The sequence below is a fragment of the Mycobacterium sp. NPDC050441 genome, from assembly GCF_040655355.1.
Lineage (GTDB): Bacteria > Actinomycetota > Actinomycetes > Mycobacteriales > Mycobacteriaceae > Mycobacterium.
Map to the genome: position 1 here is coordinate 160,048 of NZ_JBFAJS010000009.1, position 87,444 is coordinate 247,491.

Consider the following 87,444-nt stretch of genomic DNA (forward strand, 5'->3'; position numbering starts at 1 on the left):
GCCGGCCGGCCTTGCCGTGGATCGCGCCGGCCTCGGTGATCACCCGGGCGTGCAGCGCCAGCGCCTCGGTGAGCGTGGACTTACCGGCGTCGGGGTGGCTGATGACGGCGAAGGTGCGGCGACGGGCCGCCTCGGCGGAGATCCGGGCAGCTTGCGGGGTGTTTGAGGCAGGAGTGGCCAGGGCGTTGTCGGTCATGTCGATTAGCGATGGTATGGGGGTTTGAGGGCAAACCAGTAATCGAGTGGGAGGACATGTGGTCTGGAAATGTGGTACCGCCGGTGATACTGCATTTCCAGATCACATACGCATCCCCCTCCCGGGGCTGGTGCGACGCATGTGGTCAACGTTCGAAACCCTGGTGCATCGGGGCATGATCGTTCGTGATGAACATCTGTGTCTTCCTCTCCGCCGCTGACCTCGACGAGCGCTACACGGAACCGGCGCGCACCTTCGCCGAACTCCTCGGAAAGGGAGGCCACACGCTCGTCTGGGGCGGGTCCGACAAGGGCCTGATGAAGGTCGTGGCAGACGGAGTGCAGGCCGGCGGCGGCCGGTTGGTCGGGATCTCGGTCGAGTTCCTGCGACAGCAGGCCAGGGCGGGTGCCGACGAGATGGTGTTCACCGCGGACCTCGCCCAACGCAAGGCGACACTGCTGGAGCGCTCCGACGCGCTGGTGGTGATGGCCGGTGGGCTTGGCACCCTCGATGAAGCCACCGAGATCCTGGAACTGCGCAAGCACCGGCGCCATGACAAGCCCGTGGTGCTGCTGAACACCGCGGGCTTCTATGACGGCCTGGTGATCCAGCTGCGACGGATGGAGCAGGACGGGTTCCTGCCCGTGGCGTTGGACGACCTGGTGTTCGTCACCGAAGAACCCGACGCGGCGATGACGTACCTACAGAGAAGTGTCGGAGGCGCTGCCTAGCATCGGGCCATGTCATCGGAACGCCCCGCAGTGCCCGCCGCAGTCAAGCGCGCGGTGCTGATCGAGGCAGGCCATCGGTGCGCCATCCCGACGTGTCGTCAGGCGCCGGTCGAGATCGCGCACATCGAACCGTGGTCGACGGTGAAGGCGCATGCCGTGGAGAACCTGATCGCGTTATGCCCGACTTGTCATACGCGGTACGACAACGGCGATATCGATCGTATTTCGATGCGCCAGTACAAAGCCAACCTGGCCATTCTGAATAACCGGTATACCGAGACCGAACGTCAGCTACTACGCGCTTTCGTCAGGAAACTCGACATGGCCAAACGATTCGTGCCGTCGGTCACCGCCGCCGGCCTGGCTGACATCACGCAGATCGGCAAGGTCCGCATCTATTCAGAGATGGACTGGATGCTGGTCAACCTCGTCGACGACGGACTGATCACGTTCCGTGACCACGAACACCGTGCTCTCCAGGAACAGGACCGCTCGTTGAACGCCAAAGCCGTCGACCTCACCCCCAAGGGGGCGGAATTCTTGGAGCATTGGATGTCGGCAGAGCCTTTGGGCTAGATGCTTGTGCCGAGCCGCCGCCCCAGCGCAACGAGACGATCACGACTCGCCTACAGCGGGTAGCCGTTGTGCCGAAGATCATGCACTCCGGCTACGATTGATCCACCGATCGGAACCTCGATCAATATGGCCCTCGCCGAACCACATTGGAGTGACGTTGACGTCTGTTCGTCGTGCCTACCTGGCGGTCGCACTTGCCGTGCTGGCCGTGTCGGGTGGTGTCGTTGTCTCGGCCCTGCCGGACTGCGCCGAGCATTGCCAGACGTTGGCCGCGCCGCCACAGGGCGTCCCGCAGCCTTCACCCACGGAGCCGGCCAAGCTGAGCATCACCCCGAAGCCTGACGCCGAGGTCGACCCGCTGGCCCGGGTCATGGTCACCGCCGACACCGGCACCGTGGCGCGCGTGACGATGGTCAACGACGCGGGCAAGGAGATCCCCGGCGTCCTCACCCCCGACGCCAGGACGTGGAAGCCCACCACCACGCTCGGTTACGGCCGCACCTACACGCTGAAGGTCGACGCGCGCGGCCCCGGCGGCATGCCGACCCGCAAGACCACGGCCTTCTCCACCGTGACCCCCGGCTACCAGGCCCGCGTCTACCTCAACGGCACGAACTACGCCTCACTGCAGGACGGTGCCACCTACGGCGTCGGCATGGTGATCGTCGCGCGGTTCGACGAACCGGTCACCGACAAGGCCACCGCCGAGAACCGGATGAAGGTCACCACCGAGCCCAAGGCCGTCGGCTCCTGGAACTGGATCGACGACCAGACCGCGCACTGGCGTCCCGAGAAGTACTACGCACCGGGTACCAAGGTCACCGTCGACGCCGGCATCTACGGCGCCAAGCTCGGCGACGACCTGTACGGCGCCCAGGACGAGAAGGTGTCGTTCACCATCGGCGCCTCGCACGTAACCGTCGCCGACGACACCGACAAGCAGGTCAAGGTCTACGACAACGGCAAGTTGGTGCGCACCATGCCGACCTCGATGGGCATGGGCGGCACCGAGACCATCGGCGGCACCACGATGAGCTTCTGGACCCCGCGCGGCGTATACACCGTGATGGACAAGGCCAACCCGGTGATCATGGACTCCTCGACCTACGGCCTGCCCGTCAATTCGCGGCTCGGCTACAAGACGACGATCCCGTGGGCCACGCGCATCAGCATCGACGGCATCTATCTGCACCAGCTCAACGCGACGGTGTGGGCGCAGGGCAAAACCAACACCAGCCACGGCTGCCTCAACCTGAACGGCGAGAACGCCGAATGGTTCTACAACTTCTCGGTGCCCGGCGACATCGTCGAGATCCGCAACACCGGTGGTGACCCGCTCAAGCCGACCAACAACGGCGACTGGTCCGTGCCCTGGGCCGAATGGGTCAAGGGCAGCGCGCTGCACTGACTTTTGCCGCCAGGAAGGTCTGCATTCGGCCCTTAGCATTAGTGCCGTGCGTCGTGCATTCGTGGTGCCGGCCTTCGGGGCAGCGATCGTCCTCGCCGGTGCGACGGCGGGGCGCGCCGACGCAGCACCGCCCGGCTTCCCGGATCTCGACGCGTTCTCCGCGGTCAATCCAGCCCCGTACGTGGTGCACGGTCTCAAGGCCTCCACGGTCCGCTTCACCACGCCGACGATGACCTGTGGTTGGGATTACCGCCCAGACCACAACGACCACGTCGTCGCGGTGTGTCGCGGCACCATCGTGGGCATACCCGCCGAGGTGCCGCAGAGCGAGATCGAATCGTCGTGCGACGGGGTCAGTTCGAGCTTCACCCGCGGCCGCGGGCCCTGTCTCCCAGAGGACTATCCGCGACTCGCCCCCGGCCACAAGCTCACCGCCGTCAACACCACCTGCGCGGTGACCGATGACGGGGTCGCCTGCATCGACCCGATCGTCAATCACGGGTTCGTCGTGCAGCCCTCGGGCAGCTGGGTGTTCTAGCGATGCGCCGGGGCGTTATTGCCGGGCTCGCTGCGGCGGCGGTGGTGGTCGTGGTGGCGGTGACCGCGGTGGTGTTGTGGGTGCGACGCTCAGAACCTGAGCCCGCACCGACGCCGCAGCTGATCGGGTTCTCGCTGCAGAATCGACCGGCGCAGGGCTGGCGGGTGACTCCCGCCGACATCGGCCTGCCCGACGGGATCCCGGTGGGCAAGCCGTTCGGCAGCGCCGGGGAGCGGGCCTACTTTCTCACCGACTGCGATCTGGAGTGTGGAGACGGCTACCGCAGCTGGGTGTACGGCATCGACCTGCACACCGGCGCAAGGCTGTTCGACCCCATCCTGCTGGAGGGCTTCCACGGCGGGTTCTATGGGAACTGCTATCTGAACGGCGAGAACATCGCGGTGTGTCTGACCGACCAGGACACCATCCACGGCGAACCGCGCCGAGTATGGGTGCTCGACCTGGCGCGGGGACAGGTCACCCACTCCGGTGAAACCGACTTGCGCATCAGGGGTTTCGGCACCGAGCTGGTAGCCGAAGCGATCGGAAACCCGCGGGGGCGGACTCGGCTGGTGGCCACCGCGCTGGGCACAGGCGTCTACGGCATCGGGGCCACGGGGGAGCGCACGTGGTTCGTCCCGGGCAGCGGGCAGCTGGACGTGCCGACGTTGACCGTATCCGACGACGCGCCGCTGACGCTCGCGACGCAGATCCCGACCCCGGAAGACCCGACCTACCGGGTGTTTTCGGTGATCGACGGCACTGAGCGCACCCCGATACCGCCGCGGGGCGCGACGCTCAAACGAGCGGCCGTCTATCCCGGCGGCTTCGCCTATCAGTACGAAGCACAGGACGTGGCCGGCGTGTTGTTCTACAACGCGGCCGGCGATCTGCTGGCACAACGAGAACTCAAGGGATACAACCTGTTGGACGCCACCACGGTCCCGATCGTGCTCGACCGTTCGGTACTCCGGGTCTACTCCCGTGACGGCCGACAGGTCAGCGAGTTTCCCGGTACCGCAATCGATTACCGCGACGCCAAGTTCCAGGTGATCGGCGGTGACCTGTACGCGTGGCAGGGCGAGGAAGGCTCTGACGTCGAGACCTGGCAGCAGTGGAGTCTGGACTCCGGCAGCCCCGGCACCCGCTGCCAGGTCGACTTCACCAACTACGTCGGATCCGATGGCCACATCGTTCTCAGTACGACCTACCGCGGGTCACGCGATGAGATCGTCGCCATCGATCTGTCCACCTGCCAACGCCTGTGGCAGATGCCGGCACCCGATAACCGAGGTGTTGTGGAACAGGTCGGGACCGCACTCATCGCGAGAAACTCGACCGAACTCGTGGGACTGCTGGGGCAGTAGCCGGGAGGGGTTATCCCGGTGCGACAGGGGAACCGCCGGGGAACACCCGCCGTGGCGGCGGTGGCTTCTTCACGATGGCAGGCAGGATGAACGTCTCGATGTAGCGCCGTGCCACCTCGGGATCCGCGATGTCGGGGACTGCCTTCACCAGGAAACCCAGAGCGGTCGCGATGATGAACTGCGCCAGGTCGTGTGGGTCCAGACCGGGACGGAACTGACCGGCGTCCTCGGCGATCATCGCCTTGATGGTGGTCGTCACCAGATCGGTCAGCTCGGAATCGGTGGCGATCAATGAGGCGATCGTGCCGTCGGAGGTCTGGTCGGCGATCGTGTTGAGCAGCGGGTCCGACACCAGTTCGGTCGCAACGATCACCAGACTCTCGACCAGCAGATCGACGGGCCCGGCGTCCTCGGGTATCCGGGGCAGGATGGAGGCCATATGCCGCTGGGTGGTGCGCTGCACCATGGCCGCGATCAGGTCATCGCGGTTGGTGAACTGGCGGTAGATCGCCGTGCGTGAGTAACCCGCCTCGTGGGCGATGACCTCCATCGTCGACGACCGGTACCCGCGGGTGACGAACAGGTGCTCGGCGGCGTCCATCAGCACCTCGCGCGCCTGCTCGGCGGTGTTGCCGCCACCGACGGGTCGGCCCCGGGGGCGGCGTTCTGGTGCTGACAATCGACTGTCCTGCTCGGCGGCGGGTGGGGTTTCAGTATGCCGGACGGCCACGCAGGTCCCGCCACCAATTAAAGGAACAGTTCTAACTATTTGTTTCATTTTCCTGCGGACGGCCGATGGCGGCGGTTAGCGTGCCTGCGTGACCATACGGGGGCGAACAATTCATACGGTGGCGGCGATCGGATGGGGCGTGCTGGTGGTCGCCCTCTGGGTGGGATTGATCGCGGGCGCGGCCCCGACGGCCCACGCTGATCCCGGTCGCGAGAAGTCGACCACGCAGTCCGCCAACGACTCTGGCGCATCAACCAAGCAACGTGGTCCGGCTTCCCGGCTCGGCCCGCGAACGGATAGGACGCGCCGGGCTGACAACTCGTCGGTGCGTCAACGTCCGCGGCTGTCCCTGCCGAAGTCGCTGCCGGAATCCCTGCCGACACGTTCCGAGGTGCGTGACCTGGTCGGCGACCTCACCACCCACGCGCGTACCGCACTGACCGGCCTTGCCGACCGTGCGCCGAACCTCCGGACCGCACAATCGCTTCCGCACCCCAAGGTTACGAGGCGTGACACGGCGTCGCGCCCCGACGCCGCTGCCGCCGCTGTGGCTGACAAGGCGCCAGACATCGTCGACGCGATCGACGCCATCACCCGCCCCGTCGAGGCGAAGGCGCTGCCCGCAGACGTCGGCACGGTCGTCGACCGTGTCGTGCCCCACGGCCGCACCCTGCTCAGCGATATCGCCGACCGGATCACGAACGCGGTTCCGGCCCAAGCCCACCCGACCGTGAAGCCTGTCGCCGCCATGACGGCCCCGGTCACCGGGCCGCGGTCGGTACCGTTGGTCAACGTCGTCGGCTCGCTGGTGTTCAAAGTGGTCGGGGCTGCGCTGCAGGTGTTTTCGGGTCCGCCGGTGCTCCCGCCGGGCAGCAACGTGACCGTCCGCACCTCGACGCTGGACATGCCGGGCACCAACCAGACCGTGCGTGCCGACTGGTACTTCCCCGAAAACCCGGATTCCGCCACCGGCGTCATCTACCTGCAGCACGGATTCATGGCCACCGGCCCGATGTACAGCTACACCGCGGCTTACCTGGCCGAGGAGACCAACAGCATCGTCGTCGTCCCCACGCTCTCGTCAAACCTGTTCGACGCAGGCGGCGAATGGATCGGCGGAGAACCGATGCAGCAGTCCGTGGCCGACCTGTTCGCCGATGGCAGGCCGGAACTGACCGCGAGCGCCAGTGCGGCGGCCGGCCACCCCGTCACGCTGCCGTCCAAGTTCGTCCTCGTCGGTCATTCCCTGGGCGGAATGCTGGTCACCGGTGCCGCCGGACGCATGGTCGACAACGGCGCTGTCGACGACCTGGCCGGCGTGGTCCTGCTCGACGCGGTGGATACCCACCGTGACATGCCCGAGGCGCTGGACCAGCTGTCGGGGGCCAATTACCGTCCGGTGCTGCTGATTTCGTCCGAGCGGTACGTGTGGAATCTCGACGGCACCGTCGGCGATGAACTGCAGGCCGCCCGGCCCGGGGAGTTCAACGGCGTGATGCTGGTCGGTGGACGGCACATCGACGGACTGCAGGGCGCCAACCCGATCCTGCAATTCGCCGAGTACCTCGTCGCCGGTTTCTCGCAGCCGCAGAATGTCGCTGCGGTCAAGGTGATTTCGGCCGGCTGGATCAACGACATGTACGACGGCACGGACAGCGGTGTGCACGGTGCACCGCAGGAGAGCATCGAGATTCCCACCCCGTCGGGCACCGCCACCGCGGTGGTGCTGCCCTTCACCTCGACGGAACCGGTGCAGGCGACGCCGTGGGACGGAGTGGCCAAGGTCATCCTCGATGTCCTGTTCCAGTACGCGGTCTACGAACCGTTGGCCGGACAGTCGGTGCCGGTGACCGTCTGACGCCAGAAATCGGTACCCGCAGCCCCACAGTTCCGCCTCTATCCTGGTGAGAACGCCGAGCCGGGGGGTGCTGTGGAAGAGACACCACCAGAGGAATACCCGCACGAGTGGGTCGACCGGTACGGCCCCCAGGCGTATGCGCCCCAGGCCTACCTCCCGCCGCCTCCCAGAGGTCAGCACTACCAACTCCTGCTGACCATCCGGTGCTTCGCAGCGGTCATCGGAGGCGGTGCCGTGGCGTTCTGGGCGTTCGTCGTCTACGTGATGCTGGGTTCGGCCTTCGACACGAACCCGGCCACCGATCCGCACGGCTACGGGATCGTCTTCGGCATTCTCATCTCGGTGCCCGTCAGCCTCTTCTGGGCCCTGGTGTTGCCGTTCGCCGCCCCCAAACACCGGTGGGGACCCGCGTTCGCGATCTCGTTGCTGAGCCTCGTGGCCCTCAACGCGCTGGTGTTCTGGGCGCTGAGCGTCTCGGGCGCCGGGTAGCGCCGCCTCCGAGTTCGCTGGGGTGCGCTGAACAAGGCATATACCAAGCTCAGCTATACATTTTGCCGCGAAATCGTTAACCGAATTGGTGCCCCGTCTGTATGTGATTCAGCCCACGGACGATGTACATTGTGATCGCTGTCATACGAAAGGGCGGTCCATGTTTGGAGCATTTGTTGGGGCACTTCTGCTGGTGCTCGGCATCGGTGCGATCGCCGGCGTTGTAGTGGCAGTGGCAATGGGTCTTCCCACCCTGGCACTCGTGATCGGTCTCATTTCCGGCGCATTTTTCGCCGGACGTGCCGTTTAGAGCTTCAGCCGCTTTCGCAGGCCGGTCGCTCGGACCGCCTGCCGGGCGATAGCCGCGCGGATTTCCGCTTCGGAACCTACGACGCGAACCCGGGTCTTGGCCCGGGTAACCGCGGTGTAGAACAACTCCCTCGTCAACAACCGGGAGTCCTCCGGCGGTAGCAGCACGGTCACCTCGTCGGCCTGGCTGCCCTGGGATTTGTGGATTGTCATGGCGTGCATGGTCTCCACCTCGGTGAGCCGGCCGGTGGCGAACGTTCCCGACCCGCCCACCACCGCACGCAACCCGTCCGGGGTGGCCACGGTGACGCCGGTATCGCCGTTGTAGAGCTTGAGCCCGTAATCGTTGGCCGTCACCAGGATTGGCCGCCCCACGTACCACTGCGCCCACGTGGGCTCGCCGGTCGCCTCGGCCAGCCACCGCTGTACCTGACGGTTCCACTGCGCGACACCGAACGGACCGTGCCGGTGCGCGCACAACAACCGGTGCTCGTCGAGAATGTCCAGCGCGGCACCGGCGTCCCCGAGAATCGCGGCCTGCCGCAGTGCAAGGGCATGCGGCACAAGCACTTCCCGCAGCCGCTCGCCGGCGTCCGAGGACACCCACTCGACATGCTCACCGCCGGCCGCCAACACCGCCACCGCGCCCGAGGCGTCGCCGGTCCGGATTGCTGACGCCAGCGCGCCGATCGACTCACCGAACCGGTGCGAGGTTTGCAGCGCCGCCACCCCACGCGACCCCAGCCCGTCGACCAGGTCGGCCAAAACCGCTCCGGCCTCCACCGAGGCCAGCTGATCGGGATCGCCCACCAGCAGTAGCCGGGTCTGCGGACGGACCGCCTCCAACAACCGGGCCATCATGGTCAGCGACACCATCGACGTCTCGTCGACGACGATGACGTCGTGCGGCAACCGATTGGCCCGGTGATGACGGAACCGTGACGACGTGTCCGGACGTGACCCCAACAGCCGATGCAGCGTGGTGGCCTGCAGCCCGGAGATCCGTTCGCGGTCCACCGCATCGAGCCGGTTCACCTCGAGCTGCACGGCCTCCTGCAGCCGGGCCGCGGCCTTGCCGGTCGGAGCGGCCAGCGCGATCCGCAGCGATGGCCGGCCGGCCAGTGCGGACTGCTCGGCCAGCAGCGCCAACAACCGCGCCACCGTGGTTGTCTTACCGGTGCCCGGCCCGCCGGTCAGCACGGTGAGCCCTTGCGACAGCGCAACCTTCGCCGCGGCCCGCTGCTCCTCGAAACCCGGTGGGAACAGCCGCGCCACATCGGGGACCGCGCCGCCGGGCTGGGCACCCACCAGGGCCAGCACGTCGTCGCACACCTGCTGCTCCTCCAACCAATACCGGTCGAGGTACAGCAGATCCCCGAACAAACGCAGCACCGGGGGAGTGCCCAGCAGCGGGCTTGCCGCCACGGCCGCCAGCCACTCGTCGGCCTGCGGCCAGGGCAGCTCGGGTAGCTGGGCCTGCTCGGCCACCGAGCGCAGATCCACACACACCGAGCCGCCACGCAGCGCGCGCACCGCCAGGGCCACGGCAAGTTCCACCCGCGGATCGGTCTCCTCGGCGAGCGTGCTCAACCGTTGGGCTACCTGCACATCGGCGGGTTCCAGGATCTCGGCGAACGCGTCCAACATCACCGGGCCCCCTGATCCAGTAGCTCCGACATCGCAATGACCAACGCGGCGGGCGGCTCCCAGCTGAACACCCCGGCCGGGTGTCCGTCGACCACGGGCGTCTGCGCCCCGCACATCCCGCGCACGAACAGATACATCACCCCGCCCAGATGCGTGCCCGGATCGTAATCCGGCAGCCGCCAGCTCAGGAACCGGTGCAACACAACGCTGTACAACAACGCCTGCAACGGATAGTCCGAGTGCAGCATGGCCTCTGCCATGCGGTGGCGCCCGTAATCGGCCGCGGTGAGCGGCGCGTCGCCGGTACCCAGCCAGTTGGTCTTGTAGTCGACGATCACAAAGCGTTGCCCGATCCGCAGCACCGCATCCACCGAACCGGACAGGTATCCGCGCAGCGGCTGGCGGCCCAGCAGCCCGGTCGACAACCGCTCGGCATAGACGGCCATCGGATCGTCGGCAGGCAGATGCTCGTCGAGCAGGGCCCCGATCTCGGCCAACCGCGCGAACGAGCCGCCACGCAGATCGCCACCGGCCATCGGGAACTCGAAGTCCAACTCGCACAACCGGTCTGTCAACCCGATCTGGCGCAGCGTCATGCCGGGCGCCAGCGGGCCCAGCGGGGTGTCGTGCATGGGGAGCAGGGCGGCGGCCAACTCGTCCGTCTCCACTTCGACGGGCCAGTGGGCCGCGTGGCGGCGCACCTCGGCCTGCAGTTCGGCCGTCAGGTCCGCAGCCAGGGGGTCGGCGGTCTCCAGCACCGCGTGCACGAGCGACCCGAACGCGGCCCCGGCCGGCAGCGATGCCATCGGGGAGGGCATGTCGGCGCCTTGGGTGGGGGCGATGACGGTGATGTCGGTCGACTCGTCGTCGAGCTCGGCGACCTCAGGCTCACTGGACACCCCGGAATTCCCGGCATCTTCGGCTGCGCGCAGCAGGCCCGAATAGGACGTACGGCGCCATGCGGTGTCGATGGAGCGATGAAAATGCCGTGCCGCCAGGTCATCCGGTATCGCGTGGGCCGGCACCGGCATGACCGCGCCGATCACCGACTCCTCCAGCACCGGACCGCCCGCGGCTTCCCAGGCCCGCAGCCGGGCCAGCGCATCCTCGTCGGAGATCCTGGCCGGTGCGCAGCGATCGGGCACCGCATCCTGCCCGGGGGCGCGCCCGCGCAGCAGGCGCGACAGGCCGCCGTTCGGCTCGTCATTCGACGGCGCCCACCACGCCACCACCTGCGACTGGGCCCGCGTCATCGCCACGTAGGTCAGGCGGCTGTCGTCGGCGGCGGCCTCGGCGCGGCCCGCCCGGGTCACCGCCGGATCGGGGCCGCCGATCTGCAGGCAGCGCACCCCCTCGTCGTGGAACAACACCAGATCCGGTTCCGGCACATACCGATTGAACGCGAACGGCAGATAGACGATCGGGAACTGCAGCCCCTTGCTCACCCACACCGTCATGATCTGCACCGCGGCGGCATCGCTGTCCAGGCGCCGGTTGCGCTCGGACGTGCCGCCACCCTCGGAGCGCTGGGTACGCAGCCAGTCCCGCAGCGCGGCCAGCCCGAAACCTTCCCGGTGTGCGGTGTCGCCGAGCAGCTGGGTCATGTGGGACAAGTCGGTCATCAACCGCTCGCCGCCCTGCCAGGACAGCACCCGCTTGCCCATGCCGGCCAGCTGCGCGGCCTCGAAGATCGCCGCCACGCCACGCTCGCGGGCATGGCCGGCCCAGGTGCGCAGCGTGTCGGCGACCCGGTCGGTCAACGCATCACCGCCCGCGGCAAGGGTTTCCGCGGTTTCTCCGAAGAACATCGTGGCCGCCGCGGCGCGCACCAGTCCGGGACGGTGCGGCTGGTCGAAGGCCTCCAGCAGATACAGCCAGTCCTCGGCTGCCTCGGAATTGAACACGTCGGAATCCCCGGTGTAGACCGCGGGGATACCGGCGTCGAGCAGTGCCGTGTGGCACGCCCGGGCGTCCTTGTGGGTCTCGACGATCACCGCGATGTCGCCGGCCTCCAGCTTCTGGCCGGCGTAGGTGGCACCGCCGGCCAACAAGGCCCCGATGTCGGCGGCCAGGTCCCTGCCGATGTGGTGGCGCAGATCGGCGATCGGAATCACCCTGGTGCCGGTGCGATTCCGCGTCACCACCCGCAGCCGGAACGGATCGTTGTGCGGTGCCCCGGCCAGCCGATGCCCCTGATGGTGTGCCTGCACGTCGTGCACGACGATGTCGGGTCCGCCGAGTTCGGCGCCGCGCAGCACCGCCTGCAGCCGGTCGACCAGGGCACTGTCACTGCGCCAGTTGGTGCCCAGGGTCTGCTTGTCCCCAGCGGTCTCCGCGGCCCGGAGGTATGTATCGATGTCGCCGCCGCGGAACGCGTAGATCGCCTGCTTGGGATCACCGATCAGGATCAGGGTGGACCGTCCGGAGAACGCCCGCTCGATCACCTGCCACTGCACCGGGTCGGTGTCCTGGAACTCGTCGACCATCACGATCGGCCAGCGCTGCGCCATCCGCACCCGCGCCGCGGAATTCTCGGTGGCCAAGGCGCCGGCCAGCCGGGTCAGCAGATCGTCGTAACCCAGCACGCCGCGCCGCCGCTTGCGAATCTCCAACTCCGCCAGCACCGCCCGGGCGAACGCCACCCGAATCCCCGCCGGCGACTCCGGTTCGGGGTCCAGCGGGCGCAGTTCGGTCGCCGGATTGGCCACCACCACGCGGGCCAGCCTCAGCGCCTCGGCATACCCCAGCTCCGGGGTATCTCGCTGCGCACCGAAGTGGGCGAGATACAGATCGTCGGTGATCTCGCAGACCAACTCGTCAAGGCTCTCGACGAGCGTCACACCCGAATCGCTGTCCCCGGCCACGCCAAGGGATTTCAGTACGATCTGGCAGAACTGATGCGTGGTGGCGATCGTCGCCGCATCGAACCCGGCCAGGGCGTCGCGCAGTCGCTGCCCGCGCGCCTGCCGGTCTTCGGCGATCAGATACTGCAACAGATCGTTGTCGGCGCGTGACGGGTCCTCCAGCGCGGCCAGGGCGCCGACGATCTGGGCGCGCACGCGCTCCCGTAACTCCTGACTGGCGGCCCGGCCGAAGGTGATAAGCAGCATCTGATCCAGCGTCGCCGCGCCCTCGGCCACCAGGCGGGTCACCAGACCGGCCAGTGCGAAGGTCTTGCCGGTGCCCGCGCTGGCCTCCAACACCGTGGTGCTGTTGGTCTGCGGCAGTGGGCCGATCAGATCGAATACGTTCACCGGGCCGACCTTTCGGCCTGCACCTGGGCTTGTAGGACTGGCAGCCACAGCCGCTCGGCATACTCACCGAGACCGACCAGCCGGCTCAACGGCGCGCCGCGGCCCCACGCCCGCACATGCGCGGGCGCCTCATCCTCGCCGGGGAATCTGCTGCTGCGCCACCGGAAGGAGGCCTCGCGCTCCGGGTCGTCACCGGCGTGGCGCGCCGCCGCCCACGCATAGGAGGTCTTGACGGGCAGCGGCAACGGCTCCCGCCGGCCCGCGTCATAGATGGCCACCAGATCGGCCAGCAGCCCGACCGGGTCGTCCGGACGGCCCAAGCCTTCGATACGCGGGGTGTCGCCGCGCCGGGGCCGCCCGATACACACGGCCGACCAGTCACGGTCGGGATGCCCGGCGGCCAACGCCAACAACGGAATCCAGGACTGCAGCAGGTGCTTGCCGTCGAGCTTGGAGTAGGTCACCGACACCAGCCGGTCGCCGAATACCGGCGAGACCGTGCCGGTGAGCCGGCGCCCGGTACCCAGGTCGATGTCGACGTCATAGGCCTGCGGGTCCGCTTCCCGGTACCGCAGCGCCTCGGCGGCCAGCAGCGCGCACTGATCGCGCAGGACGATCGCACGCCGCCAGCCCAACTGGCCCGGCGGCAGGGTGCCGCGCCGCCACTCGGCCTGCTGGGCATCGGCCGGGGTCATGCCCCGCATGATGTCGCCGAGCATGCGATCGCCGACAGTCCATTCCTCCAGCGCATCGATATCGACCGGCATCACATCCGACACCCCGTCCACGTCCCAGGGCAGCGTGTAGTCCAGCGCCCGGAAGAAGCCCTTCACCGGATCCCTGAAGAACGTGACGAGATCCTCCAACGCGACGTCGCCGACGGGCGGCGACGGAAGTTGATGGGCGAAAAACGGTGGCCGGTCGGCCCGCTGCCCGGCGCTGGCCTGCGCCGCGGTCAGCACCGTGGGATCGAACGTGAACGGTCCGTCGGGGAGCAGTGCCCCGGGGGTGACGTTGCGAATGTCGAAGGGCTGCAACGGGTGTGTGGTGAGAACATCCACCGGCTGTTCGGCGGTGATCCTGAGCGTGTCGAGCAGCTCGGCCAGCGGCACCGCCGGCGGGCGGGCCTGACCGGAGTATTCGTTGGCCCCGGTGTAGGTGACCACCAGCGTCTGCGTGGCGGCACCGATCGCGTCGAGCAGCAGCTGCCGGTCCTCTGAGCGGATGTCGCGCTCACCCGTACGCGGATCACGGGCCAGCACGTCGTCGCCGTCGACGGCACCCAGCCGCGGAAACACGCCGTCGTCCAGCCCGACCAGGCACACCACCCGGTGCGGAACCGAGCGCATCGGCACCATGGTGCACACCGTCAGGGTCCCGGTGCGGAAGTTGGCCCGCGTCGGCCGCCCCGCCAGATGCCGATCCAGCAGCGCGCGAACATCACTGAGCCGCAGCGGCGTTGCCGCCGCGCCCGCGGCCTCGCCGATCTCGGCGAACTCGCGCTGCACCTGGGCTGCGGGCCACTCCTCATCGGAGAACGCCAACGCCTCGATCCCGGTGCCGAGCGCCGACAACCACTCGTCGAGGGGGCGGACGCCGCTGAGCTGACGGACAGTGTGGCTGAGTTTCTCCACGAAGTCGGCGAACCGGCCGGCCAGTTCGACCCGGTTGCTACTCACGTCGTCGAGGGGCAACGTGGTGCCCAGCCAGGCGTGCGAGTCATCGGACATCGCCACCCCGGCCAGCACCCGGTCGATACCGAAACGCCAGGTGTTGTGCAGGAATTGGACGCCGTACGGGCTACGGTGCTCCTGATCGAAACCCCACCGGATATTGGCCTCACGCACCCAGGCGGTGATGGCCTCCAGATCGTCGTCGGTGAACCCGAACCGGGCCCGTACCGGATCAGACTCGGCCAGGTTTAGCACCTCGCTCGCGGTGGCCCGCCCACCGGCCAGGGTCAGCACCGACGCCGCCACCGACAGCAGCGGATTCGTCTGCACCAGAGCGCGATCGGCCAACCGCACCCGCAGCTTGTGCGCCGGATGCGCGCCGTGCACCACATCGCCCAGCCCGAATCCCGCCGTGATCAACGGTGCATAGGTCTCGATGTCCGGGCACATCACCAGGATGTCGCGTGGCTCCAGCGTCGGGTCGTCGGCGAGCAGGCCGAGCAGCACCTCGCGCAGCACCTCGATCTGACGGGCCGGGCCGTGACAGCTGTGCACCTGCACCGAACCGTCCTCCCGCCGCGGCACCCGCCCGGCCGGGCGAACCGCGTTGGCCGCGATATCGGACTGCAGCCAGCCCAACACGGTATCGGGATAGCCTGTACCGCTGAGATATTCGTCGGTGTCCGGGATCGGCAGCCCGCGCTGCAATTCTCGCAGATCGCGGCCGAGGGTCGCCAGCAGCGGGTGGCGCACATCGCGGTGGCTGTTGTCCTCGCGGCGGGGGAGCGCGCCGGAGTGCGCGGCCAGCGACTGCCACAGGTCATCGCTGGGGTGCGGCAGCCACAGGTGCAGATCGTGATGGGTCGCCAGCGCCGTGAGCAACTCGATCTCGGTGACCGGTAACCGGGTGTGCCCGAACAGCGACAGCCGTTCAGGGAGGTCGCTCGGCGACTCGGTCAGCCGGGCAAGGGTTTTCGCATGCCGAAGGTGCGGGGGCTCGGCGTCGATCCGCTCGAGCAGTGCCCGCCACAGCGGTGCCTGCCAGGACAGATCGTCGGGCAGCTCCGCCCAATCGACCAGCAGTTGCGGGCGCTGCCGCGCATACGAGGCGAACAGCCCGGCCAACCGTCGGGCCACCGCATAGCGCCGGCCCTGGCGCAGCTCATGCTCGTCACCGATCTCGAAGTGACCGAGGTGGGTGGCCACCGGCGCACCCCACGGCTGATCCAGGTTGTCGTCGATGACCGCCAGCAGCGGCCAGGCCAGCGCATCGGCCGACCACGGGTCCTCATCGGCCGTCCCGGTCAGCTCGGCGATCAGCGAACGCGGATTGCGGAACTCGACCGCCGCGCACACCCCCAGCCGGTTCGACAGCCGCTGACTCAGCCAGCGCTCCACACCCTTGGCCGGCACGAGCACCAACTCCTGGGCGAACGGGTCGGCCAGAGGTTGCGACAGCAGATCTGCCAGCCCGTCGGCGAGCAGATCGGTGCGCTCGGCCCGGTGCAGGTGCAGTGCCATCGAAAGACACGATAGGAGACCCGGTCAGAGTGTTGCTGCGTTTGGTCCCGACAGCGCGGCGGGTCGGGCGGCGAGCGCGACCGCGAGGGTCAGCGTGCCGGCGATGACGAACGCCACCCGCACGCTGAACATGTCGGCCGCGCCGCCCAACAACGCCGCGGCGAACGGGCGCGACCCGAGGAAGCCGACCAGCCACAGCGCCATGATGCGGCCCCGCAGTTCTTCGGGTGCCCGCTCCTGAACGACGGTGCTCAGGCCGGTCATCGCCCAACCGAAGCCCAGCCCCGCGACCGCGAAACCGGCCAGCGCCAAGGCGGTGACGGTACCGAGGGCGAGCAGCCCACAGCCGGCCACGAGCAGCCACAGCCCGATTGCCGAAACCCGGGCGGCCGCCAGCCGTCCACGCATCGACGCCAGCACCACCATGCCGACCGCCGCGCCGATGCCGAACGCCGCCGACAGCGCACCCACCAGGTGGGCGCCGCCACCTAGGTCCTCGGCCATCGACGGGGTGAGCGTAATCGACGGATCGGAGGCGAACCCGACCGTCGTCACGGCCAACAGGGCAAGCAGCAGCGGGCGGTCCCGCCACACGTACGCCAGTGCCGCGCGCACGCGGTAGTCCCCGTGCGGGCTGCGTTCCGGCCGGGCCGGGAAGGTGACCAGGAGCAGGAAGATCGCGAACACCATGTGCAGGCCCGCGCTGATCGCGAAGCCGGGCGCCGCACCGAGGCGCGCGGCCAGGAAGGCGCCGATGGCCGGACCCAGGATGCGGCCGATGGTCATCGGAATGCTGTTGAGCGCCATGGCCGTCGCAAGTTCGCCGTCGCGGATCAGGCTCGGAACGACCGACTGCATGGCCGGGCCGCCGATGACGAATCCGAAGCCGACCAGGGTGGAGCCGACGAGTACGGGTACCGCCGCCGCGGTGCCCTGCAGGTCGGGGTCCAGGGTCAGCCAGAGTGCGGTCGAGCCCGAGCCGATGATGCACAACACCCGGCCCCACAGGATCTGACGGGCCGGGTCGCCGATGTCGGCCCACTTGCCACTGGTCGGGCTCAGGATGAGCTGGGGCAGGAACTGTGCGACGCCGACCATGCCCACCATCACCGCCGAACCGGTGGCGTCGAAGATCACGATGGCGGCGACGATGCCGTGCGTCCACACCGCGACAACGGAGAACATCTTGCCCCAGAACAGGGCGCCGAAGACCGGGTCGAACATCAACCGAAGGGCGCCGCGCGGCTGCGGGCGGGCAGTGGTCTGGGCTGTCACGAGCCGATACCCCGCTCGAAATCGGCGACCAGCTGCTCCAACAGGTCGACGAGTTTGTCGACGTCGGGCTCGGACCATTCGGCCACGGTCTCGGCGACCATCTCGCGGCGCCGTTCGGTGACATCGGCCAGGGCCTTGCGGCCTTCATCGGTGAGGGCGAGTACGCACCGCCGCTGATCCTCGGCGGCAAGGGTTTTGGTGAGCAGGCCGGCGGCGACGACATTGGCGACGGTGCGGCTGGCGGTGGAGTGCTCGACGGCCATGTACTCGGCCACCTCGCCGACCGAGGCGCTCTGCCCGGCCTTCTCCCGCTGCTCGACGGCGCGCAGCACCCGCAGCGTCGACAGTGACGGGACGCTGCCCGACGCGTCGATCAGCCGGCGCCGCCAACCCGGGCGCTGCCGGACGATGTGGATGCGCACCAGAAGCTCGTCGAGTTGGTTGTAGCGAGGCACTATATGTGCATAGCACATAAATATATTGGCGGCGGAGGCGGTGCGGGGTGAGGGACGGATCCGCCTCTCCACGTTCGTAACGCCAGGGCGAAGAATCGGGCGTTTGGCCGCCATGGCGTTACGAACGCGAGCGGACCGCCCCGTCGCTGGGCGCGTTTGCTGCCAACCGCGGCGGTAGCGGGCCCATACGATCATTGGATGTCAGAGGGGCTGGTCCGGCGTTGGCGTGAGTAAGGCTGTGGGGCAACCGATTTTGGGTGCAGGAAGGTGAGGATCCGCAATGAACGACGGTTCGATCTCAACGGATCTGTCCCAATTCTTCGGCGCATACTTCCACCAGGACTGGGATCTGGAGGCCGATGACTGGCCAGGGATCGTCGACACCTATGTCAACGATGACCCCGTCGCCAGGCCTCTGCTGAGGCTGGCCGAGGAGATTGACGACCTGCGCCAAGCCCGGCAGGGACGGGACCTGGAGCAGTTTCTCGTGCGCACGGTCGGTGTCGACTACGTGCCCGAGCCTCCGCTGACCTACTCGGAGTGGTTGGGCCAGGTCGCGGACCGGTTACGCCAGCGGGCCGCAGGCCTCGGCGACTGAAGTGGCAGGTGCGACGCGCGGGAGCGCCTAGCCCGCGAATTCCTTTGCCAGACCGTCGATTCCAGCGCGAATCGCGGTCAGGGCCTCGGCGCGGGCCTTGAGCTTGCTCGCCACGTGCGCGCCGGTGTTCAAGGTCGCGGCGGCCTCAGCGGCCACCTCCTGGGCGCGTGACAGCACCGCGTCCGCCGCGACGACCTCATCGAGCCAGCCGCCCGCGATCGCCGCGTCACCGGTGAACACCGCCGCCATGGCGATCCCGCGCTGAAAAGCAGCCCGGGTCAGGCGCATCCGCATGATCTCGATGGCCGAGATCGGCAGCGTCATCCCGATCTTCACCTCGTTGGCCTGGCACCGCGACGTCACCGCGCCGACCCGATGATCACCGGACAACAGCAGGAACGATCCCATCGCGATGGCATGCCCGGTCGCCGCCATGATCACCGGCACCGGGAAGCTCAGGCACCGCACCGACAGTTCGAAACCGCCGGCGAGCATGCCCAGGGTTGCGGCCACGTCGCCGGACGAGAACACGCTCAGGTCGAATCCGCCGCTGAACACCTTGGAATTACCGGCCAGCACCACGGCCTTCACCTCGCCGGCGGCCGCGCCCGCGGCCGCCTGATCCAGCGCCGCGTTGATCTCGGCCTGCATCGCAGGCGACAGTGCGTTGACCTTGCCGTCGTCCATCGTGATCGTGGCCACGGCATCGTTGAGCTCGTAGCTCACCAGGCTGCTCATCGCACTGATGCTAGCGAGTGGGCTCAGGCCCGATGACGCCTGCCGGAGGTTGTCGTCGGCTTGATCAGATCCGTCTCGGGATCGTCGTCGTCGTAATCGTCGTCGTCATCGTCATCGCCGGCCTCGTAGCGGTCGCGCCAGCGGGACCGCATCTCGGCGCCCAGCGCGTTGATGCGGTTGATTTCCGAGCGCAGCTTCTGCTCGTCGGTCTCCTTGGCCGCGTATTGGAAATAGGTCAGCACACCGCGCAACAACTCCAGCTTCTGCTTCTCCCGGCGGGCCTGGTCGTGGGTGGTCAGCAGTTCCATCCGGTCCACCGGCGGCAGCGTCGCCCAATCCAGCACCGCGGTGTTGCGCAGCTTGCGGCCACTGGGCTTGCCGGGTGAGCCCGGCTCGTCGTAATAGGTGACCGCCCCGTCGAAACGCGACGCGATCGCCTCACCGAGCTGCTTGCGGTCCAGCGCCGAATCCCACACGATGCGCCACTCCTGCGACGGCGCCAGATACGGGATCTCGGCGGGCAGGTTCAACGGCACGATGTCGACGAAGTTGTCGTCATACGAGCTCTCGTACTTGCCGACAGTGGGTGGATTCGCGAACTCGAACCGCAACCCGTACGCCGGCCGCTGACCGTAATTGCGGACGACCAGCTCCACCAGGTGCCAATCGGCACTGCTCGGCTCCATGAACATCGACACGTTCGGCTGGGTCAGCTCGGCGCGCCGGTCCCTGGCCTTCAGATACTGCCGCCACGCATAGATCAAGGCGATGACGATGACGGCAATCGCCACCCATGCCGCGAGCGCAGTCCATGCACCCGGTTCGAAACTAGCCAACTCACGCCCCCGCTCCGTGACTGAATCGATGATCCCCACCAAGTGGGTATATCACGGACCTTCGGGATGGGCAGTGGTCCGGCTCAGCAAACTTCGGCCAAAACCGGCTCCCTCACGAGGCGACGGCAGTGAGGATGTCGCGCTGCACCGGAACGGTGACGGGTGTGTGGACCAGCCGCTCACCGCGCGCCAGCCACTCGATGTCGGTCCATTCGATACGCGCGGGCAGTCGCCGCCAATAGTGCGGGTGCGAACGCAGGTACACCTCGACACTGGCGTGCACCTTGGCGTCCAGCGGCGCCCGGCACCGCCCGATCGCCGGTGCGGTCCCGGCCAGGGCGTCGAGATCGGTGGGGCAGGCACTGTGATCGTGAACTCGCAGCCCCGAGGAAATAGCCCCGTCCAGCATCCAGTCCAGAGCGATGTCGGCCAGCGGCCAGCACGCGCCGGTGCCGCCGATGACATCGCCGCGGGTTCCGCGGAACCAGACTTCATCGAGGCTCTCGCGGTACCGCATCGTCCGGCGACCGCCGTCGACCGCCACCGCGTGCCGGCCGGACTCCACCGTCGGCAGTGGTCCCATGTGGTGCTTGGTGCCCGGAGTGGCCGTCGCATTCCACAGCCCGACGAACCGCACCGGCACGGCCGGATCGCGGTCACCGAACAACTGCGCCGCCAACACCCTGATCTGTCGCCAGTCCTGGGGCGTGCGCGCCGTGCGCGGCAGCACATAGGTGGCAAGCGCGTAGTCCAGTACGTCATCGGAATGAGCCGGCAACAAGCCGACCGTGCCGAGCAGCGTGGCCAGTTCACCGGCGCGGTGCCCGCCCTCGCCGCCGCCGAACACGAAGATGCGATCCCCGGGATCCCACGCATCGCCGAGGAAGCGGTACGCCTCGGCGATGGCCGCCCTGGCTTCGCCGGCCGAGTCGCCGCGGCGGCCCGGCGCGATGCGTCTACCGGGCTGCGTGGCTGCGCCGCTGTGATACCAGGTCAACTGATCGGTGCCCTCCAGCAACCGGAACAGCATCTCGGTATTCGACGCGTCACGGAGTCCAGGACGTTCATCTGTGTGGTCGAAGCACAGCACGATGTTCTTCACGGCGACCCCCGGCGGGACTGTCAACTACTGCTCAACTGATGCTGACCAATACTTTGCCGGGTCTGTGGGCTGGTGTCCTGAGTATTGCACTACTCGAATCGCGCAAAACGGTACGTAGTTCCCCTTGCAACCGCTTAGGCAACGAAATCCGTGGCAGCTGGACCATTAGAGGGTGCAATTGCCCCGTTGATTGATCATGATTTCAGCGGATTCCGCACTTCGTGGAACTGGAACGATTCATCAACCGCCCATCAACATGTGCCATTGCTCAAGGTTTGACGCCCGATACACGTAGTTGCTGCGTTTGACTTCGTCGAGCGGGGCGCTCGGTTCCTCCGAGTACCAGTGGCCGGGGAAGACGGTCGGGTCTCCGGGCAGCTGGGCCAGCGCCTGCAGGCTGCGGAACATGTCATCGACATTGCCGCCGGGAAAGTCGGTGCGCCCGCAACCATCGAGGAACAACGTGTCACCGGCGACCAGTCGGCCCTCCAGCAGGAAGCACTGACTTCCCGGGGTGTGGCCGGGGGTGTGCAGTAGCTCGATCTCCAGCGCGCCGACCGCGACCTTGTCGCCGTGGACGTGCGAGGTCAACTCACTCGGCGCGATCCCGGTGACCTGGGAGACCCACTCGGCCTCGTGGGTGTTGACGTGGACCGGCACGCTCTGGCGCTCCAGCAGTTCGGCGAGACCCTTCAGGGAAAAGCCCGCCATCGTGCCGCCGACGTGGTCGGGGTGGTGATGGGTGACCAGCACGCCGGAGAGGTGCATGTCGTCGGCCTCGAGCACGTCGACGAGGTCGTTGGCCGCGTACGCCGGGTCGACCACCACGGCGTCGCCGGTCTCGCGGTCGCCGATCAGATAGGAGAAGTTGCGCATCTGCTGGGCGATCGGGTCGCCGGCCGCGTAGTCGCGGCCCGACAACAACTGCCGGAAGTACAAGCGGTCTTGGGCGTTGGGCTCGGACATGTGTTCAGCGTATTGGTGCTCCGCATCGCCCTCTCCGCGCATCCCCGCAGGTCCAAAAACCGCACGTCATGACGTGTTTGAACGCACACCGATAAAACTCGCATCAAAAATGCGGAATTACTAGCGTCAGCGGTATGCACCTCACCCGGTTCACCGACCTAGGACTGCGCACGCTGATGCTGCTGTCCTCGGGAGAGTCCGAGGACCGGCGCGTCACCACCCGCACCATCGCCTCAGGCGCCAACGCGTCCGAGCATCACGTCGCCAAAGCCGTCTCCAAGCTGTCCGAGCTCGGCATGGTGCACGCCCGGCGCGGCCGGGTCGGGGGACTGGTGCTCACCGAGGCCGGACGCACCGCCTCGATCGGCTGGCTGGTGCGCGAACTCGAAGGGGACCGCGAGGTCATCGAATGCGGCGGGGATTCCCCCTGCCCGCTGATCGCAGCCTGCCGGCTACGCCGGGTGCTGGCCGACGCGAAGGAGGCGTTCTATCGCGAGCTCGACCGCTACACCGTCACCGACCTGACGGCGGACACCCGCCTACCGATCGTTCTACAGCTCACCCCGGCAGTAACCCACCCCGAAAGGAATCCCCGATGACCGTCACCAGCCCCGAGCCGTCAGCGGTACGCGACGAACTGGAGCCGCAGCACGCCGAAATCGTCTCCGCGACACTGCCCCTCATCGGCGCGCACATCGACGAAATCACCTCGGAGTTCTACCGTCGGCTGTTTGCCAACCACCCCGAGCTGCTGCGCAACCTGTTCAACCGTGGCAACCAGGCCCAGGGAGCCCAGCAGCGCGCGCTGGCGGCGTCGATCGCCACGTTCGCCACCCACCTGGTCAACCCCGACCTGCCGCACCCGTCGGCGCTGCTCGCGCGCATCGGTCACAAGCACGCCTCGCTGGGCATTACCGCCGACCAGTACCCGATCGTGCACGACAACCTGTTCGCCGCGATCGTCCAGGTCCTGGGTGCCGACACCGTGACACCCGAGGTCGCCGAGGCCTGGGACCGGGTCTACTGGATCATGGCCGACACCCTGATCGCGCTGGAGCGTGACCTCTACGCCGGTGCCGGTGTGGAACCCGGTGACGTCTTCCGGCGGCTGCGCGTCGTCTCCCGCGTCGACGACCCGTCCGGTGCAGTCCTGGTCACCGTGCGCGCCACCGAGCCCGTCAACTTCGCCGCCGGACAATACGTCTCGGTCGGCGTGACACTGCCCGACGGTGCCCGCCAGCTACGTCAGTACAGTCTCGTCGGCGCACCCGGTTCCACCGACCTGACGTTTGCGGTCAAGCCCGTCGACGCCGTCGCGGACCAGCCCGCCGGCGAGGTCTCGTCCTGGATCCGGGCCAACCTCTGCATCGGCGACCTGCTGGACGTCACGCTGCCGTTCGGTGACCTGTACACCGGCGGTCGGCCCGACGGCCCCCTGGTGCTGGTGTCGGCGGGCATCGGGATCACCCCGATGGTCGGCATCCTGGAATTCCTGGCCGCCGAGGCGCCCGACACACACCTACGGGTCCTGCATGCCGACCGCAGCGACGGCGGCCAGCCGCTGCGGGAGCGCCAGCACGAGCTGATCGACGCGCTGCCCAACGCGAGCCTCGACCTCTGGTACGAGGACGGCGTCACCGGAGGGGCGGCCGGCGTGCACGCCGGGCTGCTCAAGCTCGACGGGATCGAACTGCCCGCGGACGCCGCGTACTACCTGTGCGGTGGGGCCGGATTCGTCGAGGCGGTCCGCACCCAGCTGAGTGACCGCGGAATCGCCCACGAGCGGGTGCACTGCGAGCTCTTCGCACCCAACGATTGGCTCCTGGACTAGCCGACCAGGCAAAACAGCTCCCCGGCGGCCGCGTTGACCTGCGGTTTGGTTTGGCTGCCGGGAAAGCTGTACCCTCTTTAAGGCTGCGCGGCTACGGACGCGCACAAGCCCCCTTAGCTCAGTCGGTAGAGCGTTTCCATGGTAAGGAAAAGGTCAACGGTTCGATTCCGTTAGGGGGCTCGGTGGACGAGCAGGCGGTGCGCCGACTCGCATCATCGGGGCGGTGTAGCTCAGCTGGTTAGAGCGCACGACTCATAATCGTGAGGTCGGGGGATCGAGTCCCCCCACCGCTACAGGAACAATCAACAGCAGAGCGTGATTTTAAGCAGGGAGAACTGACGTGGCGTCGAGTACCGACGTACGGCCGAAGATCACTTTGGCGTGCGAGGTGTGCAAGCACCGCAACTACATCACCAAGAAGAACCGCCGCAACGATCCCGACCGGCTCGAGATCAAGAAGTTCTGCCCCAACTGCGGCACCCACCAGCCGCACAAAGAGTCGCGATAGCCAAACGCTCGTGGCTCTATCGTCAAACATCGTCGGGATGCACTACCGGCATCCCGAGCATTACGAGGTCGGACGCGAGAAGATTCGCGAGCATGCGATCGCGGTAAAGAACGACGATGCGTTCTTCACTGACGAGGCTGCCGCGGCTGAGCTCGGTCACGACTCGCTGCCGGCGCCGCTGACGTTCATTTGCATCTTCGGTTACCAGGCGCAGTGGGCGTTCTTCGAGTGGGCCAACATCGGTATCCAGGACGCTCAGATCGTCCAGGTCGACCAGGAGCTGAAGTTCCTCAAGCCGGTCAGAGCCGGTGACAAGCTTTACTGCGACGTGTACGTGCATTCCGTGCGCAAGGCGCACGGCACCGACATCATCGTGACCAAGAACATCATCACCGACGACAAAGGTGAGGTGGTCCAGGAGGCCTACACGACCCTGGCCGGTCGTGCGGGCGACGGAGAAGAGGGTTTTAACTGATGGCGCTGCGCGAGTTCAGTTCGGTGAAGGTCGGTGACACGCTTCCGGAGCGGGTGATCCCGCTGACCCGTGGAGATCTGGTCAACTACGCCGGCGTGTCCGGTGACCTCAACCCGATCCACTGGGACGACGAGATTGCCAAGCAGGTCGGCCTCGACACCGCGATCGCCCACGGCATGCTGACCATGGGCCTCGGCGGCGGCTACGTCACCGGATGGGTCGGTGACCCGGCTGCCGTCACCGAGTACAACGTCCGCTTCACCGCGGTGGTGCCGGTCCCCAACGACGGGGTGGGCGCCGAGATCGTCTTCAACGGACGCGTCAAGTCCGTCGACGCCGAGCAGAAACTTGTCACCGTCGCCATCTCGGCCACCGCGGGCGGAAAGAAGATCTTCGGGCGGGCCACAGCGACCGCAAAACTGGCGTAAAGGAGTTCTGGGCCATGGCACTCAAGGCTGACATCCGAGGAATGGTCTGGAAGTATCCGTACCCTTTCCTGATCGGCCGCGAGCAGATCCGTCAGTACGCCAGAGCCGTCAAGGCCATGGACCCGGCCAGCCACGATGAGGCTGCCGCCGCCGAACTCGGCCACGATGCGCTCGTCGCTCCGCTCACCTTCGCCTCCACCCTGGCACTGCTGGTGCAGGAGCACTTCTTCCAGAACGTCGACGTCGGCATGGAAACCAAGCAGATCGTCCAGGTGGACCAGAAGTTCCTGTACCGCAAGCCGCTCAAGGCGGGCGATCAGCTGCACGCCATCATGCAGGTCACCTCGGTCGAGGAGCGCTTCGGCGCCGACATCGTCGTCACCCACAACATCTGCACCGACGACGACGGTGCGGTGGTCCTGGAAGCCATCACCACGATGATGGGCCACGACGCCGACGATTCCATCCAGGTCAAGTGGGATCCGGAAACCGGCAAGGTCGTCCGGAAGGCCGCCGGGGAGTAGTCGTCATCAGCGGGCGCGATTAGTTTCTCGCGCCCACGCCGGGTACACTCGGAACCCGGGGTTTTTCCCATTTCAGCGCGCTGTCCGTCGGCTTGACCATGAGCGATCGGGGAGCGCGCGAATTGTGTAAGCCTCGACGCAGTACGGTGGCGGAAGCGCCAGTAAGCCACCGACAGAGGGGCGTAGCTCAACTGGCAGAGCAGCGGTCTCCAAAACCGCAGGTTGCAGGTTCAAGTCCTGTCGCCCCTGCTCAAACTGAATATTCGACAACGTGTGGACACTGGAAAGTGAACACACAAACCAGGATGAAAGGCATGCGGTGAGCGACGAGCGCGAAGGTGCCGGCTCCGCAGACGACACTGGAACCGACGCCGGCACCGACACCGGGGCAACGGACACCTCCCACGGTCAGACCGCGGTGGTGACCCGGCCGCTGCGCCCGACCGGCAAGCGGACCCGTCGTGGCGTGGCTGACGAGGCCGACAGTGACGATGCCGCCGAGGGCGACGCGTCGAGCGATGATGCCAAGGCCGACTCCGGTAAGTCGAAGAAGCCCAAGAAGAACGCGAAGGCCAAGAAGACCGGGCCGTCGCGTAACCCGATCATGTTCGTCGTCAACTACCTGCAGCAGGTCGTTGCCGAGCTCCGCAAGGTGATCTGGCCGAACCGCAAGCAGATGGTCAGCTACACCACGGTGGTGCTGGTCTTCCTGGTGTTCATGGTCGCGCTGATCTCCGGCGCCGACCTCGGCCTGGCGCGACTGGTGTCGCTGGTGTTCGGCACCTGATCTGGAATTTGAGAGAGGACTGACAACGTGACCACGTTCGACGGCGATGAGACCGTTGCCGACGATCCGACTGCGGACGAACGGGCCGTCGACGCCGTCGAGTCGCAGAACGACGAGCCGTCCGACGGCCCTGAGGCCGACGAGACCGCCACGGTCGACGAGATCGCCACGGTCGACGAGACCGAGTCGGTTAATGAGACCGAGCCGGCCCCGGCCGAAGCTTCCGAAGAGGCACCTGCTGCCGACGAAGCGCCTGAGGTCGACGAAGACGAGGACCCGGCAGTCGCGCTCAAGAAAGAGCTGCGACTCAAGCCCGGCGACTGGTATGTCATCCACTCCTACGCCGGTTACGAGAACAAGGTGAAAGCCAACCTCGAAACCCGCGTGCAGAACCTGGACGTCGGCGACTACATCTTCCAGGTCGAGGTGCCCACCGAAGAGGTCACCGAGATCAAGAACGGCCAGCGCAAGCAGGTCAACCGCAAGGTGCTGCCGGGCTACATCCTGGTGCGCATGGAGCTCAACGACGAGTCGTGGGGCGCGGTGCGCAACACCCCCGGCGTCACCGGCTTCGTCGGCGCCACTTCGCGTCCGTCCCCGCTGTCGCTGAACGACGTGGTGAAGTTCCTGCTTCCGCAGGGCGCGGCGAAGAAGCCCGCCAAGGCCGGCGCAGGCGGTGCCGCGGCGGGTGCCAGCACCGAGGCAACCCTGGAACGGCCGGAGATCCTGGTCGATTTCGAGGTCGGCGAGTCCGTCACCGTCATGGACGGCCCGTTCGCGACGCTGCCCGCCTCCATCAGCGAGGTCAACGCCGAGCAACAGAAGCTCAAGGTGCTGGTCTCCATCTTCGGCCGCGAAACACCGGTCGAACTGACCTTCAACCAGGTCTCCAAGATTTAGTCGCCACAGCGGCTAGAAACAACGGGCGTTTCACGCCCTTGGATGAGCAAGTAAAGGAACACCAGAAGCATGGCCCCGAAGAAAAAGGTCGCCGGGCTCATCAAGCTGCAGATCCAGGCCGGGCAGGCCAACCCCGCCCCGCCGGTCGGTCCTGCACTTGGCCAGCACGGCGTCAACATCATGGAGTTCTGCAAGGCGTACAACGCCGCGACCGAGTCGCAGCGCGGAAACGTCATCCCCGTGGAGATCACCGTCTACGAGGACCGCAGCTTCACTTTCGCACTGAAGACCCCGCCCGCCGCCAGGTTGCTGCTCAAGGCCGCCGGTGTGCCCAAGGGTTCGGGCGAGCCGCACAAGACCAAGGTCGCCAAGGTGACCTGGGACCAGGTGCGCGAGATCGCTGAGACCAAGAAGGCCGATCTCAACGCCAACGACATCGACGCTGCGTCGAAGATCATCGCCGGTACCGCCCGCTCCATGGGTATCACGGTCGAGTAGCGAAGCGGATCGAGCCGACAGCACAAGTCGAGTATCCGACTACTGCAATTTGTGGGAGGGCCAGCTTCGGCCCGCCAACCACAGACTCTGAATTGGAGATTCAATGAGCAAGAACAGCAAGGCATACCGCGAAGCCGCGGAGAAGATCGACCGGGACAAGCTCTACTCGCCGCTTGAAGCCGCGAAGCTGGCCAAGGAGACCTCCTCCAAGAAGCAGGACGCCACCGTCGAGGTCGCCATCCGCCTCGGCGTCGACCCCCGCAAGGCTGACCAGATGGTGCGCGGCACCGTCAACCTGCCGCACGGCACCGGTAAGACCGCCCGCGTCGCCGTGTTCGCCGTCGGCGAGAAGGCAGAGCAGGCACTGGCTGCCGGCGCCGATATCGTCGGCAGCGATGACCTGATCGAGAAGATCCAGGGCGGTTTCCTGGACTTCGACGCCGCGATCGCCACCCCGGATCAGATGGCCAAGGTCGGTCGGATCGCCCGCGTGCTGGGCCCGCGCGGTCTGATGCCGAACCCCAAGACCGGCACCGTCACCCCCGATGTCACCAAGGCTGTGGCCGACATCAAGGGCGGCAAGATCAACTTCCGCGTCGACAAGCAGGCCAACCTGCACTTCGTGATCGGCAAGGCGTCCTTCGACGAGGCCAAGCTGGCCGAGAACTACGGCGCCGCCCTCGACGAGGTGCTGCGTGCCAAGCCGTCGTCCTCGAAGGGTCGTTACCTCAAGAAGGTGACCGTCTCCACCACCACGGGCCCGGGTATCCCGGTTGACCCGTCGGTGACCCGGAACTTCACCGAGGAGTAGCGAAGCGGAGCCGACCATCGGCACTGCGGAGTAATTTTCTCGTTCCAATGGCCAGTTATGGCACAAGATTCTCTGAATCGCGTGTCATAGCTGGCCATTCGGCGTTTCTGGGGCGCATTCGGCGAGACGTCGGCGCAGGAAGGCCCGCGCCGGCTCAGACCCACCGCCTTCGCCGTCGAGCGCGATGCGGTACCAGCGCTGGGCCTCGCTCAGCCGGCCGGCCCGGCGCAGAAGGTCCGCCCGGATCGGCGCCACCGCATTCGTCCGGGCCAGCCGCGGATCGTCGGCCACTTCGTCGAGGGCGGCCAGCCCGGCCGGGAATCCGTCCCGAAAGCCAACGGCGAGTGCACGATTGGCGCGTACAACAGGTGAGTCCGTCATCGTCGTCAACTGGTCGTAGGCCAGACAGATGGTGCCCCAGTCGGTGTGCTGCCAGGTGGGCGCCGTCGCATGCAGCGCCGCGATCACCGCTTGCGGCAGATATGTGCCGGGGGCACCGTCGGCCAATCGCAACTGTTCCAGACCGCGGGCGATACGGCCGCGATCCCAGTGGCGACGGTCCTGCTCGTCCAGCGGTATCAACGCGCCGCTCTCGTCCACCCGGGTCCGTCGGCGCGAATCATGTAGCAGCACAAGCGCCGCGAGCGCGTGCGCGTCACGGTTGCCGGGCATCAACGAGCACAGCTCACCCGCGAGCCGGACACCCTCATCGCACAGCTCGTCGCGGATGGCCGAAGGTCCGCCCGTCGACCAGTAGCCCTCGGTGAACACCGAATAGATGCAGCCGAGTACGTGAGGCGTGCGCTCAGCCAGAAGCTCCCGCGGCGGCACCCGCAACGGGATGTTGGCCTGACGAATCTTGTTCTTGGCCCTGGTGATTCGTTGACCCACCGCGGCCTCGGACTGCAGCAGGGCACGGGCGATCTCGGTGACCGTCAGGCCGGAGATCAGCCGCAGCGTCAGGGCCAGCTGCGAGCTGCGGTCCAGCGCGGGGTGCGCGCAGGTGAACATCATCCGCAGCTCGTCGTCGCGGACCGGCTGCAGCTCGGCATCCCCGCCGCCGGACGCGCTGACGTGCTCGTACACAGCTGCGAGTTCCTTTCCGGGACGGGCAGATTCACGCCGCAGGCGGTCCAGCGCCCGATTGCGTGCCACCGTTGTCAACCACGCACCGGGACTGGCGGGCACGCCGCCGGACGGCCATACCTGCAGCGCCTGTGCGCAGGCCTCCTGGACGGCGTCCTCGGCCACGGTGAGATCACCCGACCAGCGGGCGATGGTGGCCACCACCGGGCCCCACTCGCGCCGAAAGACGCCGTCCAACTGGGTCACCGAGGACTACAGGCCCGAGACGCCCGACAACTGGCGGACCTCGATGGCCGACGCCGGAATCATCGACGCCAGCTTGACCGCCTCCTCCCGATCGGAGGCACGCAGCACGTAGAAGCCGTTGGCCACCTCAGCGCCCTCGGCGTACGGGCCGTCGGTGAGCATCACCTTGCCGTCACGCACGCGCACGGTGGTCGCGGTGGACGGCGGATGCAGCGGCGCGCCGGCAAGCGTCTTGTCGCCGATGGTCTTGGCGAGTTCGACGTGCTGACCCGCCTGCTGGTTCCACTCGTCGGTGCCCGGCGTGCGAACATCCTCCGGCGGCTCCAGCAGCAGCGCCAGCCAATCGGTGGCCAGCGGCTGCTCGGGGGCCTGCCAGTGGACCATCGGCCACACCTCGACCGCGCCGAACTGGGCGACCGGGATATCTCGGGCAAGGGTCAGCGCTTCATCGAGATTGTCGGCCTCGAACACGTAGTAGCCGCACGCCACCTCAGCGCCCTCGGGGAACGGGCCGTCGGTAACCGTCGGGTTGTCCGGCCCACCGGTGATGCGGGTGGCGGCGGCAGCCCTGTCCAGCGCGTCGCCCGCCCGGATCGCCGACTTGGCCTTGGCGTGAAAAGCCTGGAAGGCAGCCATGCCCTCGGCCCGCTGCTCGGGTGCCAGTTCCACATCCTGGCTGATCAGTAAAGCGAAGTAATACATCGTCATCTCCCGGCGTCAGCGAGTGAGAACCCTCTGTTCCACTCTCTACCCATCTGACGAACGAGGCTGCCGGGATCCGACACTCGGCCGGAGATACTTCCGGCGGCTACTTCTGCAGGGTGAACTGATGCACGCTGATGTGGCCCGAGGCGAAGTATTTCTGGCAGCCGTTGAGGTACTTGTCGTAGCGGTCGTAAACCTCTTGGCCCTGGATCGCGACGGCCTTGTCCTTGTGGGCCTCTAGCGCGTCGGCCCAGATCTCGAGCGTCCGGACGTAGTGCGGGCCGATCTCCTGTAGCTGGGCGACCTTGAAGCCGGCCTCGGTCGCTCTCTCCTCCTCCATCGACACCGAAGGCAGCCGGCCGCCGGGGAAGATCTCGGTCATGATGAACCGGGCGAACCGGGCGTCTTCGAACGTCATGTGCAGGCCGAGCTTCTGGCCTTGCCGAAGGTCGAATCCCGTTATGTTGTGCAGCAACATTGTGCCGTCGTCAGGCAGCGCGTTGTAAGCCATCTCGAAAAATGCCGGATACCGCTCGAATCCGAAATGTTCGAAGGCGCCGATCGACACGATGCGGTCCACCTTGTCGTTGAACTCTTCCCAACCCTGGAGCCGAACCTCGACATTGCGGTCGGTGGGAATCTTGGCGAGCTTTTCGATGGCGTATTCACGTTGCTCGCCACTCAGCGTCAGCCCGATGACATTGACGTCGTATTTCTCGACCGCGCGCGCCATGCCGGCGCCCCAGCCGCAGCCGATGTCGAGCAGCGTCATCCCCGGTTCAAGCCCCAGCTTGCCCAGCGCCAGATCGAATTTGGCGATCTGGGCTTCGTCGCCGGTCATGTCCTCGCGCTCGAAATAACCGCAGGTATAGCCCATTGTGGGGCCTAGGAACAGTTCATAGAATTCATTTGAAATGTCGTAGATCGACTGCAGTTCTTCATATTTCGGTGTCAATTTGGACATATTCGCTATGCTCCAAGCTGTAGAGTTCTCCCGAGAATCTCAGGGTACCGCAGGCGCCCCTGGCGGGCCTGTTGTCGACACCGTCAATGAATTTCATTGGCAAACAAAATTACTGCGCTTATGACACCAATTGCGCTGGTATTTCCTGCGGAAACCGCTCAGGCGGCGCTGCGTCAGCAAAGCGAAACTAACCCGCGACATGCAAGGTGAACTGGTTGACGTCGATACGTCCGGTCCGAAAACAGTCGGCACATCCCGTCAGATAGCGCATGTACCGGTCATAGACCTCCTGGGACTGGATCTCAACGGCCACATCGTGGTTGGCCTCCAGATTCGTCGCCCATATGTCGAGCGTGCGGGCGTAGTGGGCCTGTAGGGACTGGCGCCGGGTCAGCCTGAAGGATGCCCGTGCCGCATGCTCCTCGACCATCTCGATCGAGGGCAGCCGTCCGCCCGGGAAGATCTCGGTGAGGATGAACTTGATGAACTTCGCGAGCTCGAAGGTGAGCGGCACGCCCAGGCGGTGAGCATCCCGCGGGTGCAGTCCGGTGATGGTGTGCAGGAGCATCACGCCGTCGGCGGGCAGGGCATCGTGAGCGAAGCGGAAGAAGTCGGCATAACGGTCATGGCCGAAATGCTCGAACGCACCGATCGAGATGATGCGGTCCACCGGCTCGTCGAACTCCTCCCAGCCGGCCAGCAGCACCCTTTTGGTGCATGGACTGTCGGATTCGTCGAACAAGTTCTGCACGTAGCCGACCTGGTTGCGGCTGAGCGTGAGGCCGACGACATTGACGCCGTACCGCTCGACAGCGCGCATAAGCGTTGCGCCCCAGCCGCATCCGACATCGAGCAACGTCATCCCGGGTTGCAGACCGAGCTTGCCGAGCGACAGGTCGATTTTCGCCACCTGAGCGTCCTGCAGAGACATGTCGTCGCGTTCGAAGAACGCGCAGCTGTAGGTCCTGCTCGGGTCCAGGAAGAGCGCGAAGAAATCATCGGACAGGTCGTAATGGGCTTGTACGTCGTCGAAATGAGGGTTGAGTTTTCCCGGATGTTCGGCCATGAAGGCACCTCTTGGGCAGACACCGACCGGCTAGAACTGCGCTACGCCACGTCTCGACCCAGCCGCCTCCCCGGACTTGCTAGAACTGTAGAGGGAGTTCGGCCAGCTACCGAGCTTTCAAGCGACAGCAAAGTGATGATCGAGCAATTAACTTTGCACACGCAGAAATCAGAGGGAACTGGCGAAGTTCGTCTTGAGCTCTCCGACGATCTCGTCCCACACCGGTTCCGGTAGCTCGTGGCCCATCCCGTCGATCAATACCAGGCGGGCGCCCACAATCGCGCGGGCCACCGCACGGCCCCCGAACGGGCGCATCAGCCGGTCGGAGCGTCCATGGATCACCACGGTGGGTGCGCTGATCCGCTTGTCGTGGTGGCGCAGGCTGCCGCTACCGAGGATGGCATCGAAATGCCGGGCGATCCCAGCCGGGTAATGGGCGCGGTCGTACAGTTCGGCAGCCTGGGCCCTGATCTCCTCCTCGGGAGTGGGGTAGCCGGGGCTGCCGTTGATCCTGCTGATCCGAACGGCGTTGTCGATGACGGCTTCTCGCGACGAATTGGCGGGCGGGCCGGTGATCACCGACAGCAGTTGCTTGATGCCGGGCGGCGGCAGCAGCGGCTGGTTGTTGCTGGAGAAGATCACCGCCAGCGACCGGGTGCGCTGTGCGTACCGGGACGCGAACACCTGGGCGATCATCCCGCCCATCGAACCGCCGACGATGTGCGCGTTGTCGATCTTGAGGTGATCGAGCAGGGCGGCAGCGTCATCGGCGACATCTTCGAGCGTGTAGACCGACGGACTGCGCAGACCAAGAAACGACCGGGCCAGCCGCAGCGGCAGCGGGGAATCCGCGCGCCTGCCGGACAACTTGGTGGACAGGCCCACATCGCGGTTGTCGTAGCGGATCACGCGCAACCCCTGGCTCACCAGCTTTTCGCAGAAACCGGTGCGCCACAACAGCATCTGCGCGCCCAGGCCCATGATCAGCAGCACGGCCGGATCGTTCGGGTCGCCCATGTCCTCGTAGTACAGGTCGACATCGCCGGGTTCCGCGGACGACTTGGCGAATCCGGTTCGCACGCTCATCCCGGCCACTCAGCCCTCGATCCCGTCGGAATCGCCTTCTTTGTGTTCGCGGCTGATATCCACCATGAAGTTGGCGAAGTACCCGGTGAGCTGGGGATCGTTCATCATCTGCCACTTCGGGGCCAGCAGCTTCATGTACCGCTCGACATAGAGGAACTGCTTGCCGATCAGCACCAACTCGCGGGGCAGCTTGACGTCGTAGGCATCGGCCAGCGTGGAGAGCTGCTTGCCGATTTCGGCGTAGGACATATCGCCGAGCGACTTCATGGTGAGCGGGGTAGCGAACTTCTCCAGGTCCTTGGCAGCCTGCGCCTCGGGCTTCACGGTGCCGACCGCGCCCATCAGAACGACGATCTTGCCCGCGGCCGCATGGTCCTTCTTGACTAGCAGGGCGTACACGAGCTCGCGCAGCAGCCACCGGGTCCGCGGATCGATGCGGCCCATGATGCCGAAGTCGAAGAACACGATCTTGCCGCCGTCATCGACGTAGAGGTTGCCCGCGTGCAGGTCGCCGTGGAACAGGCCGTGCTTGAGGCCGCCCTCGAACACGCTGAACAGCAGGGCCTTGACCAGCGCGGTACCGTCGAAGCCCTTCTTGCGGATGGCGGCCACGTCGTCGATGCGTACCCCGGTGATTCGTTCCATCGTGAGCACCCGCTGGCTGGTCAGGTCCCAGTAGACCTGGGGTACCCGGATGTTCTCGCCGAGCGGGGAGGCGTGCATGTGCGACACCCAGGCGTCCATCGACTGGGCTTCCAGCCGGAAGTCGAGCTCTTCGGCCAGGTTCTCGGCGAAGTCGGCGACCACGTCCTGGGCCGACAGCCGCCGGCCCAGCTTGGCCAGCTCCACCAGCTGCGCGCCGCGCTTGAGGATCTGCAGGTCGGCAGCGACGCGGCGGCGGATCCCCGGGCGCTGGATCTTGACCACCACCTCCTCGCCGCTGTGCAGCGTGGCGTAGTGCACCTGCGCGATCGAGGCCGAGGCGAACGGCTTGTCATCGAAACTCTTGAACAGTTTTGTGGGCTCGTCGCCCAGCTCCTCGACAAAAAGCCTGTGCACCTCATCGGTGTCGGCCGGCGGCACCCGGTCGAGCAGGCTGCGGAACTGGCGGCTCAGCGGCTCACCGAAGGCGCCCGGGCTCGACGCGATGATCTGGCCGAACTTGACGTAGGTGGGACCCAGATCGGAGAACGTCTGCGGGACCTGCCGGATGATCTTCTGCTGCAGGGAACCGCTGCCGAACATATTGGCGGCGACACGGACCCCGGTGCGGGTGATCTGCCAACCGGTGGCCCCGATGCGAGCGGCTTCCACGGGCAGCGGCACCCGGCTCAACCTGGCGACCTCGCGGTGCTTGGTTTTCGGCGGCGTAGTGCTCATAGCTGCAGTGTCTCAAAGGCCACGGTGGGGCCAAAAACATCTGTGCTGTGCGTCACACTGACGCGAAACTCTCTTCGACCTCGTCGCGGCTCAGGATCGGGTCGGTTCCGGGCATGTAAGTGGGCTCGGTGTGCGGCACCGTGGTACCGGCGGCGACCCGTTTTTGCGCTGCCCGGAACTCGAGGGTGTTACCTGCCGCGGTGTGTAGACCGTTGATGATCGACCACACCATGGCGCGTCGGGCCGCCCGCTCGATCGGGTTCGGATCTGTGTGTCCGATCAGCTGCTTGGCCCACTTCGGCATGGTGTCGCGGATCGCCCAGTCGACCGCGCTCTGCGGCATCGGCAGATTCGGGCCGGTGGCCATGGCCGCACCGTGGGTGAGAGCCAGCTTGGGTAGGTAGGAGTGCAGACACTCCAGCGTCTCGGCCTTGGTTTCGGGCAGGTCGGTGCCGCCCAGGGCGTGCCCGACCCGGATGAATTCGCCGTAGTAGCGGTCAAGTTTCTTACCGCGCAACGGGTTCGGGTGGTAGATCTCGTGCGCGGTGGCCAGGCCCCACACCACGGTCGCGTAGTTCCAGCGCAGCCAGTCCGGATCGTCGGCGTCATAGATCGCACCGTCGGGACGGGTCCCCTTGATGGTGTGGTGCATGGCGCGGACGGTCTTGGCCACCCGTTCGGCGGTCTCGGTGTTGCCGTAGGCCGTGCCGATGAAGAACGCGATCGAATGTCCCAGGCGCACCGCCGCGCCCTGGGGATCGATGACGGGGATGGCGGTGCCATCTTCATCGCGTTTGACCAGACGCGAATGGTGCATGCCCATCCAGTAGATCGAGGGATCGAGGCGCTCGATGTATGCCGCGCACTGCAGCCCGAAGATGAGTGCCTCGGTGTGGGAGTGCACGTGCCAGACGGCGCTACCCGGGCCGAACCACCCCGGATCGCCGGCCGGTCCGGCGAATTCCATGCCGCGGAAGTAGTGCTGACGAATGTCCGTGTCGAACTTCCGCTGCAGCGTCTGCTCGAGGATTTGGTGCGGCATGTCCACCGCGGGACCCCCTTCTGGTTACGTCTGTAGCCAGAATACATTTTGGGTACGGGTGTGACCAGACTTAGTCTGTAGGCATGTCGAGCCCGACGCGATGGGCCGGTGTGCCGTTGACGGACCGCCGGGCCGAACGCCGCGCGCTGCTTGTCGACGCCGCGTTCAGGCTGTTCGGGGACGGTGGTGAAGCCGCGACGTCCGTGCGCTCGGTCTGCCGCGAATGCGGCCTCAACACCCGTTACTTCTATGAGAGCTTCGCCGACACCGACGAACTGCTCGGTGCGGTGTACGACGAGGTGAGCGCGGCCCTGGCGGTCGATGTCGACGCCGCGACGGCCGGGGCCGGCGAATCCGTGCGGGCCCGAACCCGCGCCGGAATCGCCGCCGTCCTGGGTTTCAGCTCGGTCGATCCGCGGCGGGGACGAGTGCTGTTCACCGACGCCAGGGCCAACCCGGTATTGGCCGCGCGGCGCGCGGCGACCCAGGACCTGTTGCGTGAGGCCGTGCTGTCCGAGGGCGGGCGGCTCAATCCGGGCTCAGACCCGGTCGCCGCCCAGGTCGGCGCGGCCATGTACACCGGAGCGATGGCCGAGCTTGCCCAGCAGTGGCTGGGCGGGAACCTGGGCGACGACCTTGAGGTCGTGGTGGAATACGCGCTACGACTGGTGCTCGGCGGCGGTGCCTTCAGTTAGGCCCCGCCGCGGTGCCGCTAGTTAGGCCCGGCGGCGGTGCCGCCAATTAAACTGCGGCCGGCCGCCAGCGCTTGATCCACTCTGTCTCGGGCCACTGCTCCTCGGCCGCCAGCAACTCGTACATCGTTGCGCGGTCGATCGATTCGCGGATGATGTCGGCATGCCCGGCGTGGCGACTGAGTTCCTCGATCAGGTGCATGGCCACCCACCGCACCGACCAGTTGTCGACGTCCTGCGGGAACCACGGCACATCGTGGGGGACCGGCACGGCGGTGTCGAGGTTCCGCTCGGCGAAAACCCGCAGCGTCTCGGCGTTCTGGGCCTTGAACGCCGAGAGCAGACCGGCCAAGGTCTCGTCCTCACGCATGGTGTGCAGATCGGCGTATTCGGCCGCCTGCTCCTCGAACGGGCGGGGATCCGCCGGTGGAAACTGGGGCCCGTACTCGACGCGCGCGGTCCAGCTCTTCTGCACCTCGGTGACGTGCTTGATCAGACCGCCGACCGACAACGCACTCACTGACGGGCTGGACCGGGCCTGCTCGTCGGTCAGGCCGTGCGCGACCGCGACGAAGGCGTTCTGCTGAAAGGCGAGGAACTCGACGAGGGTCTGGCGTTCGTCGGCGGTGGGAGGCGGCATTCCGGGCATGGTTCAGTTCTCCTTGTTGTGGGTTGAGTGGGCGTAAAGATCTCGGATACAGGCGATTTCGGCACCGTGGTGGATCACTTCCCGGTGGATGTGCAGGACAAGCACGGCCATCGGCTCGTTACCGTACGGCCCCTCGGCGGGCCCGCACGGGCGCTTCAGGTCATCTTCGCTCAGTGACCTGACCCCGTCGATCCAATTTCGGTATGCGTCGTCGAGTTGGCTCAGGGCGGTGGCCGCATCGGTGGCGTACGGCCACGACTCGTAGTCCGCCGGCGGGCCGCCGAAGTGCGAGTGGTTGCGCATCGCGAACACGCCGACGATGACGTGTGCCAGCCGCCAGGCGATCGTGGTGAACTGTTCCGGTTGTGGCGGTGGATAACTGAAGTCGATGGCGCCGTCGGGGTGAACGGTCCAGCAGTCGGGGACGGGTTGCCAGAAGTACTCGTCGTCGGTGAGACCGTCCAATCGCGGCCTCAGTTGATTCGTCCAGTGGAAGTCCAGTTGGTCGGCCAGAAGGTTTGTCCACATAGGACTACCGTCTCACGCATATAGGACAGTTTCGGTCCTAAAAGTGAGGCAGACTTCTTGCATGGCCGTAAGCAGCGAAACCACCGGCCGCGTGTTGCAACTCCTCGGACTGCTGCAGTCGCGCCGGGCCTGGACGGGTGAAGAGTTGGCCGAACGGCTCGGCGTCACCACCCGCAGCGTCCGTCGTGACATCGAGCGGCTCCGCGAACTCGGGTACCCCGTCCACGCCAGCAAGGGGCAGGGCGGGGGCTACCAACTCGGCGCGGGCGCGGCGCTGCCCCCGCTGCTGCTCGACCCCGACGAAGCCGTCGCGATGGCCGTCTGCCTGCGGCTGGCCGCCGGCGGAAGCGTCGCCGGCGTCGGCGAATCCGCCCTGCGGGCGCTGTCCAAACTCGACCAGGTCATGCCCGCGCGATTGCGGTCGCAGGTGGCGGCGGTGCACGACGCCACCGTCACCCTGGCCCCGAACTCCTCGGACTCCCCGGTGGAACCCGAGGTGCTGATGACCCTGGCCCGCGCCTGCCGCGACCGCGAGCACGTCAGCACCGACTACACCGATATCCGAGGCAACCACACCCAACGGCGGCTGGAGCCCTATCAACTGGTGACCACCGGCCGGCGCTGGTACCTGATGGCCTACGACCGTGATCGCGAGGACTGGCGCAGTCTGCGCTTGGACCGGATGTCCGCGGTGGCGGCCCGCGGCACCACCTTCGCGCCGCGCGAGGCTCCGGATGCGGCCGACTACGTGCGTCGCTCGATCAGCTCCTCGCCCTACCGCTACGTCGCCCGGGTGCGCTATCGCGCCCCGCAAGAGATTGTGGCGCAGAAGTTTCCACCGGCGTCGGCCACCGTCGAGGCAGACGGACCCGACGCCTGCATCGTCACCACCGGCGCTGACGACCCCGAGCGCATGGTGCTGTACTTCGCCACTGTGGGATATGACTTCGAAGTACTCGAGCCGCCCGAGGTGGCCGCGGCCGTCCGCACGGTGGCCGATCGCCTCCACCTGGCTGCGCGCGGGAAAGTCAGGTGATCCCGAGCCGGTCGAGGAGCATCAGGAATGCGGCGGCGAAGTCGTTGTCGGCGGTTGCGGTGCGCACCGCATCCCAGTCGACCTGCTCGCGCACCGCGCGGGCGGCCGGCAGAAGCGCCGCGAAGTCGCAGTGGTGCTCGTTGAGCGAGCGCAACCTCTCCGACAACACCATCGTCGGCGGCAACACGGGCATCCGGATCGCGAGCACGTCGAACACCTCGGCGGACGCCAGCGTGGCCGCGTCCACCGATGCGCCGTTGAGTCGGTAGAGCACGTCGACCAGGACGTCGTCCTCGGGATAGGCCTTGAACAACCAGTCCTCGGGAACATGCACGATCTGAAACCCGGCCTTGCGCAACACCACCTCCGCCGCCTCCGCATCGGCCTCGGCAACCACGAAATCGACGTCGTGCACGGGCTCGGGCGCACCGTAGACCCACAGTGCGTAACTGCCGGCCAGCGCGAACTGCGGCCCATGCGCCTTGAACGCCGCCGCGGCACGCTTCAGCGCGTCACGCAGGTCGTCGTTGCGGTCGAGCACGTGCCATCCCTGGTCTGTCGGGCATTGCCCTGGTGGAGGCGATGCAGAGTGGGTACTGAGTACCCATGCGGCTGGCCACTTTCAACATCCTGCACGGACGCAGTGTTCACGATGGCGACGTCGACCTGGGCAGACTTGGCGCCGCGGTGGCCGAACTCGACGCCGACATCCTCGCGCTGCAAGAGGTTGACCTGGATCAGCCGCGTTCGGGCAAAGCAGATCTGACTGCGGTGGCCGCCCGGGCGATGAATGCCGTGCACCACCGATTCGTCGCCGCGATCTCCGGAACCCCCGGTGCCACCTGGATGGCCGCGACCGGCCGCGAACAACCCGGAACCGCCGCCTACGGCATCGCCCTTCTCACCCGGTACCCGGTCGAGAACTGGCAGGTGCTGCGGCTTCCTCGGATACCGGTCCGGTTTCCGATGTACGTCTCGGGGATCCGCCGGTTCCGGATCGTCCACGAAGAACCCCGGGCCGCAATGGTCGCCCGCATCGACACCCCGCTCGGCGCGCTCACGGTGGCCAACACCCACCTGTCGTTCGTGCCGGGGTGGAACCGGGTGCAACTGCGACATCTGGTGCGGGATCTGAGTGGCTTCCCGGGGCCGAGGCTTCTCATGGGAGACCTGAACTCGGGCGCACCGGCGCACTGGCATCAACTCGGGGCCGTGCCGACGTTCCCCGCCGACAGGCCGACGACGCAACTCGACCACATCCTCACCGACGACCCGGCACTGTTCGCGACTGAATGCGTGGCGCTGCACCTACCGATTTCGGATCATCGGGCGTTGGTCGTCGACATTTCGGCGCGTTGAAGCCGTAGGGTTTTCAGATGCGCGTCCTGTCAGTGGAGACGACGGAGCTGTTTGCCGGGCCCGAGGATGCCCCCCGGCAGCTGGTTCGGGTGCGGTATGAGGCCTGCGCCTCGCCGACGCCGGTGCGGGTGGGCGGGGACGGGCTCTCCGGTGAGGCGATCGCCGCACCCGGGGACGGCACCGTCGAGGTTCCCGTGGACGTCGAGCGAGGGGTACCCGGCGAGGTCCGGCGCGCCCGGGTGGGGGAGACGGCGTTCGACTTCACGGTGGCCGAACCGGGCTGGACCATGTACATGATCAGCCACTTCCACTACGACCCCGTCTGGTGGAACACCCAGGCCGCCTACACCAGCGTGTGGACCGAGGATCCGCCCGGCCAGTGCCGGCAGACCAACGGATTCGACCTGGTGCACGCTCACCTGGAAATGGCGCGGCGCGAACCGGAATACAAGTTCGTCCTGGCCGAGGTCGACTATCTCAAGCCCTACTGGGATGCCCGCCCGGAAGACCGGGCCGATCTACGCCGGTTCATCGCGCAGCGGCGCGTCGAGATCATGGGCGGCACCTACAACGAGCCGAACACCAACCTCACCAGCCCGGAGACCACGATTCGGAACTTCGTGTCGGGCATGGGTTTTCAACGCGACGTGCTGGGTGCTGATCCGGCCACCGCGTGGCAGCTCGACGTGTTCGGCCACGACCCGCAGTTCCCCGGGATGGCGGCCGACGTCGGCCTGACCTCCAGCTCGTGGGCACGCGGACCACACCACCAGTGGGGGCCGATGCAGAACGACGGCGACCCCGAGCGCATGCAGTTCGCCAGCGAGTTCGAGTGGATCGCGCCGTCGGGCCGCGGGTTGCTCACCCACTACATGCCCGCGCACTATTCGGCGGGATGGTGGATGGACTCCTCGGCGTCACTGGCGGAGGCCGAGGAATCCACGTACACGCTGTTCACCAAACTCAAGCGAGTTGCGTTGACCCGCAACGTGCTCCTGCCCGTCGGCACCGACTACACCCCACCCAACAAATGGGTCACGCAGATCCACCGCGACTGGAACTCGCGCTACGTCTGGCCGAAGTTCGTGTGCGCGTTGCCTTCCGAGTTCTTCACCGCGGTACGGGCCGAAGCCGACGAGCGCGGCATCACGCCGTCCCCGCAGACCCGTGACATGAACCCGATCTACACCGGCAAGGACGTCTCATACATCGACACCAAGCAGGCCAACCGGGCTGCCGAGGACGCGGTGCTCGACGCCGAGCGGTTCGCGGTGTTCGCCGGACTTCTCGGCGGCGCGGACTACCCGCAGGCCGCCATGGCCAAGGCCTGGGTGCAGCTGGCCTACGGAGCACATCACGACGCCATCACCGGCTCGGAATCCGATCAGGTCTACCTCGATCTGCTGACCGGCTGGCGCGACGCCTGGGAGCTGGGCGTCACCGCGCGCGACAACGCCTTGCAGCTGTTGTCGCAAGCCGTCGATGGGTCAGTTGTCGTATGGAACGCCGTGGCGCACAACCGGACCGACATCGTCACCGTGCACCTGGACGCACCGTTCCCCGGCGCGGTGTTCGACAGTGACGGCAACGAGGTTCCCGTGCTGGTCGAGCACGACGGAGCGACGGTGAGCTGGCTGGCCCACGACGTTCCGTCACTGGGCTGGCGGTCCTACCGTTTCGCAGCCGGGACCGCGAACGGCTGGGAACCGGTGGCCGGTGACGAGATCGCCAACGAGCGCTACCGGCTGCGCGTCGATGCGGCCCGCGGCGGTGGGGTGTGCTCGCTCGTGGACGACGGGCGTGAGCTCATCGCCGACGGCGGCGTCGGTAACGAACTGGCGGTCTACGAGGAATATTCGGCCCACCCCGAGGCCGGGGAAGGGCCCTGGCACCTGCTGCCCGCCGGGCCGGTGGTGGGCTCCTCGGCCACTCCGGCCGAGGACGTGCAGTGCTATCGGAGCGCGCTCGGACAGCGGGTGGTCGTGCGGGGCCGCATCGGAGATCTGTTGGGCTACACCCAGATCATTACGCTCTGGTCCGGCGTGGACCGGGTCGATTGCCGCACCGTCATCGACGAGTTCGTCGGGGCGGACCGCCTGGTGCGGCTGCGTTGGCCCTGCCCGGTGCCCGGGGCGCTGCCGGTGAGCGAGGTCGGCGACGCCGTGATCGGCCGCGGATTCGGGCTGCTGCACGACCACGGAGGCGGCCGCGCCGACACTGCCGTTGATGCCGCTCAGCATCCGTGGACGCTGGACAACCCGGCCTACGGCTGGTTCGGGCTGTCCTCGGCCGTGCGCGTGCGTATCGGAGCCGATGCGGTGCGAGCCGTTTCAGTGGCCGAAGTGGTCGCTCCCGACGACGGCACCGACCCGCGTGATCTGATGGTGGCCCTGGTACGCGCCGGGGTGACGGCCACCTGCAGCGCAGCCGACAAACCCCGCTACGGCGATCTCACCGTGGACTCCAACCTGCCCGACACCCGGTTCACCCTCGGTGGTCCCGATGAAAACCCCTTCACCGCAGCGGTTCTCGCCGAGGCGGATATCGCCTACACCGACGAGTTCAAACGCCAGATCGACGCAACCGGTTCGGCCCGCGTCTGGGTACCCGCCGCCGCGCCGTTGACCGATCAGTGGGTGCCCGGTGCCGATCTGCGTGGGGTGCGAGCCCTGCCCGTCCTGATCCTGGCCGGCGACCTGGACGCGGTGGTCGATGACCTCGGTGACGCCGAGATCGTCGTCACGCAGGAGGCCCCCGCGGTGGCCGAGCCGTTCGATGCCCGCACCGTCGCGCTGCTGAACCGTGGTGTGCCGAGCTTCGCCATCGAGCCCGACGGCACCTTGCACACGTCGCTGATGCGGTCCTGTACCGGCTGGCCGTCGGGCACCTGGATCGACCCGCCGCGCCGTACCGCACCGGACGGATCCAACTTCCAATTGCAGCACTGGACACACACATTCGACTACGCACTGGTCACCGGCGCCGGCGATTGGCGGGCCGCGGGCGTCGCACCCAGAGCCGCGGAGTTCAACCGGCCGCTGCAGCCGGTGGTGGTCGATTCGGCAGCCGGCGGCGGACTGCCGGCGTGGGGATCACTACTGGAGATCGAGCCGGCGGGCACCGTGCAACTGGGTGCGCTCAAGGCCACCGGGAATCCGCTCGCCTCGGGCAGCGTCCGCAGTGCCGATCCGGCCGACGGGGTCACCGCGCGCCTGGTCGAGATCACCGGCAGCGCTGCCGAGGTCACCATCCGCTCCGGGCTGCGCGCGGTCTCCGCCGCCGCGAACCTGAACCTGCTGGAAGAACCGGCGCCGGAGCAGCCCTCGCATCTGAGCTTGCACGGCTATCAGATCGCCACCGTATCCACCCAGTTCAACCTGCCGAGGGTATTGCGTGGCGAGCACCAGCGGTTGGCGCCCGATGCCGAGGTGGCACAACCTCTCTACGCCCGGTACTGGCTGCACAATCGCGGCCCGGCACCGCTGGGCGGTCTGCCTGCCGTCGCATATCTGCATCCGGAAAGCATTGCCGGACAACCCGACAACGAGGTGGTCGTGCGGCTGACGGCGGCCAGTGACTGCACCGATGCCGCGCTGCACGGCCGGGTCAGACTGTTTGGCCCGCCAGGGTGGGACGTGCGGCCCGCCGAGCTGCCCTATGTGCTTCCACCTGGCGAGCATCTGGAAACCGATGTGGTGTTGAGCATCCCGGCCGGAGCCGAACCCGGGCTGTACCCGTTGCGCGCCGAGCTTGCGGTGACCGGCAGCGGGTCGGATGCGCTGCCGCCGTCGTGGCGGCAAGTGGTCGAGGACGTCTGCATCATCACGATCGGTGAACCCGGTGGCGACATCGGGGCCCACGTGCTCAAGCTGGTGTCCGAGCCGCAGGCCATCGACGTCAAGGCAGGTGAGACCGCCCGACTGTCGGTGGCGATCGGCACCGACGCCTTCGCCGGCCTGAGCGCCGAGGCGCACCTGATCAGCCCATGGGGAACCTGGGAGTGGATGGGACCGGCCGCGGTCGGCTTCGAGGTGCCCGCTGCGGGTACTGCAGAGATCGAGTTCGAGGTCGCGCCACCATCATGGGTCGAACCAGGGCAGTGGTGGGCGTTGATCCGGGTGGGTTGCGCCGGGCGGCTGGTCTATTCACCGGCGGTGAAGGTGACGGTCCGATGAACCCGGTGACATATGCGGCACGGGTGGCCGGAAAACCGGTGTCGATCAAAGAGATCGATGAGCGTGAGGCCGCACTGCGGGCGGGGAACCGGGCGTCGGCGCTGCCACGCCCCGGGACCAGCGAGGGGCGTCAGTTGCGCCGCTGGCTCACTCAGTTGGTGGTCGCCGAACGGGTCGTCGACGACGAGGCCGCCGCGCGCGGCCTGTCCGGCCTCGGCGCACCCGGGCAGGACGAGGTGCTGCCCGACACCGCGGCCCGGCTGGAGATCGGCAGCGTCGCCGCCGCCACGTTGGGTACCCCGCTGGCCCGCGCAGTGTTCGCGGATGTGACTGCTGCGGTCGATGTTTCAGATGCCGAGGTGGCCGCCTACCACGCGCGGAATCCACTGCAATTCGCGCTGATACAAGGGGGCTCGCACGGCTGGTACGGCCGGCCGGTCGCCCCGTCGTTGGATCAGGTGCGCTACCGCATAGCCGCGCACCTGCGGGCGGCCGCGCGCAGGCAGGCGTTCCGGCAGTGGCTCGACGCGCGATGCGCGGCCCTGGTCGAACTGGCGCCCGGGTATGAGCATCCCGGAGATCCCCGTCAACCGGACAACACGCACAAGCACTAGGAATGCCGACGTGACCCTGACCCTGCCTGTGACCCTGGCGGTCGATATCGGCGGCACCAAGATCGCCGTCGGCCTGGTCGACGCCGACGGTCGGCTGGTGCATCGGGCCCAACTGCCGACCCCGGACGGTGACGCCGAGACGGTGTGGGCCGTCGTCGGGAAACTGCTCGGCGAGGCCATGCAGACAGCGGCCGGCGCCGCGACCGGCGTCGGCGTCGCCTCGGCCGGACCGATCGACCTGCCCAACGGCACGGTCAGCCCGATCAATATCACCGAGTGGCAACACTTTCCGATCGTCGAACGGGTTGCCGACGTCACCGGGTTGCCGGTCCGGCTCGGCGGCGACGGGCTGTGCATGGCGCTCGGCGAGCAGTGGTTCGGCGCGGGCCGGGGCGCGCAGTTCCTGCTCGGCATGGTGGTGTCGACAGGGATCGGCGGTGGTCTGGTGTTCGACGGCGCACCGTATGACGGCCGCACCGGAAACGCCGGGCATGTCGGCCATGTCGTCGTCGCTCCCGACGGCGGTGACCCGTGTACCTGCGGCGGGCACGGCTGCGTCGAGACCATCGCGTCCGGACCCAGCATGGTGCGGTGGGCCCGGCGGCAGGGGTGGGACGGCACGGACGCCAAGGCGTTGGGTGATGCGGCCGCTCAAGGAGATGAGTTGGCCATCAAGGCATTTCAGCGCGGCGCGCGGGCGGTGGCGGCAACGATCGCCTCGGTGGGCGCGGTCTGCGACCTGGACCTGGTGGTGATCGGCGGGGGAGTGGCCAAGTCCGGGGCATTGCTGTTCGACCCCGTGCGCACGGCGCTCGTCGACTACGCGGGGCTGGAGTTCTTGCGGGGGCTGCGGGTGGTCCCGGCGGAACTCGGTGGAGACGCCGGCCTCGTGGGCGCGGCGGCCCTGGCGCGCGGCTGAGGCGGCTGCCGAAGCTGGTGCCTGGGCTTCTGTTCCTGAATCTCCATGTGGGTGCGGCCCCATTCGCACAGGGCATGCAACACCGGCGCCAGGGTCTGCCCGTACTCGGAGATCGAATAGTGCACGCACGGCGGCACCGTGCCCGCGTCATGTCGATCGATGATCCCGGCGCCGACCAGATCGTGCAGATGCCGGATGAGCATCCGCTCGGTGATATCGGGAATGCTGCGGCGCAGATCGGCAGTGCGCATCGGCCCGTCCGCCAACCGCCACAGGATGGTGCCCTTCCAGCGCCCGTCGATGACCGACAACGTCGCGTCGATCGGACACTCGCCGACCTCTTTCTTGGAAACCGCCATGCCTGAACCCTTCACTGGTGCTGACTAATTTGTCAGTACCTTGTTTTTTGTCAGCATACTGACCAGCCTAGATGGCATGGAAGAAATCGTGCAGATCCTTGCGGTGATAGTCACCGGCCCGCTTCTCGGCGTCGAGTTCGGCGTCGCCGCCTTCACCAACCCGATCCTGCGGCGGCTGCCCGACGCCGCCTACCGACAGGCCCGCGGCACCGGCAGCCGGATCCTCGGAACGGCGATGCCGTTCTGGTACTTCGGGGCCGTGGCGCTGCTGATCGCCGCAGCCGTGTGGAGCCCGGGGCCGTTGCTCATCACTGCGGTGGTGCTGATGGGGCTGGTCATGGTGCTGTCCGTCACCACGCTGGTGCCGATCAACAACCGCGTCGCGGCGGGATTCAGCGGTGACGAGGACCCCGATCAGTTCCATGAGCTGGCCCGACGCTGGGACCGGTTGCACTGGCTGCGGGTGGCCCTACTGGCGGCGGCGTTCGTGCTGCTGGTGGTCGCGGGCGCGCGCTGAAGCGCCCGCGAGCGACCGCACAGGTACGGGATCTGCGGCGTGTCCGCGCACAGACACGGACGCTCGCGGTGCAGAAGGGCCAAGGCGGGCAAGAGGGAAGGTGCGCGTTTTGGCTGATCGGTGGGTGTTCGGCTACTCTGGTCGAGTTCCACCGAAGACCGTCGGTCACCGAGCAATCGGTTGAAGGTCCCGGGAGTACCCCGGGCGGCCCACGCAGGAGGACGAGGCTAGACCAGTTTTCGTGCTGGGTATATCTGCGCCCCGACCTGTTGCGTCGGGGCGTTCGTCATTTCCGGACCTGCTTGTTGACCGGATGGCGGTTCGAGGCGGGACGCCCGATACCCACCACAAGGAGGCATGCATGGCCAAGGCTGACAAGGCCACGGCGGTTGCCGACATTGCTGAGCAGTTCAAGGCGTCGACGGCCACCGTCGTCACCGAGTACCGCGGGCTGACTGTGGCGAACCTGGCTGAGCTGCGTCGTTCCCTCGGCGACTCCGCCACGTACACCGTCGCCAAGAACACTCTGGTGAAGCGCGCCGCGTCCGAAGCAGGCATTGAAGGTCTCGACGAGCTGTTCGCCGGTCCCACGGCGATCGCGTTCGTCCAGGGTGAGCCCGTAGACGCCGCCAAGGCGATCAAGAAGTTCGCCAAGGACAACAAGGCGCTCGTCATCAAGGGCGGCTTCATGGACGGCAAAGCGCTGTCCGTCGCCGAGGTCGAGAAGATCGCCGACCTCGAGTCGCGCGAGGTGCTGCTCGCCAAGCTGGCAGGTGCCATGAAGGGCAACCTGTCCAAGGCCGCAGGCCTGTTCAACGCTCCTGCTTCTCAGATGGCCCGCCTCGCCGCGGCGCTGCAGGAGAAGAAGGCTGCCGAGGAAGCTGCTTAACCGCCTGTCGCTCAACGCTGTCGCTTAACCGCAACCGCACAAACCACCCAACATCTGTAAGAAAAATCAGGAAGGACCATAAACATGGCCAAGCTGTCCACCGACGAACTGCTCGACGCTTTCAAGGAAATGACCCTGCTGGAGCTCTCTGAGTTCGTGAAGCAGTTCGAAGAGGTCTTCGAGGTCACCGCCGCCGCTCCGGTCGCCGTTGCCGCCGCGGGTGCCGCCCCGGCCGCCGCCGAGGCCGCCGAGGAGCAGTCGGAATTCGACGTCATCCTCGAGGGTGCCGGCGAGAAGAAGATCGGCGTCATCAAGGTCGTCCGCGAGATCGTCTCCGGCCTGGGCCTGAAGGAAGCCAAGGATCTGGTCGACGGCGCTCCCAAGGCGCTGCTGGAGAAGGTCACCAAGGAAGCCGCCGAGGACGCCAAGGGCAAGCTCGAAGCTGCCGGCGCCAGCGTCACCGTCAAGTAGTCCACAACTGGACCGCGAGAACCCCCGAATCCACACGGATTCGGGGGTTCTTTGCTTGTATGAGCAGGGTTGGTCCGGTCACGGCCCGGGTACTCCCGAAGATTGGGAGACAAGCATGTGTGGGCCGAGCCCCGTGCGCTATGGTGACTCAAGCCACAGGCCGCAGCAGGTGGCGGGGTGAGCCGTAGGCGGAAGGATCTTTATGGGCGTCCAGATCGATGTGACGGGACTGAGCAAATCTTTCGGATCGTCAAAGATTTGGGAAGACGTCACGTTGACGGTTCCCGAGGGCGAGGTCAGCGTGTTGCTGGGCCCGTCGGGTACCGGTAAATCGGTGTTCCTGAAGTCCCTGATCGGCCTGCTGCGCCCGGAGCGCGGCTCGATTGTCATCGACGGCACCAACATCCTCGAGTGCTCGGCCAAGGAGCTCTACGAGATCCGCACCCTGTTCGGTGTGCTGTTCCAGGACGGCGCGCTGTTCGGCTCGATGAACATCTACGACAACACCGCCTTCCCGCTGCGCGAGCACACCAAGAAGAGCGAGAGCGAAATCCGCAACATCGTCATGGAGAAGCTCGACCTGGTGGGTATGCCCAATGACGGGCACAAGTTCCCCGGTGAGATCTCCGGCGGTATGCGCAAGCGTGCCGGCCTGGCCCGCGCCCTGGTGCTCGACCCGAAGATCATCCTCTGCGACGAGCCGGACTCCGGTCTGGACCCGGTCCGTACCGCCTACCTGAGCCAGCTGCTGATCGACATCAACGCCCAGATCGACGCCACGGTGCTGATCGTCACGCACAACATCAACATCGCCCGGACCGTGCCCGACAACATCGGCATGCTGTTCCGCAAGCAGCTGGTCATGTTCGGCCCCCGCGAGGTGCTGCTGACCAGCGAGGAGCCCGTCGTCAAGCAGTTCCTCAACGGTCGGCGTATCGGTCCGATCGGTATGTCCGAGGAAAAGGACGAGGCGACTGCGGCCGCTGAGCAGGCCATGATGGAGGCCGGTCAGCACGACGGCGGCGTCGAGGAGATCGAGGGTGTGCCGCCGCAGCTGATGGCCACTCCCGGTATGCCGGAACGCAAGGCCGTGGCCCGGCGCCAGGCCCGTGTGCGCGAGATCCTGCACACCCTGCCGCCGGCCGCCCAGGCCGCGATCCTCGACGACCTCGAGGGCACCCACAAGTACGCGGCGCACGAGTTCGGCGACGAGCCCACAGCGCGCCACCACCGCCCGGTCGAGGACGACGCCCCGACCGGCGTCATCGAGGTTCCTCACCAGAGCTGAGTTTCATCACATCAGGCCGGGCCCCAGGGTCCGGCCTGATTTGTGTCGCAGACAGTGCAGGCAGCGTAGACAGCAGGAGCCGACATGCACCCGCAGCCCGGTCACGCGACCCGATTCGAGAAGTCACCCGGCGGTGTGACCCGGGCGCACGGCGTCGCGCACTCGCGCATGATCCACCAGCTGGCCCGCGCCGAATACCTGTCCAAGCGTTGGCTGTGGCCGATCATGGCCTCCGCGACCGTCGTGGTTCCCGTGGTCGTCGTTCTTTCCGGCAGTGAGTCGCTCTCAGGTGAGAACTTCCGGTATCTGCTCTACGGGCTGGCGTTCGTTGTTGTCTTGGGTGTCGGGCTCTTCGCAGTGTTCGGCCTCGGCCTGCTCTACCTCGCGGGGCCGCGGATCTGGTCTCTGAAGCTGCCGGTAGGCACACCGGTATCCGCGGAGTTCAGGCCGGACTCCGTCGGCATCGGCTGGCTGGATCACTTCAACGCGGTCTACCTCGACCAGATAGTGCGGGTCCGGCACATCGCCTCGGTCCTGGTGGTGCAGGGCGTCGGCGACGTCGAGTTGCTGATTCCCGACGAGCTGGTGCCGCCGGATATCGCCCCAGGCCTGCTGTCCACCTTCAAACAGCGTCGGCGGCCGCCGCAAGCCGGGATGAGTTCGCCGCATCCACAGCCCGGTGCGCCCAGTGCGCCGGGTATCGACGGGGTGACCCGCACCGCGGCCATTGCCGACGCCGGGTTGGCCGACCGGCTGGGCGCAGCGGTTCAGCGCAGCGTGGTGACGCGATTGGCGCTCGCACTCGCGATCCTCGTGCCGTTGACGATGCTGGGCTATTCCTATGTCGAGAACGGGCAGCTGTCCTGGTCGTCAGTGCTCGCCGCCGCTGCGGTGCTGGCCGCCGGTGTCGGTGCGATTGGTTACGTGGTGTACATCGCGACACCGACGAAATTTCGTCAGCTTGTTCCGCCCTGCGCAGCGATCGCGGCCGAGTTCGGGCCGCAGCAGATCAGCGTCCGTCTCGGTGGTCACCTGCAAACGGTGCAACTGGGAGCCGTCGAGCGCATCTGGCACGCTGACCAGGTATTTCATGTCTCGGTGCGGGGTCCCGGAGCCGGGCTGATCATCCCTGAGCAGCTGGTTCCACCGCACGTGGTTTCCGGGCTGTTCATGCATTTCGGCGCGGCGTAACTCGCGGAGAAGATAATGCCCGCTCAAACGTTGCCCGAGCTGCGGTTCAGGGGGAGAGTTCGGCGCACCAAACCGCGCGTCACCTCTTGACGGACGGCCATGGACAGGCCAATCTGTTGGGCAGCATGTGTGAAGGGTTTAGTGGACGCCAGCCAGCGCCGGGTGACCCGCTTCATGCAGTGGATGTGTGGTGGTCGAGGAATGCTCGTTGAATAAATGGCGGACGTGCGCTATCGTTGGACGTTGCGCTGGCTGCACCCTGCCCACCCTCACCTGATCTGCACATAATGTTCTAGCCTGAGCGTTGCTCAGCATCTAGTCCTGTGCCGTGCGTATGGGGTTCTGGACAGGCCAAAGCCAGCCGAACCGACGCAGAATCGCGGCCCAGAAGGACGGCTCTTGCTGGCCCTTTCAAAAGTCGCATGAGGTGCTGGAAGGATGCATCTTGGCAGTCTCTAGCCAGAGCACAGCGAACGCTAACACCAATAACTCCGTCCCAGGAGCACCGAACCGAGTTTCATTTGCCAAGCTCCGCGAACCACTTGAGGTTCCGGGGCTGCTCGACGTTCAGACCGATTCCTTCGACTGGTTGGTCGGAGCGGATGGATGGCGTCAGAAGGCTGTCGATCGCGGTGAGACCGACCCCAAGGGCGGCCTCGAAGAGGTGCTCGAAGAGCTCTCGCCGATCGAGGATTTCTCGGGCTCGATGTCGCTGAGCTTCTCCGACCCGCGCTTCGACGAAGTCAAGGCGCCGGTGGACGAGTGCAAAGACAAGGACATGACGTACGCGGCTCCGCTGTTCGTCACGGCCGAGTTCATCAACAACAACACCGGTGAGATCAAGAGCCAGACGGTCTTCATGGGTGACTTCCCGATGATGACCGAGAAGGGCACCTTCATCATCAACGGCACCGAGCGTGTCGTGGTGAGCCAGCTCGTGCGTTCCCCCGGTGTGTACTTCGACGAGAACATCGACAAGTCCACCGAGAAGACGCTGCACAGCGTCAAGGTGATCCCCGGCCGCGGTGCGTGGCTGGAGTTCGACGTCGACAAGCGCGACACCGTCGGTGTGCGTATCGACCGCAAGCGTCGTCAGCCGGTCACCGTGCTGCTGAAGGCGCTGGGCTGGACCAGCGAGCAGATCACCGAGCGCTTCGGCTTCTCCGAGATCATGATGGGCACCCTCGAGAAGGACAGCACCGCCGGTCCCGACGAGGCACTCCTGGACATCTACCGCAAGCTGCGTCCGGGCGAGCCGCCGACCAAGGAGTCCGCGCAGACCCTGCTGGAGAACCTGTTCTTCAAGGAGAAGCGCTACGACCTGGCCCGCGTCGGCCGCTACAAGGTCAACAAGAAGCTGGGCCTGAACGCCGGCAAGCCGATCACGTCGTCGACTCTGACCGAGGAAGACGTCGTCGCCACCATCGAGTACCTGGTGCGTCTGCACGAGGGCCAGACCTCGATGACCGTCCCCGGCGGTGTCGAGGTTCCGGTCGAGGTCGACGACATCGACCACTTCGGCAACCGTCGTCTGCGTACCGTGGGCGAGCTGATCCAGAACCAGATCCGGGTCGGCCTCTCCCGTATGGAGCGCGTCGTCCGCGAGCGCATGACCACGCAGGACGTCGAGGCGATCACTCCGCAGACCCTGATCAACATCCGTCCCGTCGTGGCGGCGATCAAGGAGTTCTTCGGAACCAGCCAGCTGTCGCAGTTCATGGACCAGAACAACCCGCTGTCGGGTCTGACCCACAAGCGTCGTCTGTCGGCGCTGGGCCCCGGTGGTCTGTCCCGTGAGCGCGCCGGCCTCGAGGTCCGCGACGTCCACTCGTCGCACTACGGCCGCATGTGCCCGATCGAGACCCCTGAAGGCCCGAACATCGGTCTGATCGGTTCGCTGTCGGTGTACGCACGGGTCAACCCGTTCGGCTTCATCGAGACCCCGTACCGCAAGGTCACCGACGGCATCGTCACCGACCAGATCGACTACCTGACCGCCGACGAGGAGGACCGCCACGTCGTGGCGCAGGCCAACTCGCCGATCGACGTGGACGGTGGCTTCACCGAGGACCGCGTGATGGTGCGGCGTAAGGGTGGCGAGGTCGAGAACGTGGCCCCGGCCGACGTCGACTACATGGACGTCTCGCCGCGCCAGATGGTGTCTGTCGCGACCGCGATGATCCCGTTCCTCGAGCACGACGACGCCAACCGTGCCCTGATGGGTGCCAACATGCAGCGCCAGGCGGTTCCGCTGGTACGCAGCGAGGCCCCGCTGGTCGGTACCGGTATGGAGCTGCGTGCCGCGATCGACGCCGGCGATGTCATCGTCTCGGAGAAGGCGGGCGTCGTCGAGGAGGTCTCGGCCGACTACATCACCGTGATGGCCGACGACGGCACCCGGCACACCTACCGGATGCGCAAGTTCGCCCGGTCCAACCACGGCACCTGTGCCAACCAGCGTCCGATCGTGGACGCCGGGCAGCGTGTCGAGGCCGGCCAGGTCGTTGCCGACGGTCCGTGCACCGAGAACGGTGAGATGGCCCTGGGCAAGAACCTGCTCGTGGCGATCATGCCGTGGGAGGGTCACAACTACGAGGACGCGATCATCCTCTCGAACCGTCTGGTCGAAGAGGACGTGCTCACCTCGATTCACATCGAAGAGCACGAGATCGATGCCCGCGACACCAAGCTGGGCGCCGAGGAGATCACCCGGGACATCCCGAACGTCTCCGATGAGGTGCTGGCCGATCTCGACGAGCGCGGCATCGTCCGCATCGGCGCCGAGGTCCGCGACGGCGACATCCTGGTCGGCAAGGTCACCCCGAAGGGTGAGACCGAGCTGACCCCCGAGGAGCGCCTGCTGCGCGCCATCTTCGGTGAGAAGGCCCGCGAGGTCCGCGACACGTCGCTGAAGGTGCCCCACGGTGAGTCCGGCAAGGTCATCGGCATCCGCGTGTTCTCGCGCGAGGATGACGACGAGCTGCCCGCCGGCGTCAACGAGCTGGTCCGCGTCTACGTGGCCCAGAAGCGCAAGATCTCCGACGGTGACAAGCTCGCCGGACGCCACGGCAACAAGGGCGTCATCGGCAAGATCCTGCCCGTCGAGGACATGCCGTTCATGCCTGATGGCACCCCGGTGGACATCATCCTGAACACGCACGGTGTGCCGCGTCGTATGAACATCGGCCAGATCCTGGAAACCCACCTCGGGTGGGTGGCCAAGGCCGGATGGAACATCAACGTGGCCGAGGGAACGCCGGAATGGGCGAGCAAGCTGCCTGAGCAGCTGCACTCGGCCCCGGTCGACAGCATCGTGAGCACCCCGGTCTTCGACGGTGCCCGCGAAGAGGAGCTGGCCGGCCTGCTCGGCTCGACGCTGCCCAACCGCGACGGTGACGTGATGGTGAATGCCGACGGTAAGTCGACGCTGTTCGACGGTCGTTCGGGTGAGCCGTTCCCGTACCCGGTGACGGTCGGTTACATGTACATCCTGAAGCTGCACCACTTGGTCGACGACAAGATTCACGCGCGTTCGACCGGCCCGTACTCGATGATCACCCAGCAGCCGCTCGGTGGTAAGGCGCAGTTCGGTGGGCAGCGGTTCGGTGAGATGGAATGTTGGGCCATGCAGGCGTACGGCGCTGCCTACACCCTGCAGGAGCTGCTGACCATCAAGTCCGATGACACGGTCGGCCGCGTGAAGGTCTACGAGGCCATCGTCAAGGGCGAGAACATCCCTGAACCCGGTATCCCCGAGTCGTTCAAGGTGCTTCTCAAGGAGCTGCAGTCGCTGTGCCTCAACGTTGAGGTGCTCTCCAGCGACGGCGCGGCGATCGAGATGCGTGACGGCGATGACGAGGACCTGGAGCGTGCCGCTGCCAACCTCGGTATCAACCTGTCGCGCAACGAGTCCGCCTCTGTTGAAGATCTTGCGTAGATCTCGTCCGAAAATTTCTAGTCCCGAAAGGGGAAAGGGAGTTACGTGTTAGACGTCAACTTCTTCGATGAACTCCGCATTGGCCTCGCCACTGCGGACGACATCCGTAACTGGTCCTTCGGCGAGGTCAAGAAGCCGGAGACCATCAACTACCGCACGCTGAAGCCTGAGAAGGACGGCCTGTTCTGCGAGAAGATCTTCGGACCGACTCGCGACTGGGAGTGCTACTGCGGTAAGTACAAGCGCGTCCGCTTCAAGGGCATCATCTGTGAGCGCTGCGGCGTCGAGGTGACCCGTGCCAAGGTGCGTCGTGAGCGGATGGGCCACATCGAGCTGGCCGCGCCCGTCACGCACATCTGGTACTTCAAGGGTGTCCCGTCCCGGTTGGGCTACCTGCTCGACCTGGCCCCGAAGGATCTGGAAAAGATCATCTACTTCGCGGCCTACGTGATCACCGCCGTCGACGGCGACATGCGCCACAACGAGCTGTCCACGCTCGAGGCCGAGATGGCCGTCGAGCGCAAGGCCGTCGAGGATCAGCGTGACTCCGACCTGGAGGCCCGGGCACAGAAGCTCGAGGCCGACCTGGCCGAGCTGGAGGCCGAGGGTGCCAAGTCCGACGTGCGCCGCAAGGTGCGCGACGGCGGCGAGCGTGAGATGCGTCAGCTCCGTGACCGGACCCAGCGTGAGCTGGACCGGCTCGACGAGATCTGGACCACCTTCACCAAGCTGGCCCCCAAGCAGCTCATCGTCGACGAGGTCCTCTACCGCGAGCTGCAGGACCGCTACGGCGAGTACTTCAACGGTGCCATGGGCGCGGAGTCGATCAAGAAGCTCATCGAGACCTTCGACATCGAGGCCGAGGCGGAGTCACTGCGCGACACCATCAAGAACGGCAAGGGCCAGAAGAAGCTGCGCGCCCTCAAGCGCCTGAAGGTCGTCGCGGCCTTCCAGCAGTCGGGTAACTCCCCGCTGGGCATGGTGCTCGACGCTGTCCCGGTGATCCCGCCGGAGCTTCGTCCGATGGTTCAGCTCGACGGTGGCCGTTTCGCCACCTCCGACCTGAACGACCTGTACCGCCGCGTGATCAACCGCAACAACCGGCTCAAGCGACTGATCGACCTCGGCGCGCCCGAGATCATCGTCAACAACGAGAAGCGCATGCTTCAGGAGTCGGTGGACGCGCTGTTCGACAACGGCCGTCGTGGACGTCCGGTCACCGGACCGGGCAACCGTCCGCTCAAGTCGCTGTCCGATCTGCTCAAGGGCAAGCAGGGTCGCTTCCGTCAGAACCTGCTGGGTAAGCGCGTCGACTACTCGGGCCGTTCGGTCATCGTGGTCGGCCCGCAGCTCAAGCTGCACCAGTGCGGTCTGCCCAAGCTGATGGCTCTGGAACTGTTCAAGCCGTTCGTGATGAAGCGTCTGGTCGACCTGAACCACGCGCAGAACATCAAGAGCGCCAAGCGCATGGTGGAACGTCAGCGTCCCCAGGTGTGGGATGTCCTCGAAGAGGTCATCGCCGAGCACCCGGTGCTGCTGAACCGTGCACCTACGCTGCACCGCCTGGGTATCCAGGCCTTCGAGCCGCAGCTGGTGGAAGGCAAGGCCATCCAGCTGCACCCGCTGGTGTGTGAGGCGTTCAACGCCGACTTCGACGGTGACCAGATGGCCGTGCACCTGCCGCTGTCGGCAGAGGCGCAGGCCGAGGCCCGCATCCTGATGCTGTCCTCGAACAACATCCTGTCGCCCGCGTCGGGTAAGCCGCTGGCCATGCCGCGTCTGGACATGGTGACCGGTCTGTACTTCCTGACCACCGAGGTGCCCGGTGACCCCGGCGAGTACGTGGCCGCCGCCAAGGATCGTCCGGAGCAGGGCGTGTACAGCTCGCCCGCCGAGGCGATCATGGCGCTGGACCGCGGTGCCCTGTCGGTGCGCGCCAAGATCAAGGTGCGGTTGACGCAGCAGCGTCCGCCGGCCGCCGTCGAGGCCGAGCTGTTCGAGAACGGTTGGAAGCCGGGCGATGCCTGGACCGCCGAGACCACGCTGGGTCGGGTGCTGTTCAACGAGCTGCTGCCCAAGAGTTACCCGTTCGTCAACGAGCAGATGCACAAGAAGGTCCAGGCCCGGATCATCAACGATCTGGCCGAGCGCTTCCCGATGATCGTGGTGGCGCAGACCGTCGACAAGCTCAAGGACGCCGGCTTCCACTGGGCCACCCGTTCGGGTGTCACGGTCGCGATGGCCGATGTTCTGGTGCCGCCGCAGAAGCAGGAGATCCTGGAGCGGCACGAGGCCGAGGCCGAGGCGATCGAGCGCAAGTACCAGCGCGGCGCGCTGAACCACAACGAGCGCAACGAGTCCCTGGTCAAGATCTGGCAGGACGCCACCGAAGAGGTGGGTAAGGCGATGGAGGAGTACTACCCGGCCGACAACCCGATCATCACGATCGTGAAGTCCGGCGCCACGGGTAACCTCACCCAGACCCGCACCCTGGCAGGCATGAAGGGCCTGGTGACGAACCCGAAGGGTGAGTTCATCCCGCGCCCGATCAAGTCCTCGTTCCGTGAGGGCCTGACGGTGTTGGAGTACTTCATCAACACCCACGGTGCTCGTAAGGGTCTGGCCGACACCGCTCTGCGTACCGCCGACTCGGGTTACCTGACCCGTCGTCTGGTGGACGTGTCGCAGGACGTCATCGTTCGCGAGACCGACTGTGAGACCGAGCGCGGCATCGTCGTCACGCTGGCCGAGCGCGGTCCGGATGGTTCGCTGATCCGCGATGCGCACGTCGAGACCTCGGCGTTCGCCCGCACCCTGGCCACCGACGCGGTGGACGAGAAGGGCAACGTCGTCATCGAGCGCGGCCATGACCTGGGTGACCCGGCCATCGACGCGCTGCTGGCTGCCGGCGTCGCCCAGGTGAAGGTCCGCTCCGTGCTGACCTGCGCCTCGGCCTCCGGTGTGTGTGCCAAGTGCTACGGCCGCTCGATGGCCACCGGCAAGCTGGTCGACATCGGCGAGGCCGTCGGCATCGTCGCCGCCCAGTCCATCGGTGAGCCCGGTACCCAGCTGACCATGCGTACCTTCCACCAGGGTGGTGTTACCGGTGGCGCCGACATCGTCGGTGGTCTGCCCCGCGTGCAGGAGCTGTTCGAGGCCCGTATTCCGCGGAACAAGGCGCCCATCGCCGACGTCGCGGGCCGGGTCCGGCTGGAGGAGAGCGACAAGTTCTTCAAGATCACCATCGTTCCCGACGATGGTGGCGAGGAAGTTGTCTACGAGAAGCTCTCCAAGCGTCAGCGGCTGCGCGTGCTCACCCACGAGGACGGCTCCGAAGGCGTGCTGTCCGACGGTGACCACGTCGAGGTCGGCGACCAGCTGATGGAAGGCTCCGCGGATCCGCACGAGGTGCTGCGTGTCCAGGGCCCCCGCGAGGTGCAGATTCACCTCGTCAAGGAGGTCCAGGAGGTCTACCGGGCCCAGGGTGTGTCGATCCACGACAAGCACATCGAGGTCATCGTCCGGCAGATGCTGCGTCGCGTCACGATCATCGATTCGGGTGCGACGGAGTTCCTGCCCGGTTCGCTGACCGAGCGTGCCGAGTTCGAGACCGCGAACCGTCGGGTCGTTGCCGAGGGTGGCGAGCCCGCGGCCGGCCGTCCGGTGCTGATGGGTATCACGAAGGCATCGCTGGCCACGGATTCGTGGCTGTCGGCGGCGTCGTTCCAGGAGACCACTCGCGTGCTGACCGATGCGGCGATCAACTGCCGCAGCGACAAGCTGCAGGGTCTGAAGGAGAACGTGATCATCGGCAAGCTGATCCCGGCCGGTACCGGCATCGCCCGTTACCGCGACATCCAGGTGCAGCCGACCGAAGAGGCCCGCGCTGCGGCGTACACGATCCCGTCCTACGAGGATCAGTACTACAGCCCGGACTTCGGTGCGGCCACCGGTGCTGCGGTGCCGCTGGACGATTACGGATACTCGGATTACCGGTAAGACCGACCGCTAGTTCGATACGGAAAAGCCCCCGCTCCCTTCGTTGGGACGCGGGGGCTTTTTCGTTGGGCGTGAGTGGCCAGTTGTGACACGCCTGCCGGTATTTCCTGTGCAACAGGTGGCAACTCGGCGGGGTCGGGGTGTCGGGACGCCCGCCTAGACTTGGCGGCGTGCTCATCGGTTCGCATGTAGACAACACCGACCCACTGGCTGCGGCTGTCGAGGACGGCGCCGACGTGGTGCAGTTCTTCCTCGGAAACCCGCAGAGTTGGAAGAAGCCCAAGCCCCGTGAGGACGCCGGCGTACTCAAGGCGTCGACCGTGCCGCTGTACGTACACGCGCCGTATCTGATCAACGTGGCCTCGGCCAACAACCGGGTGCGGATCCCGTCCCGCAAGATCCTGCAGGACACGTGCGATGCCGCAGCCGAGATCGGCGCCACCGCGGTGATCGTGCACGGCGGCCATGCCGACGACAACGACATGGATGCCGGGTTCGAGCGGTGGGTCAAGGCCCTCGATGCACTGAACACCGACGTGCCGGTGTACCTGGAGAACACCGCCGGCGGTGACCACGCCATGGCGCGGCATTTCGACACGATCAGCCGGTTGTGGGATCACATCGGGGACAAAGGAATTGGCTTCTGCCTCGACACGTGCCACGCGTGGGCGGCGGGGGAGGCGTTGATCGACGCGGTGGACCGGATCAAGGCCATCACCGGACGGATAGACCTGGTGCATTGCAATGATTCGCGCGACGCGGCCGGCTCGGGCGCCGACCGCCACGCCAATTTCGGTGCCGGGCAGATCGATCCGCAGTTGCTGGCGGCGGTGGTCAAAGCGGCGGATGCGCCGGTGATCTGTGAGACGTCCGAAGCGGGACGCAAGGACGACATCGCGTTTCTTCGCGAGCACGCCGGCTGACACGTTCGGCGACCTGAACCGTTTTCAACGGCACCGTGACGTAAAGGTGAACTAACGTCACCTCTGTGACCGCGGTTGATGACTCGGTAACCGAAGAAGCTCCCGCGCAATGGGGGGCTGCTACCCGTGCTCGTCGACTGCGCATTCTGCGGTACAGCGCGATCGCGGTGTGGGCCGCCGTGGTCATCTACCGCACCGCGACTGACGGCTTTGCGTTCAACCGGGAATTGTTGCTGCTCTACATTGCGACCGGCCTGCTGGCCGCCAGCATCGGGCAGGGGCGACGGATGCTCTTCGTCATCCGCGACTGGTTGCCATTCGCGCTGGTGCTGGCCGCTTACGACCTGAGCCGCGGGGCGGCCACCCTGGTCGGCCGGCCGACGTTGTGGCACTGGCAAGTCGACGCGGACCGGTGGATGTTCTCCGGCACGGTGCCCACGGTGTGGCTCCAGGAACGGCTGAAACTGCTCCACCCGCCGTGGTGGGAAGTCGTGATCAGCACGGTGTACATGTCGTTTTTCATCCTTCCCTACGTGGTGGCGGGTGTGCTGTGGCTGCGGGACCGCGAGGAGTGGAAGCGGTTCGTGCGCTTGTTCGTCGGACTCTCGTTCGCGGCATTGGTCATCTATGCGCTGCTGCCTGCCGCGCCGCCGTGGGCCGCGGCGCGGTGCGATGCAGACGACGTCGACGGCGGCCCGTCGGGCCCTGGGTGCATGTTCCGATCGGCGCGGGAAGTTGCCGACGGAGGGCTGCTCGGCGCCATGCAGGGCAGTCGTGACGGCGCGCACGAGTGGATCGAACGGATCGTCACCCGCGGCTGGGGCAAGCTCAATCTGCATACCGCGACGGGATTGATCGACCAGGGGCAGGCCAGCGTGAACCTTGTCGCGGCCATCCCGTCCCTGCACGCCGGTCTGACCGCCGCGGTCGCGGTCTTCTTGTGGAACCGGGTGAACCGGGGCTGGCGGCCGCTGTTGGTGGCCTATCCGCTCATCATGGCCTTCACGCTGGTCTACACCGCCGAGCACTATGTGGTCGACATTCTGCTCGGCTGGGTCTTGGCGGGCGTGGTGCTGTTCGTGCTGCACCGCTACGAGGCGCGTCGGTCGGTATCGTCCGCTCAGACCGATGAACGGCCCCGCGACAGCGACGACCTGTCGACTCCGGTCGCCGAACTCGACCCGGCCTGAGCGCCCATCGCCAGGACCTCATTACAACTATTGTGCAGTTGTCGGAAATTTGTAACACTGAGTGCATGGCTGATACGCATGTCGTCACCAATCAGGTCCCCGCGCTGGAGGACTACAACCCCGCCACCTCCCCGGTGCTCGCCGAGGCACTCATCCGCGAAGGCGGGGAGTGGGGTATCGACGAGGTCCACGAACTGGGCGCGATCAACGGCAGCGCCACGGCTCAGCGCTGGGGTGAGCTGGCCGACCGCAACCAGCCGGTGCTGCACACCCACGACCGTTACGGCAACCGGGTCGACGAGGTCGAGTACGACCCGGCCTACCACGAGCTGATGAACGTAGCCGTCACGCATGGTCTGCACGCGGCCCCGTGGGCCGATGAGCGCGATGGCTCGCATGTGGTGCGCGCCGCCAAGACCTCGGTGTGGACCGTCGAACCCGGGCACGTCTGCCCGATCTCGATGACCTACGCCGTGGTGCCCGCGCTGCGGTTCAACCCGGAGTTGGCCGCGATCTACGAGCCGCTGCTGACCAGTCGGGTGTATGACCCGGAACTCAAGCTGGCGACGACGAAAGCCGGTATCACCGCGGGCATGTCGATGACCGAGAAGCAGGGCGGTTCCGACGTTCGCGCCGGCACCACCGAGGCCACCCCCAACGGCGACGGCACCTACTCGCTGCGCGGCCACAAGTGGTTCACCTCGGCACCGATGTGTGACATCTTCCTGGTGCTCGCTCAGGCCCCCGGCGGCCTGAGCTGTTTCTTCCTGCCGCGCATCCTGCCCGACGGCAGCCGTAACCGGATGTTCCTGCAGCGGCTCAAGGACAAGCTCGGCAATCATGCCAACGCCTCCAGTGAGGTCGAGTACGACGGCGCCACCGCCTGGCTGGTCGGCGAGGAGGGGCGCGGCGTCCCGACCATCATCGAGATGGTCAACCTCACCCGGCTGGACTGCACGCTGGGCAGCGCCACCAGCATGCGCAGCGGCCTGAGTCGCGCCGTGCATCACGCCCAGCACCGAAAGGCGTTCGGCGCCTACCTGATCGATCAGCCGTTGATGCGCAACGTGCTGGCTGACCTGGCCGTGGAGGCCGAGGCGGCAACCATGCTGGCGATGCGGATGGCCGGTGCCACCGACAAGGCCGTGCGCGGCGACGAGCGCGAGTCGCTGCTGCGCCGCATCGGCCTGGCCGCCGGCAAGTACTGGGTGTGCAAGCGGGCCACCCCGCACGCCGCCGAGGCCATGGAATGCCTGGGCGGCAACGGCTACGTCGAGGAATCCGGCATGCCGCGGCTGTACCGGGAGGCCCCGCTGATGGGCATCTGGGAAGGCTCGGGCAACGTCAGCGCGCTGGATACCCTGCGCGCCATGGCAACCCGGCCCGAGAGCGTCGAGGTGCTCTTCGACGAACTGTCCAAGACTGCCGGGCAGGATCCCCGACTGGACCGCCACGTCACCACCTTGCAGAACGATCTGGCCGACCTGGAGACCATCACCTACCGGGGCCGCAAGGTCGCCGAGGACATCTCGCTGGCCCTGCAGGGCGCGCTGCTGGTGCGTCACGGCCACCCGGCCGTGGCCGAGGCGTTCCTGGCCAGCCGGCTCGGCGGACAGTGGGGTCAGGCCTTCGGCACGCTGCCGACCGGGCTGGACCTGGCGCCGATTCTCGAGCGGGCGCTGGTCAAGGGGTGAGCGTCGACACGCTCAAGACGATGACCTACGAGGTCACCGACCGGATAGCGCGAATCACGTTCAACCGCCCCGAAAAAGGCAACTCGATCGTCGCGGACACTCCGCTGGAACTGCAGGCCCTGGTCGAGCGCGCGGACCTGGACCCGAACGTCCACGTGATCCTGGTATCCGGCCGCGGCGAGGGCTTCTGTGCGGGCTTCGACCTGTCCGCCTACGCCGACGGCACCGGTGAGGCCGGGGGAGGCCGCTACGACGGAACGGTGTTGTCCGGGAAGACCCAGGCGATCAACCACCTTCCGGATCAGCCGTGGGACCCGATGGTCGACTACCAGATGATGAGCCGGTTCGTCCGTGGCTTCTCCAGCCTGATGCATGCCGACAAGCCGACCGTGGTCAAGATCCACGGCTACTGCGTGGCCGGCGGCACCGACATCGCGCTGCACGCCGACCAGGTGATCGTCGGCGCGGACGCCAAGATCGGCTACCCGCCGATGCGGGTATGGGGTGTTCCGGCGGCCGGCCTGTGGGCGCACCGGCTGGGGGATCAGCGCGCCAAACGCCTTCTGTTCACCGGGGATTGCATCACCGGCGCGCAGGCCGCCGAATGGGGGTTGGCCGTGGAGGCGCCCGAGCCCGAAGACCTCGACGAGCGCACCGAACGACTCGTCGCACGCATCGCGGCCATGCCGGTCAACCAACTCATCATGGCGAAGCTGGCCTGCAATACGGCCCTGCTGCAGCAGGGGGTGGCCACCAGTCGGATGGTCAGCACGGTGTTCGACGGCATCGCCCGGCACACCCCCGAGGGGCACGCATTCGTCGCTGACGCCCGCGATCACGGCTTCCGCGAAGCGGTGCGCCACCGCGACGAGCCGATGGGTGACTACGGGCGCAGGTCTTCCGGGGTCTGAGATGGCCGCGCTGAAACGGATGGCGGCTCGCTCGGTGGTGTTGAGCGTGCTGCTCGGCGCGCATCCGGCGTGGGCGAGTGCCGCCGAGCTGATCAGGCTGACGGCCGATTTCGACATCAAGGAACCGACGCTGCGGGTGGCGCTGACTCGCATGGTCAGTGCCGGTGACCTGGTGCGCTCGGAGGACGGCTACCGGCTGTCGGACCGGCTGCTGACCCGTCAGCGCCGCCAGGACGACGCGATCGATCCGCAGTTGCGTGAGTATGACGGTCAATGGCTGACGCTGGTCATCACCAGCGTCGGCACCGATGCCCGCACCCGGGCCTCGTTGCGAAATGCCCTGCAGCAGTATCGGTTCGGTGAACTGCGCGAGGGCGTTTGGATGCGCCCGGACAATCTCGACCAGGCATTGCCGCAGGAGATCACCGACCGGGTGCGGGTCCTGCACACCCGGGACGACGATCCGGCCGGTCTGGTCGCCACGCTGTGGGACCTTCCCGGCTGGCGGCGCACCGGCGAGCTGTTGTTGGACGAGATGGCCGACGCGGCCGATGTTCCTGGGCGGTTCGTCGCGGCCGCGGGCATCGTGCGTCACCTACTCTCGGACCCGGTGCTGCCCGACGAGCTGCAGCCGCGCGGTTGGCCGGGCGCTGATTTGCGTAAGGCCTACAACGACTTCGCGGCCGAGTTGGTTGGGCGGCGTGACGGTACTGAATTCGTCGCGTTCCGCGACGGCAACAAACTCATGGAGGCAACGTGACCGAAGCTGTCCGGGTCGAACGCAACGGTGCGGTGACCACAGTCATCATCGACCGCCCGCACGCCCGCAATGCGGTCGACGGTCCCACCGCCGCGGCCTTGTTCGCCGCTTTCGAGCAGTTCGACGCGGACGAGGACGCCGCGGTCGCGGTGCTGACCGGAGCCGGCGGAACGTTCTGCGCCGGTGCCGATCTCAAGGCGTTCGGCACGCCCGAGATGAACCGGCTGGACCCCGCCGGGCCCGGGCCGATGGGGCCGAGCCGGATGGTGTTGTCCAAGCCGGTGATCGCCGCGATCAGCGGGCACGCCGTGGCCGGCGGTCTGGAACTGGCCCTGTGGTGTGACCTGCGGGTGGTCGAGGAGGACGCCGTGCTGGGCGTGTTCTGCCGCCGGTGGGGAGTACCGCTGATCGACGGGGGCACCGTCCGGCTGCCCCGGCTGATCGGGCAGAGCCGCGCGATGGACCTGATCCTGACCGGACGCGCCGTCGACGCCGCCGAAGCCCACGCGATCGGCCTGGCCAACCGGGTGGTGCCGACCGGGCAGGCCCGCACGGCGGCCGAGGAGCTCGCCGTCGAGCTTTCCCGGCTCCCTCAGCAATGTATGCGGGCCGACCGTCTCTCGGCTCTGCACCAGTGGGGCGAATCCGAGCAGGCGGCAATGGAATTCGAATTCACCAGCATCGAGCGGGTCGCGAGTGAGGCGGCCGAGGGCGCCGGCCGGTTCGCCGGGGGAGCCGGCCGGCACGGCGCCGGCGCGTAGGCCTCGCCGACCACACGCAAGGCGCTCGGTGGGATATCCGGGCCGAGCGCCCTGTGTGCTGCCGTGCGGCGGATGACGTTATCCGGTGTGATCGCCACCGGCACGGTGCTTGGCGCCGCCGTTGCGTGGCTTGGCGTCGTGTCCGGCGGTGCCGCGTTGCGCCTTCGCCACGTTCTTTACCGCACCGGCCACCCGCTTGGCCGCTCTGGTCGTATTTCGTGGCTGACTGTTCTTCGTGTCAGCGGTATCCGACGCCGCGGACGTGTCAGTCTCGACACTCGGCGCGCCGGGCCCACCGGTCGTCTCGGAAGCGGCCTCAGCGCCATCGTTTTCGGTTGCGGTACCTACCGTTTGGGTGTCCGCGACCTTGCGTTGCGGCGCGACGGACAGTGTGACGGTCTTGACTGCCGCGGCGGTGGTGTCCGCAAAGCGGCCGACGGCGCTGGCTAGGTCGACAGTGGGACGGCTCACGACTCCGGTGGCTGTGAGTGCCTTGCGCTGAACCGGTGGCGATGCCGTGGGCAGGTCGGCCTCGACATCGGATTGTGCGGTCGGTTCGTCCACGAGGACGGTCGCCGGCCCCTGCACGGCGACGGGCTTCTGCCAGCCGATGGCCGTGGCGATTGTCTGTGGCACGGTTACCAGCAGAGTTTCGATCAGGCCCCGGTTGAGCTCGGACGCTGACTGGGTGAACAGGCCGGTGGTCAATCCCGCGGTCTCGCTGTAGTACCCGTTCAGGATCGCGCCGGCGAGTACGGCGGGAGTGTTGATGACCGAAGTGAATGCCGCGGCGGGATCGCCGGCATCGATCGCGTCGATGACGCCTTGGATGCTGTCGCCGGACGCGTTGATCACCCCCTCCACCGGGTTTAGCACACCCAGTCCCAGTGGCATCAGCATCTGTGGCACTGCGGAGAGCGCGTTCATGACGTTCTGACCCATCCCCAGCGGGATCTGCATGGTGTTGATCAGCGGGTTCGCAAAAGCGAAGAGGCGGAACAGAATACTGCTGACAACTCCCGCCGCCGCGGAGACGTTGCCTGACGCGAGATAGTCGAATGCCTGTCCGACGAAGTACTTCAGCCGGTAGTCCTCGTCCGATGTGAAGAACTGGATGTAGCTCATGGCAGCTGCGTCGAGCGAGGTTGCGAGTATCTGTCCGTTGGCCATCTGATTGGCGATGACTTGCTGCAGGACCGGCAATGGTGCAGCGGCCATCACGCCGCCGATCTGGGTCACGTTGTCGAACGCGGTCCCGAAGACCTCGAGCCACGTCGTGATGGGGTCAGCGGGGCTTTCGAGCCCGTCGGTGAGAGCGGTGAGTTCGACCGGGGCCCACGAGGAATGGGGCATTGGGACAGCGATGTCGGCTGTTGGTGCCGGCACCGGGCTGATCGGACTCATGGCGATGGCACCGGCGCCCGCCAATGCAATGCCCGCAGTGAGTGTCGACCGGATAGCTAAGAACATGAAGGGCTCTCTTCTGTGCGTGATCTAGACCGCGTCAGAAGGTAATCGAGAAACTTCGCGTCGAGCGGTTCGACGAAAGGTTTGATGTGCCGCGGGTTTGCCGGCAATCGGTGGACCGCGTGAACACCCTGGCCCGGACGCCGAGGAGCTTCGGGCGGCAAAGCGGAACTGGGTCGAATTTACTTCTCTGCCAAAATAGTTCGGGTGGCACTGGAACACGTTCTATCACATTGGTTCATGGCTGCAATCGGGTTTCGAACGACTGTGACGGGCTCATATCCCGAATGATGCGATTAGCCGGGCGCCGGAGTCCCGACTGGCCATCGGCTGGGTTTGAAGTGGATGCCGCCGCCGGTGGCAACGCTACGGCTACCGCAGGACTTACTGCAGTGCAAGGCAATCCGGCCCGGCCGGTGGGATCGCTACACGCTGTCGAACCACCGACGGGCCGGCAGGTCGTCGTTGATCCGTCGGCAGCTGTCACCGAGTGCCGTCATGCGTCGACGCGAAAGCCGGTCGAGATACAGCTCGCGAACGGTTCGTGCATATGTGCACATCGCCCGGTGCATGCACGCCCGGCCATCGCGGGTGATGCTGGCGATCACCGACCTTCGGTCGTCCTTGGCGGCTGCACGCTCCACCAGATTTCGTGATTGCAGGCGCCGGATCCGTGCGGTGACGCGGCTCGGTGTCAATGTCAGGCGGTCGGCGAGATCGCTCATCCGGGCGGCGCCGCCGTCCGACTTGGTGAGCGCGTCGAGCAGAAGGAGGTCGACCAGGGTGAGTTCGTGCTCGTCGAGCAGACGTTGGTAGACGATCTCGCCGAGCCGGGTCGACGATTCGATAAAGAACTCCCAGCAGGCCTGCTCAGCGTCGTCCAGGCCAGGCAGGCAGCTCCCGGAGTGGTTCGCGCTCGTCAGGTCCACGATGCGCGACTCTACATTCGCCCTGCGGGCCATCAGGAGTAAATGAATGTATTTTACGGTGCGCGCGTCGGCGTTGAAATCGGGTACTGCTGTGAAGGACACGTGCAGATGCGGTAGCGGGCTCTGCGTTCTTGCGACCCGATGGACGCCATAAGCATTCAAAATTGCGCGTCGCGAGAGGGTCCGAATATCGCGCGACTCCCCGAAGGTTAGCCCCGCCACAACCCGGCACGGGGCCGGTGACTAGCCCTTGCTGACCTTGTTGTTGCTGCCGGTGTTGGTGACCTTCGGGTCACCCGCCGCGTAGCTGATCGTGTTGTTGAGCCCGATGATGGTGAGCCCCTTGTCGATCCGCTCGAAGGTGACCTTGTTGTCGGATCCGCCGATGTTCACGTTGGCGCAGGTGCCCTTGACGGTCAGCGTGTTGTTGGTGCCGCCCACTGTGAGGGATTTGCCGTCGGCGCAGTCGATGTCGGTCGTGGTGCCGACCGACATGTAATTGATGGTGTTGCCGACCTCGACGTTGACCCCGGACTCTCCCGCGGTGGCGCTGGGGGTGTTGGTGTCCGAGCTTTCGGATCCACAGGCAGCCAGGGTGAGTGCAGCCGCGGCGGCACCGACCCCGAGGATCAGCTGGGTGTGGGGGAAACGGGTGAGCACGGGTCTGCCTCTGCTTTCTTCCTTGGACTTCGTCAGGCGGGGACGCGACTGATCTGGTTGGTCATCCCCAGTTCACGGCCACGGTCGACGAGTATCGGATCGCCGTTCTTGAAGAACACGGTCTGGTTGGAGCCGTACACGGTGACGTCGTTGATGACGTTGTCCGCGACGATCACGTTGGAAGACCCTTGCACGGCGACCGCCCAGCAGGTGCCCTTCGCGGTGACCCGGATATCGGTTCCATTGACGATCAGCGTGGCGTTGTTGCAATCAATGGTCTGTTCAATGCCCTGGCCGGTGATGGTGGTGTCACCGTTCTTGGCTGCGGCGCCGGGCGCACCGACGGTCAGCGCCAGCGGCAACGTGAGTAGTCCGGCAATCCCTGTCCGGCCCACAGCTGTCCAATTCACGGTGAGTTCCCCTTCCGATCCGCTGCGAGAAGAGTACGTGGCGCCCTTGCGGTGACGGCAAGGGTTGACCAGTTTGACCGGCGGTTGCCGACGGGTCGCGTGTGGTGTCGGTGCTGGGTACCGTGTTCAGCAATGCGTCGGTGTGTTGTTCAGGCTGCTGCCGTGGCAGTCACAGCCGTGGTGACCGTCGCGGGGTGTTCGCACACCATCGACGGGGCTGCCCAGCGCGCGTCGGCCGATTCGTCCGATCCCGATCGCAGTTTCGGCTATGTCGACGATCGGTGCGGGCTGTTGGTCGACAGCACGGTCCAGGAGATCCTGGCCGCAGACAATGTGGTGCGCCCGTACAGCGGGGCGGTCTGTCAGTACGTGTTGTCGCGCAAAGCCGGCGGGACGCCGACCGCAGGACCGCTCGCGATGCTCGACGTGATCTTCTCCTGGTTCGAAGAGGGGTCGCTGGAGCGGGAGCGGGCGGTGGCCCGTAGCCGCGACGCGAAGATCACCGACACCGTGGTCGAGCGGCACCAGGCATTCCTCGCGCGTCGTGATGTGACCGGTGCGGCGTGCTCGGCGACCGCTTCGGCCGGGTCGGGCGTGATCAGTTGGTGGGTGCAGTTCCGCAGTGCCGGCAGTGCCGGACAGGCCGGCGCGGGTGATCCGTGCCAGGACGCCAAGAAGCTGATCTCGGCCACCCTGCAATCGGAACTCTGACCGTGATGCACCGCTACTTGGCAGGGATGTGCGCGGCCGGCGTCGTGGCGGGGGCGACGTTGTTGACCGCGTGTGGGCCGACGGGCACGTCGTCAGCCCCCGGGCCTGCGGCGCCGGGCGGCGGTTTTCACGGAGCGGACTGCAACGGCATCACCGATGCCGACATCGCCGATGCCGTCGGATCGTCGATGTTCACCAAGGCCGTGGTCAGCGACAGCGGGTGCTTCTGGCAGGAAAACTCGGTACTGGGCACCTTCGGTGCCGGCATGGGCATCTCCACGTGGTGGTACCGGGGCAGTGACATGGACACCGAACGGACGCTGGAGACCCGGGCCGGGCGCACCCTCACCGAGCTGTCGATGGACGGGAACAAGGGCTTTCGGGCGGCCGACGCGAATGTGTGCAGCATCTATGTGGCCAAGGGCGAGGACGTCATCACCTGGTCGATCCAGACGATGAATCCGTCCACGCTGCCTGACCTGTGTCAGGTCATCGAGAAACTCGCCCGGCTCAGTCAGGGCCGGGTCAACTGATCTGCGCTGTCTGAGGGGCTACAGTTCACGGCGACCCCAACAGCGGCGTCAATCACATCGACTCGAAGGCAGTGCGTACATGTCAGTTCGGCCGGAGCCACAGGCGGCTGGCACTCGACGTACCCAGTCGCGGCCGGCGCGGACCACCAGGCTCAGCCGTGACGCCATTGTCAACGCGGCGCTGACGTTCCTGGACCGCGAGGGCTGGGACGCGCTGACCATCAATGCACTCGCCAACCAGCTCGGTACGAAGGGTCCGTCGCTCTACAACCACGTGGACAGCCTGGACGACCTGCGACGTACGGTCCGCATGCGCGTGATCGACGACATCATCGAGATGCTCAACACCGTCGGTTCCGGCCGCACCCGTGACGATGCGGTGTCGGTGATGGCCAGTGCCTACCGCAGCTACGCCCACCACCATCCCGGTCGCTACTCGGCGTTCACCCGGATGCCGTTCGGCGGCGACGATCCGGAGTACTCGGCTGCCACCAGGGCCGCGGCCGGACCGGTCATCCAGGTCCTGGCGTCTTATGGCCTGCAGGGCGAGGATGCCTTCTACGCTGCCCTGCAGTTCTGGTCTGCCCTGCACGGCTTTGTACTGCTGGAAATGACCGGTGTGATGGACGATATCGACACCGATGCAGTGTTCACAGATATGCTGCGGCGGTTGGCCTCTGGTATGGGGCAACTGGGGGCGTAGCGTCTGACCTGGGAATAGGTCGTCGTTAGCGGGTTTGGTTCGGCACGGCCAGCCCTGGTATCGTGGTAGATCGTGCCTGGCCGGAAGGCGCATGCGGCTGAGTGTTTCGCAAGCGTGCCCGCACGCCGGGCCAATCTGCATGTCTAACACGCATCGGAATTCCACCGGTGTAAGCACGTGCGACACGCCCGGACGCGGGGTACGCGGCCGGGGGATAACTGCAGTACAGAGACTTAGAACAGCAAAGAGCAACACAGAGAAAGCCGGTACATGCCAACCATCAACCAGCTGGTCCGCAAGGGTCGCCGCGACAAGGTCGCGAAGGTCAAGACCGCGGCCCTCAAGGGCAGCCCGCAGCGCCGTGGTGTGTGCACCCGCGTGTACACCACCACCCCGAAGAAGCCGAACTCGGCGCTTCGCAAGGTCGCGCGCGTGAAGCTGACCAGTGGGGTTGAGGTCACCGCCTACATCCCCGGTGAGGGTCACAACCTGCAGGAGCACTCGATGGTGCTGGTGCGCGGCGGTCGTGTGAAGGACCTCCCCGGTGTCCGTTACAAGATCATCCGCGGGTCGCTCGACACCCAGGGCGTCAAGAACCGCAAGCAGGCCCGTAGCCGTTACGGCGCCAAGAAGGAGAAGAGCTGATGCCGCGCAAGGGACCCGCGCCGAAGCGTCCGTTGGTCAACGATCCGGTCTACGGGTCGCAGCTGGTCACCCAGCTGGTCAACAAGGTTCTGCTGGACGGCAAGAAGTCACTGGCCGAGCGCATTGTCTACGGTGCGCTGGAGCAGGCTCGCGACAAGACCGGCACCGATCCGGTCGTCACCCTCAAGCGCGCGCTCGACAACGTCAAGCCCGCCCTCGAGGTGCGCAGCCGCCGCGTCGGTGGTGCCACCTACCAGGTTCCGGTCGAGGTTCGCCCCGATCGCTCCACCACGCTGGCCCTGCGCTGGCTGGTCAGCTTCTCCAAGGCCCGTCGCGAGAAGACCATGGTCGAGCGCCTCGCCAACGAGATCATGGATGCGAGCAACGGCCTCGGCGCCGCTGTGAAGCGTCGCGAGGACACTCACAAGATGGCCGAAGCGAACCGGGCCTTCGCGCACTACCGCTGGTGATACCGCGCCCGGCATCCGGCATCGGGTGCCAATGGGCGCGCAATCGAACACCTAATCAAGCAATCGAAAGAGATGACTTCCGTGGCACAGGACGTGCTGACAGACCTGAACAAGGTCCGCAACATCGGCATCATGGCGCACATCGACGCCGGCAAGACGACGACGACAGAGCGCATCCTCTTCTACACCGGTATCAGCTACAAGATCGGTGAGGTGCACGACGGCGCCGCCACGATGGACTGGATGGAGCAGGAGCAGGAGCGGGGTATCACCATCACCTCGGCTGCCACCACCTGCTTCTGGAACGACAACCAGATCAACATCATCGACACCCCGGGCCACGTTGACTTCACCGTCGAGGTGGAGCGCAGCCTGCGCGTGCTCGACGGTGCCGTGGCGGTCTTCGATGGCAAGGAAGGTGTCGAGCCGCAGTCTGAGCAGGTGTGGCGGCAGGCCGACAAGTACGACGTCCCGCGCATCTGCTTCGTCAACAAGATGGACAAGCTGGGCGCCGACTTCTACTTCTCGGTGCAGACCATGAAGGACCGCCTCGGCGCCAACGTGGTTCCCATCCAGCTGCCGATCGGTTCCGAAGGTGACTTCGAGGGCGTCGTCGACCTGGTCGAGATGAACGCCAAGGTGTGGCGCGGCGAGACGAAGCTCGGCGAGAAGTACGACGTCGTCGAGATTCCTGCCGACCTGCAGGAGAAGGCCGAAGAGTATCGCACCGCGATGATCGAGGCCATCGCCGAGACCGACGACGCGCTCATGGAGAAGTACCTGGGTGGCGAAGAGCTCACCCTCGAGGAGATCAAGGGTGGTCTGCGCAAGCTGACCGTCACCAGCCAGGGTTACCCGGTGCTGTGTGGCTCCGCGTTCAAGAACAAGGGCGTGCAGCCCATGCTCGACGCGGTGATCGACTATCTGCCGACTCCGCTCGACGTCGCGGCCGCTGAGGGCCACGTTCCGGGCAAAGAAGACGAGGTCATCCTCCGCAAGCCGTCTGCTGACGAGCCGTTCTCCGGGCTGGCTTTCAAGGTGGCCACCCACCCGTTCTTCGGGAAGCTGACCTACGTTCGGGTCTACTCGGGCAAGGTCGACTCCGGTGCGCAGGTCATCAACTCGACCAAGGGCAAGAAGGAGCGCCTGGGCAAGCTGTTCCAGATGCACTCCAACAAGGAAAACCCGGTGGAGACTGCTTCGGCCGGCCACATCTACGCGGTCATCGGCCTCAAGGACACCACCACCGGTGACACCCTGAGCGACCCGAACAACCAGATCGTGCTGGAGTCGATGACCTTCCCCGATCCGGTGATCGAGGTGGCCATCGAGCCCAAGACCAAGAGCGACCAGGAGAAGCTGGGCACCGCGATCCAGAAGCTCGCCGAAGAGGACCCGACCTTCAAGGTGCACCTGGACCAGGAGACCGGCCAGACCGTCATCGGCGGTATGGGCGAGCTGCACCTGGATATCCTCGTGGACCGCATGCGTCGTGAGTTCAAGGTCGAGGCCAACGTCGGTAAGCCCCAGGTGGCCTACAAGGAGACCATCCGCAAGAAGGTCGACAAGGTCGAATTCACCCATAAGAAGCAGACAGGTGGATCCGGCCAGTTCGCGAAGGTGCTCATCTCCATCGAGCCGTTCGTCGGCGAGGACGGTGCCACCTACGAGTTCGAGAACAAGGTCACCGGTGGCCGCGTCCCGCGTGAGTACATCCCCTCGGTGGATGCCGGTGCGCAGGACGCCATGCAGTACGGCGTTTTGGCCGGCTACCCGCTGGTGAACATCAAGGTGACGCTGCTCGATGGCGCCTACCACGAGGTCGACTCCTCGGAAATGGCGTTCAAGGTGGCGGGTTCTCAGGTGCTGAAGAAGGCCGCGCAGGCGGCCCAGCCGGTCATCCTGGAGCCCATCATGGCTGTCGAGGTCATTACACCCGAGGACTACATGGGTGACGTGATCGGCGACTTGAACTCCCGCCGTGGTCAGATCCAGGCCATGGAGGAGCGCAGCGGTGCGCGTGTCGTCAAGGCGCAGGTGCCGCTGTCGGAGATGTTCGGCTACGTCGGCGACCTTCGGTCGAAGACCCAGGGCCGGGCTAACTACTCCATGGTGTTCGACTCGTACGCCGAGGTTCCGGCGAACGTGTCGAAGGAGATCATCGCGAAGGCGACGGGTCAGTAAGCTCGTCGCGGCAACTGTCGCGGCACACAACTGAACACATCATCATTGCTTTAACCAAAGCACCAACAAGTCCAGGAGGACACCACAGTGGCGAAGGCGAAGTTCGAGCGGACGAAGCCGCACGTCAACATCGGGACCATCGGTCACGTTGACCACGGCAAGACGACGCTTACTGCAGCAATCACCAAGGTTCTGCACGACAAGTACCCCGAGTTGAACGAGTCGCGCGCATTCGACCAGATCGACAATGCGCCTGAAGAGCGTCAGCGCGGCATCACGATCAACATCTCCCATGTGGAGTACCAGACCGAGAAGCGGCACTACGCCCACGTGGACGCCCCCGGTCACGCCGACTACATCAAGAACATGATCACCGGTGCCGCCCAGATGGACGGCGCGATCCTGGTGGTCGCCGCGACCGACGGCCCGATGCCGCAGACCCGCGAGCACGTGCTGCTGGCCCGCCAGGTGGGTGTGCCCTACATCCTGGTGGCGCTGAACAAGTCGGACGCCGTGGACGACGAGGAGCTCATCGAGCTCGTCGAGATGGAGGTCCGCGAACTGCTGGCTGCCCAGGAGTTCGACGAGGACGCCCCGGTTATCCGGGTCTCCGCGCTGAAGGCGCTCGAGGGCGACCCGAAGTGGGTCAAGTCGGTTGAGGACCTGATGGACGCGGTCGACGAGTCGATCCCGGATCCGGTTCGTGAGACCGACAAGCCGTTCCTGATGCCCGTCGAGGACGTCTTCACCATCACCGGTCGTGGCACCGTGGTGACCGGTCGCGTCGAGCGTGGCGTGATCAACGTCAACGAAGAGGTCGAGATCGTCGGCATCAAGCCGACCACGACCAAGACCACCGTCACCGGTGTGGAGATGTTCCGCAAGCTGCTCGACCAGGGCCAGGCGGGCGACAACGTCGGTCTGCTGGTTCGTGGCATCAAGCGCGAGGACGTCGAGCGTGGCCAGGTTGTGGTCAAGCCCGGCACCACCACCCCGCACACCGAGTTCGAGGGCAGCGTCTACATCCTGTCCAAGGACGAGGGCGGCCGCCACACGCCGTTCTTCAACAACTACCGTCCGCAGTTCTACTTCCGTACCACGGACGTGACCGGCGTGGTGACCCTCCCCGAGGGCACCGAGATGGTGATGCCCGGTGACAACACCGACATCTCCGTCAAGCTGATCCAGCCCGTCGCCATGGACGAGGGCCTGCGCTTCGCGATCCGCGAGGGCGGCCGTACCGTCGGCGCCGGCCGCGTTACCAAGATCATCAAGTGATCTAGAGACGCAAAACAAGAGCGGCGCTCACCTTCGGGTGGGCGCCGCTTTTGCGTTTCGGCGTGTTTGTGCCGAGCCTGGTGTAACGCCTGTGATAGCTGAGCCGATCTTTATTGCATAGGTGAGCTACACGGGTTGGGGAAAACATGGTGCGACGGATATGGGCATTGGCTTCGGCAGCCGTGCTCGCCGCCACGGCGGTCGGATTTGCGGCAGGCTCGGCGCAGGCAGCGCCGGGATGCCCGGACGTGCACTGGATCGGCGTCGCCGGTTCGGGTGAGCGTGACGATCCGACGGTTGATGCCGGCATGGGCCGGGTGGTCTACAACTCCTTGCGCGATCTGTCCGTGTGGGTGCAGCAGGACGGTCGGACGATGACCGCCGAGGCGGTGGCCTACCCGGCGGCGCCGGTGCCCGCGGACGGCGATCTGCTGGGCTGGGGCGGCTTCATGAGCAGTGTCGACGCCGGGGCGGCCGCGTTGGGGAATCAATACGCGGCGTTCACCCAGCAGTGCCCCTCCAGCGAGGTTGTGCTGGCCGGCTATTCGCAGGGCGCGATGGTGGTCCACCGAAATTTGGCCGCATTGGCGGGCAGCCCGAATCTGGCTGCCGCGCTGTTGATCGCCGACGGTGACCGCTTGCCCGCCGATCCCACCGTCAACCTGGGTACGGCCACGGCGGTGAGCAGCACCAGGAAGGGTGTCGCGCAGGACTGGCCGATCCTGGCTCACGCCCCCGCGCCGCTGTCGCCGTCGGTCGGCAATCGCACGATCAGCGTGTGTGATCGTGGCGATGCGGTCTGCGACTCCGACCCGGATGCCGATGAGGTGACCGCCACCGCGATCGCCGTGCACACCAGCTACGCCCGCTCGAGCGGCGGTGGGTATCGGTGGACCTGGCCGTTGTACCGGATGCTGGGCCCGTCGCCGATGCAGCAGCAGACCGTGCCGGTGGGCGGCTCGACGGATGGCGTCGTTCACTCCTGACCTAGGCGGTCCTGGGGGCTAATCTGATGGCGCCCAACCGACGACAGGAGCCTGTGATGTCCACATTCTGGCGGTACATCCGCATTCAGGCCTTCGTGTTGATGTGTGGCATCGTCGGCCCGATCTTCCTGGTCATCTACTTCGTCTCCGGAGCCGATCCGATGATGAAGTGGATGTTCTGGATGGGCCTGTTGATCACCGCCATCGACATCTTGATCGCGTTCGGGATCACTGCCGCCGGGTCGAAGTCGGCCGCGCAGAACGAGAAACTGGAACAGGTGGGTGTACTGGCCCTGGCCCAGGTCACCGGTATCCACGAGACCAACACCCGCATCAACGAGCAGCCGTTGGTGAAGTTGGATCTGCAGATCTCGGGACCCGGCATTGCACCGTTCGCCAGTCAGGACCGGGTGCTCGCCTCGGTGTCGCGGCTTCCGATGATCACCAACCGGAAATTGGTCGCACTGGTCGACCCGACCACCAACGAGTACCGGATCGATTGGGAGAGAAGCAGTCTGGTCAGCGGTCTGATGCCGGCGACATTCAACCTCGCCGAGGAGAACAAGACGTACGACCTGACCGGCCAGTCCGGCCCGCTGATGGAGATCCTGCAGATCCTCAAGGCCAACGGCATCGGCATCAACAACATGGTCGACCTGCGGGGCAATCCTGCGGTGCGTGAGCAGGTCCAGGCCGTGGTGCGGCGCGCGACCGCGCAGCAGGAGGCCTCGCCTGTGCCGGCAGCCGCGTCGGCTCCGTCGTCGGCGCCCTTCCTTGCGCCTCCGGCACCCTCGACCGCGCAACGTCTTCAGGAACTGGAGACCCTGCGTGCCACGGGGGCCATCAGCGAAGGCGAGTACACGGTGAAACGACAGCAGATCATCGCCGATCTCTGATCTCGTTCTGGATCAACCCGGCCGGCGCCGTTCGCCGGTTGCCTTCTACAAGTTCATCAGCCGTTTGCTGACCGTGTTCTATGGTTACAGCGGATTCACGATCGTCAACGCACCGTCAACCGCACTGCGAAAGACGCGATATGGCCACGGCTGAACCGAAGGCAGAACCGGCAACCGAGAAGGTCAGCCTGCCGACCCTGACCGCGATGGTCGTCGGATCGATGGTCGGCTCGGGGGTCTTCCTGCTGCCCAGGCGGTTCGGCGCCGAGTCCGGGGTGCTGGGGGCGATCATCGCCTGGACCATCGCCGGCACGGGAATGCTGATGCTGGCGTTCGTATTCCAGCGGTTGGCCACCCGGAGGCCCGATTTGGACGCCGGAATCTTCGCGTACGCCAAAGCCGGGTTCGGTGATTACGTCGGCTTCAACTCGGCATTCGGGTTCTGGGCCTCGGCATGTGCGGGCAATGCCTCGTACTGGGTGCTCATCATGGCCACCGCCAGTGCGATGTTCCCGCAACTGGGTGACGGCAGCACCGTACTCGCGGTGTTGATCTCCTCGGTCGGGGTGTGGCTGTTCTGCTTCCTGATCCTGCGCGGCGTCAAGGAAGCGGCGGTGATCAATCGGATTGCCACTGTTGCCAAGGTCGTTCCGATCCTGGTGTTCATCGTGATCGCGCTGATCGCTTTCAAGGCCGGCGTGTTCGCCGACAACTTCTGGGGCGGTTGGAAGGCCGAGGGCGGTCCGTCGGCCTCGGTGTTCGAACAGGCCAAAGGCACGATGCTCATCACGGTGTTCGTGTTCATGGGCATCGAAGGCGCCAGCGTGTATTCGCGCTATGCGAAGAAGCGCTCGGACGTCGGCCGGGCGACAGTCATCGGATTCCTGTCCGTGCTCGCGGTTTTCGCCTTGGTCACCTTGGTCTCCTACGGTGTGCTGCCGCAGTCCCACCTGGCCACCGTCAACCAGCCGTCCATGGCTTCGGTGCTCGAATCGATTGTCGGCCCATGGGGTTCGGTGTTCATCAGGGCGGGTGTCGTGCTCTCGGTGTTGGGGGCATATCTGGCCTGGACGCTGATGGCTGCCGAGATTCTGTATATCCCGGCCAAATCCGAGGACATGCCGCGCTTCTTGGCCCGGACCAACAGCCACGGTGCGCCGGTGACGGCCCTGGTGATGGCCGGTGGCCTGGTGCAGCTGCTGCTCATCCTGCTGCTGTTCACCTCCGAGGCACTGGATTTCATGCTGGACCTCACCGCGGCCCTGGCCCTGATTCCCTACTTCCTGGCTGCCGGCTATGCGCTGAAACTGGTGCTGACCCAGGAGACCTACGAGGACCGCAAAGCCCTGCTCGCAGACGGTGTGGTGGCGGGGCTGGCCACGTTCTACACGCTGTTCCTGGTGTACGCGGCCGGGTTCGACCATCTCCTGCTGTCCTGCATCCTGTACGCCGCCGGTGCGGTGCTGTACGTGATGGCCCGCCGTGAGCGCAGCCTGCGGGTGTTCTCGCCGCGGGAGGCGGTGTTGTTCGTGGTCATCCTGCTCGGTGCGGTGGCCGGAATCGTGGGTCTGGTCACCGGGCAGATCCAGATCTAGTGCCACACATCGTGAAAGGAAGATGATGCCGAATCCGTCCGCGACGTATGGGGTGCACTCCGAGGTCGGAAAGCTGCACAAGGTGTTGGTGTGTTCACCGGGGCTGGCCCACGAACGGCTCACCCCGACCAACTGCGACGACCTGCTGTTCGACGATGTGCTGTGGGTGCAGAACGCGCGCCGCGACCACTTCGACTTCATGGACAAGGTGCGCGACCGCGGGGTCGAGGTCGTCGAACTGCACGACCTGCTCACCGAGACGATCGAGATCCCCGAGGCCAAGGCGTGGCTGCTGGACCGCAAGATCGTGGCCAACGAAGTGGGCGTCGGGCTGGTCGACGACACCCGCGGGTTCCTGGATTCCATTCCGGAGCGTCGGCTCACCGAATTTCTCATCGGCGGCCTGTCCACCCGGGACCTGCCCGCCGAGGTTCGCTCGGGGTACCTGGCCCTGGCTCGGGAGGACACCGGCGTCAACGAATATCTGATGCCACCGCTGCCCAACACGCTCTACACCCGCGACACCACCTGCTGGATTTACGGCGGACTGACGCTCAATCCGTTGTTCTGGCCGGCTCGGCATGACGAAACCTTGTTGATGAAGGCGATCTATCAGTTCCATCCCGACTACGTGGGTTCGACGGTGTGGTGGGGCGACCCGGAAAAGTCTTGGGGCCAAGCCACTCTCGAGGGTGGTGATGTGCTGATTCCCGGTAACGGCGTGGTGCTGATCGGCATGAGCGAGCGCTCGTCGCGGCAGGCCATCACCCAGGTGGCCGCCGAACTGTTCGCCAGTGGTGCCGCCGAGAAGGTGATCGTCGCCGGCATGCCCAAGCTGCGTTCCGCGATGCACCTGGACACGGTGTTCACCTTCGCCGACCGGGATGTGGTGACCATCTATCCGGAGATCGTCAACAGCATCGTCACGTTCACCTTGCTGCCCAGCGATACCGAGCCGGGCGTCGAGGTAGTGCCGGAATCCGACTCCTTCATCGATGTGGTCGCTGCCGCGTTGGGCGTGGCGAAGCTTCGTGTCGTCGAGACCGGCGGCACCGCCTACGACTCGGAACGCCAGCAGTGGGACAGCGGAAACAACCTGGTCGCCGTCGAACCGGGGGTGGTGTTCGCCTACGACCGAAACACCCACACCAACTCTCTGCTGCGCAAGGCGGGCGTAGAGGTGATCACGATCGTCGGTGCTGAGCTGGGCCGCGGCCGAGGTGGCGGGCACTGCATGACCTGCCCGATCATCCGCGATCCCATTGAGTGGTAGGAGTCCAGGAACACGTTCTACTTCTGCTGTTAGCCTGTGGCCAGACTCACTGAAAGGACCCTGGCATGGCGGCAGGTAAAGCAACACTGGAAGGCCGGGTGGCATTCGTCACCGGCGCTGCACGCGGCCAGGGGCGCGCGCACGCGGTGCGGTTGGCCAACGAAGGCGCAGACATCATCGCGATCGATGTCTGCCGACCGGTCGACGGCACGATCACTTACCCGGCCGCGACGCCGGAGGATCTGGCCGAGACCGTCGCCGCCGTGGAGGCCGCAGGCCGCAAGGTGCTCGCACGTGAGGTCGACATCCGCGATCTGGCCGCCCAGCAGCAGGTGGTGGCCGACGGCATCGAGCAGTTCGGCCGGCTCGACATCGTGGTCGCCAATGCCGGCGTGCTCAGCTGGGGACGGCTGTTCGAGCTGTCGCCCGAGCAGTTCGACACCGTCGTCGACGTCAACCTCAACGGCACCTGGCGGACCATCCGGGCCGCCGTGCCCGCCATGATCGAGGCCGGCAACGGCGGCTCGATCATCATCGTCAGCTCATCGGCGGGTGTGAAGGCCACCCCGGGTAACGGCCACTACTCGGCCTCCAAACACGGCCTGGTGGCGCTGACCAACACACTGGCTCTCGAGGTGGGCGAGTACGGCATCCGGGTCAACTCGATCCATCCATACTCGATCGACACTCCGATGATCGAACCGGAGGCAATGGCCGAGATCTTCGCGAAGTTCCCGAGCTTCCTGCACAGTTTCGCCCCGATGCCGTATCACAAGGTGACCGACGGCAAGAACGAGGGACTCGCGGCATTCATGGCGCCCGAGGAGGTCGCCGATGTGGTGGCCTGGTTGGCCGGTGACGGTTCGGCCACCCTGTCGGGCAGCCAGATCGCGGTGGACCGCGGCGTGCTCAAGTACTGAGATTTCCGGTGCGGTCAGCCCGGGAGGACAAGTACCGGAACCGGGCTGTGCCGCAGGATCTTTGATCCATGTGAGCCCAGGAAAACCCGGGCGACCGTGCCGCCGGGCGAGGTTCCGATCGCCAGGATCTCGCCTTCGAGCCAGTCGATGGCATCGATCGCGTCGCTCCAGTCGTTGCCGGTGACGACTTGGAGATCCACCTCGTCGCCGATGACTTTGTCGTCCTTCAACCGAATCAGCGCCTGTTGGGCCTGTTTCGCCCACTCCTGCAGGATCGCGTCCTCGGCGTGCAGTCCGACGGTCGGCGGATACATGTTGCGTCCCCGTACTGCGAAGGTGACCAACCGCATCGGGGTGTCCAGACGCCGGCTCAGGTCGGCCACCTGCTGGACCACCGCCACCGCTTCGGGGGAGCCGGGGTAGGCACACGTGATACGGGACAGCGCAACGGATTTCGGCCGTCGGTAGCCGCGCGGGCTGATCGCCAGCGGAACCGGGCAGGAGTGCAGCAGCCGATCGGCGGTCGAGCCCACCACAACCTGGCCCAGCTGGCCGTCAGAGGCCGAGCCGAGAACGAGTAGTTCGGCGTCGAGCGCGCCAACGGCCTCGAGCAGGCCGCCGGAGACGGAGCGGTGCGCGAACTTGTGGAAGCTGACATCGAGGCGATCGTCGAGCGCGGTCACGTGCTGCCGCGCCTGCTCGGCCGAGGATGCCGCCAATTGGGCGGCGTACTCGGCATATTCGGCGTCGACGCGGGCCGGTGACGGGTTCAGCCACGGACGCGGGACGACGGTGGCCACCGCCAGCGAGGTGTTCAGGGTGCGGGCTGCGCCGACCCCGAGGTGCAGCGCCGACGCCCCGCCCTTGCCGGCCAGGTATCCGACGACGACGGTCATCGGGCCTCCTCGGCTCCGGGGGTGATCATCACGTCGTCCTCACCGGCTGCCGCACCCGGTATGTAGCCGTCGCCACCGTCGTTGAGGGCGCTGTGATGTCGGCTCCACAGGAGGTAGAACGTCAGGACGAGGGCGACCCAGATGCTGAACCACAGCCAGGTGATGTGTGGCAGGCCGTAGAGCACGAACAGGCAGGCAATCACCGAAAGGACCGGTGTCACCGGGTAACCGGGAACCTTGAAGGCTCGCGGCAGGTCCGGCTCACGCACCCGCAGGATGATCACGCCGATCGACACCACGATGAATGCCACCAGGGTGCCGATCGACACGAGATCCCACAGATAGTCCAGCGGCACCAACCCGGCCAGGGTGCCGGTCACCGCAGCCACGACGATGGTGTTGTTCACCGGAGTCATGGTGCGTGGGTTCACCTTTGCGAACATCGGCGGCAGCAGGCCGTCGCGTCCCATCGCGAACAGGATGCGGGTCTGGCCGTACATCACCACCAGGGTGACCGAGAAGATCGAGATGACCGCGCCCACCGCGAGAACGGTGCTGGCCCAGGTCTGGCCGTGCAGGATGTTGGTGAGCATCACCGACAGTCCGGCCTCGGACTGCTCGTCGGAACCGAAGTCGTCGGCGGACTGGGTGCCCAGGCCGGCGAATGCGACCAGGATGTAGACGCTGGTGACGACCACGAGCGCCCCGAGGATGGCCCGCGGCATGGTCTTCTGCGGGTTCTTCACCTCGTCGCCTGCGGTGGACACCGCGTCCAGGCCGATGAATGTGAAGAAGATGGTGCTGGCGGCGGCGGTGATACCGGTGAATCCCTTGTCCCAGAATCCGGCGAAGTGATCGGTGGTGAATGCGGTGAACGCGATGGCCACGAACATGGCGAGGACACACAGTTTCAGGAGCACCATGACGGTGTTGACCGCCGCGGACTCGCTGGCGCCGCGGATCAGAAGCAGTGCGCACATGACGATCAGGACCGTGGCGGGCAGGTTGATCACACCGGGGTCATCGCCCCATGGGGCCGCGGACAGTGCGTGCGGTAACCGCCAGCCGAACAGGTTGTCGAGCAGTTGGTTGAGATAGCCGCTCCAGCCGACCGCGGTCGCCGACATCGAGACGCCGTATTCGAGTAGCAGGCAGGCCGCGACACCCATCGCGATGAACTCGCCCATGGTGGTGTAGGCGTAGGAGTAGGTTGAGCCCGAAACTGGCACTGCTGAAGCCATTTCCGCGTAGCAGATCGCCGACAACCCAGCGGCGATACCGGCCACCACGAACGACACCAGCACTGCGGGACCGGCTTTGGGGACTGCCTGCTGCAGCACGATGAAGATACCGGTGCCGACCGTGGCGCCCACACCGAACAGGGTCAGCTGGAACGTCCCGATACTTCGTCGAAGGTGATCCGAGGCGCCGTGCGCGACCGGCGCTCCGATGACCGGCCTTCGCCGCAACATCTGGCTGGTCAGGTTGTTGGCTGGGGCGGACATGGTGTCTCCTTGCTGCCGGTCAACCGATTATCGGCGGGCCTCGCCCAGAGTGTTGGCGAATTGGTCAACGGCCCAGTCGAGCTCATCGGCGGTCACCACCAGAGGCGGGGCGAACCGCAGGGTCGATCCGTGGGTGTCTTTCACCAGCACGCCGCGTTCGGCCAATGCCAGGCTGATCTGCTTGCCGGTGCCCAGGTCCGGGTCGATGTCCACTCCCGCCCACAGGCCCATGCCTCGCACCGAGGTCACCCCGTGCCCGATCAACCCGGTCAGTCGTTTGTGCAGGTGGGCTCCGAGTTCTGTTGAACGGTGCTGGAACTCGCCACGGTGCAGCATGCCGACGACCGTGGTGCCGATGGCCGCTGCCAGTGGATTACCGCCGAAGGTGGACCCGTGCTCGCCGGGGTGCAGCACCCCGAGGACGTCGCGGTCGGCCACTACCGCGGACAGCGGCACCACGCCACCGCCCAGAGCCTTGCCGAGCAGATACACGTCGGGAACCACACCCCAGTGCTCGCAGGCGAAGGTGCGCCCGGTGCGGGCCAGACCGGATTGGATCTCGTCGGCGATCATCAGCACGTTGTTGCGGGTACAGATGTCACGGACCCGCGGCAGGTACTCGGCGGGCGGGATGATGATGCCCGCCTCGCCCTGGATGGGCTCGATCAGGACCGCAGCCGTGTTCGCATCGATCGCCTCGGCCAGTGCCCGATGGTCACCGAAGGGCACCGAACGGAATCCGGGCGTGTAGGGGCCGAAGCCCCGGCGCGCGGTGTCGTCGTCGGAGAAGCTGATGATGGTGGTGGTGCGGCCGTGGAAGTTGTTGTGCGCCACGATGATGTTCGACTCACCTGCCGGTACGCCCTTGACGTCGGTACCCCACTTGCGGGCCACCTTGATTCCGCTCTCTACGGCCTCGGCGCCGCTGTTCATCGGCAGCACCATGTCTTTGCCGCACAATTCGGCCAATGCCTCGGCGAACGGGCCGAGCCGGTCGGAGTGAAAGGCTCGGCTCACCAGGGTCAGCCGGTCCAGTTGGGCGTGCGCGGCGGCGATGATCTCGGGGTTGCGGTGACCGAAGTTGACGGCCGAATAGGCGGCCAGACAATCGAGGTAGCGCCGGCCGGTCACATCGGTGATCCAGGCCCCTTCGGCGCTCTCGGCGACCACGGGCAGCGGTGAGTAGTTGTGGGCGACATAGCGATTGTCGAGCGCGATCTCGACAGCGGTCGCAGGGTTCGGGGTGGCCTGGCTGTCCACACTGTCCAGCATGGTCATGGATACCTCTCCAGGGTGCAGCATTTGACGGATCCGCCGCCTTTGAGGAGTTCGGACAGGTCGACACCGATAGGTTCGAAGCCGGCCCGGCGCAGTTGGTCGGCGAATCCGGTGGCGGGCGCGGGCATCACGACGTGGAGGCCGTCGGACACGACGTTGAGGCCGAGGACATAGGCGTCGGCGGAGCCCACTTCGATGGCGTGGCCGAACAGTTCGGTCAGACGCCGGCGGGCGTCGTCGCTGAAGGCCGGGGGATAGTAGGCGATCGTCGAGTCGTCGAGCACGGCCAGCGCGGTGTCGAGGTGGTAGAAGCGCGGGTCGACGAGTTCCAGGCTGATCACGTCCAGGCCGGTGGCGGCCGCGATCTCGTCGTGGGCGCGTCGATCGGTGCGAAAACCGTATCCGGCCAACAGGGTTGACCCGACGAGCAGCAGGTCGCCCTGGCCCTCGTTGACGTGGTCGGTGAACACCGTCCGGTAGCCGGCCGCGGCCATCCACTCGGCATACGCGTCGGCCTCGGCGGCGCGTTGTGGGTAGGCGAAGCGTGCCACCACTGCGGTGTCCCCGAACAGGAAGCCGCCGTTGGCGGCGTAGACCATGTCGGGCAGGCCGTTGCGCGGTGTCACCAGGTCGACGGTGTGGCCCAGGTCGGCGTACACCCGGCGCAGTGTGTCCCACTGGGCCAGCGCGAGCGCGGTGTCCACGGGGGTGGAGGTGTCCATCCATGGGTTGATGGCGTATTCGACGGTGAAGTACTCGGGAGGGGTCATGGCGTAGTGGCGGGTGGTGGCGGTCCGTGTTGGCGCGACCGTGCCGCCGGTTTGGGGCACGGTGCCGCGCATGACTTCGTCGAAAATCGTCATGAATCGACGATATGAAGTGTCGGTGGCGCAATCAATCGCTTCTTGTTGCGTGATATGCAGGGATATATTGCAGGAATCCTGTATTGACGATCGTTTGTTGCGTGGAGGTCGATGTGGAGCGTCTGGATGACACCGACGAGCGGATTCTGGCCGCACTCACCGAGCACGCCAGGGCGACTTTCGCCGAGATCGGGCAGCGGGTGAATCTGTCGGCGCCCGCGGTCAAGCGGCGGGTGGACCGCATGGTCGCCGACGGGGTGATCCGGGGCTTCACGACGGTGATCGACCGCAACGTCCTGGGCTGGCGGACGGAGGCATATGTGCAGGTGTTCTGTCAGGGCACCATCGCCCCGGACCAGTTGCGCGCGGCCTGGATCGACATTCCCGAAGTGGTCAGTGCGGCAACGGTCACCGGCACCGCCGACGCCATCCTGCACGTGCTGGCGCGCGACATGCGCCACCTTGAGGAGGCCCTGGAACGCATCCGCTCAACAGCTCGCATCGAGCGCAGCGAGAGCATCGTGGTGCTCACCAACGTCATCGACCGGGGCGGTCATGATGTGAGCTGGCGGCCTGCGCAAACGTAGGGTGCCCTACAACACTCAACCTCGATCGTGTAAAAACCCCACGTGACTACTTCAACGGGATCAGTGGCGGGCATCGTCATCGTCGGCGGCGGCTTGGCTGCGGCCCGGACGGCCGAACAGCTGCGCCGGTCGGAGTACGCCGGACCCATCACGATCGTCAGCGACGAGGACCATCTGCCCTACGATCGGCCACCGCTGTCCAAGGAAGTGCTGCGCGCCGAGACGGACGACGTCACGCTCAAGCCGGCCGAGTTCTACGCCGAGAACAACATCACGCTGCGGCTGGGCTCCGCCGCACAGTCGGTGGACACCGCCGCCAAGACGCTGCAGCTCGCCGACGGCAACGATGTCGCCTACGACGAGCTGATCATCGCGACCGGGCTGGTGCCCAAGCGGATCCGCTCCTTCGGCGACCTGGCCGGAATCCACGTGCTGCGGTCCTACGACGAGAGCATGGCCCTGCGTGAGCACGCCGGGAGCGCCCGGCGTGCCGTGGTGGTCGGTGCCGGCTTCATCGGCTGCGAGGTGGCCGCGAGCCTGCGCAAGCTGGGTGTCGAGGTGGCGCTGGTGGAGCCCCAGCCGACGCCGCTGGCCTCGGTTCTGGGCGAGCAGATCGGCGCTCTGGTGACCCGGCTGCACCAAGCCGAGGGCGTCGACGTGCGTTGCGGTGTCGGGGTCGCCGAAGTGCGTGGCGCCGACAAGGTCGAGCAGGTCGTGCTGGGTGACGGCACCGAACTCGACGCCGATCTGGTGGTGGTCGGCATCGGCTCGCGCCCGGCCGTCGACTGGCTCGAGGGCAGCGGGATCGCGCTCGACAACGGTGTGGTGTGCGACGAGGTCGGCCGTTCCAGCGCCGCCGGCGTGTGGGCCATCGGCGATGTCGCGTCGTGGCGTGATCACGTGGGTGACCAAGCGCGCGTTGAGCATTGGAGCAACGTTGCCGACCAGGCGCGGGCCATGGTGCCGGCGATCCTGGGCCAGGAGGCCTCGCCCGTGGTGTCGGTGCCGTACTTCTGGAGCGATCAGTACGACGTCAAGATCCAGTGCCTCGGCGAGCCCGAGGCCGACGATGTCGTGCACGTGGTCGAGGACGGTTCGGTGAGCGTGCTCAGGATGCCCAGGCAGGTCGGCTTGCTCAGTCCGACCCGGCGGGTGAGCTCGGAGAGGCCGAACCGCTCCTGCGGATGGC

Annotated in this window: 82 protein-coding genes and 3 tRNA genes (1 of these 85 only partly in view); 55 read left to right on the forward strand and 30 right to left on the reverse strand. The window is 66.3% G+C overall.

Annotated features, from left to right (window positions below):
* Positions 1-196, reverse strand: partial view of a peptide chain release factor 3 gene (locus AB0I14_RS25625; protein WP_358027678.1) — the start only. The gene continues 1,427 nt to the left of window position 1, outside the view; only the first 196 of its 1,623 coding nucleotides appear in the window; its start codon is at positions 194-196; its stop codon lies off the left edge, out of view.
* A gap of 188 nt (positions 197-384) precedes the next feature.
* Between AB0I14_RS25625 and AB0I14_RS25630 the strand changes: the two genes are divergently transcribed.
* The 5 genes from AB0I14_RS25630 to AB0I14_RS25650 all read left to right on the forward strand — a co-directional run bounded on the left by AB0I14_RS25630 (position 385) and on the right by AB0I14_RS25650 (position 4,816).
* Positions 385-927, forward strand: a complete 543-nt coding sequence (locus AB0I14_RS25630) for a TIGR00730 family Rossman fold protein (RefSeq protein ID WP_358027681.1) — start codon at positions 385-387, stop codon at positions 925-927.
* A 30-nt stretch (positions 928-957) separates the two neighbouring features.
* The gene (locus AB0I14_RS25635) at positions 958-1,503 is read left to right on the forward strand and encodes an HNH endonuclease signature motif containing protein (protein ID WP_358027683.1); all 546 of its coding nucleotides are present in this window, start codon (positions 958-960) and stop codon (positions 1,501-1,503) included.
* 151 nt (positions 1,504-1,654) lie between these two features.
* A complete protein-coding gene (locus tag AB0I14_RS25640) occupies positions 1,655-2,911 on the forward strand; it encodes an Ig-like domain-containing protein (protein WP_358027686.1) in 1,257 nt (418 codons plus the stop codon).
* Positions 2,912-2,957: 46 nt separating this feature from the next.
* Positions 2,958-3,449, forward strand: a complete 492-nt coding sequence (locus AB0I14_RS25645; protein ID WP_358027689.1) for a hypothetical protein — start codon at positions 2,958-2,960, stop codon at positions 3,447-3,449.
* Positions 3,450-3,451: 2 nt separating this feature from the next.
* A complete protein-coding gene (locus AB0I14_RS25650) occupies positions 3,452-4,816 on the forward strand; it encodes a hypothetical protein (RefSeq protein ID WP_358027692.1) in 1,365 nt (454 codons plus the stop codon).
* 10 nt (positions 4,817-4,826) lie between these two features.
* Here the strand turns inward: AB0I14_RS25650 and AB0I14_RS25655 are convergent, their stop codons facing one another.
* Positions 4,827-5,495, reverse strand: a complete 669-nt coding sequence (locus tag AB0I14_RS25655) for a TetR/AcrR family transcriptional regulator (protein WP_358027694.1) — start codon at positions 5,493-5,495, stop codon at positions 4,827-4,829.
* Positions 5,496-5,664: 169 nt separating this feature from the next.
* On the opposite strand from AB0I14_RS25655, the gene AB0I14_RS25660 reads away from it, so the two are divergent.
* From AB0I14_RS25660 to AB0I14_RS25670, 3 genes are all read left to right on the forward strand, one after another.
* Positions 5,665-7,404, forward strand: a complete 1,740-nt coding sequence (locus tag AB0I14_RS25660; protein ID WP_358027697.1) for an alpha/beta fold hydrolase — start codon at positions 5,665-5,667, stop codon at positions 7,402-7,404.
* A gap of 72 nt (positions 7,405-7,476) precedes the next feature.
* On the forward strand, positions 7,477-7,893 hold the full coding sequence (locus AB0I14_RS25665; RefSeq protein ID WP_358027699.1) for a hypothetical protein: 417 nt from the start codon (positions 7,477-7,479) through the stop codon (positions 7,891-7,893).
* 160 nt (positions 7,894-8,053) lie between these two features.
* Positions 8,054-8,203, forward strand: a complete 150-nt coding sequence (locus AB0I14_RS25670; protein ID WP_358027702.1) for a hypothetical protein — start codon at positions 8,054-8,056, stop codon at positions 8,201-8,203.
* Here AB0I14_RS25670 and recD read toward each other — a convergent pair.
* The 5 genes from recD to AB0I14_RS25695 are packed head-to-tail and all read right to left on the reverse strand — an operon-like array spanning position 8,200 to position 18,045.
* Positions 8,200-9,849: an exodeoxyribonuclease V subunit alpha gene (gene recD, locus AB0I14_RS25675; RefSeq protein ID WP_358027705.1), complete on the reverse strand. Its 1,650-nt coding sequence runs from the start codon at positions 9,847-9,849 to the stop codon at positions 8,200-8,202. The genes AB0I14_RS25670 and recD overlap by 4 nt on opposite strands.
* Positions 9,849-13,103, reverse strand: coding sequence for an exodeoxyribonuclease V subunit beta (recB, locus tag AB0I14_RS25680; protein WP_358027708.1), 3,255 nt, complete (start codon positions 13,101-13,103; stop codon positions 9,849-9,851). Before recB ends, recD begins: the two co-directional genes overlap by 1 nt.
* Positions 13,100-16,297 carry an exodeoxyribonuclease V subunit gamma gene (gene recC / locus AB0I14_RS25685; RefSeq protein ID WP_358027711.1) on the reverse strand — a complete coding sequence of 1,066 codons (3,198 nt, stop codon included), beginning with the start codon at positions 16,295-16,297 and terminating at the stop codon, positions 13,100-13,102. The genes recB and recC overlap by 4 nt, the downstream gene beginning before the upstream one ends.
* 24 nt (positions 16,298-16,321) lie before the next feature.
* The gene (locus AB0I14_RS25690) at positions 16,322-17,572 is read right to left on the reverse strand and encodes an MFS transporter (protein ID WP_358027714.1); all 1,251 of its coding nucleotides are present in this window, start codon (positions 17,570-17,572) and stop codon (positions 16,322-16,324) included.
* Positions 17,569-18,045, reverse strand: coding sequence for a MarR family transcriptional regulator (locus tag AB0I14_RS25695; protein ID WP_358027717.1), 477 nt, complete (start codon positions 18,043-18,045; stop codon positions 17,569-17,571). Before AB0I14_RS25695 ends, AB0I14_RS25690 begins: the two co-directional genes overlap by 4 nt.
* A 262-nt stretch (positions 18,046-18,307) precedes the next feature.
* Here AB0I14_RS25695 and AB0I14_RS25700 point away from each other — a divergent pair, with 262 nt between their 5' ends.
* Positions 18,308-18,625, forward strand: a complete 318-nt coding sequence (locus AB0I14_RS25700; RefSeq protein WP_358027720.1) for a contact-dependent growth inhibition system immunity protein — start codon at positions 18,308-18,310, stop codon at positions 18,623-18,625.
* Between the two features lie 27 nt (positions 18,626-18,652).
* Here AB0I14_RS25700 and AB0I14_RS25705 read toward each other — a convergent pair whose 3' ends face one another.
* The 4 genes from AB0I14_RS25705 to AB0I14_RS25720 form a co-directional block, all read right to left on the reverse strand.
* Complete coding sequence (locus AB0I14_RS25705; RefSeq protein WP_358027723.1) at positions 18,653-19,363, reverse strand: crotonase/enoyl-CoA hydratase family protein; 711 nt, start codon at positions 19,361-19,363, stop codon at positions 18,653-18,655.
* A 23-nt stretch (positions 19,364-19,386) separates the two neighbouring features.
* Positions 19,387-20,238, reverse strand: a complete 852-nt coding sequence (locus AB0I14_RS25710; protein WP_358027725.1) for a hypothetical protein — start codon at positions 20,236-20,238, stop codon at positions 19,387-19,389.
* 73 nt (positions 20,239-20,311) lie between these two features.
* The gene (locus AB0I14_RS25715) at positions 20,312-21,301 is read right to left on the reverse strand and encodes a DUF2235 domain-containing protein (RefSeq protein ID WP_358027906.1); all 990 of its coding nucleotides are present in this window, start codon (positions 21,299-21,301) and stop codon (positions 20,312-20,314) included.
* 240 nt (positions 21,302-21,541) lie between these two features.
* Positions 21,542-22,267, reverse strand: coding sequence for an MBL fold metallo-hydrolase (locus AB0I14_RS25720; protein ID WP_358027728.1), 726 nt, complete (start codon positions 22,265-22,267; stop codon positions 21,542-21,544).
* A 134-nt stretch (positions 22,268-22,401) separates the two neighbouring features.
* On the opposite strand from AB0I14_RS25720, the gene AB0I14_RS25725 reads away from it, so the two are divergent.
* The 13 genes from AB0I14_RS25725 (at position 22,402) to rplA (ending at position 29,029) form a co-directional block, all read left to right on the forward strand.
* Positions 22,402-22,866, forward strand: a complete 465-nt coding sequence (locus tag AB0I14_RS25725) for an Rrf2 family transcriptional regulator (RefSeq protein WP_358027731.1) — start codon at positions 22,402-22,404, stop codon at positions 22,864-22,866.
* Positions 22,863-24,098 (forward strand): globin domain-containing protein, encoded by a 1,236-nt coding sequence (locus AB0I14_RS25730; RefSeq protein WP_358027734.1) that lies wholly within the window; start codon positions 22,863-22,865, stop codon positions 24,096-24,098. Before AB0I14_RS25725 ends, AB0I14_RS25730 begins: the two co-directional genes overlap by 4 nt.
* Positions 24,099-24,205: 107 nt before the next feature.
* Positions 24,206-24,278 (forward strand) — tRNA-Thr (locus AB0I14_RS25735).
* 39 nt (positions 24,279-24,317) lie between these two features.
* A tRNA-Met gene (locus AB0I14_RS25740) sits at positions 24,318-24,391 on the forward strand.
* Between the two features lie 47 nt (positions 24,392-24,438).
* A complete protein-coding gene (rpmG, locus tag AB0I14_RS25745) occupies positions 24,439-24,606 on the forward strand; it encodes a 50S ribosomal protein L33 (RefSeq protein ID WP_003881823.1) in 168 nt (55 codons plus the stop codon).
* Between the two features lie 10 nt (positions 24,607-24,616).
* Complete coding sequence (gene hadA, locus AB0I14_RS25750; RefSeq protein ID WP_358027740.1) at positions 24,617-25,081, forward strand: (3R)-hydroxyacyl-ACP dehydratase subunit HadA; 465 nt, start codon at positions 24,617-24,619, stop codon at positions 25,079-25,081.
* The gene (hadB, locus tag AB0I14_RS25755; protein ID WP_358027743.1) at positions 25,081-25,509 is read left to right on the forward strand and encodes a (3R)-hydroxyacyl-ACP dehydratase subunit HadB; all 429 of its coding nucleotides are present in this window, start codon (positions 25,081-25,083) and stop codon (positions 25,507-25,509) included. The genes hadA and hadB overlap by 1 nt, the downstream gene beginning before the upstream one ends.
* A gap of 14 nt (positions 25,510-25,523) precedes the next feature.
* A complete protein-coding gene (hadC, locus tag AB0I14_RS25760) occupies positions 25,524-26,033 on the forward strand; it encodes a (3R)-hydroxyacyl-ACP dehydratase subunit HadC (RefSeq protein WP_358027745.1) in 510 nt (169 codons plus the stop codon).
* A 176-nt stretch (positions 26,034-26,209) separates the two neighbouring features.
* Positions 26,210-26,282, forward strand: a tRNA-Trp gene (locus AB0I14_RS25765).
* Between the two features lie 70 nt (positions 26,283-26,352).
* Positions 26,353-26,820 (forward strand): preprotein translocase subunit SecE, encoded by a 468-nt coding sequence (gene secE, locus AB0I14_RS25770; RefSeq protein WP_358027749.1) that lies wholly within the window; start codon positions 26,353-26,355, stop codon positions 26,818-26,820.
* 27 nt (positions 26,821-26,847) lie between these two features.
* Complete coding sequence (gene nusG / locus AB0I14_RS25775; protein WP_358027752.1) at positions 26,848-27,720, forward strand: transcription termination/antitermination protein NusG; 873 nt, start codon at positions 26,848-26,850, stop codon at positions 27,718-27,720.
* A gap of 69 nt (positions 27,721-27,789) precedes the next feature.
* Positions 27,790-28,218, forward strand: a complete 429-nt coding sequence (gene rplK, locus AB0I14_RS25780; protein ID WP_166902518.1) for a 50S ribosomal protein L11 — start codon at positions 27,790-27,792, stop codon at positions 28,216-28,218.
* A 103-nt stretch (positions 28,219-28,321) separates the two neighbouring features.
* Positions 28,322-29,029, forward strand: coding sequence for a 50S ribosomal protein L1 (rplA, locus tag AB0I14_RS25785; protein WP_358027755.1), 708 nt, complete (start codon positions 28,322-28,324; stop codon positions 29,027-29,029).
* 84 nt (positions 29,030-29,113) lie between these two features.
* Here the strand turns inward: rplA and AB0I14_RS25790 are convergent, their stop codons facing one another.
* From AB0I14_RS25790 to AB0I14_RS25820, 7 genes are all read right to left on the reverse strand, one after another.
* Positions 29,114-30,361 (reverse strand): sigma-70 family RNA polymerase sigma factor, encoded by a 1,248-nt coding sequence (locus AB0I14_RS25790; RefSeq protein ID WP_358027758.1) that lies wholly within the window; start codon positions 30,359-30,361, stop codon positions 29,114-29,116.
* A 6-nt stretch (positions 30,362-30,367) separates the two neighbouring features.
* Positions 30,368-31,063: a YciI family protein gene (locus tag AB0I14_RS25795; RefSeq protein ID WP_358027761.1), complete on the reverse strand. Its 696-nt coding sequence runs from the start codon at positions 31,061-31,063 to the stop codon at positions 30,368-30,370.
* Between the two features lie 106 nt (positions 31,064-31,169).
* The gene (locus tag AB0I14_RS25800; protein WP_358027763.1) at positions 31,170-32,030 is read right to left on the reverse strand and encodes a cyclopropane mycolic acid synthase family methyltransferase; all 861 of its coding nucleotides are present in this window, start codon (positions 32,028-32,030) and stop codon (positions 31,170-31,172) included.
* A 187-nt stretch (positions 32,031-32,217) separates the two neighbouring features.
* Positions 32,218-33,096: a cyclopropane mycolic acid synthase family methyltransferase gene (locus AB0I14_RS25805; protein ID WP_358027766.1), complete on the reverse strand. Its 879-nt coding sequence runs from the start codon at positions 33,094-33,096 to the stop codon at positions 32,218-32,220.
* 168 nt (positions 33,097-33,264) lie between these two features.
* Entirely contained in the window at positions 33,265-34,182 is a 918-nt protein-coding gene (locus AB0I14_RS25810) for an alpha/beta hydrolase (protein WP_358027768.1), read from the reverse strand.
* Between the two features lie 9 nt (positions 34,183-34,191).
* Complete coding sequence (locus AB0I14_RS25815; protein ID WP_358027770.1) at positions 34,192-35,562, reverse strand: AarF/ABC1/UbiB kinase family protein; 1,371 nt, start codon at positions 35,560-35,562, stop codon at positions 34,192-34,194.
* 52 nt (positions 35,563-35,614) lie between these two features.
* Positions 35,615-36,610: an oxygenase MpaB family protein gene (locus tag AB0I14_RS25820; RefSeq protein WP_358027773.1), complete on the reverse strand. Its 996-nt coding sequence runs from the start codon at positions 36,608-36,610 to the stop codon at positions 35,615-35,617.
* 77 nt (positions 36,611-36,687) lie between these two features.
* Here AB0I14_RS25820 and AB0I14_RS25825 point away from each other — a divergent pair, with 77 nt between their 5' ends.
* Complete coding sequence (locus AB0I14_RS25825) at positions 36,688-37,299, forward strand: TetR/AcrR family transcriptional regulator (RefSeq protein WP_358027776.1); 612 nt, start codon at positions 36,688-36,690, stop codon at positions 37,297-37,299.
* A gap of 46 nt (positions 37,300-37,345) precedes the next feature.
* Here AB0I14_RS25825 and AB0I14_RS25830 read toward each other — a convergent pair whose 3' ends face one another.
* Together AB0I14_RS25830 and AB0I14_RS25835 are read right to left on the reverse strand one after the other, a co-directional pair.
* Positions 37,346-37,945 carry a DinB family protein gene (locus AB0I14_RS25830; protein WP_358027778.1) on the reverse strand — a complete coding sequence of 200 codons (600 nt, stop codon included), beginning with the start codon at positions 37,943-37,945 and terminating at the stop codon, positions 37,346-37,348.
* 3 nt (positions 37,946-37,948) lie between these two features.
* The gene (locus tag AB0I14_RS25835; protein WP_358027780.1) at positions 37,949-38,473 is read right to left on the reverse strand and encodes a DinB family protein; all 525 of its coding nucleotides are present in this window, start codon (positions 38,471-38,473) and stop codon (positions 37,949-37,951) included.
* 61 nt (positions 38,474-38,534) lie between these two features.
* Here AB0I14_RS25835 and AB0I14_RS25840 point away from each other — a divergent pair, with 61 nt between their 5' ends.
* Positions 38,535-39,509, forward strand: a complete 975-nt coding sequence (locus tag AB0I14_RS25840) for a YafY family protein (protein WP_358027783.1) — start codon at positions 38,535-38,537, stop codon at positions 39,507-39,509.
* On the opposite strand, the gene AB0I14_RS25845 is transcribed toward AB0I14_RS25840, so the two are convergent.
* Entirely contained in the window at positions 39,502-40,050 is a 549-nt protein-coding gene (locus tag AB0I14_RS25845; RefSeq protein WP_358027786.1) for a hypothetical protein, read from the reverse strand. The two genes, AB0I14_RS25840 and AB0I14_RS25845, sit on opposite strands and share 8 nt — an antisense overlap.
* A 65-nt stretch (positions 40,051-40,115) precedes the next feature.
* On the opposite strand from AB0I14_RS25845, the gene AB0I14_RS25850 reads away from it, so the two are divergent.
* Genes AB0I14_RS25850 through AB0I14_RS25865 form a run of 4 tightly spaced genes read left to right on the forward strand, consistent with a single transcriptional unit; the run spans position 40,116 to position 46,576 of the window.
* Complete coding sequence (locus AB0I14_RS25850; protein ID WP_358027789.1) at positions 40,116-40,868, forward strand: endonuclease/exonuclease/phosphatase family protein; 753 nt, start codon at positions 40,116-40,118, stop codon at positions 40,866-40,868.
* 17 nt (positions 40,869-40,885) lie between these two features.
* Complete coding sequence (locus AB0I14_RS25855) at positions 40,886-45,043, forward strand: NEW3 domain-containing protein (RefSeq protein WP_358027792.1); 4,158 nt, start codon at positions 40,886-40,888, stop codon at positions 45,041-45,043.
* Positions 45,040-45,657: a malonyl CoA-ACP transacylase gene (locus tag AB0I14_RS25860; protein WP_358027795.1), complete on the forward strand. Its 618-nt coding sequence runs from the start codon at positions 45,040-45,042 to the stop codon at positions 45,655-45,657. Before AB0I14_RS25855 ends, AB0I14_RS25860 begins: the two co-directional genes overlap by 4 nt.
* 22 nt (positions 45,658-45,679) lie before the next feature.
* On the forward strand, positions 45,680-46,576 hold the full coding sequence (locus AB0I14_RS25865; protein WP_358027909.1) for an ROK family protein: 897 nt from the start codon (positions 45,680-45,682) through the stop codon (positions 46,574-46,576).
* Here the strand turns inward: AB0I14_RS25865 and AB0I14_RS25870 are convergent.
* Positions 46,477-46,935: a helix-turn-helix domain-containing protein gene (locus AB0I14_RS25870; protein WP_358027798.1), complete on the reverse strand. Its 459-nt coding sequence runs from the start codon at positions 46,933-46,935 to the stop codon at positions 46,477-46,479. The genes AB0I14_RS25865 and AB0I14_RS25870 overlap by 100 nt on opposite strands.
* 76 nt (positions 46,936-47,011) lie before the next feature.
* Between AB0I14_RS25870 and AB0I14_RS25875 the strand changes: the two genes are divergently transcribed.
* From AB0I14_RS25875 to AB0I14_RS25935, 13 genes are all read left to right on the forward strand, one after another.
* Positions 47,012-47,452 carry a DUF1772 domain-containing protein gene (locus tag AB0I14_RS25875; RefSeq protein ID WP_358027801.1) on the forward strand — a complete coding sequence of 147 codons (441 nt, stop codon included), beginning with the start codon at positions 47,012-47,014 and terminating at the stop codon, positions 47,450-47,452.
* Between the two features lie 361 nt (positions 47,453-47,813).
* Positions 47,814-48,341, forward strand: a complete 528-nt coding sequence (gene rplJ, locus AB0I14_RS25880) for a 50S ribosomal protein L10 (RefSeq protein WP_358027804.1) — start codon at positions 47,814-47,816, stop codon at positions 48,339-48,341.
* An 84-nt stretch (positions 48,342-48,425) separates the two neighbouring features.
* Complete coding sequence (gene rplL / locus AB0I14_RS25885; RefSeq protein ID WP_358027806.1) at positions 48,426-48,812, forward strand: 50S ribosomal protein L7/L12; 387 nt, start codon at positions 48,426-48,428, stop codon at positions 48,810-48,812.
* Positions 48,813-49,014: 202 nt separating this feature from the next.
* Entirely contained in the window at positions 49,015-50,100 is a 1,086-nt protein-coding gene (locus AB0I14_RS25890) for an ATP-binding cassette domain-containing protein (RefSeq protein ID WP_358027809.1), read from the forward strand.
* A gap of 84 nt (positions 50,101-50,184) precedes the next feature.
* Positions 50,185-51,291, forward strand: a complete 1,107-nt coding sequence (locus tag AB0I14_RS25895) for a hypothetical protein (protein ID WP_358027811.1) — start codon at positions 50,185-50,187, stop codon at positions 51,289-51,291.
* A gap of 427 nt (positions 51,292-51,718) precedes the next feature.
* Positions 51,719-55,228, forward strand: a complete 3,510-nt coding sequence (locus AB0I14_RS25900) for a DNA-directed RNA polymerase subunit beta (RefSeq protein ID WP_358027814.1) — start codon at positions 51,719-51,721, stop codon at positions 55,226-55,228.
* Positions 55,229-55,273: 45 nt separating this feature from the next.
* Positions 55,274-59,227 carry a DNA-directed RNA polymerase subunit beta' gene (locus AB0I14_RS25905; protein ID WP_358027817.1) on the forward strand — a complete coding sequence of 1,318 codons (3,954 nt, stop codon included), beginning with the start codon at positions 55,274-55,276 and terminating at the stop codon, positions 59,225-59,227.
* Between the two features lie 170 nt (positions 59,228-59,397).
* On the forward strand, positions 59,398-60,150 hold the full coding sequence (locus AB0I14_RS25910) for a deoxyribonuclease IV (protein WP_358027820.1): 753 nt from the start codon (positions 59,398-59,400) through the stop codon (positions 60,148-60,150).
* 65 nt (positions 60,151-60,215) lie between these two features.
* Complete coding sequence (locus AB0I14_RS25915; protein ID WP_358027823.1) at positions 60,216-61,340, forward strand: phosphatase PAP2 family protein; 1,125 nt, start codon at positions 60,216-60,218, stop codon at positions 61,338-61,340.
* Positions 61,341-61,405: 65 nt separating this feature from the next.
* Positions 61,406-63,034: an acyl-CoA dehydrogenase family protein gene (locus tag AB0I14_RS25920; protein WP_358027826.1), complete on the forward strand. Its 1,629-nt coding sequence runs from the start codon at positions 61,406-61,408 to the stop codon at positions 63,032-63,034.
* 20 nt (positions 63,035-63,054) lie between these two features.
* Complete coding sequence (locus tag AB0I14_RS25925; protein ID WP_358027912.1) at positions 63,055-63,945, forward strand: crotonase/enoyl-CoA hydratase family protein; 891 nt, start codon at positions 63,055-63,057, stop codon at positions 63,943-63,945.
* 1 nt (position 63,946) lies between these two features.
* Positions 63,947-64,705, forward strand: coding sequence for a PaaX family transcriptional regulator C-terminal domain-containing protein (locus tag AB0I14_RS25930; RefSeq protein ID WP_358027829.1), 759 nt, complete (start codon positions 63,947-63,949; stop codon positions 64,703-64,705).
* Positions 64,702-65,466: a crotonase/enoyl-CoA hydratase family protein gene (locus AB0I14_RS25935; protein WP_358027833.1), complete on the forward strand. Its 765-nt coding sequence runs from the start codon at positions 64,702-64,704 to the stop codon at positions 65,464-65,466. Before AB0I14_RS25930 ends, AB0I14_RS25935 begins: the two co-directional genes overlap by 4 nt.
* A gap of 78 nt (positions 65,467-65,544) precedes the next feature.
* Here AB0I14_RS25935 and AB0I14_RS25940 read toward each other — a convergent pair whose 3' ends face one another.
* From AB0I14_RS25940 to AB0I14_RS25955, 4 genes are all read right to left on the reverse strand, one after another.
* The gene (locus tag AB0I14_RS25940; RefSeq protein WP_358027835.1) at positions 65,545-66,936 is read right to left on the reverse strand and encodes a hypothetical protein; all 1,392 of its coding nucleotides are present in this window, start codon (positions 66,934-66,936) and stop codon (positions 65,545-65,547) included.
* Between the two features lie 422 nt (positions 66,937-67,358).
* Positions 67,359-67,862, reverse strand: coding sequence for a MarR family transcriptional regulator (locus AB0I14_RS25945; RefSeq protein WP_358027838.1), 504 nt, complete (start codon positions 67,860-67,862; stop codon positions 67,359-67,361).
* A 243-nt stretch (positions 67,863-68,105) separates the two neighbouring features.
* Positions 68,106-68,522 (reverse strand): DUF3060 domain-containing protein, encoded by a 417-nt coding sequence (locus AB0I14_RS25950; RefSeq protein WP_358027841.1) that lies wholly within the window; start codon positions 68,520-68,522, stop codon positions 68,106-68,108.
* Between the two features lie 32 nt (positions 68,523-68,554).
* Positions 68,555-68,932 (reverse strand): DUF3060 domain-containing protein, encoded by a 378-nt coding sequence (locus tag AB0I14_RS25955; RefSeq protein WP_358027844.1) that lies wholly within the window; start codon positions 68,930-68,932, stop codon positions 68,555-68,557.
* A 132-nt stretch (positions 68,933-69,064) separates the two neighbouring features.
* On the opposite strand from AB0I14_RS25955, the gene AB0I14_RS25960 reads away from it, so the two are divergent.
* The 12 genes from AB0I14_RS25960 (at position 69,065) to AB0I14_RS26015 (ending at position 81,126) form a co-directional block, all read left to right on the forward strand.
* Positions 69,065-69,643, forward strand: coding sequence for a DUF3558 domain-containing protein (locus tag AB0I14_RS25960; protein WP_358027847.1), 579 nt, complete (start codon positions 69,065-69,067; stop codon positions 69,641-69,643).
* Positions 69,644-69,648: 5 nt separating this feature from the next.
* Positions 69,649-70,176, forward strand: a complete 528-nt coding sequence (locus AB0I14_RS25965) for a DUF3558 domain-containing protein (RefSeq protein ID WP_358027849.1) — start codon at positions 69,649-69,651, stop codon at positions 70,174-70,176.
* Positions 70,177-70,255: 79 nt separating this feature from the next.
* Positions 70,256-70,879, forward strand: a complete 624-nt coding sequence (locus AB0I14_RS25970) for a WHG domain-containing protein (RefSeq protein ID WP_358027851.1) — start codon at positions 70,256-70,258, stop codon at positions 70,877-70,879.
* A 270-nt stretch (positions 70,880-71,149) separates the two neighbouring features.
* Positions 71,150-71,524, forward strand: coding sequence for a 30S ribosomal protein S12 (rpsL, locus tag AB0I14_RS25975; protein WP_003881867.1), 375 nt, complete (start codon positions 71,150-71,152; stop codon positions 71,522-71,524).
* Positions 71,524-71,994, forward strand: a complete 471-nt coding sequence (gene rpsG / locus AB0I14_RS25980; RefSeq protein ID WP_358027854.1) for a 30S ribosomal protein S7 — start codon at positions 71,524-71,526, stop codon at positions 71,992-71,994. Before rpsL ends, rpsG begins: the two co-directional genes overlap by 1 nt.
* 72 nt (positions 71,995-72,066) lie before the next feature.
* Positions 72,067-74,178: an elongation factor G gene (gene fusA, locus AB0I14_RS25985; protein WP_358027857.1), complete on the forward strand. Its 2,112-nt coding sequence runs from the start codon at positions 72,067-72,069 to the stop codon at positions 74,176-74,178.
* Positions 74,179-74,265: 87 nt separating this feature from the next.
* Positions 74,266-75,456 (forward strand): elongation factor Tu, encoded by a 1,191-nt coding sequence (gene tuf / locus AB0I14_RS25990; RefSeq protein ID WP_358027860.1) that lies wholly within the window; start codon positions 74,266-74,268, stop codon positions 75,454-75,456.
* A 146-nt stretch (positions 75,457-75,602) separates the two neighbouring features.
* Positions 75,603-76,442: a cutinase family protein gene (locus tag AB0I14_RS25995; RefSeq protein ID WP_358027863.1), complete on the forward strand. Its 840-nt coding sequence runs from the start codon at positions 75,603-75,605 to the stop codon at positions 76,440-76,442.
* A 56-nt stretch (positions 76,443-76,498) separates the two neighbouring features.
* A complete protein-coding gene (locus AB0I14_RS26000) occupies positions 76,499-77,338 on the forward strand; it encodes an SHOCT domain-containing protein (RefSeq protein WP_358027866.1) in 840 nt (279 codons plus the stop codon).
* A gap of 140 nt (positions 77,339-77,478) precedes the next feature.
* Positions 77,479-78,933, forward strand: coding sequence for a basic amino acid/polyamine antiporter (locus AB0I14_RS26005; protein WP_358027869.1), 1,455 nt, complete (start codon positions 77,479-77,481; stop codon positions 78,931-78,933).
* A 25-nt stretch (positions 78,934-78,958) separates the two neighbouring features.
* The gene (locus AB0I14_RS26010; protein WP_358027871.1) at positions 78,959-80,206 is read left to right on the forward strand and encodes an arginine deiminase; all 1,248 of its coding nucleotides are present in this window, start codon (positions 78,959-78,961) and stop codon (positions 80,204-80,206) included.
* Positions 80,207-80,271: 65 nt separating this feature from the next.
* On the forward strand, positions 80,272-81,126 hold the full coding sequence (locus tag AB0I14_RS26015) for a mycofactocin-coupled SDR family oxidoreductase (protein WP_358027874.1): 855 nt from the start codon (positions 80,272-80,274) through the stop codon (positions 81,124-81,126).
* 14 nt (positions 81,127-81,140) lie between these two features.
* On the opposite strand, the gene AB0I14_RS26020 is transcribed toward AB0I14_RS26015, so the two are convergent.
* From AB0I14_RS26020 to ddaH, 4 genes are read right to left on the reverse strand one after another with little or no spacing between them, the layout of a single operon-like run.
* Positions 81,141-82,022, reverse strand: coding sequence for a universal stress protein (locus AB0I14_RS26020; RefSeq protein WP_358027876.1), 882 nt, complete (start codon positions 82,020-82,022; stop codon positions 81,141-81,143).
* Positions 82,019-83,527 carry an amino acid permease gene (locus tag AB0I14_RS26025; protein WP_358027878.1) on the reverse strand — a complete coding sequence of 503 codons (1,509 nt, stop codon included), beginning with the start codon at positions 83,525-83,527 and terminating at the stop codon, positions 82,019-82,021. The genes AB0I14_RS26020 and AB0I14_RS26025 overlap by 4 nt, the downstream gene beginning before the upstream one ends.
* 27 nt (positions 83,528-83,554) lie before the next feature.
* Entirely contained in the window at positions 83,555-84,805 is a 1,251-nt protein-coding gene (gene rocD, locus AB0I14_RS26030; protein ID WP_358027880.1) for an ornithine--oxo-acid transaminase, read from the reverse strand.
* The gene (ddaH, locus tag AB0I14_RS26035) at positions 84,802-85,647 is read right to left on the reverse strand and encodes a dimethylargininase (protein WP_358027915.1); all 846 of its coding nucleotides are present in this window, start codon (positions 85,645-85,647) and stop codon (positions 84,802-84,804) included. The genes rocD and ddaH overlap by 4 nt, the downstream gene beginning before the upstream one ends.
* Before the next feature lie 134 nt (positions 85,648-85,781).
* On the opposite strand from ddaH, the gene AB0I14_RS26040 reads away from it, so the two are divergent.
* On the forward strand, positions 85,782-86,255 hold the full coding sequence (locus tag AB0I14_RS26040; protein WP_358027917.1) for an Lrp/AsnC family transcriptional regulator: 474 nt from the start codon (positions 85,782-85,784) through the stop codon (positions 86,253-86,255).
* A gap of 42 nt (positions 86,256-86,297) precedes the next feature.
* Positions 86,298-87,444 (forward strand): FAD/NAD(P)-binding oxidoreductase (locus AB0I14_RS26045; RefSeq protein WP_358027882.1); only part of this gene is annotated, 1,147 nt, incomplete at its 3' end.

Coding starts and splice junctions, on each gene's coding strand:
- ddaH (WP_358027915.1), bottom strand. CDS start 85,647: ATGCGCGGCACCGTGCCCCAAACCGGCGGCACGGTCGCGCCAACACGG.
- AB0I14_RS25800 (WP_358027763.1), bottom strand. CDS start 32,030: ATGTCCAAATTGACACCGAAATATGAAGAACTGCAGTCGATCTACGAC.
- rpsL (WP_003881867.1), top strand. CDS start 71,150: ATGCCAACCATCAACCAGCTGGTCCGCAAGGGTCGCCGCGACAAGGTC.
- AB0I14_RS25925 (WP_358027912.1), top strand. CDS start 63,055: ATGACCTACGAGGTCACCGACCGGATAGCGCGAATCACGTTCAACCGC.
- rplA (WP_358027755.1), top strand. CDS start 28,322: ATGAGCAAGAACAGCAAGGCATACCGCGAAGCCGCGGAGAAGATCGAC.
- AB0I14_RS25725 (WP_358027731.1), top strand. CDS start 22,402: ATGCACCTCACCCGGTTCACCGACCTAGGACTGCGCACGCTGATGCTG.
- AB0I14_RS25965 (WP_358027849.1), top strand. CDS start 69,649: ATGCACCGCTACTTGGCAGGGATGTGCGCGGCCGGCGTCGTGGCGGGG.
- AB0I14_RS25940 (WP_358027835.1), bottom strand. CDS start 66,936: ATGTTCTTAGCTATCCGGTCGACACTCACTGCGGGCATTGCATTGGCG.
- AB0I14_RS25860 (WP_358027795.1), top strand. CDS start 45,040: ATGAACCCGGTGACATATGCGGCACGGGTGGCCGGAAAACCGGTGTCG.
- hadB (WP_358027743.1), top strand. CDS start 25,081: ATGGCGCTGCGCGAGTTCAGTTCGGTGAAGGTCGGTGACACGCTTCCG.
- AB0I14_RS25920 (WP_358027826.1), top strand. CDS start 61,406: ATGGCTGATACGCATGTCGTCACCAATCAGGTCCCCGCGCTGGAGGAC.
- AB0I14_RS25930 (WP_358027829.1), top strand. CDS start 63,947: ATGGCCGCGCTGAAACGGATGGCGGCTCGCTCGGTGGTGTTGAGCGTG.
- AB0I14_RS25970 (WP_358027851.1), top strand. CDS start 70,256: ATGTCAGTTCGGCCGGAGCCACAGGCGGCTGGCACTCGACGTACCCAG.
- AB0I14_RS25705 (WP_358027723.1), bottom strand. CDS start 19,363: ATGAGCAGCCTGGTGAGCTACGAGCTCAACGATGCCGTGGCCACGATC.
- AB0I14_RS25825 (WP_358027776.1), top strand. CDS start 36,688: ATGTCGAGCCCGACGCGATGGGCCGGTGTGCCGTTGACGGACCGCCGG.
- AB0I14_RS25805 (WP_358027766.1), bottom strand. CDS start 33,096: ATGGCCGAACATCCGGGAAAACTCAACCCTCATTTCGACGACGTACAA.
- AB0I14_RS25855 (WP_358027792.1), top strand. CDS start 40,886: ATGCGCGTCCTGTCAGTGGAGACGACGGAGCTGTTTGCCGGGCCCGAG.
- AB0I14_RS25720 (WP_358027728.1), bottom strand. CDS start 22,267: ATGTCCGAGCCCAACGCCCAAGACCGCTTGTACTTCCGGCAGTTGTTG.
- AB0I14_RS25795 (WP_358027761.1), bottom strand. CDS start 31,063: ATGTATTACTTCGCTTTACTGATCAGCCAGGATGTGGAACTGGCACCC.
- rocD (WP_358027880.1), bottom strand. CDS start 84,805: ATGACCATGCTGGACAGTGTGGACAGCCAGGCCACCCCGAACCCTGCG.
- AB0I14_RS25875 (WP_358027801.1), top strand. CDS start 47,012: ATGGAAGAAATCGTGCAGATCCTTGCGGTGATAGTCACCGGCCCGCTT.
- hadC (WP_358027745.1), top strand. CDS start 25,524: ATGGCACTCAAGGCTGACATCCGAGGAATGGTCTGGAAGTATCCGTAC.
- AB0I14_RS26020 (WP_358027876.1), bottom strand. CDS start 82,022: ATGACCGTCGTCGTCGGATACCTGGCCGGCAAGGGCGGGGCGTCGGCG.
- AB0I14_RS26015 (WP_358027874.1), top strand. CDS start 80,272: ATGGCGGCAGGTAAAGCAACACTGGAAGGCCGGGTGGCATTCGTCACC.
- rplJ (WP_358027804.1), top strand. CDS start 47,814: ATGGCCAAGGCTGACAAGGCCACGGCGGTTGCCGACATTGCTGAGCAG.
- AB0I14_RS25995 (WP_358027863.1), top strand. CDS start 75,603: ATGGTGCGACGGATATGGGCATTGGCTTCGGCAGCCGTGCTCGCCGCC.
- recD (WP_358027705.1), bottom strand. CDS start 9,849: ATGTTGGACGCGTTCGCCGAGATCCTGGAACCCGCCGATGTGCAGGTA.
- AB0I14_RS25730 (WP_358027734.1), top strand. CDS start 22,863: ATGACCGTCACCAGCCCCGAGCCGTCAGCGGTACGCGACGAACTGGAG.
- fusA (WP_358027857.1), top strand. CDS start 72,067: ATGACTTCCGTGGCACAGGACGTGCTGACAGACCTGAACAAGGTCCGC.
- recC (WP_358027711.1), bottom strand. CDS start 16,297: ATGGCACTGCACCTGCACCGGGCCGAGCGCACCGATCTGCTCGCCGAC.
- rplL (WP_358027806.1), top strand. CDS start 48,426: ATGGCCAAGCTGTCCACCGACGAACTGCTCGACGCTTTCAAGGAAATG.
- AB0I14_RS25670 (WP_358027702.1), top strand. CDS start 8,054: ATGTTTGGAGCATTTGTTGGGGCACTTCTGCTGGTGCTCGGCATCGGT.
- AB0I14_RS25700 (WP_358027720.1), top strand. CDS start 18,308: ATGAACGACGGTTCGATCTCAACGGATCTGTCCCAATTCTTCGGCGCA.
- AB0I14_RS25695 (WP_358027717.1), bottom strand. CDS start 18,045: ATGTGCTATGCACATATAGTGCCTCGCTACAACCAACTCGACGAGCTT.
- AB0I14_RS25835 (WP_358027780.1), bottom strand. CDS start 38,473: ATGTGGACAAACCTTCTGGCCGACCAACTGGACTTCCACTGGACGAAT.
- AB0I14_RS25960 (WP_358027847.1), top strand. CDS start 69,065: ATGCGTCGGTGTGTTGTTCAGGCTGCTGCCGTGGCAGTCACAGCCGTG.
- AB0I14_RS25650 (WP_358027692.1), top strand. CDS start 3,452: ATGCGCCGGGGCGTTATTGCCGGGCTCGCTGCGGCGGCGGTGGTGGTC.
- AB0I14_RS25830 (WP_358027778.1), bottom strand. CDS start 37,945: ATGCCCGGAATGCCGCCTCCCACCGCCGACGAACGCCAGACCCTCGTC.
- rpsG (WP_358027854.1), top strand. CDS start 71,524: ATGCCGCGCAAGGGACCCGCGCCGAAGCGTCCGTTGGTCAACGATCCG.
- AB0I14_RS25810 (WP_358027768.1), bottom strand. CDS start 34,182: ATGAGCGTGCGAACCGGATTCGCCAAGTCGTCCGCGGAACCCGGCGAT.
- AB0I14_RS25840 (WP_358027783.1), top strand. CDS start 38,535: ATGGCCGTAAGCAGCGAAACCACCGGCCGCGTGTTGCAACTCCTCGGA.
- AB0I14_RS25630 (WP_358027681.1), top strand. CDS start 385: ATGAACATCTGTGTCTTCCTCTCCGCCGCTGACCTCGACGAGCGCTAC.
- rplK (WP_166902518.1), top strand. CDS start 27,790: ATGGCCCCGAAGAAAAAGGTCGCCGGGCTCATCAAGCTGCAGATCCAG.
- AB0I14_RS25890 (WP_358027809.1), top strand. CDS start 49,015: ATGGGCGTCCAGATCGATGTGACGGGACTGAGCAAATCTTTCGGATCG.
- AB0I14_RS25895 (WP_358027811.1), top strand. CDS start 50,185: ATGCACCCGCAGCCCGGTCACGCGACCCGATTCGAGAAGTCACCCGGC.
- AB0I14_RS25850 (WP_358027789.1), top strand. CDS start 40,116: ATGCGGCTGGCCACTTTCAACATCCTGCACGGACGCAGTGTTCACGAT.
- AB0I14_RS26025 (WP_358027878.1), bottom strand. CDS start 83,527: ATGTCCGCCCCAGCCAACAACCTGACCAGCCAGATGTTGCGGCGAAGG.
- AB0I14_RS26000 (WP_358027866.1), top strand. CDS start 76,499: ATGTCCACATTCTGGCGGTACATCCGCATTCAGGCCTTCGTGTTGATG.
- AB0I14_RS25870 (WP_358027798.1), bottom strand. CDS start 46,935: ATGGCGGTTTCCAAGAAAGAGGTCGGCGAGTGTCCGATCGACGCGACG.
- AB0I14_RS26005 (WP_358027869.1), top strand. CDS start 77,479: ATGGCCACGGCTGAACCGAAGGCAGAACCGGCAACCGAGAAGGTCAGC.
- AB0I14_RS25815 (WP_358027770.1), bottom strand. CDS start 35,562: ATGAGCACTACGCCGCCGAAAACCAAGCACCGCGAGGTCGCCAGGTTG.
- AB0I14_RS26010 (WP_358027871.1), top strand. CDS start 78,959: ATGCCGAATCCGTCCGCGACGTATGGGGTGCACTCCGAGGTCGGAAAG.